The 107,945-nt window shown below is 69.3% G+C and carries 115 protein-coding genes, 1 tRNA gene and 2 pseudogenes (1 of these 118 cut by a window edge); 57 read left to right on the top strand and 61 right to left on the bottom strand.

All coding sequences use genetic code 11. The features are described 5' to 3' along the window. The 4 genes from BLU08_RS11190 to rpe all read right to left on the bottom strand — a co-directional run. Window positions 1-126: the 5' portion of a hypothetical protein gene (locus BLU08_RS11190; protein ID WP_090199507.1), read on the bottom strand. 69 nt of this gene lie to the left of the window's left edge; only the first 126 of its 195 coding nucleotides appear in the window; the start codon lies at window positions 124-126; its stop codon lies off the left edge, out of view. A gap of 186 nt (window positions 127-312) precedes the next feature. Beyond that, window positions 313-1,929, bottom strand: coding sequence for a bifunctional phosphoribosylaminoimidazolecarboxamide formyltransferase/IMP cyclohydrolase (gene purH / locus BLU08_RS11185; protein ID WP_090199505.1), 1,617 nt, complete (start codon window positions 1,927-1,929; stop codon window positions 313-315). Window positions 1,930-1,940: 11 nt separating this feature from the next. Further along, window positions 1,941-3,833: a heparinase II/III family protein gene (locus tag BLU08_RS11180; RefSeq protein ID WP_090199502.1), complete on the bottom strand. Its 1,893-nt coding sequence runs from the start codon at window positions 3,831-3,833 to the stop codon at window positions 1,941-1,943. Further along, window positions 3,833-4,495 carry a ribulose-phosphate 3-epimerase gene (gene rpe / locus BLU08_RS11175; RefSeq protein WP_090199501.1) on the bottom strand — a complete coding sequence of 221 codons (663 nt, stop codon included), beginning with the start codon at window positions 4,493-4,495 and terminating at the stop codon, window positions 3,833-3,835. Before rpe ends, BLU08_RS11180 begins: the two co-directional genes overlap by 1 nt. Window positions 4,496-4,749: 254 nt before the next feature. Between rpe and BLU08_RS11170 the strand changes: the two genes are divergently transcribed. Beyond that, window positions 4,750-5,310, top strand: a complete 561-nt coding sequence (locus BLU08_RS11170) for a DUF2141 domain-containing protein (protein ID WP_090199499.1) — start codon at window positions 4,750-4,752, stop codon at window positions 5,308-5,310. A gap of 19 nt (window positions 5,311-5,329) precedes the next feature. Here the strand turns inward: BLU08_RS11170 and BLU08_RS11165 are convergent, their stop codons facing one another. Together BLU08_RS11165 and BLU08_RS11160 are read right to left on the bottom strand one after the other, a co-directional pair. Then, entirely contained in the window at window positions 5,330-6,256 is a 927-nt protein-coding gene (locus BLU08_RS11165; RefSeq protein WP_090199496.1) for a hypothetical protein, read from the bottom strand. A 41-nt stretch (window positions 6,257-6,297) separates the two neighbouring features. Next, complete coding sequence (locus BLU08_RS11160; protein ID WP_090199494.1) at window positions 6,298-7,335, bottom strand: diacylglycerol kinase family protein; 1,038 nt, start codon at window positions 7,333-7,335, stop codon at window positions 6,298-6,300. Window positions 7,336-7,574: 239 nt separating this feature from the next. Between BLU08_RS11160 and BLU08_RS11155 the strand changes: the two genes are divergently transcribed. Further along, entirely contained in the window at window positions 7,575-8,798 is a 1,224-nt protein-coding gene (locus tag BLU08_RS11155; RefSeq protein ID WP_090199493.1) for a M20 family metallopeptidase, read from the top strand. Window positions 8,799-8,944: 146 nt separating this feature from the next. After that, window positions 8,945-9,979 (top strand): LacI family DNA-binding transcriptional regulator, encoded by a 1,035-nt coding sequence (locus BLU08_RS11150; protein WP_090199491.1) that lies wholly within the window; start codon window positions 8,945-8,947, stop codon window positions 9,977-9,979. A gap of 61 nt (window positions 9,980-10,040) precedes the next feature. On the opposite strand, the gene BLU08_RS11145 is transcribed toward BLU08_RS11150, so the two are convergent. Continuing rightward, window positions 10,041-10,117 (bottom strand) — tRNA-Arg (locus BLU08_RS11145). Between the two features lie 152 nt (window positions 10,118-10,269). Here BLU08_RS11145 and BLU08_RS11140 point away from each other — a divergent pair. The 14 genes from BLU08_RS11140 to BLU08_RS11080 all read left to right on the top strand — a co-directional run bounded on the left by BLU08_RS11140 (window position 10,270) and on the right by BLU08_RS11080 (window position 23,673). After that, window positions 10,270-10,650: a hypothetical protein gene (locus tag BLU08_RS11140; RefSeq protein ID WP_090199489.1), complete on the top strand. Its 381-nt coding sequence runs from the start codon at window positions 10,270-10,272 to the stop codon at window positions 10,648-10,650. A 64-nt stretch (window positions 10,651-10,714) separates the two neighbouring features. Beyond that, complete coding sequence (locus BLU08_RS11135; RefSeq protein ID WP_090199487.1) at window positions 10,715-11,275, top strand: MmcB family DNA repair protein; 561 nt, start codon at window positions 10,715-10,717, stop codon at window positions 11,273-11,275. A 79-nt stretch (window positions 11,276-11,354) separates the two neighbouring features. Then, window positions 11,355-12,173, top strand: a complete 819-nt coding sequence (locus BLU08_RS11130; RefSeq protein WP_090199485.1) for a sterol desaturase family protein — start codon at window positions 11,355-11,357, stop codon at window positions 12,171-12,173. Next, the gene (locus tag BLU08_RS11125) at window positions 12,170-12,604 is read left to right on the top strand and encodes a DUF2141 domain-containing protein (protein WP_172800945.1); all 435 of its coding nucleotides are present in this window, start codon (window positions 12,170-12,172) and stop codon (window positions 12,602-12,604) included. Before BLU08_RS11130 ends, BLU08_RS11125 begins: the two co-directional genes overlap by 4 nt. Before the next feature lie 156 nt (window positions 12,605-12,760). Next, a complete protein-coding gene (locus BLU08_RS11120) occupies window positions 12,761-14,473 on the top strand; it encodes a hypothetical protein (RefSeq protein ID WP_233995948.1) in 1,713 nt (570 codons plus the stop codon). Between the two features lie 71 nt (window positions 14,474-14,544). After that, window positions 14,545-15,684, top strand: coding sequence for a phosphatase domain-containing protein (locus tag BLU08_RS11115; protein WP_090199481.1), 1,140 nt, complete (start codon window positions 14,545-14,547; stop codon window positions 15,682-15,684). Window positions 15,685-15,842: 158 nt separating this feature from the next. Next, on the top strand, window positions 15,843-17,231 hold the full coding sequence (locus tag BLU08_RS11110; RefSeq protein ID WP_090199479.1) for a M48 family metalloprotease: 1,389 nt from the start codon (window positions 15,843-15,845) through the stop codon (window positions 17,229-17,231). A gap of 36 nt (window positions 17,232-17,267) precedes the next feature. Further along, window positions 17,268-17,981 carry a DsbA family protein gene (locus BLU08_RS11105; protein WP_090199477.1) on the top strand — a complete coding sequence of 238 codons (714 nt, stop codon included), beginning with the start codon at window positions 17,268-17,270 and terminating at the stop codon, window positions 17,979-17,981. A gap of 5 nt (window positions 17,982-17,986) precedes the next feature. Continuing rightward, a complete protein-coding gene (locus BLU08_RS11100) occupies window positions 17,987-18,988 on the top strand; it encodes a hypothetical protein (RefSeq protein ID WP_233995947.1) in 1,002 nt (333 codons plus the stop codon). A gap of 103 nt (window positions 18,989-19,091) precedes the next feature. After that, the gene (locus BLU08_RS11095; protein WP_090199475.1) at window positions 19,092-20,399 is read left to right on the top strand and encodes a sensor histidine kinase; all 1,308 of its coding nucleotides are present in this window, start codon (window positions 19,092-19,094) and stop codon (window positions 20,397-20,399) included. Next, a complete protein-coding gene (locus BLU08_RS11090; protein WP_090199473.1) occupies window positions 20,396-21,193 on the top strand; it encodes a LytTR family DNA-binding domain-containing protein in 798 nt (265 codons plus the stop codon). Before BLU08_RS11095 ends, BLU08_RS11090 begins: the two co-directional genes overlap by 4 nt. 314 nt (window positions 21,194-21,507) lie before the next feature. Next, window positions 21,508-22,374, top strand: coding sequence for a carboxylating nicotinate-nucleotide diphosphorylase (nadC, locus tag BLU08_RS11085; RefSeq protein ID WP_172801031.1), 867 nt, complete (start codon window positions 21,508-21,510; stop codon window positions 22,372-22,374). Window positions 22,375-22,378: 4 nt separating this feature from the next. Further along, a complete protein-coding gene (locus BLU08_RS15340) occupies window positions 22,379-22,810 on the top strand; it encodes a hypothetical protein (RefSeq protein WP_172801030.1) in 432 nt (143 codons plus the stop codon). Between the two features lie 116 nt (window positions 22,811-22,926). Next, window positions 22,927-23,673, top strand: coding sequence for an STAS/SEC14 domain-containing protein (locus tag BLU08_RS11080; protein ID WP_172801029.1), 747 nt, complete (start codon window positions 22,927-22,929; stop codon window positions 23,671-23,673). Window positions 23,674-23,683: 10 nt separating this feature from the next. Here the strand turns inward: BLU08_RS11080 and BLU08_RS11075 are convergent, their stop codons facing one another. After that, window positions 23,684-24,127, bottom strand: a complete 444-nt coding sequence (locus BLU08_RS11075) for a nucleoside deaminase (RefSeq protein WP_090201309.1) — start codon at window positions 24,125-24,127, stop codon at window positions 23,684-23,686. A gap of 81 nt (window positions 24,128-24,208) precedes the next feature. Further along, the gene (locus BLU08_RS11070; RefSeq protein ID WP_090199467.1) at window positions 24,209-24,448 is read right to left on the bottom strand and encodes a hypothetical protein; all 240 of its coding nucleotides are present in this window, start codon (window positions 24,446-24,448) and stop codon (window positions 24,209-24,211) included. Between the two features lie 215 nt (window positions 24,449-24,663). Here BLU08_RS11070 and rpmB point away from each other — a divergent pair, with 215 nt between their 5' ends. Further along, window positions 24,664-24,951 carry a 50S ribosomal protein L28 gene (gene rpmB, locus BLU08_RS11065; protein WP_090199460.1) on the top strand — a complete coding sequence of 96 codons (288 nt, stop codon included), beginning with the start codon at window positions 24,664-24,666 and terminating at the stop codon, window positions 24,949-24,951. A 69-nt stretch (window positions 24,952-25,020) separates the two neighbouring features. Here the strand turns inward: rpmB and BLU08_RS11060 are convergent, their stop codons facing one another. From BLU08_RS11060 to xseA, 4 genes are read right to left on the bottom strand one after another with little or no spacing between them, the layout of a single operon-like run. Continuing rightward, window positions 25,021-25,998, bottom strand: coding sequence for an esterase-like activity of phytase family protein (locus tag BLU08_RS11060; RefSeq protein ID WP_157674530.1), 978 nt, complete (start codon window positions 25,996-25,998; stop codon window positions 25,021-25,023). A 1-nt stretch (window position 25,999) separates the two neighbouring features. After that, on the bottom strand, window positions 26,000-26,905 hold the full coding sequence (locus BLU08_RS11055) for a M23 family metallopeptidase (protein WP_090199457.1): 906 nt from the start codon (window positions 26,903-26,905) through the stop codon (window positions 26,000-26,002). Then, window positions 26,902-27,105: a DUF2093 domain-containing protein gene (locus tag BLU08_RS11050; protein WP_090199455.1), complete on the bottom strand. Its 204-nt coding sequence runs from the start codon at window positions 27,103-27,105 to the stop codon at window positions 26,902-26,904. Before BLU08_RS11050 ends, BLU08_RS11055 begins: the two co-directional genes overlap by 4 nt. Window positions 27,106-27,129: 24 nt before the next feature. Further along, window positions 27,130-28,791: an exodeoxyribonuclease VII large subunit gene (gene xseA / locus BLU08_RS11045; RefSeq protein ID WP_090199453.1), complete on the bottom strand. Its 1,662-nt coding sequence runs from the start codon at window positions 28,789-28,791 to the stop codon at window positions 27,130-27,132. Between xseA and purD the strand changes: the two genes are divergently transcribed. From purD to BLU08_RS11030, 3 genes are all read left to right on the top strand, one after another. Then, complete coding sequence (purD, locus tag BLU08_RS11040) at window positions 28,790-30,070, top strand: phosphoribosylamine--glycine ligase (protein WP_090199451.1); 1,281 nt, start codon at window positions 28,790-28,792, stop codon at window positions 30,068-30,070. The two genes, xseA and purD, sit on opposite strands and share 2 nt — an antisense overlap. 38 nt (window positions 30,071-30,108) lie before the next feature. Further along, complete coding sequence (locus tag BLU08_RS11035; RefSeq protein ID WP_090201306.1) at window positions 30,109-30,465, top strand: hypothetical protein; 357 nt, start codon at window positions 30,109-30,111, stop codon at window positions 30,463-30,465. 118 nt (window positions 30,466-30,583) lie between these two features. Continuing rightward, on the top strand, window positions 30,584-31,954 hold the full coding sequence (locus tag BLU08_RS11030; RefSeq protein WP_090193798.1) for an IS1380 family transposase: 1,371 nt from the start codon (window positions 30,584-30,586) through the stop codon (window positions 31,952-31,954). Window positions 31,955-32,134: 180 nt separating this feature from the next. Here BLU08_RS11030 and BLU08_RS11025 read toward each other — a convergent pair whose 3' ends face one another. Beyond that, entirely contained in the window at window positions 32,135-33,127 is a 993-nt protein-coding gene (locus BLU08_RS11025; RefSeq protein ID WP_090199449.1) for an adenosine kinase, read from the bottom strand. Between the two features lie 131 nt (window positions 33,128-33,258). Here BLU08_RS11025 and BLU08_RS11020 point away from each other — a divergent pair, with 131 nt between their 5' ends. From BLU08_RS11020 to BLU08_RS11010, 3 genes are all read left to right on the top strand, one after another. Then, window positions 33,259-33,981 carry an EI24 domain-containing protein gene (locus tag BLU08_RS11020; protein ID WP_090199448.1) on the top strand — a complete coding sequence of 241 codons (723 nt, stop codon included), beginning with the start codon at window positions 33,259-33,261 and terminating at the stop codon, window positions 33,979-33,981. Next, on the top strand, window positions 33,974-34,378 hold the full coding sequence (locus BLU08_RS11015; RefSeq protein ID WP_197676861.1) for a hypothetical protein: 405 nt from the start codon (window positions 33,974-33,976) through the stop codon (window positions 34,376-34,378). The genes BLU08_RS11020 and BLU08_RS11015 overlap by 8 nt, the downstream gene beginning before the upstream one ends. Window positions 34,379-34,463: 85 nt before the next feature. Then, complete coding sequence (locus BLU08_RS11010; protein WP_090199446.1) at window positions 34,464-35,405, top strand: hypothetical protein; 942 nt, start codon at window positions 34,464-34,466, stop codon at window positions 35,403-35,405. 3 nt (window positions 35,406-35,408) lie between these two features. Here the strand turns inward: BLU08_RS11010 and BLU08_RS11005 are convergent, their stop codons facing one another. From BLU08_RS11005 to BLU08_RS10955, 11 genes are all read right to left on the bottom strand, one after another. Then, window positions 35,409-35,888 carry a hypothetical protein gene (locus tag BLU08_RS11005; RefSeq protein ID WP_090199444.1) on the bottom strand — a complete coding sequence of 160 codons (480 nt, stop codon included), beginning with the start codon at window positions 35,886-35,888 and terminating at the stop codon, window positions 35,409-35,411. Window positions 35,889-35,896: 8 nt separating this feature from the next. Further along, on the bottom strand, window positions 35,897-36,256 hold the full coding sequence (locus BLU08_RS11000) for an iron-sulfur cluster assembly accessory protein (RefSeq protein ID WP_090199442.1): 360 nt from the start codon (window positions 36,254-36,256) through the stop codon (window positions 35,897-35,899). Next, window positions 36,256-36,759, bottom strand: coding sequence for an SUF system Fe-S cluster assembly protein (locus tag BLU08_RS10995; protein ID WP_090199440.1), 504 nt, complete (start codon window positions 36,757-36,759; stop codon window positions 36,256-36,258). The genes BLU08_RS11000 and BLU08_RS10995 overlap by 1 nt, the downstream gene beginning before the upstream one ends. Window positions 36,760-36,791: 32 nt before the next feature. Continuing rightward, window positions 36,792-38,018, bottom strand: coding sequence for an aminotransferase class V-fold PLP-dependent enzyme (locus BLU08_RS10990; protein WP_090199439.1), 1,227 nt, complete (start codon window positions 38,016-38,018; stop codon window positions 36,792-36,794). Continuing rightward, window positions 38,015-38,812, bottom strand: coding sequence for a SufD family Fe-S cluster assembly protein (locus BLU08_RS10985; RefSeq protein ID WP_090199437.1), 798 nt, complete (start codon window positions 38,810-38,812; stop codon window positions 38,015-38,017). Before BLU08_RS10985 ends, BLU08_RS10990 begins: the two co-directional genes overlap by 4 nt. A gap of 91 nt (window positions 38,813-38,903) precedes the next feature. After that, complete coding sequence (gene sufC / locus BLU08_RS10980; protein ID WP_090199435.1) at window positions 38,904-39,659, bottom strand: Fe-S cluster assembly ATPase SufC; 756 nt, start codon at window positions 39,657-39,659, stop codon at window positions 38,904-38,906. Continuing rightward, complete coding sequence (locus tag BLU08_RS10975) at window positions 39,652-40,140, bottom strand: endonuclease domain-containing protein (RefSeq protein WP_090199433.1); 489 nt, start codon at window positions 40,138-40,140, stop codon at window positions 39,652-39,654. The genes sufC and BLU08_RS10975 overlap by 8 nt, the downstream gene beginning before the upstream one ends. Beyond that, entirely contained in the window at window positions 40,137-40,505 is a 369-nt protein-coding gene (locus BLU08_RS10970) for a hypothetical protein (RefSeq protein ID WP_090199431.1), read from the bottom strand. Before BLU08_RS10970 ends, BLU08_RS10975 begins: the two co-directional genes overlap by 4 nt. Next, window positions 40,505-42,019, bottom strand: a complete 1,515-nt coding sequence (sufB, locus tag BLU08_RS10965) for a Fe-S cluster assembly protein SufB (protein WP_199797295.1) — start codon at window positions 42,017-42,019, stop codon at window positions 40,505-40,507. Before sufB ends, BLU08_RS10970 begins: the two co-directional genes overlap by 1 nt. Further along, window positions 42,016-42,456, bottom strand: a complete 441-nt coding sequence (locus BLU08_RS10960; protein WP_090199430.1) for an SUF system Fe-S cluster assembly regulator — start codon at window positions 42,454-42,456, stop codon at window positions 42,016-42,018. Before BLU08_RS10960 ends, sufB begins: the two co-directional genes overlap by 4 nt. Before the next feature lie 300 nt (window positions 42,457-42,756). Further along, window positions 42,757-44,589 carry a DUF885 family protein gene (locus BLU08_RS10955; RefSeq protein WP_090199428.1) on the bottom strand — a complete coding sequence of 611 codons (1,833 nt, stop codon included), beginning with the start codon at window positions 44,587-44,589 and terminating at the stop codon, window positions 42,757-42,759. Between the two features lie 406 nt (window positions 44,590-44,995). Between BLU08_RS10955 and BLU08_RS10950 the strand changes: the two genes are divergently transcribed. The 3 genes from BLU08_RS10950 to BLU08_RS10940 all read left to right on the top strand — a co-directional run bounded on the left by BLU08_RS10950 (window position 44,996) and on the right by BLU08_RS10940 (window position 49,805). Next, window positions 44,996-46,069, top strand: a complete 1,074-nt coding sequence (locus tag BLU08_RS10950) for a quinone-dependent dihydroorotate dehydrogenase (protein ID WP_090199426.1) — start codon at window positions 44,996-44,998, stop codon at window positions 46,067-46,069. An 11-nt stretch (window positions 46,070-46,080) separates the two neighbouring features. Then, complete coding sequence (gene ggt, locus BLU08_RS10945) at window positions 46,081-47,799, top strand: gamma-glutamyltransferase (protein ID WP_090199424.1); 1,719 nt, start codon at window positions 46,081-46,083, stop codon at window positions 47,797-47,799. Window positions 47,800-47,981: 182 nt separating this feature from the next. Next, a complete protein-coding gene (locus BLU08_RS10940) occupies window positions 47,982-49,805 on the top strand; it encodes a long-chain fatty acid--CoA ligase (RefSeq protein ID WP_233996163.1) in 1,824 nt (607 codons plus the stop codon). 22 nt (window positions 49,806-49,827) lie between these two features. Here BLU08_RS10940 and BLU08_RS10935 read toward each other — a convergent pair whose 3' ends face one another. From BLU08_RS10935 to BLU08_RS10920, 4 genes are all read right to left on the bottom strand, one after another. Next, complete coding sequence (locus tag BLU08_RS10935) at window positions 49,828-50,175, bottom strand: cytochrome c (RefSeq protein WP_157674528.1); 348 nt, start codon at window positions 50,173-50,175, stop codon at window positions 49,828-49,830. Window positions 50,176-50,332: 157 nt separating this feature from the next. Beyond that, a complete protein-coding gene (locus BLU08_RS10930; RefSeq protein ID WP_172801067.1) occupies window positions 50,333-50,824 on the bottom strand; it encodes a hypothetical protein in 492 nt (163 codons plus the stop codon). Between the two features lie 167 nt (window positions 50,825-50,991). Further along, complete coding sequence (gene thiS, locus BLU08_RS10925; protein ID WP_304456028.1) at window positions 50,992-51,996, bottom strand: sulfur carrier protein ThiS; 1,005 nt, start codon at window positions 51,994-51,996, stop codon at window positions 50,992-50,994. A 51-nt stretch (window positions 51,997-52,047) separates the two neighbouring features. Beyond that, window positions 52,048-52,458, bottom strand: coding sequence for a MerC domain-containing protein (locus tag BLU08_RS10920; protein WP_090199418.1), 411 nt, complete (start codon window positions 52,456-52,458; stop codon window positions 52,048-52,050). Window positions 52,459-52,633: 175 nt separating this feature from the next. Here BLU08_RS10920 and BLU08_RS10915 point away from each other — a divergent pair, with 175 nt between their 5' ends. Continuing rightward, window positions 52,634-53,731, top strand: a complete 1,098-nt coding sequence (locus BLU08_RS10915) for a COX15/CtaA family protein (protein WP_090199416.1) — start codon at window positions 52,634-52,636, stop codon at window positions 53,729-53,731. Then, a complete protein-coding gene (gene cutA / locus BLU08_RS10910; protein ID WP_090199414.1) occupies window positions 53,728-54,048 on the top strand; it encodes a divalent-cation tolerance protein CutA in 321 nt (106 codons plus the stop codon). The genes BLU08_RS10915 and cutA overlap by 4 nt, the downstream gene beginning before the upstream one ends. Before the next feature lie 220 nt (window positions 54,049-54,268). Here cutA and BLU08_RS10905 read toward each other — a convergent pair whose 3' ends face one another. Together BLU08_RS10905 and istA are read right to left on the bottom strand one after the other, a co-directional pair. Beyond that, window positions 54,269-54,691: a phage morphogenesis protein gene (locus BLU08_RS10905; RefSeq protein WP_090199412.1), complete on the bottom strand. Its 423-nt coding sequence runs from the start codon at window positions 54,689-54,691 to the stop codon at window positions 54,269-54,271. A 272-nt stretch (window positions 54,692-54,963) separates the two neighbouring features. After that, window positions 54,964-55,812: pseudogene (gene istA, locus BLU08_RS10900) on the bottom strand (IS21 family transposase); the annotation flags it as partial. Between the two features lie 599 nt (window positions 55,813-56,411). Here istA and BLU08_RS15645 point away from each other — a divergent pair. From BLU08_RS15645 to rpsI, 4 genes and pseudogenes are all read left to right on the top strand, one after another. After that, window positions 56,412-56,522: pseudogene (locus tag BLU08_RS15645) on the top strand (helix-turn-helix domain-containing protein); the annotation flags it as partial. Next, entirely contained in the window at window positions 56,523-56,828 is a 306-nt protein-coding gene (locus BLU08_RS10895; RefSeq protein ID WP_233995946.1) for a hypothetical protein, read from the top strand. It begins immediately after the preceding pseudogene. Window positions 56,829-57,245: 417 nt separating this feature from the next. Further along, window positions 57,246-57,725: a 50S ribosomal protein L13 gene (gene rplM, locus BLU08_RS10890; protein ID WP_090199409.1), complete on the top strand. Its 480-nt coding sequence runs from the start codon at window positions 57,246-57,248 to the stop codon at window positions 57,723-57,725. Further along, complete coding sequence (gene rpsI, locus BLU08_RS10885; RefSeq protein WP_090199407.1) at window positions 57,725-58,255, top strand: 30S ribosomal protein S9; 531 nt, start codon at window positions 57,725-57,727, stop codon at window positions 58,253-58,255. Before rplM ends, rpsI begins: the two co-directional genes overlap by 1 nt. A gap of 90 nt (window positions 58,256-58,345) precedes the next feature. On the opposite strand, the gene BLU08_RS10880 is transcribed toward rpsI, so the two are convergent. The 3 genes from BLU08_RS10880 to BLU08_RS10870 all read right to left on the bottom strand — a co-directional run bounded on the left by BLU08_RS10880 (window position 58,346) and on the right by BLU08_RS10870 (window position 59,832). Continuing rightward, on the bottom strand, window positions 58,346-58,525 hold the full coding sequence (locus BLU08_RS10880) for a hypothetical protein (protein ID WP_233995945.1): 180 nt from the start codon (window positions 58,523-58,525) through the stop codon (window positions 58,346-58,348). Between the two features lie 173 nt (window positions 58,526-58,698). After that, entirely contained in the window at window positions 58,699-59,484 is a 786-nt protein-coding gene (locus tag BLU08_RS10875; protein ID WP_090199403.1) for a metallophosphoesterase, read from the bottom strand. A 75-nt stretch (window positions 59,485-59,559) separates the two neighbouring features. Beyond that, window positions 59,560-59,832, bottom strand: a complete 273-nt coding sequence (locus tag BLU08_RS10870) for a hypothetical protein (RefSeq protein WP_090199402.1) — start codon at window positions 59,830-59,832, stop codon at window positions 59,560-59,562. Window positions 59,833-60,079: 247 nt separating this feature from the next. Here BLU08_RS10870 and BLU08_RS10865 point away from each other — a divergent pair, with 247 nt between their 5' ends. After that, on the top strand, window positions 60,080-60,403 hold the full coding sequence (locus BLU08_RS10865) for a UrcA family protein (RefSeq protein WP_090199400.1): 324 nt from the start codon (window positions 60,080-60,082) through the stop codon (window positions 60,401-60,403). A gap of 121 nt (window positions 60,404-60,524) precedes the next feature. On the opposite strand, the gene BLU08_RS10860 is transcribed toward BLU08_RS10865, so the two are convergent. The 3 genes from BLU08_RS10860 to fumC form a co-directional block, all read right to left on the bottom strand. Then, window positions 60,525-61,316: a LytTR family DNA-binding domain-containing protein gene (locus BLU08_RS10860; protein ID WP_090199398.1), complete on the bottom strand. Its 792-nt coding sequence runs from the start codon at window positions 61,314-61,316 to the stop codon at window positions 60,525-60,527. Window positions 61,317-61,334: 18 nt separating this feature from the next. After that, the gene (locus tag BLU08_RS10855) at window positions 61,335-62,636 is read right to left on the bottom strand and encodes a sensor histidine kinase (protein ID WP_090199396.1); all 1,302 of its coding nucleotides are present in this window, start codon (window positions 62,634-62,636) and stop codon (window positions 61,335-61,337) included. Between the two features lie 147 nt (window positions 62,637-62,783). Then, window positions 62,784-64,190, bottom strand: coding sequence for a class II fumarate hydratase (gene fumC, locus BLU08_RS10850; protein WP_090199394.1), 1,407 nt, complete (start codon window positions 64,188-64,190; stop codon window positions 62,784-62,786). Between the two features lie 314 nt (window positions 64,191-64,504). Between fumC and BLU08_RS10845 the strand changes: the two genes are divergently transcribed. From BLU08_RS10845 to BLU08_RS10825, 5 genes are all read left to right on the top strand, one after another. Continuing rightward, window positions 64,505-65,098 carry a protein-L-isoaspartate O-methyltransferase gene (locus BLU08_RS10845; RefSeq protein WP_233995943.1) on the top strand — a complete coding sequence of 198 codons (594 nt, stop codon included), beginning with the start codon at window positions 64,505-64,507 and terminating at the stop codon, window positions 65,096-65,098. Beyond that, window positions 65,095-66,588 (top strand): TolC family outer membrane protein, encoded by a 1,494-nt coding sequence (locus BLU08_RS10840; RefSeq protein WP_369816784.1) that lies wholly within the window; start codon window positions 65,095-65,097, stop codon window positions 66,586-66,588. Before BLU08_RS10845 ends, BLU08_RS10840 begins: the two co-directional genes overlap by 4 nt. A 60-nt stretch (window positions 66,589-66,648) precedes the next feature. Then, the gene (locus BLU08_RS10835; protein WP_090199392.1) at window positions 66,649-67,134 is read left to right on the top strand and encodes a DUF2497 domain-containing protein; all 486 of its coding nucleotides are present in this window, start codon (window positions 66,649-66,651) and stop codon (window positions 67,132-67,134) included. A gap of 109 nt (window positions 67,135-67,243) precedes the next feature. Beyond that, a complete protein-coding gene (locus tag BLU08_RS10830; RefSeq protein ID WP_172801028.1) occupies window positions 67,244-69,418 on the top strand; it encodes a S9 family peptidase in 2,175 nt (724 codons plus the stop codon). Next, window positions 69,415-69,843 carry a ferredoxin gene (locus tag BLU08_RS10825; RefSeq protein WP_172801027.1) on the top strand — a complete coding sequence of 143 codons (429 nt, stop codon included), beginning with the start codon at window positions 69,415-69,417 and terminating at the stop codon, window positions 69,841-69,843. Before BLU08_RS10830 ends, BLU08_RS10825 begins: the two co-directional genes overlap by 4 nt. Before the next feature lie 3 nt (window positions 69,844-69,846). Here the strand turns inward: BLU08_RS10825 and BLU08_RS10820 are convergent, their stop codons facing one another. Further along, entirely contained in the window at window positions 69,847-70,161 is a 315-nt protein-coding gene (locus tag BLU08_RS10820) for a hypothetical protein (RefSeq protein ID WP_090199387.1), read from the bottom strand. Window positions 70,162-70,296: 135 nt separating this feature from the next. Here BLU08_RS10820 and BLU08_RS10815 point away from each other — a divergent pair, with 135 nt between their 5' ends. The 3 genes from BLU08_RS10815 to xth are packed head-to-tail and all read left to right on the top strand — an operon-like array spanning window position 70,297 to window position 72,001. Then, window positions 70,297-70,725: a CBS domain-containing protein gene (locus BLU08_RS10815; RefSeq protein ID WP_090199385.1), complete on the top strand. Its 429-nt coding sequence runs from the start codon at window positions 70,297-70,299 to the stop codon at window positions 70,723-70,725. A 48-nt stretch (window positions 70,726-70,773) separates the two neighbouring features. Beyond that, window positions 70,774-71,139, top strand: coding sequence for an iron-sulfur cluster insertion protein ErpA (erpA, locus tag BLU08_RS10810; protein WP_090199383.1), 366 nt, complete (start codon window positions 70,774-70,776; stop codon window positions 71,137-71,139). A 52-nt stretch (window positions 71,140-71,191) separates the two neighbouring features. Beyond that, window positions 71,192-72,001 (top strand): exodeoxyribonuclease III, encoded by an 810-nt coding sequence (gene xth, locus BLU08_RS10805; protein ID WP_090199381.1) that lies wholly within the window; start codon window positions 71,192-71,194, stop codon window positions 71,999-72,001. A gap of 138 nt (window positions 72,002-72,139) precedes the next feature. Here xth and BLU08_RS10800 read toward each other — a convergent pair whose 3' ends face one another. From BLU08_RS10800 to BLU08_RS10755, 10 genes are all read right to left on the bottom strand, one after another. Then, entirely contained in the window at window positions 72,140-72,814 is a 675-nt protein-coding gene (locus BLU08_RS10800) for a cell wall hydrolase (RefSeq protein ID WP_090199379.1), read from the bottom strand. Window positions 72,815-73,020: 206 nt separating this feature from the next. After that, a complete protein-coding gene (locus BLU08_RS10795; RefSeq protein WP_090199377.1) occupies window positions 73,021-73,356 on the bottom strand; it encodes a DUF1491 family protein in 336 nt (111 codons plus the stop codon). Beyond that, entirely contained in the window at window positions 73,353-73,832 is a 480-nt protein-coding gene (locus BLU08_RS10790; protein ID WP_090199375.1) for a PaaI family thioesterase, read from the bottom strand. Before BLU08_RS10790 ends, BLU08_RS10795 begins: the two co-directional genes overlap by 4 nt. Before the next feature lie 41 nt (window positions 73,833-73,873). Then, on the bottom strand, window positions 73,874-74,335 hold the full coding sequence (locus BLU08_RS10785; protein ID WP_090199373.1) for a PTS sugar transporter subunit IIA: 462 nt from the start codon (window positions 74,333-74,335) through the stop codon (window positions 73,874-73,876). Window positions 74,336-74,503: 168 nt separating this feature from the next. Then, window positions 74,504-75,079: a ribosome hibernation-promoting factor, HPF/YfiA family gene (gene hpf / locus BLU08_RS10780; protein ID WP_090199371.1), complete on the bottom strand. Its 576-nt coding sequence runs from the start codon at window positions 75,077-75,079 to the stop codon at window positions 74,504-74,506. 39 nt (window positions 75,080-75,118) lie between these two features. After that, window positions 75,119-75,817: a DNA polymerase III subunit epsilon gene (gene dnaQ, locus BLU08_RS10775; RefSeq protein WP_090199369.1), complete on the bottom strand. Its 699-nt coding sequence runs from the start codon at window positions 75,815-75,817 to the stop codon at window positions 75,119-75,121. 60 nt (window positions 75,818-75,877) lie between these two features. After that, window positions 75,878-76,495, bottom strand: coding sequence for a dephospho-CoA kinase (gene coaE, locus BLU08_RS10770; RefSeq protein WP_090199368.1), 618 nt, complete (start codon window positions 76,493-76,495; stop codon window positions 75,878-75,880). Further along, entirely contained in the window at window positions 76,492-77,361 is an 870-nt protein-coding gene (locus tag BLU08_RS10765; protein ID WP_090199366.1) for a shikimate dehydrogenase, read from the bottom strand. Before BLU08_RS10765 ends, coaE begins: the two co-directional genes overlap by 4 nt. Then, window positions 77,358-77,951, bottom strand: a complete 594-nt coding sequence (locus tag BLU08_RS10760; protein WP_090199364.1) for a nucleoside triphosphate pyrophosphatase — start codon at window positions 77,949-77,951, stop codon at window positions 77,358-77,360. Before BLU08_RS10760 ends, BLU08_RS10765 begins: the two co-directional genes overlap by 4 nt. Next, window positions 77,948-78,793: a pyruvate, water dikinase regulatory protein gene (locus tag BLU08_RS10755; RefSeq protein ID WP_090201291.1), complete on the bottom strand. Its 846-nt coding sequence runs from the start codon at window positions 78,791-78,793 to the stop codon at window positions 77,948-77,950. The genes BLU08_RS10760 and BLU08_RS10755 overlap by 4 nt, the downstream gene beginning before the upstream one ends. Before the next feature lie 325 nt (window positions 78,794-79,118). On the opposite strand from BLU08_RS10755, the gene hemE reads away from it, so the two are divergent. The 4 genes from hemE to BLU08_RS10735 all read left to right on the top strand — a co-directional run bounded on the left by hemE (window position 79,119) and on the right by BLU08_RS10735 (window position 82,601). After that, window positions 79,119-80,135, top strand: a complete 1,017-nt coding sequence (gene hemE / locus BLU08_RS10750; protein WP_090199362.1) for a uroporphyrinogen decarboxylase — start codon at window positions 79,119-79,121, stop codon at window positions 80,133-80,135. Between the two features lie 3 nt (window positions 80,136-80,138). Further along, window positions 80,139-80,591, top strand: coding sequence for a CopD family protein (locus BLU08_RS10745; RefSeq protein ID WP_090199360.1), 453 nt, complete (start codon window positions 80,139-80,141; stop codon window positions 80,589-80,591). A 306-nt stretch (window positions 80,592-80,897) separates the two neighbouring features. Further along, window positions 80,898-82,163 (top strand): transcription termination factor Rho, encoded by a 1,266-nt coding sequence (gene rho, locus BLU08_RS10740; RefSeq protein WP_090199358.1) that lies wholly within the window; start codon window positions 80,898-80,900, stop codon window positions 82,161-82,163. A gap of 45 nt (window positions 82,164-82,208) precedes the next feature. Then, window positions 82,209-82,601 carry a BLUF domain-containing protein gene (locus tag BLU08_RS10735; protein WP_157674526.1) on the top strand — a complete coding sequence of 131 codons (393 nt, stop codon included), beginning with the start codon at window positions 82,209-82,211 and terminating at the stop codon, window positions 82,599-82,601. Between the two features lie 29 nt (window positions 82,602-82,630). Here the strand turns inward: BLU08_RS10735 and BLU08_RS10730 are convergent, their stop codons facing one another. Together BLU08_RS10730 and BLU08_RS10725 are read right to left on the bottom strand one after the other, a co-directional pair. After that, window positions 82,631-82,996 (bottom strand): nuclear transport factor 2 family protein, encoded by a 366-nt coding sequence (locus BLU08_RS10730; protein WP_090201288.1) that lies wholly within the window; start codon window positions 82,994-82,996, stop codon window positions 82,631-82,633. Between the two features lie 44 nt (window positions 82,997-83,040). Beyond that, window positions 83,041-83,739: a dienelactone hydrolase family protein gene (locus BLU08_RS10725; RefSeq protein ID WP_090199353.1), complete on the bottom strand. Its 699-nt coding sequence runs from the start codon at window positions 83,737-83,739 to the stop codon at window positions 83,041-83,043. 159 nt (window positions 83,740-83,898) lie between these two features. Here BLU08_RS10725 and BLU08_RS10720 point away from each other — a divergent pair, with 159 nt between their 5' ends. The 9 genes from BLU08_RS10720 to BLU08_RS10680 all read left to right on the top strand — a co-directional run bounded on the left by BLU08_RS10720 (window position 83,899) and on the right by BLU08_RS10680 (window position 94,521). Next, a complete protein-coding gene (locus tag BLU08_RS10720; RefSeq protein WP_090199351.1) occupies window positions 83,899-84,186 on the top strand; it encodes a DUF6489 family protein in 288 nt (95 codons plus the stop codon). Window positions 84,187-84,201: 15 nt separating this feature from the next. Then, window positions 84,202-85,485, top strand: coding sequence for a tRNA uridine-5-carboxymethylaminomethyl(34) synthesis GTPase MnmE (mnmE, locus tag BLU08_RS10715; RefSeq protein ID WP_090199349.1), 1,284 nt, complete (start codon window positions 84,202-84,204; stop codon window positions 85,483-85,485). 70 nt (window positions 85,486-85,555) lie between these two features. Beyond that, on the top strand, window positions 85,556-87,430 hold the full coding sequence (gene mnmG / locus BLU08_RS10710) for a tRNA uridine-5-carboxymethylaminomethyl(34) synthesis enzyme MnmG (protein WP_090199347.1): 1,875 nt from the start codon (window positions 85,556-85,558) through the stop codon (window positions 87,428-87,430). Beyond that, window positions 87,427-88,059 carry a 16S rRNA (guanine(527)-N(7))-methyltransferase RsmG gene (gene rsmG, locus BLU08_RS10705; protein ID WP_369816783.1) on the top strand — a complete coding sequence of 211 codons (633 nt, stop codon included), beginning with the start codon at window positions 87,427-87,429 and terminating at the stop codon, window positions 88,057-88,059. Before mnmG ends, rsmG begins: the two co-directional genes overlap by 4 nt. A gap of 49 nt (window positions 88,060-88,108) precedes the next feature. Beyond that, window positions 88,109-88,885 (top strand): ParA family protein, encoded by a 777-nt coding sequence (locus tag BLU08_RS10700; RefSeq protein WP_090201283.1) that lies wholly within the window; start codon window positions 88,109-88,111, stop codon window positions 88,883-88,885. Further along, entirely contained in the window at window positions 88,882-89,868 is a 987-nt protein-coding gene (locus BLU08_RS10695; protein WP_090199345.1) for a ParB/RepB/Spo0J family partition protein, read from the top strand. The genes BLU08_RS10700 and BLU08_RS10695 overlap by 4 nt, the downstream gene beginning before the upstream one ends. A gap of 233 nt (window positions 89,869-90,101) precedes the next feature. Continuing rightward, window positions 90,102-90,638 (top strand): DUF4402 domain-containing protein, encoded by a 537-nt coding sequence (locus BLU08_RS10690; protein ID WP_090199343.1) that lies wholly within the window; start codon window positions 90,102-90,104, stop codon window positions 90,636-90,638. A gap of 231 nt (window positions 90,639-90,869) precedes the next feature. Continuing rightward, a complete protein-coding gene (locus BLU08_RS10685; RefSeq protein ID WP_090199341.1) occupies window positions 90,870-91,730 on the top strand; it encodes a molecular chaperone in 861 nt (286 codons plus the stop codon). A gap of 34 nt (window positions 91,731-91,764) precedes the next feature. Then, window positions 91,765-94,521 (top strand): carboxypeptidase-like regulatory domain-containing protein, encoded by a 2,757-nt coding sequence (locus BLU08_RS10680; protein ID WP_090199339.1) that lies wholly within the window; start codon window positions 91,765-91,767, stop codon window positions 94,519-94,521. A 7-nt stretch (window positions 94,522-94,528) separates the two neighbouring features. Here the strand turns inward: BLU08_RS10680 and BLU08_RS10675 are convergent, their stop codons facing one another. Then, entirely contained in the window at window positions 94,529-95,461 is a 933-nt protein-coding gene (locus BLU08_RS10675; RefSeq protein WP_090199337.1) for a glycine zipper 2TM domain-containing protein, read from the bottom strand. A gap of 168 nt (window positions 95,462-95,629) precedes the next feature. Beyond that, window positions 95,630-96,133 carry a GAF domain-containing protein gene (locus tag BLU08_RS10670; RefSeq protein ID WP_090199335.1) on the bottom strand — a complete coding sequence of 168 codons (504 nt, stop codon included), beginning with the start codon at window positions 96,131-96,133 and terminating at the stop codon, window positions 95,630-95,632. A gap of 65 nt (window positions 96,134-96,198) precedes the next feature. Between BLU08_RS10670 and BLU08_RS10665 the strand changes: the two genes are divergently transcribed. Then, window positions 96,199-97,677: a sorbosone dehydrogenase family protein gene (locus BLU08_RS10665; protein ID WP_090199333.1), complete on the top strand. Its 1,479-nt coding sequence runs from the start codon at window positions 96,199-96,201 to the stop codon at window positions 97,675-97,677. Between the two features lie 3 nt (window positions 97,678-97,680). Here BLU08_RS10665 and BLU08_RS10660 read toward each other — a convergent pair whose 3' ends face one another. Together BLU08_RS10660 and BLU08_RS10655 are read right to left on the bottom strand one after the other, a co-directional pair. Then, the gene (locus tag BLU08_RS10660) at window positions 97,681-98,505 is read right to left on the bottom strand and encodes a DUF815 domain-containing protein (protein WP_090199331.1); all 825 of its coding nucleotides are present in this window, start codon (window positions 98,503-98,505) and stop codon (window positions 97,681-97,683) included. Between the two features lie 4 nt (window positions 98,506-98,509). Next, on the bottom strand, window positions 98,510-100,252 hold the full coding sequence (locus tag BLU08_RS10655; protein WP_090199329.1) for an acyl-CoA dehydrogenase: 1,743 nt from the start codon (window positions 100,250-100,252) through the stop codon (window positions 98,510-98,512). An 86-nt stretch (window positions 100,253-100,338) separates the two neighbouring features. Here BLU08_RS10655 and BLU08_RS10650 point away from each other — a divergent pair, with 86 nt between their 5' ends. Beyond that, window positions 100,339-101,304, top strand: coding sequence for an L-threonylcarbamoyladenylate synthase (locus tag BLU08_RS10650; RefSeq protein WP_090201281.1), 966 nt, complete (start codon window positions 100,339-100,341; stop codon window positions 101,302-101,304). On the opposite strand, the gene BLU08_RS15640 is transcribed toward BLU08_RS10650, so the two are convergent. The 7 genes from BLU08_RS15640 to BLU08_RS10615 form a co-directional block, all read right to left on the bottom strand. Beyond that, window positions 101,190-101,660 (bottom strand): hypothetical protein, encoded by a 471-nt coding sequence (locus BLU08_RS15640; RefSeq protein ID WP_369816782.1) that lies wholly within the window; start codon window positions 101,658-101,660, stop codon window positions 101,190-101,192. The two genes, BLU08_RS10650 and BLU08_RS15640, sit on opposite strands and share 115 nt — an antisense overlap. A gap of 43 nt (window positions 101,661-101,703) precedes the next feature. Next, window positions 101,704-102,489, bottom strand: coding sequence for a head GIN domain-containing protein (locus BLU08_RS10640; protein WP_233995942.1), 786 nt, complete (start codon window positions 102,487-102,489; stop codon window positions 101,704-101,706). Between the two features lie 173 nt (window positions 102,490-102,662). Continuing rightward, a complete protein-coding gene (locus BLU08_RS10635; RefSeq protein WP_090199327.1) occupies window positions 102,663-103,196 on the bottom strand; it encodes a CarD family transcriptional regulator in 534 nt (177 codons plus the stop codon). Between the two features lie 221 nt (window positions 103,197-103,417). Continuing rightward, entirely contained in the window at window positions 103,418-104,236 is an 819-nt protein-coding gene (locus BLU08_RS10630; protein ID WP_090199325.1) for a YihY/virulence factor BrkB family protein, read from the bottom strand. Between the two features lie 191 nt (window positions 104,237-104,427). Next, window positions 104,428-104,766: a ferredoxin FdxA gene (gene fdxA, locus BLU08_RS10625; RefSeq protein WP_090199324.1), complete on the bottom strand. Its 339-nt coding sequence runs from the start codon at window positions 104,764-104,766 to the stop codon at window positions 104,428-104,430. Further along, entirely contained in the window at window positions 104,763-105,098 is a 336-nt protein-coding gene (locus tag BLU08_RS10620) for a S4 domain-containing protein (RefSeq protein ID WP_233995941.1), read from the bottom strand. Before BLU08_RS10620 ends, fdxA begins: the two co-directional genes overlap by 4 nt. Before the next feature lie 29 nt (window positions 105,099-105,127). Next, complete coding sequence (locus tag BLU08_RS10615; protein ID WP_090201275.1) at window positions 105,128-107,752, bottom strand: helicase-related protein; 2,625 nt, start codon at window positions 107,750-107,752, stop codon at window positions 105,128-105,130. Window positions 107,753-107,945: the final 193 nt, after the last annotated feature.

Here is a 107,945-nt window from a genome sequence, read left to right as displayed (position 1 = left end):
GGCGGCGTGCGCGGGCGGGGCGAATTCGTCGCCGACCTGCCCGGCATGGGCGACGCCCACCCCGATCGCGGCGATCGCGAAGCCGATGGCGAAATTGCGATAGAGGTCGGGGGCGAAGAGGCGCATGGGGGAATCTTTCGTCTCGGTCGGTTCCGCGGGCCTTCATGCCGAAGGAGGGCTTGCAATCCGGTGAACGCGTCGTTGGACGGTGCATTCCTGCGACGATTCGTTGCGACGTCGCCCGAAGTTACGCCCCCACCGGCGCGGCGGATGCGGCAGAGGCGCGCAGCCGGGGCGGCGACGGCTGCGGGTTCAGTGGCGAAAGTGGCGCATCCCGGTGAAGACCATCGCCAGCCCGGCTTCGTCGGCGGCGGCGATCACCTCCTCGTCGCGGATCGAGCCGCCGGGCTGGATCACCGCGGTCGCCCCCGCCTCCGCCGCGGCGAGCAGCCCGTCGGCGAAGGGGAAGAAGGCATCGGATGCGACCGCGCTGCCTTTCGTGCGGGGCGCGTCCCAGCCGTAGGTCTCGGCGGCCTCGCGCGCCTTGATCGCGGCGATGCGGGCCGAATCGCGGCGGTTCATCTGGCCCGCGCCGATTCCCGCGGTCGCGCCGTCCTTGGCATAGACGATGGCGTTCGATTTCACGTGGCGCGCGACGGTCCAGGCGAACAGGCAGTCCGCCAGTTCCTGCGCGGTGGGCGCGCGCCGGGTGACGACGCTGAGGTCGGCGGCGCTCACCGAACCATTGTCGCGCGACTGGACCAGCATCCCGCCCGCGATCGTCTTCATCGCGAAGCCGCCGCGGCGCGGATCGGGCAGCGCGCCGCATTCGAGCAGGCGCAGGTTCTTCTTCCTGGCGAAGACCTCGCGCGCCGCCTCGCTGACCGTGGGAGCGATCACGACCTCGGTGAAGATCTCGGCGATCGCCTCGGCCGTTTCGCCGTCGAGTTCGGTGTTGACCGCGACGATCCCGCCGAAGGCCGAAACGCTGTCGCATTGCAGCGCGGCTTCCCACGCCTCGCGCAGCGACGTGCCTTGCGCGACGCCGCAGGGATTGGCGTGCTTGACGATCACCACGGCGGGATCCTGCCCGGCGAATTCCGCCGCGAGTTCGAGCGCGGCGTCGGCATCGTTGAGGTTGTTGTAGGAAAGCGCCTTGCCCTGCAATTGCGTCGCCTGCGGCACGCCGGGCGCCCCCGCGACCTGGGGCACGTAGATCGCCGCCTGCTGGTGCGGGTTCTCGCCATAGCGCAGCGTGTCGGCGCGCTTGAACGCCAGCGGCATGGTCTCGACGAAGGGGGTCGCCTGCAGGGCCTCCGTCCCGAGCGGGTGGGTAAAGGCGTCCCCGAAGGCGAACCAGTTGGCGATCGCCGCGTCATAGGCGGCGGTGCGGGCATAGGCCTTGCCCGCCATGCGGATGCGGAAGGCTTCGCTGGTTCCGCCCCCGTTCGCCTCCAGCTCCTCGATCAGCGCGGCGTAATCGGCGGGATCGGTGAGGATGGTGACGTGCCCGTGGTTCTTCGCGGCCGAACGGACCATCGCAGGGCCGCCGATGTCGATGTTCTCGATGATCTCCGCGCGCTCCGCACCTTTCGCCACGGTCGCCTCGAACGGGTAGAGGTTGACCACCACGAGGTCGATCGCGCCGATCGCGTGTTCCTCCATCGCGGCGCGGTGTGCGTCGTTGTCGCGCAGGGCGAGCAGGCCGCCATGGACCTTGGGGTGCAGCGTCTTGACCCGCCCGTCCATCATCTCGGGAAAGCCGGTAAGGTCGGCCACGTCGCGCACCTCGAGCCCCGCTTCGCGCAGGGTGCGCGCGGTGCCGCCGGTGCTCACCAGCTCGATGCCGCGCGCCGCCAAGGCCTGGCCCAGTTCGGCCAAGCCGGTCTTGTCGGACACCGAAAGCAGCGCCCGCCGGATTGTCGCCATGTTCACGAATGCTACCCCGTCTTTCTCAGCAGCCAGGAGAATTGCCCTCCGCCGCGCGATGTCAGCCCCTCGATCACGAGTTGCTCGGTCGGATGCGGGCGTCCCTCGCCATCGACCCACAGGCTGTCCTCGATGACCAGCGAGACGTCGCCGGCGGCGGCACTATCGCCGCGCAGACGGAATTGCCAGAGCTTCCCGCCTTCGGTCAGCAGGCTCGCACCGCGCCCGTCCTCGGACAGGCGCGCCTCGATCCCCCGGCCGAGATGGAACCGGATCGCGAAGGCGATCCGGCCACGCTTGCCCTTGCGCCCGGCCGGCACGAGGATGTCCTCGCCCGCCAGCTCCGTCCCGTCGGCGCGCAGCGAGAGCACGCGGCGGTGGGTGAGGCCGAACCGCGCGGCGTAACCGTCATGGCTCGCCTCGATCCGCGTGCCCTCGCGGCCGTTCTCGCCCAGCAGGCGGCGCTCGACCTCGACCGCCTCGACCCCGCGGCCGAGCTTGCCGTGGAGTTCCACCGCGGTCGAATTGGCGTTGTCCAGCACCAGGGTCGAATGGGCGGCGCTGGCGCGAAGGCCCTGCCCGATGCGCGCCGGGACCAGCGCCCCGGCGAGCGCCGCGCCGCCGCAATTGACGATCAGCCGGGTCGGCCCGTCCGACATTTCGAAGGCCAGCGTGGAGGCGCAGCCGCAGCGCGCGTGGCGCGCGCGCGGCGGGGGCGCGGCGTCGAACTGCACCTGCGTCTGGCCGCCGCGCAGCCGGTGGAACCCCCAGTGCTCGGTATCGGCCAGCGGGCGGGCGCGCACCCCGCTCGCCTCTATCAGCGCGGCGAGCCGGTGCGCGTCCAGCGCGGGCTGGCCCTGCCAGCTGCCGAGCCCGCCATCGCCGTGGCGCAGCGCAAGCAGCGGGGGCACGAGCAGCTCGCGCATCACGAACAGCGCCTGCGGCGGCTCGATCCCGGTCGCCTCGTAACAGGCGATGAGGTCGGTGAGCAGGCGGATCGCGTCCATCTGCGCGGCCGGGCAGCGGGCCAGCACGCCGCCGTCCTCGCCGACCAGGTCGCCGAGCGCGCGGATCAGCCCCGCCTCGCCGTAAAGCCGGCGCGGGCGGCCTTCGGGAAGCAGCAGGCCCGCAGCGGTGACCCCGGCCCAGCCCGCGACCTGGCCGAGTCCCGCCCCGCTCGACGCGGCCTTGCGGTCGAGCCAGTCGGCGGTGTCGTCGATCGCCGCCAGCAGGCGCGGCTTGAGCTTGGGGTCGTGCCCGGAAAGCACCAGCGGGGCATGGACCAGCCATGCCATCAGCCTCAGCCCGGCGAGTTCGACGTCCCAGGCGGGCCCGCGCGCCGGGGCGGGATGGGCATCGAGCCAGAGCGCCGCGATCCGCTCGGCCACCGGCGCACAATCGGCGCGCGGCGCGGATGCGGCGAGATCGGCGAGCCAGGAGAAGGAATGCACCGCCCGTTCCAGCCCCGGGGCGAGCCGGGTCGAACCGGTCACGTCCAGCGTGGCGATCGGCTGCTTCACCCCCTGGACGAAGAAATGCCCCGCCCGCAGCGCCGTGCCGGCCGCGCGGTCGCCCGGCGCCGCCTGTTCGACCGTGGCGAGGACGCGCAGCGGCGTCGGCCGCCGGAACGGCGCGGCGAGCGCCTGGCGCGGCACGCCGAGACGGTAGGCCATGCGGATCAGCGTCTCCCCCGCACGCGCCTTGGGAGCGATCACATCGGACAGGGCGAGGGCGCGCGCGGTGTCCGGCGCGGGCGGAGCGGCGGCATCCGGTGCGGTCCCTTGCCCGGCAGCCGGTTCGGCGCGCTGCGACAGGGGCAGGGCCGCGCCCGCCGGCTCGCGGGCCGACCGGTCCTCGTCCTCGCCCGGGGCGGCTGCGGTGCGGGCTGCGAACAGGCCCTCCATCACGCCTCTCCCTTGAGCGCGGCGATGTTGGCGGCATAGCGTTCCGGCCCGCCCTTGAACGTCGCCGAGCCCGCGACCAGCACGTCGGCGCCCGCATCGACGCATTGCCGCGCGGTATCCGGATTGACGCCGCCATCGACCTCGAGGTGGATCGGGCGCCCGGCGGCGTCGATCATCGCGCGCACCTTCTCGATCTTGGCGAGCTGCGAATCGATGAAGCCCTGCCCCCCGAAGCCGGGATTGACGCTCATCACCAGGATGAGGTCGACGAGGTCCATGACATTCTCGAGCACTTCGACCGGCGTGCCGGGATTGATCACCGCGCCCGCCTTCTTGCCGAGCGCCCTGATCGCCTGCAGCGTGCGGTGGATATGCGGCCCGGCCTCGGGGTGGACGGTGATGATGTCGGCCCCCGCTTCGGCGAAGGCTTCGAGATAGGGATCGACCGGCGCGATCATCAGATGGACGTCGAACGGCTTGTCCGAATGCGGGCGCAGCGCCTTCACCACCGCCGGGCCGATCGTGATGTTGGGGACGAAATGGCCGTCCATCACGTCGACATGGATCCAGTCGGCCCCGGCCGCGTCGATCGCGCGCACTTCCTCGCCGAGCCGGGCGAAATCGGCGGACAGGATCGACGGGGAGATGAGTGGTGCTGGCATATTTGTCGCGGCGCGCCCTTCCTCGCGCGATCATCGCATTACCGGAGCGGCGAATCGGGCCACAAGCATGGGCAACGCGCTTTTCCACCGTCATCGCCCGCGGCGCGGCGAGCCGGGCGCCTTGACGGTTAAGGCGCAATTCACGCCGGGCTTGTCATCTGCCCGCGATGTTCGCATGACCCGCGCAAGGCCGCGGGCGGCGCAGGCGAGGGCGCGCGGCCCCGCCCGAAGACACTCAGGACAGCAGGACAAGCATGAATTCACGGGGCATTTCCACGCAGGTCGCAGCGCGTCGCAAGCGCGCCGGGCGGCTGGTCGCCGGCATTGCGGCGCTCGGCGGGGCGGGCGCGCTCGCCTTCGGCTTCGCGCCGCAGGCCGCCGCGCAGCAGACCTACGGGGTCAAGATCGACAACGACATGAGCCAGTGCGCGCCGGGCAGGGGCCCGGCCGTGCGGCTGCGGATCGCCGGGCTCAAATCGGGCGCGGGCAACCTTTTCGTGCGGACCTATTTCGCCAAGGGTTCGGACTGGCTGCGCTCGAAACGCTACATCCACCGCATCGACATGCAGCCCAGGAAGGGCGTGACCTATGCCTGCGTGCCGCTGCCGCGCGCGGGCGAATACGCGATCGCGGTGCAGCACGATGCGAACGGCAACCGGGAAAAGGATTTCTCGACCGACGGGGCGGCGATGTCGCGCGATCCGGCGATCCGCACCCTGCTCGGCCTGCCGCTGCCGCCCTCGCTCGACGACACGCGCTTTACCGCGGGCGACGGCGTGACGCGGCTCAACGTCACGATGCGCTACATGAACTGACCGGCGCAGGCAGGCGCGGTCAGTGCGCCGCACGCCGGGCGCGCCGGTGCCGCCAGAGCGCCAGCAGCACCCCCGGCGCGGCGAGCAAGGGGTGCCTTTCGCGAAAGGGCGTGACGGCGACCGGCATCCCGGTGTGGCGCTCGATCTTCCACGCGGCATAGCGCGCGGCGCCTTCGAACGTGGTGCTCGCCTTGACGAGGCGCACCAGGTTGAGCGGCTTGCCGAGCCGCGCGCGCCGCTTCCACCAGCCGAGCACCGCCCGCCGGCGGCGCGAATCCATGCGCGGGACGATCCGCTCGCCCGCTCTTGCGAAGGCGATCCCGGCCGCGTCCAGCGCGAGCGGGAGCAGGCCGTCGAAATGGTTTTCGTTGACCGAGAGGATGTCGTCCTCGCGCCCCGGCTTCTCGACCCGGAACTCGGCCCGGTAGGTCGCCCGGAACAGCGCGCGCCAGTAATCGCCGGGCGTGCCCGCTTCCGGGCCGAGCGCCACCGCCAGCCGCGCCGCCGTCACCGCCGCCAGCGCGAGCGCATCCACGACCTCGTCGCGCGCCGCCGGGTCCGCCTGCCAGACAAGCGCGCTCGGCTGGACGAAACGGGCCCAGATCGTCGTGTCGGCACGTTCGCCGGCGGCGGCCGCGGAGAAGGTCGCAAGGCGCATCGCCGCGACCTTGGCGCGCAGGGTCGCATCGCCGTGGGGCCGTTCGTGATAGCTCACCCGCGGCCAGATCGCCGCTTCGCCGGCAGCGTCGCCGGGCAGGAGGAGGTAGAAGTCGAGCACCCCATCGAGCGAGCCGGTCCTGAGGTTCGAGCCGTAGAACAGCACCGCGCGCGCCCCGGCCGTCTCGCCCAGCGCGGCGGCGAAGGCGCGCACCGCGGGATCGACCGGCGGTTCGAACCGCGCGGCGATGCGGGCGGCAAGCGGGGCGGGATCGGGCGTTTCGGGCATGGTCCGGTGCGTGAGGCTCGCCGGCCGTTCCCGGTTCGGCGTCAGGGGGTGACGAATTCGAGTTCCGGCCCCTGGCCTATGCGATAGCGCCCGGCGGGAAAAGCCTCCCCGTCGAGGATGAACTGGTCTTCGATGTCGAGCGTGAACTGCGCCGCGGCGATCTGGTGGATGCCGCGTTCGCGCAGGCCCGCGACACCGTAGCCCCGCATGATCGCGGGCACGCTGAGCGTGGTGCGGCGCGAGATCTGGTCGACCGCGACGAGCTTCAGCCCGTGCCGCAGCTTGCCGAAAGGCACGAGCCCGGCCGGCAGCCGTTCGAGCGTGGAGGCGAACAGCGCCTGGCGGAATGCCGGATCGCCCTTGCCGCTGTGCGCCATCGGCGCCCCGTTCGCGCCGAGGCGGATCGCCATGCGCGCGCCCTTGCGCCAGGGGTTGTTGCGCGTCGCGAAGACCGACTGGGCGAGCGCCCACAGCGCCGTCGCCCCGACCGCGAGCGAATTGAACGCGCCCAACCGGTGCGAGACCTGGCCCGCACGGGTCGCGGTCGTGAAGGCCCCGGCGCCGAAGATGAAGCCGTGGACGGGGCTCGTTCCGGGATCGTCGAGCGATTCGATCGCCATCGGCCGGCGGCGCACGATCCCGCCGCTGTCGAGCGCCTCGATCGCGGCCTGCAGGCTCCAGTCCTTGGGCACGCCGAGATCGATCGTCAGGGCGTTGGTCTTGCCCTTGGGCAGGACCGCGATCGGGGGCCAGCTCTCGCCGAACAGGGCCGCACCGCAGGTCAGCACGTCGCGCACCGTTCCGTCGCCGCCGTTGATGACGAGCAGATCGATGTCGCGCGCGGCAAGGTCGGCCAGCGCCTCGAGCAGCTGGCTGCGATCACCCGGCTGGGCGATGTGGACGTGCGGGCTGATCGAGCAGTCGAGATCGGCCCCGCGGTTGCGGTGGCTGCGCGGGTTGTAGATCACGCCCACGACCGGCGTTTCGCCCGCCGCGCGCACCCGGCGCGCGCGGCGGGTGCGACCGGGACCGGCTTCGAGGCGCGGCAGCTGCGCGAATTCGTAGATGGAGGTTGCCATATCAGCGTCCCATAATGATCAGACAGCTTGCATTCCACTGCCATCTTTACGCGGGGATGTCACAATCGGTGAAGCGTTGCGCGGCTACATCGGTTCCGCCGGCCGGTTTGCAAGCCCCCCGTGAAACTCGCTCTTGCAAGCGCGTGGCGGACCTCCCGGTCCGGTTCCCGGGTCGGACGACGGCATGGCCGCTTGCGGGAGGGACTGGCACCTCGCGCCCGGAGCGTTAGGATCGCGCCATGCCTGCACCCGACCTCCTCGACGCTGCCCGCTCGCTCGCCCCCGGGATCGTTTCCCTGCGCCGGGCGATCCACGCCGAACCCGAACTCGGCCTCGATTGCCCCATGACCATGGCCAAGGTGCGCGAGGCGCTCGCCGACCTGCCGCTCGAATGGCGCAGCGGCCCTTCGACCACCGGGGCGGTCGCGACGCTGACGGGCGGGAAGGCGGGCGCGAAGGCGGGCGCCAAGGCGGACGGGCGCCGCGTGCTCCTGCGCGGCGACATGGACGCGCTGCCGATGGAGGAGAAGACCTGGCTCGCCTTCGCCTCGACCATTCCCGGGCGGATGCACGCCTGCGGGCACGACACCCACACCGCGATGCTGGCGGGCGCCGCGCGCCTGCTGTGCGAGCGGCGGGCCGAAATCGCGGGCACGGTCGATTTCATGTTCCAGCCGGGCGAGGAGGGGCACCACGGCGCGCGCTTCATGCTGGAGGACGGGTTGATCGACCCGCTGCCGGACGCCGCCTTCGCGCTCCACGTCATGCCGAACGCCAGGCACGGCGTGCTGGCGGGTCGCCCCGGCGCGCTGATGGCGGCGGCCGACCAGTTCACGATCACGGTCAGGGGCAGGGGCGGCCACGCCTCGATGCCGCACGACTGCGCCGACCCGGTCCCGGGGGCGGCCGCGATCGTCGGCGCCCTGCAGGCGATGGTGACCCGGCGATTCGATGCGGCGAGCGCGGTGGTCGTCACCGTCACCCGGCTCCAGGCCGGCACCGCCCACAACGTGATCCCCGACGAGGCGATGCTGGCCGGCACGATCCGCACCCTTTCGCCCGGCCACCGCGAAAAGGCGCACGAACTCCTCGCCGCGACCGCCCGCGCCGCCGCGAGCGCGCACGGGGTGGAGGCGGAATGCACGATCACGCCGGGCTTCCCGGTCACGCTGTGCGACCCCCGCGCCGTGGCGCTGGGGGCGAAGGTCGCACGCGCGCTCGGCGGGGCGGAGGGCTGGCGCGACCTGCCCGCCCCGATCATGGGGGCGGAGGATTTCTCCTACGTGCTGGAACAGGTCCCGGGGGCGATGTTCTTCCTCGGCGTCGCGCCCGAAGGCGAGGACTGGGCGCAATGCTGCGCGATCCATTCCCCGCGGATGCACGTCGATGAAAGTGCCCTGCCGACCGGCACGGCCATGCTGGCGGGCTGCGCGCTCGAATTCCTCGAGCGCGGGTTCGATTGATGCGGCGCTGCACCAAAATCATTTAATGGGCGGCCAGATCATGGCTTAGAATTTCTATGTGAACATTCACTCGGACTTAAATCCGTAACCTTTGTGGGATATGATAGGGCACTCAGGTCGCGCTGAGAACATAAAGAGGCCTTGCCATGGGCCGGGGCAACATCACCATCGAGGACGTGGCACGCGAAGCGGGTGTTTCGCGCCAGACCGTGTCGCGCGTCATCAACCGCAGTCCCAATGTCAGCTGCTCCGCGCGCGTGCGGGTCGAGCAGGCGATCGAGGCGCTCGGTTACGTCCCCAACGCGGCGGCGCGGCGGATGGGCGGGGCGCGCAGCTATCTCCTGCTCGCTGCGATCGAGCGCGCCGCAGGCGATGCGCCGGCAAGGCGCCTGCAGCTCGGGCAGATGCTGCTCGCAGGGCTCGAGACCTGCAGCGCGCAAGGCTACCACCTGATGTTCGAACAGGTCGCGGACGAGCGCGAGCTCGGCGCCGCGCTGACCTCGCTCACGCCCGACGGGGTGGTGCTGCTGCCGCCGCTCGACGAGAGCTTGGCGCTGCACGAAGCGCTCGGGCGGCGCGGGATCGCGGTGAGCTGCCTCGGGGAGCGGGTCGAATACGGGCGCGTGCTGCCGGGCCTCGACGAAGCCGGCTTCGGCGAGGCGGCGGCGCGCCGGATGCTCGAACAGGGCCACCGCCAGATCGGCTTCATCTGCGGCGACGGCGCGTGTTCGCAGCGTCGGATCGAAGGCTATCGCCGGGCGCTCGCGGAGGCGGGCAGCCGGGCGCACCGCCGGTTCGTCTCGGACGACCCGCGCGATTTCGCGGGCGCGATGGAGCTCGCGCGGAGCTGGCTCACGCCGACGATCCGGCCGACCGCGATCATCGCGGGGAGCGAGGCGGTGGCGCTCGGCGTGCTGCAGGTCGCGCGCGAACTCGGCCATGCCGTGCCGCGCGACCTGTCGCTGCTGGCGCTCGAGGACACGCCCGGACTTGCGCGGAGCCAGCCGCCGGTTTCGGTCCTGCACCAGCCGCTGGGCGCGCTGTTCGCGGCCGCCTGCGAGCGGTTGATCGAGGCGGGAGGCGGGCCGCGCGGCGAAGGGGCAGCGCCGTCGGTCGGCCCGGTCGAGGCCCATGTCTTCACCGACCGCGGCAGCATCGCGCGCGCCCCGCGGGCGGTCTGAACCGGCACCCGGCACGGACGAGGCCCTTGCCGAGGACCGGATGCCTAACGCGTGAAAAATATGGCGCACCCGACAGGATTCGAACCTGTGACCTCTGCCTTCGGAGGGCAGCGCTCTATCCAGCTGAGCTACGGGTGCGCGCGCCGGTTCCGGCGGGGCTGGGCCGCGGGGAACGCGCTTAGCAAGGCCGGCGGGGCTTCGCCAGCATAATCGTGGCCGCACCTTTCGCCGCAAGCGGCGCACGGTCCGTCTTAACCAATCGGCAACTTCCGGGCGCCTACACGGACGCCATGTCAGCCCTTCCGCCCGATCAGGTCCGCGCCATGCGCGAAAGCGCCCTTGCCGCACGGGAGCCGGTCGGCTCGCTCGCCCGGCGCTGGGAGGACCTGCACGAGAAGGCCCGGCATCTCGCCGCGCTCGCGGGGCTCGGCCGGGAAACCGGCGGCCTCGACCATGCTGGCTTTTCCAAGCGGCTGGACGCGGCCAGCGAATGGCAGCGCGAGCTTGCCTGGCAGGGGATCGAGGACATCGACGCCATGATGCGGCCGGGCCTCGCCGCGCTCGAGACGCTCGCCGAGCGCGGGCAGGAACCGGCGGGACCCGCGCTCGCGCTGTGGCGGGAATTCCATGCCGCGCGCGCCGCCGTTCTGGCGGTGGTGGGGCGCGACTGAGCCGATTTTCGCCGGCCCGCCGGGGCGGCTTGACTGCGTTCCCATTCTGTTCCAGCCAGCGGCCATGACCGACCCGCTTGCCGCCCCCGGCGATTCGCCCGCCCTGCCCGCCGCCCAGGACGCTGGCGGCCCTGCCGACATCGTCCCCGCCTCCCTCGTCAGCGATCCCCTCGCCGCCGACGTGGCGCGCGGCATCGCCCGGCTTTTCGCGCGCAACGGGATCTGGTGCCTGCCGGAAATGCCCCTGAGAAACGGCCGCCGCGCCGATCTCATGGGGGTGGATGCCAAGGGGCTGGTGGTAATCGTCGAGATCAAGGTGGCGCGCGGCGACCTGCTCGGCGATGCCAAGTGGCCCGATTACCTCGATCATTGCGACCGCTTCTTCTGGGGCGTGCCGCCCGGGCTCGACCGGACCCCGCTCGAAAGCGAAGCCTACCGGCCCGATTGCTGCGGGATCATCGTCGCCGACGGCTATGACGCGGAGATCCTGCGCCACGCCCCGCTCCATTCGCTCGCCGCCGCGCGGCGCAAGGTCGAGGTCGAACGGCTCGCGCGGGCGGCGATGCGGCGGCAGACCGTGCTGCTCGATCCGCATTGCGACGAATTCGGCGCGGAGATCGCCTGAACGCGGCAGTTCCGGCGATTTTACCGGCGGACCCACAAAGGTGCTGTCCCGGCGCGGAGAAATCCGCCATATCCTCCGGATGCCCGGGCCAGATACGTCGCTTCTCGTCGCTCTCCTGTTTGCCAGCTTCGCGACGAGCGTGATGGTGGCGCTGCGTTATTTCCTCGCCGCCGGGCTGTTTTCCTGGCTGACCGAGCGGGTCCGGCCCGGCCTCTATGCCGCGCAGGGGGCGCAGATCCGGCGCGAGATCGGCTGGTCGCTGACCGCCGCGGCGATCTACGGGGCGCCTGCCGGGCTGATGCTGGGGAGCTGGCGCCATCTCGGCTGGACCCGGATCTACACCGATTTCACCGCCCTGCCGCTGTGGTACCTGCCGCTTTCGGCGTTCGTCTATCTGTTCGCGCAGGACACGTGGTTCTACTGGACCCACCGCGCGATGCACGAACCGCGCCTGTTCCGCATCGCCCACGCGGTCCACCACAAGAGCCGCCCGCCGACCGCCTGGACCGCGATGAGCTTCCACTGGGCCGAATCCCTTACCGGCGCGATCCTGATCCCGCTGCTCGTCTTCGTCGTGCCGATCCATGTCGCGATGCTCGCCCTCGTGCTCGGCATCGCCACGGTCATGGGCGTGACCAATCACATGGGCTGGGAGATCTTTCCCCGGCGTCTCGTTCACTCGGCGTTGGGACACTGGGTGATAACGGCGAGCCATCACGAGAATCATCACGAGGACTACAGATGCAATTTCGGGCTCTACTTCCGCTTCTGGGATCACCTGTGCGGGACCGATCGCGGCTTTTCGCGGCGGATCGCGGGCGCGCGCGCGCCGGTCGAGGTCGCCCGTGCCCGGTCGCCGCGCCGGCCCGCGCCGCCGCCCCCGCCCGACCCCTCGTGAAGCCGCTCGCCTTCCTCGCGGTCGCCTCCTGCGCGCTCGCCGGCGCGCCCGCGGCGGCGGAGGAGGTCGTCATCACGGTAAACGGCCTGCGCTCCGCCGAAGGGAGCGTGCGCGCCTGCATGACCAAGCGCGAGAACGTCTTTCCCAAGTGCATCAGGGATCCCGCCTCGCACCGCAAGGTGGTGAAGGCGGGCGAGACGGTGACGATCCGCTTCACCGGGGTCGAACCGGGCGAATACGCGATCGCGCTGCTGCATGACGAGAACGACAACGGCAAGGCCGACCGCGCGCTGGGCATGATGCCGAAAGAGGGATACGGTTTCTCGCTCGATGCGCCGGTGAAGATGGCCCCGCCCAAGTTCCGCGACGCCATGTTCGAGCACAAGGACGGGCGACAGGACCTCGTCATCACGATGCGCTATTTCCTCTGAACCGCACGGGGCCTGCGGGCGCCTGCCTGCGATCCCGGGACCGGCCGATCCGGGCATTGGCGGCTCAAGGATTTGGCCGCCCCGCTTAACGCAATGTTTACCACGTGACGCCAGAACGGCGCGAAACAGCCGTTTATGAAAGGGCGGAAGCGGGCCATGGACAATCTGCGGGGCATGTTCGAATCCGGCGAACCGGGCGAAGCCGATGCGGCGGATCCCGCGTCGCTCGGCCCGGCACCGGCGGGGGCCTCGGACGGATGGGATGGCGACGAAAGCGGCCCCGGTTCCCGCGACATCCCGCCCCACGCGATCGGCCAGGACGAGCGCCGGATGCAGGTGCGCGCCTACAACCACTGGGCGAGCCTGCTCGACGAGAAGAGCTTTCCCTCGATCGAGGATCTCGTCCCCGAGGCGCTGACCGATTTCGGCCCCCATTCGGTGCTGCTCGATTTCACCGCCGGGATCGACGATCCGGTGGTGCAGTATCTCGGCGACCGGCTGGCCGAGGAATGCGGCGCGACCGGCCCGATCCGCACGCTCGCCGACGTCCCGCCGCGCTCGCTGCTGAGCCGGATCACCGACCATTACATGCAGATCCTCGCCAACGAGGCCCCGATCGGCTTCGAGGCGGAATTCGTGAACCAGCGCGGCCTCGCGATCCTCTATCGCGGCATCCTGCTGCCCTTTTCGAGCGACGGCGAGACGATCGATTTCATCTACGGCGTCATCAACTGGAAGGAGATGGCGGACGCTCTCACCTCGGACGAGCTGCTGCTCGAAATCGACCAGGCGCTCGAAACGGCCGAGGAGCCCGAGGTCGAGGCGCGGGTGAATCACGCCGACCCGCTCACCGAATGGGCGGATTCGCCCCTCCACGAAAGCGAGGCGGAGGACGAACCTCCCGCGGGCGACGTGTTCGATCTCGACGGGCGCGGCTTCGCCGTGGAGGACCCGTTGGCACCGCGCGGACGCAGCCTGCCGCTGCCCGATTTCGGCCAGTATGCGCTCGACGATCCCGAGGACGAGGAGGAATACTGGGACGAGGACGAGGGCGGGGACGGGGACGGGGACGCGCCCTACCATTTCGCCTCGCTCGCCGACTACATCGAGGCTCCGGCCAAGAAGGCGATCGACCTCGAGGCCGAGAATTTCGATCCGGAGGATTACCGGGTCGAGAATTTCGAGGGCGCAGGCGCCCAGGCCGCGCGCGGCTGGAACGAGCCCGAGGGCGAGCCGGAATTCGAGGCCTCCGAACTGCCCGCCGATGCCGGCCTCGCCGATTGCCTTGCCTCGGCCCGCGAACTCGCCCGCGCCGCCCGCAGCAGCGAGGATCGCAGCCGGAACGCGCTCTACGCCGCGGTCGGCCGGGCCTATGATTTCTCGCTCGCCGCCGCCGACGCGCCCGAGGAATTCGCCGAACTCGTGGCCGAAGCCGGCCTCGCCGTGCAGGACCGCGCGCCGATGACACCGGTGGTCAAGCTGGTCTTCGGCGCCGATTACGACAAGACCCGCCTCACCGAATACGCCGCCGTGCTCTCCCACGCCCACCGACTCGGCCTCGAACGCGGCGCGCTGGCGGGCTTTCTCGGCGAAGTCGAGGGCGGGCTCAAGGCGGTCGTCCAAGCCGAACGCCGCCTCCGCCGCGAGGAAGCGGGCAAGCCGGTCGAAACCGCGGATGGCGTGCGCGAGGCGCTCGCCGAAAAGCTGCGCGAACTCGAGGCGATGATGTTCGAGGCGCTGTCGCCCGACGGCCCCGAATTCGGGCTCGTAATGATCCGCCGCGACGAGACCGGGACGGTGCACGTCCTCGGCGAGATCGAGGAGGACATCCCCCTGATCGAGCGCGCGGCGCGCAAGCTCGTCGGCTGACGGAGGGCCGCGGGCCGTCCCGCTTGCCGAGCCTTGGCCTCGCGCGCCGATCCGGCTAGGTGCGGGGAAAGATGCTCCTCGGACTCCTCTCCCGGCGCGGTCCGGTCCGCGTGCAGCCCTTCTTCGGCTATCGCAACGCGGATCATCTCTATCTCGGCGCCCGCGCGATCAGGGCGCGCGAGCCGGTTTTCGAGGCGCGCAGTTTCTGGCGCGATTTCGCGACCATGCTGGGCGAATACGCCTCGCGCGAGGTGCCGGGGCTCGAGGTCGAGCTCGAATATGACTGCGCCAACGGCCAGGTCATCACGGGCCGGGGGCAGACCGGGCGGGAAGGCTTCGTGCGCTTCGACCTCCCGATCGCGCCCGCCTGCCCGCCCGCGCCGCGAACCCGCTGGGAAAGCGCGACCTTGCGCTGGCGCTGCCCCGATCGCGGCGAGCCGGTCGCCGTGCCCGCCTACATCCTCGCGCCCGGGGGCGAGACGCGCATGGGGATCATCTCGGACGTCGACGACACCATCCTCGAAACCGGGATCACCGGCAATTTCCGCGCCATCGCGCGCAACTGGAAACGCGTCTTCGCCCAGATGCCGAGCGAGCGCGTGCTCGTCCCCGGCGCGACCGGGTTCTTCGCCGCGCTGGGCGGCAATCCGCAAGGGCCGGAAAAGGCGGGCGAGGCGATCGGCGCGATTGCCCCGCAGGCGCGGGTGCGGCCGGTTTTCTACGTCTCGTCGAGCCCGTGGAACCTGTTTTCCTACCTCGTCACCTTCAAGCGCGAGCGCGGCCTGCCGCTCGGCCCGGTGATGCTGCGCGACTGGGGCTTCAACCGGCGCACGCTGGGCAGGGAAGGGCACGGCTCGCACAAGCTCGAGGCGATCCGGCGCATCCTTGCGACCTTCCCGCAGCTGCGTTTCGCCCTGATCGGCGACGACACGCAGCACGACCTCCTCGCCTTCGGCGCCATCGCCGAGGCCCATCCCGACCGCATCGCGGCGGTCTTCATCCGCGAGGTCGCGGGCACCCCGATGGGCGACGCGGAACGCCGCGCCAAGGCCGCGATCGAGAACGCGGGCGTGCCCTTCTGGACCGGCAGCGACTACCGCGCGGCGGCGAGCTTCCTCGAAACCGCCGGGCTCGATTTCGAAGGCGGGCTCGAAGGGCTCGTGCGCACGGCGAGCGAGGGACAGGTGCCGGGCGAATCGCAGGCGGGCTGACAGGGGACGGGCACGGCGTGGCGCAGCCTCGCCCCGCGCCCCTCGCCCCCTCACCCCTCGCCCCTCATCCCTCGCACCGGGCCGCGCGCAGCGGGCGGCCGCCACCTCAGGTCCGCTTTCAGTTTCCGTTCAGGGCGAAACGCGTTAGAACCGCCCCGATGTCGCGCCTTCCCGCCCTGCCGATCGCGCCCCTGCGGCTCGCCGCATACGCCTTCGCCCTCCTCGCCAGCCTCGCGCTCGCCGCCACGCAAGCGGCGGCGCAGTCGATCCTGCGCGATGCCGAAACCGAGGAACTGCTCGCCGACATGGCGCGCCCGCTGGTCGAGGCGTCCGAGCTGGAGCCCGAAAACGTCGAGATCGTGCTCATCAACGACAGTTCGATCAACGCCTTCGTCGCGGGCGGACAGGTCGTCTACATCCACACCGGCCTCCTCGCCGCCGCCGACACGGCCAACGAGGTGCAGGGCGTCATCGCGCACGAACTCGGCCACATCACCGCCGGGCACGTCGTCCGCTTCGAGGAGCGGGTACGCGCGGCCAACGGGATCACGATCCTCTCGCTGCTGCTCGGCGTGGGCGCGGTGCTGGCGGGCGCGGGCGAGGCGGGGCTCGGCGCGATGATGGCAGGCCAGCAGGCGGCGATGGGCAGCTTCCTCGCCTTCAACCGCAACCAGGAAGCCGCGACCGACCTTGCCGGGGCGCGCTACCTGTCGGGCGCGGGGATTACCGGCAAGGGGATGATCTCCTTCTTCGAGAAACTCCGCAATTTCGAAATCCGCCGCGGTTACAGCCAGGCGGACGAAGCCGCCTATGGCCGCACCCACCCGCTTTCGGGCGACCGCATCCAGACCCTGCGCGGGCTGCTCGATCAGGACGCGGCCTGGGACACGCCCGAGGACCCGGACCTGCAGGAGCGTTTCGAACGGGTGCAGGCCAAGCTCTACGGCTACCTCGCCGAACCCAAGCGGACCCTGAACGCCTACCCGCCGAGCGACACGCGCATCGCCGCGCGCTACGCCCGGGCCTATGCCTGGCACAAGGAGGCGCGGGTCGAAAAGGCGCTGGCCGAAACCGAGAGCCTGCTCTCGCTGGAGCCGGACAATCCCTATTTCCTCGAACTCCAGGGCCAGGTCCTGCTCGAATCCGGGCGGCCCGGCGAAGCGCTCGCCCCGCTGCGCCGCGCGACCGACCTGACGCTCAACCAGCCGCTGATCGCCTCGATGTTCGGCCACGCGCTGATCGCGACCGAGGAGGAGGCGAATTACGCCGAGGCCGAGCGCGTGCTGCGCGCCGCGGTGAGCCGCGACCGGATGAATCCCTTCGCCTGGTACCAGCTCGGCATGGTCTTCGCCGCCCGCGGCGACATCGCCCGCGCGCGGCTCGCCAGCGCCGAACAGCAGGTCATGGCGCGCCGCTATCCCGAGGCGCTGAGAAGCGCGCAGGCCGCCGAGGCGGCGCTGCCCCGCGGCACGCCCGACTGGATCCGGGCGCAGGACATCGCGCTCCAGGCGCGCAGCGAACTGGAACGCCTGCGCGACTCGCGCTAGGCGGCCTCCACATCCACCCGAGCACCCCGGAAAGTCATGCCAGCCAGCATCCGCAACCCGCTTCTCACCGCGCTCCTCGCGCTCGTCTTCGGCTTTCTCGGCGCCGCGATCTGGTCCTACGCCGGGCTCGCCGACAACCGCACGCGCGAATACCTGCTGGCCAATCCGCGGATGCTGCAGGACATGGCCGAGGCGCTGCAGGCAGAACAGGCGCGCGAACGGCTCGCCGAACTGGGCGAGGAGGTCTACGAGCCCTTCCCCGGCGCGGTGCTGGGGAACCCTGACGGCACGAAGGTCCTCGTCGAGTTTTCCGACTACAACTGCGGCTACTGCGAAGCGAGCCTCGCGGACGTCTCGCGGCTGATCGAAAGCGATCCCGAAGTGAAGGTGGTCCTGCGCGAAATGCCGCAGTTCGAAGGCTCCGAAGCGGCCGCGCGCATGGCGCTCGCCGCCGCGCTCCAGGGAAAGTACGCCGACTTCCACAACGCCATGTTCGCGCGCGGTCCGGCCGGTCCGGACACCGCCGAGGCGGTCGCGCGCGACATCGGCCTCGACATGGAGCGGGCGCGCGCCGACATCGCCTCCGACGCCGTCTCGGTCGAACTCGCCCGCAATTTCAGCCTCGCCCGGGCGCTGGGCTTCTCCGGCACGCCCGCCTTCGTCACCGGCGACCGCACGATCAGCGGGGCGGTCGGTTACGAGGCGCTGAGCGAGGCGGTCGCCGAAGCCGGGGCGCTCACGGAAGGCTGAGCGCGGTGCGCGGGTTCGCCATCGCCGCCGTCCTCGCCGGCGCGTGCGCCGCCCCGGTCCTCGCCGCGCCCGATCTCGCGGACATCGACCTCGCCGCCGAGCGCGCCGCGATCGCGCGCTTCCAGGACGCCGACCAGCGCCTGCAGGACGTGGGCTGGAAGATCGTGCGCGGCAATGCCGAATTCTGCCCCCGCACCATCCCCTCGATCGGGCTGCAATTGCAGGATCTCGCCAGCTACAGTGCCCCCGAGATCGCCCGCGCCGCGCTCGGCTTCGGAGGCGATTTCGCGGTCGAAACCGCTGCGCGCGGTTCGCCCGCCGCGCTTTCGGGCCAGTTCGGGCGCAATCGCGAGATCATCGCGCTCGAACGCTTCGACCCCAATGAATGGCCCTCTTCCGGGCGCAAGGACTGGCAGCGGCTCAAGCGCGCGCACGATCATGTCGATGCCATGCTCGCCGAACACGGCGGCATCGCGATCCGTTTCGCCGACGGGGACGAGGCGCGGGTGGCCCCGGTCGATGTCTGCGCCACCCGTTTCGAGCTGATGGGCGACGGCCGCCGCGCGGTCGCGACGGGCGACCGGGTGGTGATCGGGATCGAGTTTCCCGCCTTTTCCTACGAGGAGGAGGTCTTCGCCGGCGTGGTCGCGCACGAACTCGCGCACAATTTCCTCGGCCATGCCGAATGGCTCGACCGCAACCGGCGCAAGCGCACCAACGTGCGAAAGACCGAACGCGAGGCCGACCGGCTGATGCCCTGGCTGCTCGCCAATGCGGGTTACGAGCCGGAGGCCGCGGTGCGTTTCATGACGAGCTGGGGGCGAAAGCACGACGGCGGCCTGTTCCGTGCCCGCACCCATGACGGCTGGGACGAGAGGGCCGAGTTCATCGCCGCCGAGATCCCGCGCATCCGCGCGCTGCTGGCGGTGGAGGGCAAGGCCGACTGGGCGGTCCATTTCCGCCGCGAAATCGACCCCGACAGGGGGCTGGAACAGGCCGGCCGCTAGCCTGAACTCGGCCCGACCGCTGCGCCGAACGGTTCGCCGCGCGCGCCCGCATTGCGGGAAAGGCGCTGCCATCGGCGCCGAAATCGGCTACACGAGGCGCATAATGTCCGTTCTCGCGATCCAGCCAGCGCCGTTCTTCGCCAGCAAGAACCGCGCCTTCTGGAACCTCCAGCTGGCCGGTTGGGGCGGCGCCTTCCTGCTGCGCAGCGTGAACGCCTTCGCCAACGACCAGCCCTTCGACCTGCTCGCGCTGATCCTCGTGACCACGATCACCGGCTTCTCGATCAGCTGCATCCTGTCGGTGATCTACCGCCAGCTCATCAACCGCCAGGCGATCGTCACCTGGGGCGTGACGGCGGTGGTGCTGATGATCGCGGTCATCTTCCACACCTCGATCGACGCCTGGCTGCAGGGCATCTATTACGGCGGCCTGCGCGAGACGAGCTTCGCCCAGCGTTTCATCGGCCTTTCCTACATCCCGCTGACCGTCCTCGGCGGGTGGAGCGCGCTCTATTACGCGATCAACTACTTCCTCACCGTCGAACAGCAGGCCGACCGGCTCGAACGGCTCGAGGCGCAGACCACCGCCGCGCAGCTCGCCATGCTGCGCTACCAGCTCAATCCGCACTTCCTGTTCAACACGCTGAATTCGATCAGCACGCTGGTGCTCCTGAAACAGACCGAGCCCGCCAACGCCATGCTCACGCGGCTGTCGAGCTTCCTGCGCCACACGCTGATCATGGAACCGGGCAGCCAGGTCACGCTCGGCCAGGAGGTCGAGACGCTGAACCTCTATCTCGACATCGAACGGATGCGCTTCGAGGAGCGGCTGCGGACCCATTTCGACATCGAGGAAGCCGCGCTCACCGCGATCCTGCCTGCGATGCTGCTCCAGCCGCTGGTCGAGAACGCGGTCAAGTACGCGGTCAGCCCGCAGGAGGAAGGCGCGCGCATCTCGCTCAGCGCGAAGGTGATCGGCGAGCGGCTGCGCGTGATCGTCGAGGACACGGGGCCGGGCATCGACGTGCCGGTGCAGCACGATCTGCTCGATTACGCCGCCCGGGCCGAAAGCGTCCGCGCCGCGCAGAACGCGGCCGGCGACAACGGCAAGCCGATCTCGACCGGGGTCGGGCTCGCCAATATCCGCAACCGCCTGATCCAGGCCTATGGGCCGAACCACATCTTCGGCACGCGATCCGAACCCGGCGGCGGTTTCACGGTCACGATCGAGATCCCCTTCACCCCGCTGGCCGAAGCCGCGCCCGCCCCGGCAGGCGCAACCGCTTCGCGCCGCATCCCCCCAGCCGAGCCGAAGGCGCAGACGTTCCCCGCAGCCGACACCCCCCGCGCCCCCGCGGCGGACAATGCCTTCGCACTCAACCCCCAACGCACGATCGGAACTTCCGCATGACCATCAGAACCATCCTCGTCGACGACGAGAAACTCGCGATCCAGGGCCTCCAGCTGCGCCTCGAGGCGTTCGACGATGTCGAGATCATCGACACCTGCTCGAACGGGCGCGAGGCGATCCGCAAGATCAAGACCGAGAAGCCCGATCTCGTCTTTCTCGACATCCAGATGCCCGGCTTCGACGGCTTCTCGGTGGTCAAGGGCGTGATGGAGATCGAGCCGCCGCTGTTCGTCTTCGTCACCGCCTACGAGGAGCACGCGATCCGCGCGTTCGAGGCCAATGCGGTCAACTACCTGATGAAGCCGGTCGACGAGGTCCGTCTCGCCGACACGATCGAGCGCGCGCGCGAACGGATCGCGCAGAAGAAGTCGACCGAGGATGCCGAACACCTGCTCGACGTGCTGGCCAAGGTGGCGCCCGACCGCGCGGCGGAATTCACCGGTACGGACGGCGGCGCGGCGGACCGTTTCGAGAAGCTCATCAACGTCAAGGACCGCGGCCAGATCTTCCGCGTCGAGGTCGATTCGATCGAGCACATCGAAGCCGCGGGCGATTACATGTGCATCTACACGGGCGACAATTCGCTGATCCTGCGCGAAACGATGAAGGACCTCGAACGCCGGCTCGACCCGCGCAAGTTCCAGCGCGTGCACCGCTCGACCATCGTCAACCTCGACCAGGTCCGGCAGGTCAAGCCGCACACCAATGGCGAATGCTTCCTCGTGCTCGATTCGGGCGCGGAGGTGAAGGTGTCGCGCAGCTATCGCGACGTGGTGGCGCGCTTCGTGCACTGATTTTCTTGGCGCAGCCCCATCCGGGGCTGCGTCCTCGCTAGACGCGCAGCAGAGCTGCGCCCGCTGCGGGCGCGCGGTCGCGCTTGCGGACCCTGCGAGTCCGTTTTGTGGGGCGCGCCCATCCGGGCGCGCCTCCTCGGCGCTGTTCCGGCCCCTTGCGGGGCCGGGCGCCTGCGGGCGGCCGGTCGGCCTTGCGGTCGCTGCGCGAGCGTTCGGGTCGATCCTCGGCGCTGTTCCGGCCCCTTGCGGGGCCGGGCGCCTGCGGGCGGCCGGTCGGCCTTGCGGTCGCTGCGCGACCGGGTATGCACGGTTACATGACCTTCGCGCTGCCCGGCTTCGACCTTGACCGCTTCGTCCGCGATACGCTTGCCGAGGACCTCGGCGAAGGGATCGAAGGCGGCGGGCGCGATGTCACGTCGGACAGCGTCATCCCGGCCGAGGCGCGCTTTTCCGGCGTCATGGACAGCCGCGATGCGATCGTCGTCGCCGGCCTGCCGCTGGCCGAGGCGTTCTTCCGCGCGCTCGATCCCGATTGCGCGATCGAGCGGCTGGCGGCCGACGGCGACGCGGTCGAGGCCGGGAGCGAGCTCCTGCGCCTCTCCGGCAAGGCCCGCGCGCTGCTCACCGCCGAGCGCAGCGCGCTCAACACCGTCCAGCACCTCTCCGGCATCGCCACCATGACCCGCGCCTATGTCGAGGCGATGCGGCAGGGCAGCGCGACCTGCATCCTGCTCGACACCCGCAAGACCCTGCCGGGCCTGCGCGCGCTCGAGAAATACGCGGTCCGGATGGGCGGCGCGCAAAACCACCGCATGGGCCTGTGGGACGCGGGCATGATCAAGGACAACCACGTCGCGGTCGCGGGCAGCGTCTCCGAGGCGGTGCGCCGCGCGGCGCAGGCGCGCGTCAGCCCGATCATCTGCGAGGTCGACCGGCCGGACCAGATCGAACCGGCGATCGCGGCGGGGGCGCATCACATCCTCCTCGACAACATGGACCCCGGCACGCTGCGCGAAGCGGTCGCCCTGATCGCCGGGCGCGCCGCGACCGAGGCGAGCGGGGGAATCGACCTTTCCACCATCGCGGACATCGCGGCGAGCGGTGTCGACTACGTCTCGGTCGGGCGGCTCACCCAGAGCGCCCCGGCGGCCGACATCGGCCTCGACTTCCAGCCGGAATAGCCCGGTGCGACGCGTCAGGGGACCGCGCCCGCCGGCCGTCAACGCCTTCGCCGCGATGCTGCTAGCGCTGGCCGCCTGGAACCTCGCCACCGCGCTGTGGGACCTGCCCGCCCAGGCGGAGATCCTGCGCTCGCTGGGGCTCGGCTTCGAATGGAACCGCGACTGGACGATCGTGGCGAGCTCGGCCTGGTTCACGGTGGAGCTCATCCCCATCGCCGCGGTCTGGCTCCTCGCCAGCCGCTTCGCGCGCGGGTTCATCACCGCGATGGCGCTGGTCAAGGTGGCGCTGATCCTGTCCAACCTGCCGATGCTCTATGCCCTGCCGGGCGTGCTTCTCGGCCAGTCGCTCTCGCTCCTTGCGGTCGCGCTGCTCTATACCCGCGCGGCGAACGCGTGGTTCGCCCGGCGGCCGGAGGACCCGGCAGTGTTCGAATAGCGCACCCGGTCGTCCGCCGACCGGCAGGGCAGGCCCGGCGAAGGGCGCTGGCGTGGCGGGATCGCGTCCTGTTATTGTCGGCGGCGGATGCAGGGGTTCCGACCGGAGGTGAACACATGATCGACATCGAGAAAATCGCAGACAACGTCCACCGGATCGCGATCTACGGCGAATTCGGCGAGGACGACGCGCGCGCCTTCGTGACCTTTGTCAGGGACCGCCAGGCGGCCGGCGAAGGCGGCAGCGTGCTGATCGACCTCGTCAGCCTCGCCGGATGGTCCCTTTCGGCGATGAGCGAGGAAATCGCCCACCTTCCCGCGCTGGTGCGCTGGCTCTATTCGCTCGATCGTATCGCGGTCGTCTCGGACGAGGAATGGCTGCGCGGCGCCGCCCGGCTGGAAAGCGCGCTGCTGCCGGGGATCGCCTACGCGGTCTATGACGAGGACGAGATGGACGCCGCGCGCGCCTGGGTGCTGGGCGAAAGCGACCATCCCCATGGCGGCGCGGTGAACGAACTCGACCTAGGGGCGGACATCGCGGCGTTCGAAGTGGTCGGCCGGATCGACCGCGAGGAGGCGGAACGCGTGCTCGATTCGGTCCGCGCGCGGCTTGCGGGGACGGACTGCTCGAAGCTGATGGTGGTGATCCGCAAGTGGCACGGGTTCGAAGCCGATGCCGCGCTCAGCCGCCACGCGATGAACTCCAAGATCGACCTGCTCAGGCATTGCGAGCGCTATGCCGTGGTCGGCGGGCCGGACTGGCTGCGGGCGATGGCCGGGACCTTCGGCGCGCTGGTCAAGCCCGAAGTGCGGACCTTCGATCTCGACGAGGAGGACGAGGCGCTGGCCTGGCTGCGGAGCTAGCCGCGCGTTTCTAGGGCCGGGGGGCCTGGCGCCGCTCCCTGAAGAATTCGCGCAGCAATTCCGCCGCCTCGGCCTCGCCCATGCCTGCATAGACTTCGGGCCGGTGGAGGCATTGCGCCTGTTCGAACACCCGGGCGCCGTGTTCGACCGCGCCGCCCTTGGGATCGCTCGCGGCGTAATAGAGCCGCGCGATGCGGGCATGGGCGATGGCCCCGGCGCACATCGCGCAGGGCTCGAGCGTGACGTAGAGATCGCACCCGGTCAGCCGTTCCTCCCCCAGCGCCTCGGCCGCCATCCGCAGCGCGCGGATCTCGGCATGGCCGGTCGGATCGGGCGGCGAGCGGGTGGCGTTCGCGGCGAGCGCGATGATCGCGCCCTGCCGCACGACGGCGGCGCCGACCGGGACTTCCCCGGCCAGCGCCGCGTCCTGTGCTGCCTGCAAGGCGGCGCGCATCGGTTCGGGAACCGGCCAGCGGGGCGTTGCCCCGGCGCTTTCCGGCCCCGTCACCCGGTCACGGGCCGCCGTGCGGCCTGATCATTCGACCTCGTCATCCTCGGGCGTGGTTACATCAACATCGGGAACTTCGACAGTGCGTTCCTCGGTTTCGACATCGACTTCGGGGCCATCGACGTCGTATTCGGGCATGTTGCCGCCTTCGACGGTCGGCATCCCCTCGACTTCGGGCATCTCGCCTTCCTCGGTCTGTTCGACGTCGCAGGCGGCGAGGCCGAACGCGGCGGTGGCGGCGAAAGCGGTTGCGATGATCCGGTTCATGGCATTTCCTCCAATGTGACGGCGCTGGTCGAAAAGGTCGCGCCTTTGGTGATCGTGGCATCAACGTGGCAGGCTGGGCGGATGTTCCGCCTTGACGATCGGACCCCCCGTGGCTATGCACGCCGCTTTCCGGGTCAAACCGAGTTTCCGCGAGGCCGAATCGTTTTCGAGGCCCCGGCAGGCTCGCCCGCCAACACGATGAAACGAGAGATATCATGTCGCGGATTTGCGAACTGACCGGCAAGGGCCGCCAGGTCGGCCACAATGTGAGCCACGCCAACAACAAGACGAAGCGCGTCTTCCTGCCCAACCTGCAGAACGTCACGCTGCTGTCGGAAAAGCTCGACCGCAGCTTCAAGTTCCGCGTCTCGACCCAGGGCCTGCGCTCGGTCGAACACAATGGCGGGCTCGACAACTGGTTGCTCAAGACCAGCGACGAAAAGCTTTCCCCGCGCGCGCTCAAGGTGAAGCGCGAGCTCAAGAAGGCTGCCCCTTCCGCCTGACGGGCGGTCCGTTCCTGCATCGAATGGGCGTGCGGGGCGACCCGTCACGCCCTTTTTCGCGTTACCGCGTCACTCGGCTTCGGCGGCGGGGTCGAACACCAGCTTGGCCAGAAGCGTGCGCTGCATCACCGACAGGTTGTCGTCCGCGACGATCCAAACCGCCGCCTTCCCGTCCGCCAGCGGCCGGATCGCCAGCCCCTCGTAATTGTCGCTCGGGATGACGGGATCGAGCCGCAGCGCGACCTGCGGGGCCCAGGTCCCGCCCGCGCGCGGCGGCGGCCCGATCGCCAGCAGCGTCTCGAAGGGCGGCAGGGCGAAAACCGTGCGCCGCATCAGCAGCAAGAGCCGCCCGTCGGGCAGGCGGGCGAGATCGGTCGGGGCGTAGCCTTCGACCGGAGGGCGGAAGGCGAAGGCTTCGGGCACGCCGCCGGCGACCGGGTCGGACGGGAACAACAGCCCCTCCTCTTCCCCCTCGGGCAGCACCATGAAGCGCCCGTCGGGCAGGCGCAGCATCGCTTCGGCCCCGCTGTTGGCCGGCCAGTCGACCTCGTCCTCGAGCACGCGCAGGCCGTCGGGCTCATCCGCCGCGGTGTAGCGGTGGACCGCGTGCAGCCCTTCGAAGCCGAGCCAGTAGGTCCCCGTCGCCGGATCGCGGGCGGCGGATTCGATGTCCTTGAGATCCTCCTCGAAACCCTTCTCGACCGGCTGGAGCACCACCGGCGACCGGCCGGCGGGGCGCCCCCCTGCGCCGCGGACCCGTGAGTCGGGTTCGACGAAGGTGAAGCGCGCGCCGCGGTCGGAAAAGGCCTGCAGGCGCTCCCCGTCCAGCGGCAGCAGCGCGGAAAAGCCGCCGAAATAGCGATGATCCGCCGCATAGCGCCACACCCCCGCGACCTGCCACGCCGGATCCCCGGTCGGCGCCGGCCCCGCGATCCGTTCCGGCCCGGTCGGATGCGGCATTTCTTCGGCCATCGGCGTCCGCACGAAGGTGCCCGGCGCGCACAGCAACGCGACGCCGAGCGCCCCGATCAGCCGCCCCGCCCGCATTTCAGTCCATCGGCCCCGCGAGCAGCAGCGGGTCGAGCCGCCAGTCCTTCCACATGAGGCTCCAGTGCAGGTGCGGCCCCGTCGCCCGCCCGCTCGCCCCGACATTGCCGATATGCTGGCCCTGCGTGACCGCCTCGCCTTCCTCGACCACGATCCTGGAGGCGTGGAGGAAGGCGCTGTTGAGCCCCATGCCATGGTCGATGATGATGAGCGAGCCCTCGAGGCTGAAGCCGGTGCGGGCGAGCACCACGACTCCGTCCGCCGGGGCGACGAAGGGCGTGCCGGCACCCGGCGCGATGTCGATGCCGGAATGATAGCTGCCCGGTTCGCCCTGGTAGATCCTCTGACGCCCGAAACGGCCGGAGATCCGCCCCTTGACCGGCCAGACGAAATCCTGCCGCCAGCCGGTCGCGCCGGTCTCCTGCGCGCGGGCGGCGACGATCGCTTCCCATTCGGGCTTGCGCTTGCGCCACCACGCCTCGCTGGTGCCGCCACTGCGCTTGGGCACGTTGACCCGTTCGATATCCCATTGCCGCCGGGCGACGGCGAGTTCGCGGCGCAGCGTCCGCCCGTCGGGCATGACGGCTTCGAGCACGAGCGTTTCGGGCGCGTCGCGGTCGAAGGCGGCGAAGAAGCGGCCGTCCGGGGCGAGCGCGACCTCCCGGTCGGCGAGGGTCACGCGGGTGGCCCCGGCGGGCGCGGTGCCGCGCAGGTAGCCGCCCTGGATGAGCCGGCCCTCGATCGCGAAGTGCGCCCGCGCGGGTTCGGCCGGTCGGGTCGGGGCGGGGTCGTCCGGTGCCGCTCCATCGGGCGCAGCGGCGGCCCCGCCTCCCGGACCGGCGGCGACGAGCGCGAGCGCGCCCGCCGCGGCCGCCGCCAGCGCGCGGCGCGGGTGCACCCGGGTCATTCCCGGTCGAGCAGGCGCCGGGTCGCGATCTCGGCGGAGGCATAGGCCTCCTGCCGCTCGGCGCTCCAGTAACGCAATTCGTCGAGCGGGATGATCGCGCCCGTCACCGCGCACACGACGTGCTGGCCGGGACGCAGGACACGGAAATTGGCAGGCCCGTAATAGAGCTTGGCGGCCTTGTCGGAGGTGGACATCAACATGGGACTTTCCATAGCACCGCCGCCCTATCCGAACAAATCGTCCTGCGCCGGGGCGACGGGGGAGGTCTTCGGACCGGGGGAACGCGGCCTGGCGCCCGGCGAATCGGCCGGAACGACGCCGAGCGTGCCGTCGGCGAATTGCAGCGAGAGCGCCGGTTCGCGCGCGGCGCTCGCCCTGTTGGTCAGCGCCTCGCCCGCAGCCGAGCGCACGATCGCATAGCCGCGCGCCAGCGGCCGTTCCGGGTGGAGCTGTTCCGCCAGCCGCGCCAGCGCCGCGAGCCTTTCGCCCGCCTCGCGCAGCGGCCGCTCCACCAGCGCCGGGACCAGCCGCGCCGCGGCCAGCCGGCGCCCGGCCTCGGCGTGCGAGCGCGCGAGCATCCGCGGGTGGAGCCGCGCCGACACCCCGACCAGCCGCCCGCGGCCTTCGGTGGTCCGGTCGAGCAGCGCACGGCCCAGGCGGGCGGAACTCTCGCCGAGCCGGTCGCCCGCCTCGCGCAGCGGCCGCCGGACCAGGGCGGGGACCAGCCGCGCCGCGTCGAGCCGGCGCTGCGCCTCTGCGTGCGAGCGCGTCAGGACACCCGGCTGGAGCCGTGCGGCAACCCCCACGAGCCGCTCGCGCCCCCGCCCGGCACGGTCGAACAGCCCGCGGCGCAGCCGCTCGGCCGCCTCGTCGAGGCGCTGCGCCCGGGCTTGCAGCAAGTCTGCGGGGGCAGGCATCCGGCGGACCCGCGCCTCGAGCCGTTCGCGCCCGAGTTCGACCGGGCGATGGACCGCGCGGCGCTTGCGATTGGCGTAATCGGCCAGCGTCAGGGCGAGGTCGCGCAGCACGGGGACGGCCATTTCCGCCGCCGCGGTCGGCGTGGGGGCGCGGCGGTCGGCGGCGAAATCGGCGAGGGTCGTGTCGGTCTCGTGACCGACGGCGGAGATCACCGGGATCGAGCATCCGGCGATCGCGCGCACCACGATTTCCTCGTTGAAGCTCCACAGGTCCTCGATCGACCCGCCGCCGCGCGCGACGATGAGGAGGTCGGGCCGCGCCACCGGCCCGCCGGGCGCCAGCGCGTCGAACCCGCGGATCGCCGCGCTGACCTGCTCCGCCGCGCCCTGGCCCTGCACCAGCACCGGCCACACGACGACATGGCTCGGGAAACGGTCGGCGAGGCGGTGGAGGATGTCGCGGATGACCGAACCCGTGGGCGAGGTCACGACCCCGATCGTGCGCGGCAGGAAGGGCAGCGCGCGCTTGCGCTCGGGCGCGAAGAGGCCTTCGGCGGCGAGCCGCGCGCGGGTCTTTTCCAGCAGCGCCAGCAGCGCCCCCTCGCCCGCGAGTTCGAGGCTCTCGATCACGACCTGGTATTTCGAACGCCCGGCATAGGTGGTGAGCTTGCCGGTCGCGATCACCTCCAGCCCGTCCTCCGGCGCGAAGGAGAGCCGACCGGTGTTCCCGCGCCACATCACCCCGTCGATCACGGCCCTGTCGTCCTTGAGGCAGCAATAGAGGTGGCCCGAAGCCGCCCGTTTCACCCCCGACAATTCCCCGCGCAGGCGGACATGGCCGAAACGGTCCTCGACCGTGCGCTTGAGCAGGTTGGAAATCTCGGTGATCGAAAGCGGCGCGGCGTTGTCGCCCTGCCGCGCGCGCGCTAACAGCCCGGCGTCATTGCTGTCTGAAGGGGTGCGAGCCATGAATGTCCTGTTGCTGGGATCGGGCGGGCGCGAACATGCGCTAGCATGGAAGCTGGCGCAATCCCCGAGCCTTTCAAGCCTTTATGCCGCGCCCGGCAATCCCGGCATCGCCGAACACGCCGAATGCGTTGCGCTCGAGGTGGAGGACCACGCGGCGATCGTGCGGTTCTGCCGCGAGCGGGACATCGCTCTGGTCGTCGTCGGACCCGAGGCCCCGCTGGTGGCCGGGCTCGCCGATGCCTTGCGGCAGGAGGCCATCGCCGTGTTCGGCCCGTCGGCCGCGGCCGCGCGGCTCGAAGGGTCGAAGGGCTTCACCAAGGACCTGTGCGCGCGCGCCGGGATCCCGACCGCAGGCTATGTCCGCGCCGCCTCGCTCGACGAGGCGCGCGCCGCGCTTGCCCGGTTCGAGCCGCCCTACGTGCTCAAGGCCGACGGGCTCGCCGCGGGCAAGGGCGTGGTGATCGCGGACGATATCGAGGCGGCCGAGATCGCGCTCGCCGACATGTTCGGCGGCCAGTTCGGGGAAGCGGGGGCCGAGGTCGTGATCGAGGAATACATGGCGGGCGAGGAGGCGAGCTTCTTCGCCCTGGCCGACGGCAGCTTCATCCTCCCTTTCGGCAGCGCGCAGGATCACAAGCGCGTGGGCGCGGGCGATACGGGACCGAACACCGGCGGCATGGGCGCCTATTCGCCCGCGCCGGTCCTCACCCCCGAACTCGAGGAGCGGGTGATGGAGGAAATCATCCGCCCCACGGTCGAGACGATGGCGGCCGACGGCCATCCCTATACCGGCGTGCTCTACGCCGGGCTGATGCTGACCGGGGCGGGGCCGAAGCTGATCGAATACAACTGCCGTTTCGGCGATCCCGAATGCCAGGTGCTGATGATGCGCCTGAGGGGCGATCTCGCCGCGATCATGCTCGCCTGCGCGCGGGCGGAACTGGCGGGCGTGCGGCCCGACTTCTCGCCCGACACCGCGCTCACCGTCGTGATGGCGGCCAAAGGCTATCCCGGAACGCCGGAGAAGGGCGGGGCGATCGATCTCGGCGAAAGCGAGGCCGACGGGGCGAAGGTCTTCCACGCGGGCACGGCGGTGAAGGACGGCGCGCTCGTCGCCAATGGCGGGCGGGTGCTGAACGTCACCGCCACGGCGCCGAGCGTGACCGAGGCGCAGGCGCGCGCCTATGCGGCGGTGGACCGGATATCCTTCCCGACCGGCTTCTGCCGCCGCGACATCGGCTGGCGGGAGGTCGAACGCGAAAGGCGGGCGGGCGAATGACGCTAGGCGAAGACCGCGCGCGGGATTATCCTCGTGCCATGAAACGACTTGTCCTCCTCGCCGCGGCCGCCTTCCTCGCCGCCTGCCAGACCCCGTCCGCCTCCGCGCCGGAACCAGAGCCGGCGACCGAGCCCGATCCGCCCGCCTTCGTCGAGGCGGCCTGCGGCGGGTGCCATGCGGTCGAGCCGCCCTTCCTCTCCCCGAACCCGCAGGCGGCGACGTTCGAGGCGATCGCCAATCGCGAGGGGCTGTCGCAGGCGAGCCTCGGCGACTGGCTGGCGGACGCGCACAATTATCCCGAGGTGATGGATTTCGATCTCACCCGGCCGCAGGTCGACCAGATCGCCGCCTACATGGTGACGCTCCGGCGGGACGATTACCGCCCCGAGATGTAGCGCGGGCTAGCCCGGATTATTCACCGGCGGTGGTCTGACGGGTTGGCGGGAGTGGCGTAAGCATTTGCATTGTTGTAGGAATGTGGTTGCTTAAGCCAGACCTGCAACGGGGCAAAATATGCCACAGACCACACCCGCCGGATGCGATGATAGCGCGTCCGTATTTTCGTTTCCAGCAGTGCGCGGCAAGAAGGTCACAGCTGCGTTTGACGGCGGCAGGCTGACCTCGGATGGCGGGGTCCTGGTGCTGGCTCAGGCCGAGCGCATGATGGGGCTCTGCCAGCGGCTTGCGGCGTGTATTGCCGATCCGCGCGATCCTGCTCGGGTGGTTCATCGGCTTGAAGATATCCTGCGCGCGCGGATGTTCGCGATCGCCTGCGGCTATGAGGATGCCGATGATCTCGACGCTCTGCGCGATGATCCGGGCTTCCGCCTTGCGCTGGGCAAGCTGCCGGGATCGGGTGCGGGGTTGGCCAGCCAACCGACGATGAGCCGCTGGGAGAATGCGCCGAGCACGCGCGAGCTGGCAAAGATGCTGGGGATCATGATCGACATCTACTGCGCCAGCTACCCCACTCCGCCGGCGGCGGTGACGCTGGATATCGATGACACCTGCGACGTCGTGCACGGCTATCAGCAACTCTCCTTCTGGAACGGACATCATGGGGAGCGCTGCTTCCTGCCGATCCATGTCTACGACACGGCAACGGGCCGGCCGGTGGCGATGCTGCTGCGCACGGGCAAGACGCCTTCTGGCAAGGAGGCGGCAGGGCATATCCGGCGTCTGGTGCGCCATCTTCGCCGCCACTGGCCTGATACCCACATCACCATCCGCGGTGACGGGCATTATGGACGGCCCGAGGTCATGGCCTTCTGCGAGGCGGCCCATGTCGATTACGTGTTCGGTCTGCCGACCAACGCCGCGCTGCGCGCTGATCCGGTTATCGTCACTGCCGCCGATGCCTGCGCGGTCCGCCGCGCCGAGTGCCAACTCCCGGTCCTGCACAGCTATGCCGAGACCCGCTACGGCGCGAAGAGCTGGAACCGCCAGCGCCGCGTCGTCGCCAGGATCGAGGCCAGCACGCTGGGCATGGATATCCGCTATGTCGTCACATCGCTAACCCAAGGCTCGGCTGAATACATCTATGACACGCTCTACTGTGCGCGCGGGCAGGCCGAGAACTTGATCAAGCTGCACAAGACCCAGCTGGCCAGTGACCGCACCTCGTGCCGGTCGGCGAACGCCAACCAGATGCGCCTGATCCTGCACACCGCTGCCTACTGGCTGCTGTGGCGCGTTCAGCAGGCGATCCCAAAGACCACCGCTCTGGCAAAAGCCGAGTTTACGACCCTGCGCCTGCGGCTGCTCAAGGTTGCTGCCCGCGTCATGGAAAGCGCCACCCGAATCCGCGTAGCGTTCGCCTCTGCGTGCCCCGATGCCGATCTGATGCGTGCCATCGTTCTCGCGCTCAAGCCTGCGCCGACGTAGCGGGCGCGGCAGTGCCGCAGAAACCCCGAGCCAAGTCCTTCAACCAGAAAAGCCCATCGATCACAGCGCGGTGAAACAGACGCCAGCGGTGCCGCACGCCCGCTCTACGCCGCCGCACGCAGCAGTGGCGTCAAGCTCGCGCCGAGAGGCGCCCAACCGCATCGCCGTGAATAAGAGAGGCTAGAGTTTCTCGGCCATCAGCTTCTGCAGGTCGGTTTCGGGCCGCGGGCCGTAATGCGAGATCACCTCGGCCGCCGCGATCGCGCCGCGCCTCAGGCACTTCTCCAGCTCCTCGCCATGGGCGAAGCCGCACAGGAACCCGGCCGCGAACTGATCGCCCGCCCCGGTCGTGTCGACCACCTTCGCCACCGGCTCTGCCGGGACGCTCGCACGGACGCCGCCCGCATCGGCGACCGCGCCCTTTTCCGAACGGGTCGCGACGAGGCAGGGGACCTTCGGGGCAATCATTTCGAAGCCCTTTTCGAAGGAGGGTTCGCCGGTCAGCGTCGCCAGCTCGCTTTCGTTCACGAACAGGATGTCGATCATGCCATTATCGATGAGATCGCGGAAATCGTCGCCGTGGCGTTCGATCACGAAGCTTTCGGACGCGGTGAAGGCGACCTTGCGCCCCGCGCCGCGCGCGACCTCGATCGCACGGCGCATCGCCTTGCGCGGTTCCTCGGGGTCCCACAGGTAGCCTTCGAGATAGAGGATCGCGCCGCTGGCGATCAGGCTTTCGTCAAGCGCGCTCGCCGGGAGGTACTGGCCTGCGCCGAGGAAGGTGTTCATGGTCCGCTCGCCATCGGGCGTGACGAAGATGAGCACCCGGCCCGTCGCCGGTTCGCCCTGCCTTGCGGGCGTGTCGAAATCGATGCCGGTCGCGCGCATGTCGTGGCGGAAGACCTTGCCCAGCTGGTCGTCGGCGACCTGGCCGATGAAGGCGCATTGCAGGCCGAGGGTCGAAATCCCCGCCAGCGTGTTCGCCGCCGAACCGCCCGACACCTCGCGCGCGGGCGGCATGGCGCGGTAGAGATCGTCGGCCCGCGCCTCGTCGACCAGGGTCATGCCGCCGCGGTTGAGTTCGAGTTCCTCGATCAGTTCGTCCTCGCACGAAGCGATCACGTCGACCACGGCATTGCCGATGGCGACTACGTCATAACGCGGTTCGGTCACAGATGATGTCCCGTTGGTTGGCTTGGAAAGGGCTTGCCCGAGCGCCTAGCCAACCCGGCGCCGCAATCCAAGGGAAAGCGGCCGACAAGCCGTTTGACAGGGCCGCAGCGCGCCCTATCCCTGCGCCCGTGATGCAGGCGGTGCTCGCTTCCCTCGTGAAAGGCTTCGGCCAGCTCGGCGATCCGGCGGTGATCCGGGTCGCGGCGAAGAGCGTCGGGATCACGTTGCTGGTGTTCGCTGCCGGGGCGGCGATGGTGTGGTGGGGGCTCGGCCTGCTGGTCCGCAGCGGTCCGCTCGAGGCGCTCCTGCCGGACGGATACGAAGGACCGGCGCAGGCATTCGCGGCCCTGGTCCTGTCGCTCCTCGCCTTCTGGCTGCTGTTCCGGGTGGTCGCGCTCGCGGTCCTGCAATTCTTCGCCGACGAGATCGTCGCGGCGGTCGAAGCGCGGCACTATCCGCAGGCGGCCGCGCGGGCGAAACCGCTGCCCTTCGCGCGCGACCTTGCCAATTCGCTGCGCGGCGCGGGCCGGGCGCTGGCGCTCAATGCGCTCGTTCTTCCGCTCGTGCTGGTCCTGTGGATCACCGGCATCGGACCTGCGCTGGTGCTGCTGCTGGTCAACGCCGTGCTGCTCGGGCGGGAGCTCACGGACATGGCCTGGCTGCGGCACGAACGCGATTGCCCCGCCAACCCGGTGCCGAAATTCCAGCGGTTCGCGCTCGGCGGGGCGATCGCGGCGCTGATGCTGGTGCCGTTCGCCAATCTCCTCGCGCCCGTTCTCGGCGCGGCGGCGGGCACCCATCTCGCGCATGGCGCCATCGCCCGGCGCGGGGCGGGGGAGCCGCGCCATGCGTGACAGCCTTCGCCCCGCCGCGGCGCTCCTGCTTGCCGCCGCGCTCGCCGGATGCGCGGGCGGGGGCGCCGCGGTACCGCTGCCTTCCGCCCCGGCGCGCCCCGATCCAGAGGCCCTTTCCCGCGTCCCGCGCGGGCCGGTCGAAAGCGACGCGGCGGGCGTGCTCGGTTCCGATGCCGCGACGCTGCGTGCGCGCTTCGGCGAGCCGCGGATCGACCTCGACGAGGGCGAGGCGCGCAAGCTGCAATTCGCGGGCTCCGACTGCGTGCTCGACATCTACCTCTATCCCCCGCGCCCCGGCGACGCCCCGGTCGCGACTTATGTCGAGGCGCGGCTGCGGCAGGGCGGCGGCGCGATCCCGCGCGATGCCTGCCTCGCCGCGATCGAAGGCGGGCGGTAAGGCCCGTTCGGGCCGCTGGTAACCCCGCCTTAAGCCTGCCTGTGGCATCCGCGAGCCGCAGACCAGGCAGGGAACCGACCGGGACATGACGACGCATTTCACCGAGCTGGCGCGCCGCGCCGCCGCCGACGGCAAGGTTTCGGCGCCCGAACTGCTCGCGCTGCGCCAGCACGGCTGGGGCGACGGGATCATCACCCGCGAAGAGGCCGAGGCGCTGTTCGCGGTCAACAACGTCCTCTCGACGCGGGACGAGCCGTGGTGCGACTTCTTCGTCGAGGCCATCGGCGAATACGTCCTCAACGGCTCCGAACCGCGCCTGCAATGCTCCGAGGAAGAGGCGCAGTGGCTGATCGACAGGATCGACCATGACGGCGTCGTCGAAAGCCTCGTCGAACTCGAAACCATCGTGCGCATCGTCGAACGGGCGCAGAACACGCCCGTGCGGCTCAAGGACTATGTCCTCGCCCAGGTCGAGCGCGAGGTGCTGACCGGGATCGGCCCGACCCGCTGCGGCGGGGCGCTCGCCGCGACGCACATCACCGCGGCCGAATGCCGCATCATCCGCCGCGTGATCTTCGCCAGCGGCGGCCACGGCCCGGCGGCGGTGAGCCGGTTCGACGCGGAAATGCTGTTCCGGCTGAAGGACGAGACGCTGGCCGAGGAAAACGCGCCCGAATGGGACGACCTCTTCCTCGACGGCGTGTCCAACTATCTCAAGGGCTTCGCCCTGCAGAACGCCCAGCTCGAACATGGTCGCGCGCGCGAGCTGCAGGCCTTCATCGCCGACAACAGGCCGAACGTGGCGCGTTTCATGGGGAAGGTCGCCAGGGAAATGCCGAACGCCGCCAACCATTTCGGCAAGGTCTTCGGCAGGAAGGACGCCGGCCCGTCCTTCGCCGAACAGGCCGCCGCCGGGGCCGAAGTGACCGATTGCGAACGGGAATGGCTCGAACAGATGATCGATGCCGACGGCGAGGTCGACGAACTCGAACGCCGCCTGCTCGCCCGGATCATCGAGGAAGGCTGAGCCTCATCCCTCCAGCGCGGCGAAACCGCTCTCGACCAGCGCGCGCCAGCGGCGCTGGCGGTGGGTGTAGAAGCTCCGCGCAAAACCCGCGACGATCGGGGTGAGAACACCGGCGTCGATCGTCACCTGATCGATGTAGCGCGTGCCCCTGCCCCCGGGGTCCGGACCGATCGCGATCCAGTGATCCCATTGCCGGATCAGCGGGCCGTAGCCATTGTCGCGCACGTAGAGCACCTTGCCCGAAGGTTCGGGCAGGCTGATGACGACCGCCTGCCAGCCGATCGGGATCACGCCGAACAGGAACATCCGGGCGCGATATTCGCCGGGGTGCCAGAATTCGGGAAAGGGCCGCCCGAGCGGCTTGAAACGGATCAGCGGCGCCGCGATGTGTTCGAGCAGCGCGGATCGCCGGACCTGGGCGAACGCCTGTTCGGGCGAACAGTCGAGATGCGTCGCGAGTTCGACCGTGACCGGCGCGGCCATCGCGGCCGTCAGACCATGAAGCTTTCGCCGCAGCCGCACGCGCCCTTGGCATTGGGGTTCTCGAACACGAAACCGGCGGTGAAATCGTCCTCCCGCCAGTCCATGACCGAACCGACGAGATAGAGCACGCTCCCCCCGTCGATGTAGAAGGTGCCGCCCGGCGTCTCGATCTTCTCGTCGAACTTCTGCTCTTCGGTGACGTAGTCGACCGAATAGGCGAGGCCAGAACAGCCCCGGCGCGGGGTCGACAGCTTGACCCCGATCGCATCCTCGGGCGCGTTCTCCATGAGATGGGCGATGCGCGCCTCCGCGCCCCTGGTCAGGGTGACGGCGGCGGGCAGCTGGCGGGTCTTGGTCTCTGTCGTCATCACAGCATTCCCAGTTCGAGGCGCGCTTCGTCGGACATCTTCTCCGGGCTCCACGGCGGATCCCACACGAGCACCACTTCGGCGTCGCGGATGCCGGGGACGGAGCAGACGCGCATTTCGACTTCGCCCGGCATCGTCTCGGCGACGGGACAGTGCGGCGTGGTCAGCGTCATGGTGACGGTCGCGTCGCATTCCTCGTCGACCTCGACACCATAGATAAGGCCGAGATCGTAGATGTTAACCGGGATCTCCGGATCGTAGATCTCGCGCAGGGCCTCGATCACGGCGCCCTGCAATTCGCCGCCCGCGCCGGTGGCCGGGGTTTCGGGCGGGGCGGCCGCGAGGAAGCCTTCGAGATAGTCGCGCTCGCGCCTGTCGGGCGCGGCATCGGGATCGACCGCATCCTCGACCCTGGCGCGGGGCGGCTTGGCGGGCGTGTCGATCACGTCTTCGTTCGGGGCCGGTGCGGCGACATATTCGCGTTCACTGGTTTCGTCGGTCATGAGCCTGTCCTTCGGCGGCTTTCGTCCATTGCTCAGGATTGTCCAAAGATCTTGCGGGTGCGCCGGATGCCTTCGAGCAGCGCATCGACATCGGCCTCGGTCGAATAGAGGCCGAAACTGGCGCGGGCGGTGGCGGGCACATCGAGATAGTCCATCAACGGCTGCGCGCAATGATGCCCGGCGCGGATCGCAACATTCGCTTCGTCGAGGATCGTGCCGAGATCGTGCGGGTGGATGTCTCGAAGCGCGAAGCTGACGATGCCGGCGCTGTCGTCCGGCCCGAACACGCGCACGTCGTTCATCGCGGTGAGTTCGCGGCGCAGCTTCGCGACCAGCCTTGCCTCGCGCTGGCGGATCGCGTCGAGGCCGATTCCGCAGACGTAATCGGCAGCGACGGCGAAGGCGATCGCCTCGGTGATGGCGGGCGTCCCGGCCTCGAAGCGCTGGGGCGCGGGCGCGTAGGTGGTCCTTTCGAAGGTGACGCGGTCGATCATCGCCCCGCCGCCTTCCCACGGCGGCATGTCGGCCAGGATGTCGCCCCGCGCCCACAGCGCCCCGATCCCGGTCGGGCCGTAGAGCTTGTGCGCGGAAAAGACGTAGAAATCGCAATCGAGCGCGCTCACGTCGACGGCCATGTGCGGGGCCGACTGGCATCCGTCGAGCAGCAGCTTCGCCCCGACCGCATGGGCCATCCGCGCCGCGCGGGGCGCGTCGAGCACGCTGCCGAGCACGTTCGAGACATGGCACAGCGCGACGAGCTTGTGCTTCGGCGTCAGCATGGCCTCCGCCGCGTCGAGGTCGATCCGGTGATCCTCGGTCAGCGGGCAGACGTCGATTTCCGCGCCTGTCGCCTCGGCCACCATCTGCCACGGCACGATGTTGGAATGGTGTTCGAGCCGCGAGAGCAGGATGCGGTCGCCCTCCTTGAGGTTCGCCCGGCCCCAGGCGTTCGCGACGAGATTGATCGCCTCGGTCGCGCCGCGGGTGAAGACGATCTCCTCCTCCGCCCCTCCGAGGAAATCGGCGATCCGCCGGCGCGCCGCCTCGTAGCCCAGCGTCATCTGCGCCGAGCGCGAATAGACCCCGCGGTGAACCGTGGCGTAATCCTCGCCCAGCGCGCGGGCCATGGCGTCGATCACCGCGCGCGGCTTCTGCGCGGTCGCGGCGGTGTCGAGGTAATGCCACGGCTCGCCTTCGGCCGTGAACATGCCGGGGAAATCGGCCCTGAGGTCGCGGTCGATGGTCACGGGCGCATTCATCGCGGCGCCTCCTCCAGCGCGGCAAGCGCGGCGTCGAGCAGGCGGGTGTGCTCGACCTCGTCCTGCAGCGCGACAAAGGCGTCGGCGATGAAGGCCTGGACCAGCAGGCGCTGCGCCAGTTCGGGCGAGATGCCGCGCGCGGCCATGTAGAAGCGCGCCGCCTCGTCGAGTTCGCCGACCGTCGCGCCGTGCGCGCACTTGACGTCGTCGGCGAAGATTTCGAGCTGCGGGACGGCGTTGGCGCTTGCCCCCGCTTCGAGCAGCAGACCCTTGAAATCCTGCGCCGCGTCGGTCTTCTGCGCGTCCCTGGCGACCTTGATCTCGCCGAGGAAATTGCCGGTCGCCCCGCCCCAGTGGACGCTGCGGACGGTCTGGTTGCTGGTCGCGCCCGGGTGGTCGTGGCGCACGGTGGTGACGAATTCGCGGGTGACGTCTCCGCCGCCGATCGTGACGCCGCCGAATTCGAAATGCGCCCCGCTTGCGAGCGTCACCTCGATCTCGACCCGGGTGTAGTCGCTCCCCGCATTGGCCGCGAAGAGTTCGAGCCGGGCGCCCTCGCCGAGCGTCACGCGGATGCGGTGCAGTTCGGGGGCCTGCGAACCGACGATCATGCACTGGCGCCGCGCTTCGCCCGCTTCGACGGCGATCTCCCGCCAGTTCTCGAGCGCTTCCGGCCCGATCCGGCCGAGCGCGTCGATATCGGCATAGCGCCACGCCTCGTCGCGCCGTGTCGGCGTCGGCGTCGGTGTCGGCGTCGGCGGGGCGGGGGTGGGGAGGGTTGTCGTGTCGGTCATGCTGACCCCTTCTTCGATTGGCGTTCGGCCGCCCGGGCGAGCCGCCCGCACCTGGCGCGCAGGCCGGGCAGAAGGGCGGCGACGGGCCGCATCAGGCGGCGGCCTCTTCCATCACCGCGTCATAGCCCTCTTCCTCGAGCCGCAGCGCGAGTTCGGGGCCGCCGGTCCGCACGATCCTGCCTCCGGCCAGCACGCTCACCCGGTCGGGCTTCACCACGTCGAGCAGGCGCTGGTAGTGGGTGATGAGCAGCACGCCCTTGTCGGGGTGCCGCATGATCGCGTTGATCCCCTCACCCACCACGCGCAGCGCGTCGATGTCGAGGCCCGAATCGGTTTCGTCCAGCACGGCAAAATCGGGATCGAGGATGCCCATCTGGACCATCTCGGCGCGCTTCTTCTCGCCGCCGGAAAAGCCGACGTTCACCTGCCGCTTGAGCATTTCCATGTCCATCTTGAGCAGGCCGGCCTTTTCCCTCGCGAGCTTGAGGAATTCGCCGCCGCTGACGGCTTCCTCGCCCCGGTACTTGCGCTGGGCGTTGAGGGCTTCGCGCAGGAACTGGACGTTGGAGACGCCCGGAATCTCGACCGGGTACTGGAAGCCGAGGAACAGGCCCGAAGCGGCGCGTTCGTGCGGTTCGAGTTCGAACAGGTCGTGCCCCTTGAAGGTCACGCTGCCGCCGGTCACCTCGTAGCCCGGCTTGCCGCCGAGCACGTTGGCAAGCGTCGACTTGCCCGCGCCGTTGGGGCCCATGATCGCGTGGATTTCCCCGGCCTCGACCGCGAGGGTCAGGCCCTTGAGGATCGGCTTGCCGTCGACTTCGGCGTGAAGGTCTGTGATCTCAAGCATTGCGTTGTCCTGTCTGATGAGCGCGGCGCGCTTCCTGCTTGTCGGCGATGCGCTGGCGCATCCCGGCGGTGATGCGGGCGAGGACGCCGTCCATGTTCTCGAGCACTTCGGATGCCCTGACCCGCATGACCTTGATCCCGACCGCCTCGAGGCTCCTGTCGCGGCGGGTGGCGAGCGCTTCGGTGTCGCCCTCCTCGAAGATGTCGACCGCCATGCCGAGCGTGTGGCAGTTGAAATCGACGATGGCCGAGCCGACGACGGCGTGGCGGGTGAACTTGTGCCGGCCGAGGTCCGCCTTGGCGAAGCGCGCCGCGAGCGCCTTGTGCGCCTCGGACGAATGGCGCCGCAGCTCGCGCGCCTGTTCGTGCAGCGCATCGAGGCGCTTGTCCGAAATCTCCCACCCGCGGCCCTTCTTCTTGAGCGCGGGGGCTTCGTCGGTGGCAGCGTCGGGGTTGAGGGCGAGGGTTTTACGGGTGGTCATTGTTTGCTTCCAAACCGGTCGCGGGCCATTTTTCTGCCCATTTCGGCAGCCCTATCCGCTGCCGAAATATCAGCAGCGACCTCTTTGATTTGCTGATGGGTCATCCGAAGGACTCGATTGATCTGCCGATAGTCCTCTTCCCCGCTCAAAACTGCGGCCTTAGCCTCAGGCAGCTTTGTGACGAGTTGGGTCTGAACACGGCGCCACAGACGAATATGGTCGTCTTCGCCGTCCCTCGCCAAGCCAAGCCGCTTAGCCATTTGGAACTGCTCTTCGTGGCCTGCAATTCGATCGCCGATGATCCTCAACTCTTCGACCAAACTGTCAATTTTCTTAGCCACCTTCGCTGGGCTAGTGCCAAACATCACCCCACGCTCCCTTCCAGCGAAATCGCCAGCAGCTTCTGCGCTTCGACCGCGAATTCCATCGGCAGTTCCTTCAGCACCTCGCGGGCGAAGCCGTTGACGATCAGCGCCACGGCCTCCTCCTCGTCGAGCCCGCGCTGCATCGCGTAGAACAGCTGCTCGTCGCTGATCTTGGAGGTGGTCGCCTCGTGCTCGATCTGAGCCGAGGGGTTCTTCACCTCGATATAGGGCACGGTGTGCGCGCCGCAGGTGTCGCCGAGCAGGAGCGAATCGCACTGGGTGAAATTGCGCACCCCGTCCGCCTTCGGACCCACCCGGACGAGGCCGCGATAGGTGTTCGACGACTTGCCCGCCGAAATGCCCTTGGAAATGATCGTCGAACGGGTGTTCTTCCCGTTGTGGATCATCTTGGTGCCGGTGTCGGCCTGCTGGAAATTATTGGTCACCGCGACCGAGTAGAACTCGCCCACGCTGTCATCGCCGTTGAGCACGCAGGAGGGATATTTCCACGTCACCGCAGAGCCGGTTTCGACCTGCGTCCAAGAAATCTTGGAGCGGTCGCCCTGGCACAGCCCGCGCTTGGTCACGAAATTGTAGATCCCGCCCTTGCCCTCGGCATTGCCGGGATACCAGTTCTGCACGGTCGAATACTTGATCTCGGCATCTTCCAGCGCGACCAGTTCGACCACGGCGGCGTGGAGCTGGTTTTCGTCGCGCATCGGCGCGGTGCAGCCTTCGAGATAGCTGACATAGCTGCCCTTTTCGGCGACGATCAGGGTGCGTTCGAACTGGCCGGTGTTCTCGGCATTGATGCGGAAATAGGTCGAAAGCTCCATCGGGCAGCGCACGCCTTCGGGGATGTAGACGAAGGTGCCGTCGGAAAAGACCGCGGAATTGAGACAGGCGAAGTAGTTGTCGTTGCGCGGGACCACGCGGCCGAGCCACTTCTTCACCAGTTCGGGGTGTTCGCGGATCGCCTCGGAGATCGAGAGGAAGATCACGCCCGCGCGCAGCAATTCTTCGCGGAAACTGGTGGCGACGCTGACCGAATCGAACACGGCATCGACCGCGACCTTCTTCGCGCCCTTCACCCCGGCGAGAACTTCCTGTTCGCCCAGGGGAATGCCGAGCTTGTCGTAGACCCGCTTGATCTCGGGATCGAGCTCGTCGAGCGATTCGAGCTCCTTCTTCTTCTTGGGCGCGGCGTAGTAATAGGCGTCCTGGTAATCGATCGGCGGGTAGCCGACCTTGGCCCAGTCGGGTTCGGGCATGTCCTGCCACATCCGGAACGCCTTCAGGCGCCAGTCGAGCATCCATTCCGGCTCGCCCTTCTTGGCGCTGATGAAGCGCACCGTGTCCTCGCTCAAACCCTTCGGCGCGAACTCGGTTTCGATTTCCGAATGCCAGCCATGCTCGTATTCGGCTGCGCGCGCGGCGGCGTCGCGGGCGTCGCGGTCGGTCAGCTCTTCGGTGTCGAGCCGATTTTCGGTGTCGATGCGGAGATCGTCGCTCATGCTGCCTTCTCTCGGATGGTGGGTTTCGGAACGGGGGGCGGCGGGTCGCGCAGCTGGGCCAGCGAGATGTTCGCCAGCGCGCCGCGCAGCGCGTCGTTGATGATCGGCCAGTGCGGTTTCATCGTGCAGCCGACCTCGAAATCGCAGTCGCCATGGTCGATGCAGGCGGTGAGCGCGATCGGGCCTTCGACCGCCTCGACGATGTCGGCGACGGTGATCGCCGCGGCCGGGCGGCCCAGTTGCAGCCCGCCGCGCGCACCCCTGACCGAACGCAGGAGGCCCGCCGCGGTCAGCTTGGAAACGAGCCGCTGCACGGTCGGCACGGGAAGCCCCGTTTCCGCCGCCAGTTCCGCCGCGCTCACCCGCCCGTCGCCGCAATGGCGCGCGGCCTGCGACATGGTGATGACGGCGTAGTCGGCGAGATTGGAAAGGCGCATCGGCTCCTGCTTGCGAACAATTCTTAAATCGGACGGTTTCGGTCCGATTAGGAAATACGACTGATTCGCTCGGATTTCAACGCCGGATTGCCTTTTGCGAGTCGTTAGCGGGAAAGCCGGGAGTTTCGGGTGCGGCAGGCGGGCGGCGCGCGGTCGCCGGGCCTGTCTCCGGTGTCGCGGGCGGTGGGCGTGGCGGCTGGCGCGCGAGGGATCGAACCCGCTCGCGCGCTGCTGGCCGGGCGCCGCGATCGTCGGGTGGTGCGCGGGAAGCGGGCGCTGGTGCGCCGCGCCGCGCCGCCGTCAGCCCCCTCGCCGCTTTTCCGCGATCCACTTGTCGACATTCTCCTCGAGCACCGAGAGCGGCACCGGCCCGCTCAGGAGAACCGTGTCATGGAACCCGCGATAATCGAAATCCTCGCCCAGTTCGGCCATGGCGCGATCGCGCAGGTCCATGATCTCGAGCTTGCCGATCATGTAGGCGGTCGCCTGGCCGGGAAAGACGATGTAGCGCTCGATCGCCTTGACGATGTCGCCTTCGGGATTGGGCGTGTTGTCCTTGAGATACCGGATCGCCTCCTCGCGGCTCCAGCGCTTGGAATGGATGCCGGTGTCGACGACCAGCCGGCAGGCGCGCCACAGCTCCATGCCCAGCCGGCCGAAATCGGAATAGGGATCCTCGTAGAAGCCCATGTCCTTGGCGAGTTCCTCCGAATAGAGGCCCCAGCCCTCGGTATAGGCGGTCCACCCGCCGAAGCGGCGGAAGGGCGGCACGTCGCCGAGTTCGGTCTGGAGCGCGCGCTGGAGGTGATGGCCGGGCATCCCCTCGTGATAGGCGAGCGCCTCCAGCTCGTTCTTCGACATGTCGCGCAGCTTGTAGAGGTTGACGTAATAGGTCCCCGGCCGCGAACCGTCGACCGCCGGGCTCTGGTAGAAGGCCTTGCCCGCGCTCTTCTCGCGGAACGCCTCGACCGGCTTGATGATCATGTCGGCCTTGGGCAGGCGGCCGAAATATTCGGGCAGCCTGGCCTCGATCGCGTCGAGCCTGGCCTGCGCGTCGGCGAGGTATTCCTCGCGCGTGTCGTAGTAGAAGCGGTCGTCGGTGCGGGTGTATTCGAAGAAGTCCTGCAGGCTCCCCTCGAAACCGACCTTGTCCATGATCGCGCGCATCTCGCCGTGGATCCGCTCGACCTGCTCGAGGCCGATGCGGTGGATCTCGTCGGCGGAAAGCTCGGTCGTCGTGTAGTTCCTCAGCAGCGCGGCGTAATAGGCTTCGCCGTTGGGGAAGCGCCACACACCGTCATCGGCGGGTGCCATCGGCTGCTGGCGCTTCAGTTCGGCGAGCAGGCGGCGATAGGCCGGCAGGGCGCTGTCGTTCCACGCCTGCGCCGCCTCGGCCTTCATCGCCGCGGCGGTGTCCGCATCGAGTTCGAGCGCGTCGACCTTCTGGCCGAAGTCCTGCAGCACGGCGTTGTCGTCCCCTGCCGCGATCAGCCCTTCGACATCGCCGATCATGTAGGGATAGGTCCAGTCGGGCGGCATCACCCCCGCCTCGGCCCGTTCGCGCGCCTCGGCGACGTGGGCATCGAGCTGCGGCCCGATCCCGCCGATTCGCGAGATGTAGGCCCGCGCATCCTCCGCGCTGCCGACCCGGTGGATGTTGATGAGGAAGGCCGGGATCCCGTTGTGCGGGCCGGACCGCTGGTCGAACACGTAGCCCAGCTTGCGATAGGGCCACAGCATGGCGCCGCGCTGCGCGGTGAGATCGAACAGGCGGTAGGACAGCGCATCCTGTTCATCCAGCGCGGCCGGATCGAACTTCGCGCGCATCTGCGCCGCGGCATAGAGCAGCATCAGCGCCTCGCGCCGCTCGGCCTCGTCGGAAACCTCGCCCCAGCGGGCGTAATCCTCGTCGCGGATGCCGCGATAGGCCTTGGTCGCGGGGTTCATCGCGAGGCTCGCCTCGTCATAGGCCTCGAACAGGTCGCCGATCGTCTCCGCCTCGCCGATCGCGGTCCAGGCATCGTCGCCGGTCGCGGCGTTCACCGGCGGCGGCGCGTCCTGGGCAAGCGCGGGGACGGCGTTCGCAGCGGCGAGCGCGAGAACGGAAGCGGCAAGAAACGTGGTGTGGCGCATGGAAACCCTCTCGTCATGCCGGAGGGCCTTGCGAAAGGGCGGCCCGCCGGGTCCTGGGCGCAGGCCATAGCCAAACCGCGGATCATTTGAAAACCGGGAAAAAAAGGGCGGCCCCGGTGAGGAGGCCGCCCCTGAAGTCGAGGAACTCTTCGCATTGCTGCTCCGAGCCCTTCGGGTCGCGGGGAAGCGTATAGGGGCAAGATCGCGGCGATAATTGTATGCAAGCGACAGCGGGCGAAACGAAGCGGGGCAAACGCCTCACAAATGTTGGTTTTTCGCGCGTTTCGGGGCCATGGTCCGGGCCGCCGCAGGGCTCGCGCGGGCGGGCGGGTGCGGCGGCGATGCGCCCGCTCGCGGGGCGCGCCCTCGACAGGCCGGGGGAAAGTGGCATAGCGCTGCGCCCGCCATGCTGTTCGACCTTTTCAGACCCGCGCTGTTCGCGCTCGACCCGGAACAGGCCCACCGGCTGGCGATCCGCGCGCTCTCGCTGCTGCCGGCCAGGCCGCCGGCGCGGCCGGGGCCGCTCGCGGTGGAGGTCGCAGGGCTCGCCTTTCCCAACCCGGTCGGCGTCGCGGCGGGTTTCGACAAGGATGCCGAGGTGCCCGACGCCCTGCTCGGCCTCGGCTTCGGCTTCACCGAGGTCGGTTCGATCACCCCGCTGCCGCAGGCGGGCAATCCGCGCCCGCGCCTGTTCCGGCTGGTCGAGGACGAGGCGGTGATCAATCGCATGGGGTTCAACAATGCCGGCGCCGGGGTCGCGCTCGCCCGGCTTGCTGCGCGGCATGGTGGGCAGGGCGTGGGCAGACAGGGCGCGGGCAGGCCGGGCGTGGTCGGCGTGAACATCGGGGCGAACAAGGATTCGTCCGATCGCACCGCCGATTACGCCACCATGGCGCGACTCGCGGCGCGCCACGCCTCCTATCTCGCGGTCAACGTGTCGAGCCCCAACACCCCCGGCCTGCGCGCGCTGCAGGACGAGGGCGCGCTGGCGGGGCTGCTCGACGCGGTGATCGCGGCGCGCGACGAGGCGGCCGGGCAGGGCACACCGCCCCCCGTCTTCCTCAAGGTCGCGCCCGATCTCACCCCGGCGGATGTCGACGCGATCGCGCGAATCGCGCTCGACAGGCGGCTGGGCGCGCTGATCGTCTCGAACACGACGGTTTCGCGGTCCGGCCTCGCCTCGCGCCACCGCGGCGAGACCGGCGGGCTTTCGGGCGCGCCGCTGAAGGCGATGGCGCTGAGACGGCTGCGCGAGTTCCGCAAGGCGACCGGCGGGGCGATCCCGCTGATCGGCGTCGGCGGCATCGCCAGCGCCGAGGACGCCTTCGAACGGATTCGCGCCGGGGCGAGCCTGGTGCAGCTCTACACGGCGATGGTCTATGCCGGGCCGGGCCTCGGCGGGGCGATCGTCAAGGGGCTCGAACGGCTGCTGCGGGAGAGCGGCTTCGCGAGCATTGCAGAGGCGGTGGGAAGCGAATAGCGGAGCCTTCCATGACCGATCTCCTCAAGCGCCTTGCGCCCATCCTTCTCGCTCTCGCGCTCGGCGCCTGCGCCACGCCCGAGGCTCCCGCCGCCGTCCCGGCCGCCGCGACCGAAGCTCCGCAAGGCGCCGTCAGCGCCGCCGATCCGCGCGCCGAGGCGGCGGGCCGCGCGATCCTAGCGCAGGGCGGTTCGGCGACCGATGCGGCGATCGCGGTGATGCTCGCGCTGACCGTGGTGGAGCCGCAGAGCTCCGGCATCGGCGGGGGCGGCTTCATGGTGCGGGCGGGCGAAGCGGGCGTCACCACCTTCGACGGGCGCGAGACCGCCCCGGCCGCTGCCACCCCGACCCGCTTCCTCGGGCCGGACGGCGAACCCCTCCCGCGCGACCGGCGCGTGATCTCGGGCCTCAGCGTCGGGGTGCCGGGCAACATCGCGCTCGCCGCCAAGGCCCATGCCGAGCACGGGCGGCTGGCGTGGCGCGACCTTTTCGCCCCCGCGATCGCGCTCGCCCGCGACGGCTTCGTGATGAACCGCCGCCTCCACGGCTCGCTCGCCGGGGCGCAGGGCCGGGCCGACAGGAGCGACGCGGCAAGGGCGGTCTTCTTCGGCGCGGACGGCGCGCCGCTCCCGGTGGGCACGCGCATCACCGTCCCGGCCCTCGCCCGCACGCTCGAACGGATCGCCGAGGCCGGACCCGAAGCCTTCTACGAGGACGGGGCGGAGGCGCTCGCCGCCTATGTCGCGGGGGAGACGCCGCAGGACGGGGCGATGAGCGCGGCCGACATCGCGTCCTATGCGGCGAAGCGGCGCGAGCCGGTGTGCACCGCCTATCGCGCCCACCGCGTCTGCGGCATGGGCCCGCCGTCCTCGGGCGGGATCGCGGTCGCCCAGATCCTCGGCCAGCTCGAACGCTTCGACCTCGCCGAACTGGGGCCGGAAAGCGTGACCTTCTGGCATCTCTTCCTCGAATCCCAGCGGCTCGCCTATGCCGACCGCGCGCGCTATCTCGGCGACAGCGACTTCGTGGAGGTGCCGCTCGCGGGGCTGACCGATCCCGCCTATCTCGCGCGCCGTTCGGCGCTGATCGACCCTGAAAAGGCCCTCCCCGTTGCCGAACCCGGCACGCCGCCCGGCGCTCCGCAGGCGCGCGCCGACGGGGACGAGCCGGCCGAGCGCGGGACATCCCATTTCGCCGTCGTCGATGCCGCGGGCAATGCGGTGAGCTACACCTCGACGATCGAGGGCGCGTTCGGATCGGGGCTGTTCTTCGGCGGTTTCTACCTCAACAACGAACTCACCGATTTCAGCCTCACGCCGGAGCAGGACGGTTCGCCGGTCGCCAACCGGGTCGAGGGCGGCAAGCGGCCGCGTTCCTCGATGGCGCCGACGGTGGTCTATGATCCCGCCGGCGAGATCGTCCTCGTCATCGGCGCGGCCGGCGGGACGACGATCCCCGTGCAGGTCGCGCGTTCGGTCATCGGCGTGATCGATTTCGGCCTCAGCGCGTCCGAGGCGCTTGCCCTCCCGCTCGTCATGGCGTTCGGCCCGACCGTCATCGTCGAGGAAGGCAGCGCGCTCGCCGGGATGACCGCGCGGCTGGAGGCGCTCGGCCATGACCGGATCCGCCCGGTCTCGCCCCCGCTCAAGGCGAACGCCCTGCGCCGCACGCCCGAAGGCTGGGAAAGCGCGCGCGATCCGCGGATCGAACCCAACCTCGCCTACGAATGAGGCGGCGCCCGGGGGCAGGCACGCTTGCCGCCCGGGCCTTCTGTCCCTAATTCCCTCGGCAACAGGGCCGCGAAGGCCCGATCTTGCAATCCCCGCATGGGGACGAGGAGCCCGAGCCAGTGCATTCCGCCCAACCCTCAGCTTCCGCCGCGAAGCCCGTCGCCAAGCCGACCGACCACCCGCTGCTGCGCGACATCGACGGGGCAAGGAACCTCGTCGAACTCTTCCTCAAGCGGGCCGATGCGAAGGGCGAGGCGCCGATGCTCGGGGCGAAGATCGGGGGCGAATGGCGCACCCTGTCCTGGCGCGAGGTCGCCGAACGCGTGTGCCTGCTCGCCGAAAGCCTGCGCCGGATCGGGCTTTCGGACGGGGACAAGGTCGCGCTCGTCTCGGAAAACCGGCCCGAATGGTGCATCGCCGACCTCGGCATCATGGCGGCGGGCTGCATCACCGTGCCGACCTACACCACCAACACCCGCCGCGACCACGCGCATATCCTCGACAATTCCTGTGCCCGCGCGGTGATCGTCTCCGACGCGAAGCTGCTCGGGCCGCTGGTGGGCGCGATCGGCCAGACCGGCATGATCGAACACGTCATCGGGATCGAGGACCTTCGCCGCCAGCAGGCCGGCAGTTTCGACTATCACGACTGGGCCAGCCTGACGCAGGGCGATGCCGCCGCCGCGCGGCTCGCGGTCGATGCGCGGATCGCCGGGATCGCGCGCGAGGACACCGCCTGCTTCATCTATACCAGCGGCACCGGCGGCGCGCCGCGCGGGGTGATGCAGCATCACGGCGCGATCCTGTGCAATGTCGCGGGGGCGGCCGAGGTGCTGATCGAGGATTTCGGCATCGAAGACGAACGCTTCCTGTCCTTCCTCCCGCTCTCCCACGCCTATGAACACACCGCGGGGCAATATCTCCCGATCGCGATCGGGGCGGAGATCTTCTATGCCGAAGGGCTCGAGAAGCTCGCCTCCAACATCGAGGAGACGCGGCCCACCCTGATGGTCGTCGTCCCGCGCCTGTTCGAGGTCCTGCGGACCAGGATCATGAAACAGGTCGCAAAGGAGGGGAAGGCCGCGAACTTCCTGATGGATGCGGCTCTCAGGATCGCCGGGAACGCGAAGGACGGAAAGACTCGCCTGCGCGACCGACCGCTCGATTTCCTGGTCGAGAAGACGCTGCGCCCCAAGATCCGCGCGAAGTTCGGCGGGCGGATGAAGGCAATGGTTTCGGGCGGCGCGCCGCTCAATCCCGAGGTCGGCAATTTCTTCGAGGCGATGGGCCTCACCATGCTGCAGGGCTATGGCCAGACCGAGGCCGGGCCGGTGATCGCCTGCAACCGGCCGAGGGTGGGGCTCAAGATGGACACGGTCGGCCCGCCCCTGCGCGGGGTCGAGGTGAGGATCGCGGAGGACGGCGAAATCCTGTGCCGCGGCGAGCTCGTCATGCACGGCTACTGGCAGAACGCTGCCGAAACCGCGCGCACAATCAAGCCCGACCCGGCCGATCCCGAGGGCGGTCCGTGGCTCCACACCGGCGACATCGGTGAAATCGACGCCAAGGGCCGGATCAGGATCACCGACCGCAAGAAGGACCTCATCGTCAACGACAAGGGCGACAATGTCGCGCCGCAGAAGATCGAGGGGATGCTCACGCTCCAGCCCGAGATCGCCCAGGCCATGGTGAGCGGGGACAAGCGGCCCTACGTGGTCGGCCTGATCGTGCCCGACGCCGAATGGGCGCTGGACTGGGCGCGCGCCAATGACGAGAAGTTCGACCTGAAGGCGCTGCAGGACCTGCCCGCCTTCCGCAAGGCCGTGCGCGCCGCGATCGACCGCACGAACGAGGATCTTTCGGTGATCGAGAAGGTCCGCAGGTTCGAATTCGCGGACGAGGCCTTCACCATCGAGAACGAGGAGATGACCCCCTCGATGAAGATCCGCCGCCACAAGATCCGCGAACGCTATCAGCCCCGGATCGACGGCATGTACAAGGGGTGACGCGGCGGCGGCGTCCTGCCGGTCAGTCCCGCGCCCTCAGCGCCTCGAGATAGGCGAGCAGGTTCTCGACGTCGCCTTCCTCGAACACGAAGACCGGCATTTCGGAGGTGTGGCCGAGCTTCACCCCGCGTTCGAGCGAGCCTTCGACGACCCATTCCGGCAGGCGCTTGGCCACCCGGCGCAGGGTCGGCGCGTTGGGGCTGGGCGAAACGCCGTCATCGAGTGCATGGCAGCCGGCGCAGTTCGCCTGCGCGAAATCCCGCCCTTCGGCGGCGCTTTCGGAAAGCGCGCCGGAATCGCGATCGGTCGCCCCGGCCGCGCCGGCCGCAAGGGCGAGCGCGCCTGCAAGGATGAACAGCTGCTTGGTCACGATAGGTCCTCCCGTGCCGGGCGATTAGCCCAAGCCCGCGGTCGGGCACAAGCCTGTCGCCGTTCGCGCCGCCCCCGCCAGGCCCCGGTCCGTCACGCTCCGACCCGTCACGCGCCGGTCCGTTACGGGGGGTCTTCGGCGGCGCGCTGGCGCAGGGTCAGGCTGCTTCGGCCTCCCCGACATGCTCCGGGAAGAATCGTGGCTCGGCCTTCGACCAGCCGGGCGCGGTGGCGGCGGCTTCGGAAAGGGATTGGAGCAGGACCTTGCGCCGCTCGGGGCGGATCTGGGGGAGGGCCGCCGCGGCGCAGAAGGCGGAAGGGAGGAAGGGCCGGATGTCCGCGCCGACGAGGCGTTCGTAAAGGAAACGGAAGGCCGAGAAGCTCTCGATCCGGTCCTGGCCGAGATCGAACGCGGCGATCCGCACCAGCTTGCCGATGAACCGTTCGACCGCGCCGGGGCTGCCCGCCTCGGGCAGCATCGCGCGCAGGGCCTTCAGGTCCTGATAGGCGACATATTGCCGCCGGATCGCGCGGCAGTCGGCCTCGGTCAGCCCCCACAGGCGGAAGGCGTCGCACCGGGCAAGGCCGACATCGAGGCTGCGCTTGATATAGGCCTGCTCGCGCGGGGCGAATCCGGCGAATTCGCGCATCTCGCCGATGGCGAGCGTGTTGGTGCTGGCAAGTGTCACGATCGGGGTCTCCCGTCTGGTGGGGAGAATATCGCGCAACGTGGTAAATTATGCGTTAGCCCTGCGCCTCCGGGATTCGACGCGCCGCCGCCTCCGCCCGAGGGGGACAGCGCAGCCGCGCGCGAAGGTCAGATCAGTCCGGCGAGCGGGCTGGAGGGATCGGCATAGCGGCGGCGGCCCATGCGTCCGGCGAGATAGGCCTCGCGCCCGGCCTCGACCGCGAGCTTCATCGCGCGGGCCATGCGGACCGGGTCCTTGGCCTCGGCGATGGCGGTGTTCATCAGGATGCCGTCGCAGCCCAGCTCCATGCCGACCGCCGCGTCCGAGGCCGTGCCGACGCCCGCATCGACCAGCACGGGAACCTTCGCGCCCTCGACGATGAGACGGATCGTGACCTGGTTCTGGATGCCGAGCCCCGACCCGATCGGCGCGCCCAGCGGCATGATCGCGACCGCGCCCGCGTCCTCCAGCTGCCTTGCCGCGATCGGGTCGTCGACGCAGTAGACCATCGGGGCGAAGCCTTCCTTCGCCAGCACCTCGGTCGCGCGCAACGTCTCGCGCATGTCGGGATAGAGCGTCTTGGCCTCGCCCAGCACCTCGAGCTTGACGAGATCCCAGCCCCCCGCCTCCCGCGCCAGGCGCAGGGTGCGGATCGCTTCCTCGGCGGTGAAGCAGCCTGCGGTGTTGGGGAGATAGGTGATCTTTCCGGGGTCGATGAAATCGGTCAGCATCGGCGCCGCGGGATCGGTGACGTTGACCCGGCGCACCGCGACCGTGACGATTTCGGCCCCGCTCGCCGCGACGGCGGCGGCGTTCTGTTCGAAATCCCTGTACTTGCCGGTCCCGACGATGAGCCGCGAGGTGAAGGTGCGCCCCGCGACGGTCCAGGTGTCCGCCCGGTCCGCCCCATGGTGATCCCCGCCGCCGACGAAATGGACGATCTCGAGGCTGTCCCCCTCGACCAGCACCGCCTCGCCCAGCGTCGAGCGCGGGACGATCTCGCCGTTGCGCTCGACCGCGACCTTTTCGGGCACGAGGCCCAGTTCGCGCACGAGATCGGCGATGGTCGCGGCGGGCGTGCGGCGCGGGTCGCCGTTGAGGGTGATGCTCTTGAGGGTGGTCGTCCGGGTCATGGCTGCCGACATAGGGCGCGCGGGGCGAGGCGCAACTCCCGCGTTGGCCCGTCAGCAGCAGGAGTGGCGGGAGGCCTGCAGGTTCATGAGGTGCCCGGCCGAAACCAGCACGACCCCGATGAGGGTGAGGATCGCCTCCCTCTCGCCATGCGGCACCGCCAGCGCGCCGCCCATGAAGGAAAGCCCCGTCATCGCGGTGACGAAGGGCGCGGCATGGCGGTGGCGAATCGCGCCCCAGGCGATCGTGACCGCGGCCACGACCAGCGCCAGCGCGAGCCCGACGCGGTGCACCGCCGGTTCGAACAGGAAATGCCCGCCCAGACCCATCGCCGAGACGATCGCGAGCGTGGCGATGCAGTGCACCATGCACAGCCCGGCAAGCCCGATCCCGAACTGGTCGAGCCGGCGGCGAAAGGGCGAACGGGGCGAAGCCCGGGTCGCGGAAGGGGCGTGGCGTGTCATCGGTCCTGCGTCCTGTCGGTGGCGGTCCGCATATGTGACAGGGTAACATTGTGCAAGGCTTTCCGTTCCCCGGCGCGCGGCCGCGCGCGGCACCGTGCTTTGCGGGGGGCGCATCCTGGCTTGCGGCAAACGGGCTTGCACAATCGGCGGGCGCGGCACATCTACGCGCGCGATCATGGCAACGCTTGCGCCCACCCCCGACAGCGCCCGCCCGGCCGGCGCCCCCCCGGCCGACGGGGCGCGCGCCCGCCCGCTCGCGATCGCGCGCTGGCTGTTCGTCACGGCGGGTTTCGTCGTGTGCATCGTGCTCGTCGGGGGCATCACCCGGCTGACCGAAAGCGGGCTCTCGATCACCGAATGGAACGTCGCCTCGGGCGTGCTTCCCCCGCTGACCGAAGCGCAGTGGGAGGCCGAGTTCGCGAAATACCGCGCGACTCCCGAATACCGGCTCGAAGCGAGCGTCGGCGGGATGAGCCTCGCCGACTTCAAGTTCATCTTCTTCTGGGAATGGTTCCACCGCCTGCTCGCGCGGGCCGTGGGGGCCGTCTATGCGCTCGGCCTCGCGTGGTTCTGGGTGAAGGGCGCGATTCCCGGAGGGTTCAAGCCGCGGCTCGTCGGACTGCTCGCGCTGGGCGGGCTGCAGGGGTTGTTCGGCTGGCTGATGGTGCAGTCGGGCCTTGTCGGCAACATGACCGACGTGAGCCATTTCCGCCTCTCGCTCCACCTTCTGACCGCGCTCGCGCTGCTCGCCGGGCTGGTGTGGACCGCGCTCGACATGCGGCGGCTGGCGCGCGACCCCGCGGCGCGGCCCGCCCCGCTGACCGGCGGGAGCGCGCTGGTCGCGTTCGTGCTGTTCGTGCAATTGCTGCTCGGCGCGTGGGTCGCCGGGCTCAACGCGGGCCATGCCGCCTATGACTGGCCGCTGATGAACGGACGGCTGGTGCCCGCGATCGACTGGTCCTCGGGCGTGGTCTGGACGCTGACGCACGATCCCTTCCTGCTGCAATGGCTGCACCGCTGGTGGGCGTGGGTCGCGGTCGCCGCGCTCGTCTGGCTCGCCCGGCGGGTGCGCAAGGCCGACCGGCGCGCCTCGCTCGCGGTCCACACGGCCTTCGGGACCATGGTGCTGCTCGGCATCGCGACCGTCATGACCGAGGTTTCGCTCTGGGTCGCCGCGGCGCACCAGCTGGTCGGCGCGCTGACGGTCGCCGCGACGGTCTGGGCGATGCACGTCGACGGGATCGCGCGGCGCCGGTCCGCCGCTGCCGCATGACCGCGGCGCTCGCCTACGCGCCCTTCCCCGACCGCGACAGCGCGCGCGCGATCGCGGGCACGCTGCTCGCCGAAAGACGGATCGCCTGCGCCAACATCCTCGGCGCGGTCGAATCGGTCTTCGAATGGCAGGGCGCGCGCGCGAGCGAGGAAGAGGTCGGCGTGCTGTTCAAGACGACCGCGGCCGCGCTCCCCGCGCTGATCGAGCGTCTGGCCGAACTCCATCCCTATGATACGCCGGCGATCCTCGGGTGGCACTGCGATGCGGGCCATCCGGCGACGCTGGACTGGCTGGGTGCGACCGTCGCGTCGGGCTAGACGCCGCGTCGAGGAACGGCGCCCGGCCGCAGGGAAGTGGCCGATCATGCCGGGCAAGGACGGCAAGGGACACCCGCCGCGCGCCCGAAACCTGGCGGATGGAACGCGGTAGAGAGGACCATAGAGATTGGCGTTGAAGGAGGCTGAATACCGGGATTGTCCGGGTTTGCCCGGAATTTCGCGGTCGGATTGGCGTTCGAACTTGACCCTGATCAAAGCCTCATGAACGCTGTTCGAAGGCCTTTCGAATGTTCTTCACGAGGTTCGGATATTGAGCATCGGCGGCGGGTCTGAGGTAGGGCCTCGCAGGGATCGTCACGGATTGCACCATCCGCACACTGCCGTCCGGCTGGGGGATTGCCAGGGCCTTCGCCCGGACCGGCACGATGACGCCGCCCAGCTCGTGAATGAGCGCATATTCGACATCCTGCGAGCCCCACACTCCCTTCGCGCCGCCCGGCACATCATGAGCATACTCGGCGACCGCTATCGAGGGTTCGAGGGTGTGCTGATCGTTCTTCCACGTGTGGTTATTCTTCGCATGGACGACGCAATCCGCCATCGTCGCGTTCATGCCCTCTTTGACTGCCGCGCGCATCTTCTTCGTGATCGCGTCGCCGTTCCATTTGAGGCTGCTGGACATCGCTGGGTGTGATCCTTCGTGACGATCGCGAGCTATTCGAGCGGCCCGCGATCGAGTTTCTGCCAAATGCGGTGGAGGGCGCTACGGCTGGGGGTTCGATCGGGACCGAATTGAGCCCGCAGCTCGGCTACGGCCTGGTCAATCGTTCGCTTGCGGTGAAGGCGGATAATCGCCTCCCTTACGGGATCGTCGTGCCAGCAATCCGGGAACCTGAGGTGTCAATCGGCGTTCAATCGGGACCCCCTATCGGCGCGCAAAAGGGACCCCTCTGCGGTTGCGGCCCATCTCAGGCACTCAGCTTCCAGCCACCCGTTGAGCTCCTCGATGCTGGCAAAGCGCAGGCGAGGCTGGAAGAAGCGGCCTCGGATGGTCTGAACTTGGTGTTCAACCTGACCCTTCTCCCACCCCGCCGCCGGGGAGCAGGCCGTGGGCTCGACCATGTAATGATCGGCCATGACCAGAAAGCGGCGGTTGAACACCCGCTCCTTGCCGACGAACACGGTGGTAACCGCGGTCTTCATGTTATCGTAGATGCCGCGCAGGGGCACGCCGCCGAAGAAGGCAAAGCCCCGCGCATGGGCGTCGAACACCATCTCCTGCGTCTCGCGCGGATAGGCCCTGACGTAGACCGCGCGCGACGCGCACAGCCGCATCTGCGCCACCTTCACCCGCATCGGCTTGCCCGCGATCTCCACATCCTCGTGGCTCCAGTCGAACTGGTAGGCCTCGCCAGGCTTGAACATGAGCGGGATGAAGGCAGGCGCCCCATCACCCGCATCCTTGCGCCGCGCTTCCGTCCAGCGCCGGGCGTAACGTCGGACCGCGTCGTAAGAACCTTCGAACCCCTCACGGCAAAGCAGATCATGGATCCGGGTCATGCGCAGCCGATCGCGCCGGGGCCGGGCCTCGTTCTCCGTCAGCAGCACGTCGAGCCGCTCCTGAAACGGTCCAAGCCGGGGCAGCGGCTGAACCGTGCGGCGATAATCAAATGCGCCTTCCGGCGCTCGGATCGCCTTGCGCACCACCTTGCGCGACAACCGCAGATCCCGCGCAATCGCCTTGATCGCCTTCCCGCCCGCGTGCTCCCGCCGAATCCGAACAACCGTCTCCACAACCAACATCCCGATCTCACCACCTGGAAAACCAGGCAGCCTGCTACACCATCAGAATGAGGGGTCCCTTTTAGACGCCGATCACCCCGCTAACGGGGTCCCTTTTGCACGCCGTTCCACAGCCTTCGCCTCCTGAGAGACCATTGAGGCGGCTTTGAAAGGCCTCTGGAAGGCTCGAAAGAAGGACCTCATAGCGAGTGCCTGAGCGGCCTCCCCTTCCCTTCACCTTCCGGACCTTGCCCCTTGCCCCCTGCCATGGCCTGCGCTCTGCGAAACCCTTCAACACCCGGCGCGCTTGCCGATCGGTGATGCCAGCCGCATCAGCGAATTCGAGCGAGGAGAGCCAGCGACTCATGAGCGGTGTGAGCCCGACGCGCGCGCGATTTCCATGCGCTTTTTGCGGGCGAGGGGGCCGTTGCGCTGGCCCCTGAGGATGCGATGGGCGTTGGCCGGATCGAGGTTATTGGAGCGGCACCATTCGGCCAGCGTCGTGCCCTGGCGAATGAAATCTCCCCTCACCTTGCGAAGTAGGCTATCGCTGCCCTCAAGTTCGGATTTGCAAGGGTCCATATGGAAGCTCTTCTGTAACCGTCGATGATCTCGTTTCCTTGCTCCGGTGCCGGACGGATCAGCAGCTCGCGAACAAGCTGGGCCTGAGCCGATCGACGATTTCGCAGTGGCGGAGAAGAGGGGCAGTCCCCAGGCACTGGGACTTCCTCATGCAGCTTCATTCGATCGAGGCGGATTCTCTCGCTGCTCGGCGGCGCATTTTCGGTGAAGGGGACGGTTATTACATTCACATGGCCGCAATCGCCGTCCTAGAGCGATCGCAGCTCGATTGGCCTATGCTGGAGCCCCACGCGCGGGCCGCTCAAATCGAGGATCGGTTATTGCGCGCTGCAAGCTACATCGTCGAAGTGCTCGGCGATCGTCCCCTGAAGCTATATTATGACTATGAGGGGTTGGTGCGGGAACTCATGGCACAGGAGCACCAGGAGGCGTTGCGGGAACGCCTCACGCCATAATGTCCGCAAAATGTCCGCAATGCTCCGAGACTCGGGGATTTCTGCGGTTTTTGATTGCGGACACGTGGATCATAGAGATTGGCGCTGCATTCGCTTCTATGCCTTGTGTTTCCGCCGTCCGCGCTCATTTTTCCCCGCTGATTGCGGACATTCTCCAGCGCCAATCTGTTTGGGCCGCTCCATCACTCCCGTCCGGGAATCGCGGCGGTATCATTTTACCTCTCTCGCAAGGCCCTGTTTCGCTTGACTTGGCAAGGGCGAGGCGACAAATGGCCGCACGTTCGCCGCCCGGCAGGGCACGGCCCGGTCCGATTCGACCGGCCGTCCTCCGGTTCCGCCCCGTTCGGGGCCGGGATCGCAGGCCTCGCCCGGCGGCCCGCATACCCCTACCCCCTAAAGCCAAGGGACACGAAAGCCATGAAGGCGCTCAGCAAGCAGACCCGGTCGATCAAACCGGCCGAGGTCGAGAAGAAATGGCACCTGATCGATGCCGAGGACCTCGTCGTGGGCCGCCTCGCCTCGATCATCGCCAACATCCTGCGCGGCAAGACCAAGCCGAGCTACACCCCGCACGTCGACTGCGGCGATCACGTGATCGTCATCAATGTCGACAAGGTGAAGTTCACCGGCAAGAAGACGCAGGACAAGCGTTACTACAAGCACACCGGCTATATCGGCGGGATCAAGGAAACGAGCCCGGCCAAGGTGCTCGAAGGCCGCTTTCCCGAACGCGTGCTGGAAAAGGCGGTCGAGCGGATGATCCCGCGCGGCCCCCTCGGGCGGCAGCAGATGAAGGCGCTGCACCTCTATGCCGGGACCGAGCATCCCCATGCCGGGCAGAATCCGCAAGTGCTCGACGTCGCTTCGATGAACCGCAAGAACAAGGTCACCGCGTAATGGCTGACGACAAGAACACCGTGTCCGACCTGTCGGAACTCAAGGACATCACCGGTGACGCGCCCGAAGCGGACGCCGCCGAGATCGCCGAGAACCGGGCGGTGCAGCCCTCCGCCCCGCTGCGCGAGCAGGAGCTCGACGCGCAGGGCCGCGCCTACGCCACCGGCCGCCGCAAGGACGCGGTCGCGCGCGTCTGGATCAAGCCCGGCACCGGCAAGGTCACCGTCAACGGCAAGGACCAGGAAGTCTACTTCGCCCGTCCGACCCTGCGGCTCATCATCAACCAGCCCTTCGCGATCACCGAGCGCGACGGCCAGTACGACGTGATCGCCACGGTCCGCGGCGGCGGGCTTTCGGGTCAGGCCGGCGCGGTCAAGCACGGCGTGAGCCAGGCGCTCGCCAAGTACGAGCCGGCGCTGCGCGGCATCGTCAAGTCGGCCGGCTTCCTCACCCGCGACAGCCGCGTGGTCGAGCGCAAGAAGTACGGCAAGGCCAAGGCCCGCCGCAGCTTCCAGTTCTCGAAGCGCTGATCCGCTCCGCCAGAACCGTCTTGCGAAAGGGGGCGGCTTCCCGGTCGGGGAGCCGCCCCTTTTTCCGTCCGGGGCGACGCGTGCCCGCGCTCAGCGCTGGAGCAGGGTCAGCCCCCAGAACAGCCCGCTGCCCGAAACGAACATCGGCCAGGACCAGAACATGCGGTAATCGCCCACCTCGAGCGCCTCGACCCCGAGCCGCCCGCCGGTCGCCCCCTGCGAGCCGAGCACGAGCGCCACGCAGCCCGTGACGATTGCGCCAAAGACCATTGCCTTCAACATGACCATCGCCTCCCCCGTCCGCGCGGACGGGTATCGGTTGCACATCCCATTCCCGGATAGGGCGGACCCTGCCGGTCCGCCGCGGTCCGGCACGTCGCCGAACATGGCCAAGAAACCCTTAACGCGGCCGTGACGGGCAGGGTTAAGGTGAATTCAGGGTTTCAAGAGGCGAGCGCCGCGGGCGGCGCGTCCGATCCGGGGATCGCCCCTGCCGCCACGCGCAATTCGCATTCGATCCGCCCGCCCCGCTCGCAGCGCAGCACGCGGTAGGACGGCGGCACGCCCCCGCGCAGCCGGGTCGAGAGCGTGCCCGCGCCGATCATCCGCAGGCGCTGCCCCGCCCGTTCGCGCCATTCGTCGAAGGGCACGTGGACATGGCCCGACAGGACCGCGACCGCCCCCGCGGCGGCGAGGGCGGCGAAGGCGGCATCGCCGCCGATCGTCGGGTTGCGCGCCCCGTTTTCGGGGCCGAGCAGCGGGTGATGCGCGGTCACGATCACGCAGCGCGGATCGCCTTCGAGGCGCTTCAGCGCGGCCAGCGTCTCCTCCAGCGCGCGGCGCGTGACCACCCCGTCCGACCAGGGAAAGCGCCGCTGCGCACGCACCGTGGTGTTGAGCGGGACGAGCACGACATCGCGCGATTCGAAGCTCCGCCCGAGCGCCGCGCGCAGGCGGCGGTAGCGCCGGTGGGGATCGGTGAATCGTTCCCACAGGTTGTAATAGGGCAGATCGTGATTGCCCGGATCGACCAGCACCGGCAGGCCGAGCGAATCGAACCAGCGCGCCGCGGCTTCGTATTCGCGGTGCTTCGCGCGCTGGGTGAGATCGCCGGTGCACACCAGCGCGTCCGGCCGCTCGCGCGCGATCGCTTGCTCCACCGCGGCGAGCGCGGCGCGGTTCTCGCTCCCGAAATGAATGTCGCTGACATGGAACAGCGTCGTCGTCATGGCCCCTCACCCCGTGCGCCCATGGCCGCGGGGCATCATGGCCCCGGCAGGGGGAGCGATGCAACCGCTTCGGGCTCAGACGCGTCCGGTCAGGATCAGCCAGGCGGCAAGCCCGTTGAGCGCGCTGTAGGCGCCATAGGCCCAGGCGAGCGCGGGCCAGCCATTGGCGGTCAGCAGCATCGCCACCACCAGCACGATGAATTCCGCGACCAGCGTCAGCCGCCGCCCGAGCCAGCCGATCGTCTGCGGGATCTGCCCGATCAACGGGTGGCCGCTTTCGAGCACGGCGCGGTGAAGCGCGAAATTGCCGATGCCGAGACAGAAGATCATGAGGACGCCGAACCACATCGCCCCGTTATGGCGCAGACGCCGGTCGGCTGGAAAGTGCCATTTGTCGCGGATGCAGCAGCATTGGTCGGGGGCGCAGGCCTTTCATCGACGATTGCGGGCGTTTTCGTCGAGCCGCGATGGAGCAGGGCGGCGTGGTGCTTTACCGCTCTAATACAGCAGGGCACGGCAACCCCCGATCGCTCCCGCCCCCGAACCGGGAGCTTGCCCCCAACCCCCGGCCGGCCCTGCCAGGAGGAGAAATGCCATGAAGACCCTTGTCCCCAACGCCCTCGCTCTCGCCGCCGCTTTCGGCCTCGCCATCGCGGCCGGCCCCGCGCTTGCCGGCGGTTCGGCCGAACGCAACACGATGGAAATCAGCTTCGCCGACCTCGATCTCGACACGCCCGAGGGCCAGATGACGCTCGAGCGCCGGATCGAACGCGCCGCGCGCGATGTCTGTCGCTATGACCGGATGCAGACCGGGACCCGGATCCAGTCGAGGGCCGCAAAGGAATGCTACGAAAAGGCCAGGGCCAGCGCCCGGCAGCAGGTCGCGGCCCATGCCGCGAAGCAGCGCCGCGGCGTCTGAGCCGAGCGCCCCTGTTGATCCGAGCGCTCCTGTCCCCCAGCCCCGACCGGGGACAGCCCGCGAAGGCCCGAACCCCTCCCATCCGGGGGTTCGGGCCTTTTTCGCAAGGACCCTCGCGCGATCAGCGGCCGGCCATCGCCTTGACCCTCGCAAGATAGGTCCGCCCGATCCTCAGCGCCTCGCCGTTCTCCAGTTCCGCCGACCACACGCCGAGCCCGTCGTGGCGCAGGCCGCGGATGTTGTCGCGCTTGAGGATGGTCGAGCGGTGGATGCGGATGAACTTGTCCGGGTCGAGCCGGGCCTCGAGGCCCGCGATCGTCTGCAGCAGCAGGTAGGAGCGCGATGCCTCCCCGGCCTCGCCCGGATCGCCGACGTGGAGCCGGACATAGTCGCGTTCGGCGTCGATCCGGTGGACTTCGTCGATATCGATCCGCAGCAGTTCGGAGCGGTGCGGCACCCACAATTCCTCGAGCCACTCGCTTTTCGCCTTGTGCCCGGGGCCGCCGCCCCCGTCCCCCCGTTCGCCCCGGCGCGCGACCGCGCGTTCGATCGCGCGTTCGAGCCGGTCGGCGGCGACGGGTTTGAGGACATAGTCGATCGCCTCGAGGTCGAAGGCCTCGACCGCGAAATGGTCGTGCGCGGTGACGAAGATCACCGCGGGCGCGTTCGCGGTCCCGGCGAGGGCGCGGGCGACGCCCAGCCCGTCGAGTTCGGGCATGGTCATGTCGAGCAGCACGAGGTCGGGGGCGAGCTTCTCGGCGAGGCGCAGCGCGGCGGCCCCGTCGCTTGCCGTGCCGACCACGCGGATCGCGGAGATCTCGGCGCAGAGCACCTGGATGCGCTCGACCGCGAGCGGTTCGTCGTCGACGATCAGGGTGCGAAGGGCTGGATTGGCGGTATTGCTGTCGGACATGCTCGGCCTTCGGACTGCCTATGCCTTGCGCCGCGCCCGCGCGAAAGCGGGGCGGGACAGGGGAATGCGGATCTCGGTGCGGTAGCCGCCCGGAACCGGCGCGGAGGTGAAACCGATATCCGGGCCGAAGCGCGCCTCCAGCCGGTCGCGCACATTGGCGAGCCCGATGCCGAAGCCGTGCAGCCTTTCGTCCGGCACGCCCGGCCCGTCGTCGCTCACCGTGATCACCAGCCGGCCGGCTTCCTCGCGCGCGGCGACCGTGATCGTCACCCGGCACGACACGGCGGAAACCGCGTACTTGACCGAATTCTCGACCAGCGGCTGGAGGATCATGCCCGGCACGCGCGCCTCGGCGAGGTCATCGGGCAGGTCGAAGACGCAGACCAGCCGTTCGGGAAAGCGCACCGCCTCGATATCGAGGTACAGCTTCTGCAGGTCGAACTCGTCGGCGAGCGGCACGTCGCTGGTCGGTTCGTCGGCGAGGGAGTGGCGGTAGAAGCGGCTGATCGTCTGGATCATCCGCTCGGCCCGGTCGCCCTTGCCGGTCATGACGAGGGCGGAGAGCGAATTGAGCGTGTTGAACAGGAAATGAGGGTTCACCTGGTACCGCAGGCTGCGCAGCTCCGCCGCCCTCGCCGCGTTCCTGAACTGCTGTTCGCGCCGCTCGGCCGCGCGGGCCTGGTACCCGGCGAGCAGCGCGAAATAGGTCGATGCCCAGGCGAGCAGCAGGAAATAGCGCCCGAGCGCGATGTCGAGCAGCTTGCGCCAGAAATCGACGCTCGTTTCGGCGGGCGCGATGATGATGCTTTCGGATTCGACGATGTCCTCGCCCGCGCCCGCAGCGCGGCCGGGCTCGGCCGGGCTGATCCGCCGCACCGGCACGTCGATCAGCAGGTTCCCGGCCTCGTCGCGCCGCAGGTTGATGTTGTTCTTGCGCGCGTATTCGGCCTCCTGCGCGGCCTGGATGTCCTCGAACACCAGCTGGTTCACGTGCCCGATCGCCATCGCCACGGGAAAGGCGAAGACGATCGCGGCGGAGATTTTCACCCACAGCGGGCGCTGGTCGAACAGGCGCAGGATGAACCACAGGACCACCGTGAAGCCGACGCCGAGCGCGGTGACCAACAGCCGGCGCCAGGCCATTTCGAACTGGAGCCCGAAATCCATCACCACGCTGCGCACCGTGATCAGGACGAAATAGGTCGCCCACAGCACGACCATCGAAACGAGGACGGTGCGGAAAGGCACGCTGACCTCTTCCCTGCGGGCGGGCGGGCGCGCGGAGGTTTCGCTGCCGACGGGGTTCAGGAAGGAGGCCATGGCGAGCACGAGACATAGCGCCGCCGGCACGCACGCGCCATCGGCGCCCGTCCCGATCGTCGGACCGGATGGCGCATTGGTCGAATGCGGTTCATCGCGGGGCAGGGAAGGAGGGCGCGCGCATCCGCCCTCCCGCCCCGATCCCCGTCAGGCGCGCGGCCTGATCATGTCGGCGGGCACGACCCACTGCGCAAACTGCTCTTCGGTGATGAGGCCGAGATCGAGCGCCGCCTCCTTCAGCGTCGTCCCTTCGGCATGGGCCTTCTTGGCGATCTTGGCCGCGTTGTCGTAGCCGATATGCGGGTTCAGCGCGGTGACCAGCATCAGGCTCTCGTTGAGGAGCCTGGCGATCCGCTCCTCGTTCGCCTCGATCCCGGTCACGCAATTGTCGGTGAAGGCGTGGGCGGCATCGCCGATCAGCTTCATCGACTGGAGCACGTTGTAGATCATCACCGGCTTGAACACGTTGAGTTCGAGATGCCCGTGCGAACCCGCCACGGTCACCGCCGTGTGGTTGCCCATCACCTGCGCGCAGACCATCGTCATCGCCTCGCACTGGGTCGGGTTGACCTTGCCCGGCATGATCGAGGAGCCCGGCTCGTTCGCGGGCAGGCTGATCTCGCCCAGGCCGCAGCGCGGGCCGGAGGCGAGCAGGCGGATGTCGTTCGCGATCTTCATCAGGCTGACCGCGACGACGTTGAGCGCGCCGGAGACCTCGACCATGGCGTCATGCGCGGCGAGCGCTTCGAACTTGTTGGGCGCGGTGACGAAGGCGTGGCCGGTTTCCCCGGCCACCTGCGCGGCGAATTCCTCGGCGAAGCCCGCCTTGGAATTGATCCCGGTGCCGACCGCCGTGCCGCCCTGCGCCAGTTCGAGCAGGCGCGGCAGCGCCGCCTCGATCCGGGCGATGCCGTATTCGACCTGCCTCGCATAGCCCGAGAATTCCTGGCCGAGCGTGAGCGGGGTCGCGTCCTGCAGGTGGGTGCGACCGATCTTGACGATCTCGGCAAAGGCCTTCGCCTTGGCGTCCAGCGCCCCGTGCAGCTTCTCCAGCGCCGGGATCAGGTGCCCGATCGCCTCGCTCGCCGCGGCGATGTGCATGGCGGTGGGGAAGGTGTCGTTCGAGGACTGCCCCATGTTGCAATGGTCGTTGGGATGGACCGGGTCCTTGCCGCCCTTCCGGCCGGTCAGGATCTCGTTCGCGCGGCTCGCGATCACCTCGTTCGCGTTCATGTTGGACTGGGTGCCCGATCCGGTCTGCCACACCACCAGCGGGAACTGGTCGGCGAGCGTCCCGTCGATCACCTCGCGCGCCGCCTGGACGATCGCCTCGCCCAGCTTCGCATCGAGCACGCCCAGCTTCATGTTGGCCTTCGCCGCCGAGAGTTTCTGGATGCCGAGCGCGCGCACCAGCGCCGACGGCATCCGTTCGCCGCCGATCGGGAAGTTGACGATGCTGCGCTGCGTCTGGGCGCCCCAGTGGACATCCGCCGGAACCGCCACCTCGCCGAGCGAATCGGTCTCGATCCGCACGTCCTGCCCATTGCCCGTCATGTCACTCATCGAAGCCATCCCTGTGTAAGTCGAAAACAATCCCCCGGGTCCCGCCCGCGCGCCTAAAGCACCCGGCAGCGGGCGCTGGCAAGAGCGCAGTTCACCCCTGCGGGCCGGATCCCCGTCACATTCGTCCGCGAAGTCCCTTTAATCCGCGCCCGCCGGGGGCTACGGGCGGGGCCGAAGAGCTTGACGTGCTGTATTGTGTTCCTAATACAGCTTTCGGAGTTGACATGAGCAAGACTGAAACCCTGCAGGCTGAACGGAAACAGCCGCAAGAAACGCAACAGACGCAACAGACGAGGGCGAACGGAATGAACGGCCCCGATACCACCGAGGCGCGGCGCTTCATGATCAAGAGCCAGCTTCGCACCAGCGGGGTCAACGACGAGGTGACGCTCGCGCGGATGCGCGATGTCCCGCGCGAGGATTTCCTGCCGCCCGAAAAGGCCGCGCTGGCCTATATCGACCGGTCGGTGCCGCTCGCCGGCGGAGGCGCGCTGGCCGCGCCGCTGTTCTACGGCAAGGCGCTGGTCGAGGCCGCCGCGCGGCGCGACGACCGGGCGCTGGTGGTCGAGAACGGCACCGGCTACCTCGCCGAACTGGTACGCCCGCTGGTCGGCGCGCTCGAGGTGACAGGCGCCGCCGAGGCCGCCGGGGGCAAGGTCCCGGGCGATGGCGATTTCACCCTCGTCCTGATCGACGGGGCGATCGAGCAGCTGCCCGACAGCCTCGCCGCGCGCGTCGCCGAAGGGGGCCGGGTGGTCGGCGGGCTGGTCCTGCGCGGGGTCACGCGGCTCGCCTCGGGCCGCAGGATCGCCGGGCGAGTCGCCTTCATGCCGGTCGAGGATCTCGGCATCCCCGTCCTCTCCGCCTTCGCCAAGCCCAAGGGCTGGTCCTTTCCGTGAGTCCCCCCACCGTCCCCGCGCCGCGACGCGCGCTGCGGCGCGTCGCAGGCCTCGCCGCGCTCGGCGTCGCGCTCGCGTCGGCCCCGGCGCAGGCGGACACCCTGCGCGATGCGCTCGCGGCCGCCTACAACACCAACCCGACGCTTGCCGGGGCGCGGGCGAACCAGCGCGCCACGGACGAGGAGGTGCCGATCCAGCGCGGGCAGGGCCTGCCCAGCCTCAACGCGACCGCCACCCATATCGAGTTCATCCGCCAGTCGGCCAACGCCTTCGCCCCGCCCGAACGCAACCTCGGCGTCAACGCGCAGCTCAACGTGCCGATCTACCAGGGCGGGCGCATCCGCAATTCGATCCGCGCGGCCGAGGAACGGGTCGAGGCCGGGCAGGCTGACCTGCGCGGCGCGGAAAGCGCGCTGTTCAGCCAGACCGTCGCGGCCTACATGGACGTGCTGCGGACCGAGGCGCTCGCCGGGCTCGCGACGAACCAGGTCGAAGTGCTCGAGGTGACGCTCTCGGCGACGCGCGACCGGTTCGAGATCGGCGACACCACGCTGACCGACGTGGCGCAGGCCGAAAGCCGCCTCGCGCTGGCCGAGGGCGACCTTCGCAACGCGCTCGCCAACCTCGCGTCCGCGCGCGAGACCTATATCGAACTGGTCGGACTCCCGCCCGAGGACCTCGAGGCGCCCCCGCCGCTGCCCAACCTGCCCGACAGCGTGGGCAAGGCGGTGGTCACCGCGCTCGAGAACAATCCCGACCTCATCGCCGCGCGCGAGCGGGCCGAGGCGGCGGGCTTCGACACCGAGGTCGCCGGCTCGGGCCGCCTGCCCACGATCGCGTTCTTCGCCAATGGCGACTATTCCGACTTCTTCGGAACGCTGCGGAGCAATTTCCCCGGCCTCGTCCAGCGCGAGGTCACCGCCAATGCCGGGGTGCGCCTTACCATCCCGATCTTCCAGGGCGGCGTCCCCGCCGCGCGCCAGCGCCAGGCAGGCGCGCGCGAAAGCGCGGCGCTCGAACAGATGATCCAGACCGAGCGCAACGTCATCTCCCAGGTCCGCGCCGCCTATGCCAGCTGGCAGGCCTCGCTCGCGGTGATCGAAAGCTCGAGGTCCGCGGTCGAGGCGGCCGAGCTGAGCCTCGAAGGCGTGCGCGCGGAAAACTCGATCGGCAACCGCACGATCCTCGACGTGCTCAACGCCGAACAGGAGCTCGTCTCGGCCCGCGCCCAGCTCGTCACCGCGCGGCGCAACGCCTATGTCGCGGGCTTCAGCCTGCTCGCCGCGATGGGCCGGGCCGAGGCGCGCGACCTCAACCTCGACACCGGCGGGCCGCTCTACGATCCGACCGTCAATTACGAACGGGTCCGCGGCCGCATCTGGGACTGGGACCGCGATCCCGAACCGCAGGCGGAATCGACCCGGACCGTTGACATTCCCGCCGCCGACGCGACATTCGGCCCCGTGCTGGAGCCCGGCGAACGCCAGTAGGTCCCGATTCGGGACAGGTTCGCAAGCGGCTCGCAGTTCGGGTCACGAATCGAGGCGAAGATGGCGAACAGCGGCGAAGCGTCGGTCGAGGAAATCCTGGAATCGATCAAGAAGGTGATCGCGCGCGACAATCGCGAAGACGCGCTGCAGGCACGCCGCCGGCTCGAAGCGGGCGCGGAGCGGGCGGAATTCGCCGCGCGGACGCGCCCGGCCGAAGACGGCCGCGAGGACGTGCTCGACCTTTCCGACATGGACCTCGCCGAATCGGACAGCGGCGGGGAGGATCCCTCGCGCCAGGAAGACGACGCCCCGCTGATCGCCGAGAAGGTGCGCGGCGCGATGCAGGAAAACCTCGCCGCGCTCGCCATGCTCGCCGAACCGGGCGCGCGCCCGCAGATCGTCCGTTCGGGCGAAACCTCGCTCGAAGGCATGGTGCGCGAAATGCTCCGCCCGATGCTGGCCAGGTGGCTCGACGAGAACCTGCCCGGCATGGTAGAGAAGATGGTGCAGGCCGAAATCGCGCGGATCGCGGGCAAGCGCCGCTGACCCGGCTTTCTCTGGCCCCGGCTTTCTCTGGCCCCGGCTTTCTCTGGCCCCGGCTTTCTCTGGCAAGGCCGGAGGCGAGACGCTAACACGCGCGGTCATGAACCGATCCATGACCGGCGCTCTCGCCGCCTGCCTCGCCCTTCTCGCAGCACCGCCGCTCGCCGCGGACGATCGCGCACCCGCGGCGGGAGCCGTGCCCGGCCTCGCGGCCCCGGCAATGGGCGCGCGCGATCTCGTCACCATGCCGCGCCTCGGCGCGCCGAGCGTGAGCGGGGACGGACACCGCGCGGTCTACAGCGTGACCGTGACCGATCCCGAAACGCTCGAACGCACGCGGCGTCACTACCTGCTCGACCTTGCGAGGGAAGGGGCCGACCCGGTCGAACTCGATTTCGGCATGGAGGCGCACGGCCTCGCCTTCGGACCCGGGGATTTCGTCTATTTCCTCAGCAGCGAGCATCCCGGCGAAGACCGCGAGGCCCGCTCCCGCCTGTGGCGCGCCGCGCCCGGGCCGGGCGGCGGGGACGGCCGGATCGCCGCCGAACCCGCGCTGGTCGCGGACATCCCTGGCACGGACATCGACGGCTTCAAGCTCTCGCCCGCGGGCGACCGGGTCGCGCTGTGGAGCGAAGTGGCGCGCGATTGCCCGGCCCCGGGCTGCGAAGACGGCGAAGAGGGCGGGGACAGCCCGGGCACCGGGCGGCTTTATGAAGGCGATGCGGGGTTCTACCGCCACTGGGACCGCTGGGTAAGGCCGGGCGTGTTCAACCGCGTCTTCGTCTACGGCATGGAGGACGGCGCGGTGGTCGGCGAGCCCCTGCCGCTCGACGGCGCTCCGGGGGAAGGCGTCACCGGCAACACGCCGACCATGCCTTTCGGCGGGGCGGAGGACATTGCCTGGGCCCCGGACGGATCGGGCGTCTATTTCGTCGTGCGCGAGGCGGATGCGGACGAGCCCGGCTCGACCGATCGCGACATCTGGTGGAACGACCTTTCGGGCGCCGGCCCGGTCGAACTCACCGCAGACAACGACGCGGCCGACACCGCGCCCGCGCCTTCGCCCGACGGAAAGTATCTCGCCTACCTCGCCATGGCGCGGCCCGGCTACGAATCCGACCGGCTGGTGGTGCAGTTGCGCGACCTTTCGACCGGGGAAACGCGCGCCCTGACCGAAGGCACGGACCTCTCCTTCGGCGCGCTCGCCTGGAGCGCGGACGGGTCCTACCTGCTGGCGACGGCCGCCGACACGCTCGACGTGCCGGCCTTCAGGATCGATCCGGCAAGCGGCGCGGTGACGCGGCTCGACCTCATCGCCGGCAACGAGGCGCATATCGGCGGGCTCGCCCCGCTGGCCGGCGGCGGCCTCCTGTTCACGCGCGATTCGATCGGGGTGCCGCCGGAACTCCACCTTTCGCGCGATCTCGGGAGGGCGCGCCCGCTGACCGACGTGGTGACGAGCCGGATGGGCCGGTTCGCCTCGATCCTGACGCGGCGGTTCCGCTTCGAAGGCGCCGGGGGCGACACGGTCTGGGGCCAGATCACCCGGCTGGAGAACCAGCAAGGGCCGATCCCCGCGATCCTCTATGTCCATGGCGGTCCGCAGGGGAGCTTCAACGATGCGTGGTCCTCGCGCTGGAACCCGCGCGTGCTGGCGAGCCAGGGCTATGCCGTGATCTCGGTCGATTTCCACGGCAGCGCGGGATACGGACAGGACTTCATGGACGCGATCAACCGCGACTGGGGCGGAAAGCCGTTGGAGGACCTGCAGAAGGGCCTTGCCGCCGCGCTCGCGCTCGACAGCCAGATCGACGGGACGCGCGCCTGCGCCATGGGGGCGAGCTATGGCGGGTACATGATGAACTGGATCGCCGGGAACTGGCCCGACCGGTTCGACTGCCTCGTCCAGCATGACGGGCTGTTCGACCTCAGGAGCTTCTATTATTCGACCGAGGAATTGTGGTTCCCGCGCTGGGATTTCGGCGGTTCCTATGCCGAGGCGCGCGAGACCTACGAACGCTGGAACCCGGTGAATTACGTCGACAACTGGCAGACGCCGATGCTGGTCGTCACCGGCGAGAAGGATTTCCGGGTGCCCTACACCCAGGGCCTGCAGAGCTTCACCGCGCTGCAGGAACGCTCCATCCCCTCGCAGCTGCTGGTCTTCCCGGACGAAAACCACTGGGTGCTGGGCGCGGCGAATTCGCTGCAATGGCACGAGACGGTGTTCGCGTGGCTCGATCGCTGGCTCGGCCCGCGGTCGGACGGGGAGCGGGCGGCGCCATGAGCGATACCGAACTCCTCTCCGCCCGGTCCGCACTGACCCGGCATTACGCCAGCTCCGCGGGCCGGGACGACACCGCGCCGGTCGAACGCCACATCTTCCTGTGCGCGCTTTCCGAAAAGGCGAAGTGCTGCTCGCGCGAGGCGGGGGAAGAGGCCTGGACCTTTCTCAAGACCCGCCTGAAGGAGCGCGGCCTCGTCGGGCCGAAGCGGAGCGCGGACCATCCGAAAGGTCCGGGGGGAGGGGTGCAGCGGAGCAAGGCCGACTGCCTCCAGATCTGCGACAAGGGGCCGATCGCGGTCGTCTGGCCCGATGGCGTCTGGTACCATTCGTGCACGCCCGAAGCGCTCGAACGGATCATCGAGGAACATCTCGTCGGCGGGGTTCCGGTCGAGGACTATCGCCTCGCCCCGCTGGGCGGGGAATGAGGCCTAGTCGCGGTCCCGGCGGCCGAACAGTTCGTCGGCCTGCGGAAGGCGGTTGTCCACCGCCTCGTCGTGGCCCGTCCCGTTGGACAGGAACGCCAGCCCCATCAGGCCGCCCGACAGCAGCATAGTGAAGGCGATGCCGAGCGCGACCGCGATGAAGTAATGCACCGAGACCATGCCGTTGAAGGCATAGAGCAGGGCGAGCGCCACCGTCACGGTCGCAATCGTCACCACCAGCAGCAGCTTCATGATCTGGCGATAGCGCGCCCAGGCGTGGGCGGCGTTTTCCGGGTTATCGAGCGGGGACTTGTCGGCCATTGCCCCCCAATGGGGCGAATCGCACCGCATTGCAAACGCCGCGCGCGCAACTGCCCTTGCGCTGCGGCGGTTCAAGCGGGATTCGCCTTTCGCGGGCAAGAATGTCATCCTCCCTCGCGGAGAGAGGAGTCGATAATGACCATTGCCAGGATCATCGCCGGGCGGGCCGCCGAGGACATAATTTCCTGCGATGCCGCAACCCCGGTTTCGCAGGCCGTGCGGATGCTTGCCGAACAGCGCATCGGGGCGCTTCCCGTGCTGCGCCACGGGCGCGTCGCGGGGATCGTGTCGGAACGCGACGTGATCTACCGGATCGCCGAAAAGGGCCGCGATTGCATGGACTTGCCCGTCAGCGAGATCATGACGTCGCCGGCTGTCACGGTCGAACCATCGACCTGTGTGGACGAGGCGCTGAGCATGATGACCCGCCGCCGCTTCCGCCATTTCCCGGTGGTCGAAAACGGGCGGATGATCGCCTTCATATCGATCGGCGATCTGGTCAAGTTCAAGATCGATTCGGTCGAGCACGAGGCCGAGGCGCTGCGTTCCTACATCCAGACGTGACCTTCGCATCTTGAGCGCGGCGGCATCCCGCCCTATTTTGGAGACATCATGACCCAGACCCAGACCCAGACCCAGACCCAGACCCAGACCCAGACCCTGACCCTCACCCCCGCCGCCGCGAAGCGAGTCGCGCTGATCGCCGAAAAGCAGACCAAGCCGGCCATCCTGCGCCTTTCGGTCGAGGGCGGGGGCTGTTCGGGCTTCCAGTACAAGTTCGACCTCGCCGAAGGGGCCGATGGCGACGACAGCGTGAGCGAGACCGACGGGGTCAAGCTGGTGGTCGATCCGGTCAGCCTCGATCTCGTCGAAGGCAGCGTGGTCGATTTCGTCGAATCGCTCGGCGGGGCGGCCTTCCGGGTCGAAAATCCCAATGCGGCGGCGGGCTGCGGCTGCGGGTCGAGCTTCGGGATCTAGGCCCGGGGATTTGGGTTAGACAGCGCGGCTGCTTCGGGGCATCACGCCCCCCATGAAAATCGCCACCTTCAACATCAACGGCATCAAGGCGCGCCTGCCGCGGCTGCTCGAATGGCTCGTCGAGACGCGGCCCGCGGTCGCCTGCCTGCAGGAGATCAAGAGCCTCGATGCGACCTTCCCGGCGGAGGAGATCGCGGCGCTCGGCTATCACGTCCTCACCCACGGGCAGAAGGCGTTCAACGGGGTCGCGGTGCTGACCGACGGCGGGGCGGGCTTCGAACCGCCGAAGGAGGTCCGCCGCGGGCTCGGGATCGACGGGCCGAAGGACGGGGAGGGCGAACAGGCGCGCTATCTCGAGGTCGATGCGGTCGGCCCGTCCGGCACGGTGCGCGTCGCCTGCCTCTACCTGCCCAACGGCAACCCGCACCCGGGGCCGAAGTTCGACTACAAGCTCGCGTGGATGGAGCGCCTGCGCGCGCGCATGGCGGCGATCTGGGCCGAAGAGGTCCCGGCGGTGGTGCTCGGCGATTTCAACGTGATCCCCGAGGACGACGACGTCTGGTCGGTCAGGGCAATGGCGAACGATGCGCTGATGCAGCCCGAATCGCGCGCGGCCTATAGCCGGCTGCTCGGCGACGGCTGGACCGATGCGGTGCGGACCCTCAATCCGCGCGGCGGCGTGTGGACCTACTGGGACTACCAGGGCGCCGCGTGGCCGCGCGACCACGGCTTTCGCATCGACCACATCCTGCTGTCCCCCGAACTGGCCGACAGGATCACCGTCGTCGGCGTCGACAAGGCCCATCGCGGCCGCGAGAAGGCGAGCGACCATGCGCCCGTATGGGTGGAGCTTTCCCTGTAAGCCTCGCCGCCGTTTCGCGCGTCGCGCGAACGGCTGCGGGCGGCCGCCCGGCCTTGCGCTCCCCGCGGGAGCGAAACGCGCCAACGAAAAGCCCCCGCCGCTTGGGGCGAGGGCTGTTCGTTCAGACGCTCGGCCCGATCACCTGTAGAAGATGTGCGTGTCGATCTGGGCAAGCCGCTGCTTGCGGTAGCTCCATTTCGGGCGGACGTAGTTCGCGTGGAAGAACACGGCGTCGCCCGCGACGGATTCCCACATCCCGTCATGCGCGATCCGCGCGATCGCCTTGGCGCGCTGCCAGGCGGCGGTGTGGGTGCGGATTTGCGGCATCCGCCCGTTCTTCACGAAGGAGAACTGCGCGCGCTGGTAGACGACCCCGCAATAGCTCGCGGGAAAGCGGGCGTCCTCGGCGCGGTTGATGACGACCTGCGCCACGGCAAGCTGCCCGGCGAGCGGTTCGCCGCGCGATTCGAAATAGACCGCGCCGGCAAGGCAGGCCATTTCCTCGCCCAGCCGATCATCGGCGGGAATCCGCGCGACGAGCTCGTGGAGCGAGGTGGCGGGGGGAAAGTCGGGGGTTTCGGCGGTGCCCGCTTCGGGCCCGAGCGGCTGGACCACCTCTTCTGAGATGAAGACGGTGTCCTGCGGCACGATTTCCGCGATGTCGTCGGCCGGTGCGGCCGGTTGCGCGTCCGCCGGGGGCGTCTCGCCCTCGGTCGCCTGCGCGAGGGCCTCGGCGCCATCGGCGCTCGAGAAACTCAGGCTGGCCGTCGCCGCGATGGCGAGGGCGCTGAGGGAATAAGTCCTGCGACTCATCGTTTCTTCGTACTGTGCGGTGAGCGCGCTCCGACGCAGGCGGGAACCTGTTTGCGAGTATCTCGCGGGGGGTAATATGGGGGTGGTTCGTCGTGCCTGCCGGCGGCTCCCCGTCTGCGTGCCGATCAGCGGACCGAATTGTCCGCGTCCTGGCCTGCGCACCGAGAAGGTCGCGGGGAAATAGTCTCATCTGAAACCCAGTCAACCTATTGCGGCAGGAGCGCGGCGAATTTCTCCGGGTCGTCGACGTCGATCTCGACGATCCAGGTGTCGGGATCCTGCCGCCTGCGCCGCTCGAGATAGTCGGCGAACGCCTGTTTATCTTGCGCGTCCTGCGTGCGCGTCAGGGTCCAGCGGCGCTCGAAATCGAGCCCCGGCATACGCTCGTGGAGTCTGGCATTTTCGCCGCGCCGCATGATGACGACGAGGACGGTCCCCGCATCGCGTTCGCCCTTCGCCAGCACCGTCGCCATGCCGCCCCCGGCCTCGGCCATGCGCAGGATCGCGCCGACTTCGACATGGGCGGGCAGGCGCCCGCTCATGCGGCGGTGTCCGCGGCGTATCCCGGCAGGCTCGAAAGCGCGATGCGCGAACGCATGAAGGTGCCGGTGCCGCGGCCGATCTCCTCGCCCTCGGCATCGACCAGCCGGGCCTCGGCGACGAAGACCCGGCGCCGCCCGCTCACCCAGCGACCCTCGGCGACGACCTCGCCCGCGCGCACCGGCTTGGTGAAATGGAGGTTGAAGCTGGTGGTGAGCAGGAAACGGTCGGTCGCGAGCGTGTTCGCGGCGTAGAAGGCCGCATCGTCGAGCATCTTGAAATAGATCGTCCCGTGCGCCGCACCGGCCGCGTGGTAGACGTCCTCGCGCACGGTGAAGACGAGGCGCGAGCGCCCCTCTCCCGGGATTTCGAGCGTGGAGGGGAATTTGGCGTTGACCGGGGCCGAGGCGTAAAGCCGTTCGAGCGCGCGGTGATGCGCCTCGGCGCTGCTGCGGTCGTGCGACCCGGCATCCGTCATCGTGTCACCTGGCCGGCGGTCCGCCCTCAGGCAGCCCGTCCTTAAGCAGCATTGCGCAGGAACTGGTTGGTCAGCACGGCGTAGAGCGCCTCGCCATCCGGCGCGTCGGCGAGCGCCTGGAGCCTCGCCTCGTCGCGCATCAGGCGCGAGATCGCGGCGAGCGCGTGGAGATGGATCGCCCCGGCATTCTCCGGCGAAACGAGGCCGAAGACGAGGCCGACCGGCTGCGCGTCGGCGGCGGCGAAATCCACCGGGTGGTCGAGCTTGAGGACCGCGAGCGTCGGCTTGTTCACCTTGGCGTGGCGGCAATGCGGGATCGCCATGCCGCGCCCGAACCCGGTGCTGCCGAGAGCCTCGCGCGTTTCGAGCCCTTCGAGCACGTCGGCGGCGTCAAGCCCGTAGACCTCGGCCAGGCAATCCGCCAGCGCGCCGAGCACCTGCGCCTTCGATTCGAGCCGGGCGAGGCGGACCGCTTGGGGCACGATGGCGATGTTGATATCCATGAATAAACCGGTTTCCGATCAAGAAGGCCCGGGGAGGGCGGACTGTCCTGTCGCGATGGGCTCGCCCCTTTTTCCGGGTCGAGGGTCATGTCCCTGTGCGAACGGGACCTTTCGGAGTGCCCCCGACGGGTGCCGGGCGATACTGGCGGGCCGGGGGTTCACAAGGTCCTAACGCGGTTCGACCCAGCCGATCGACCCGTCGGAGCGGCGGTAAACCATATTATGGCGCCCCGTGCCAGCGTTTTTGAAGAACAGCGCCGGGGTGTCGCGCAGGTCGAGCATCATCACCGCATCGGCGACGGTCCCGGTCGGGATGTCGACCCGCGTTTCGGCGATGACCGGCGGGGCTTCGGCGGCGATTTCCTCCTCGCCTTCGTCGCCAGGCGGTTCGGCGGCGAAGATGGTGTAGGCGGCCTCTTCCTCGGCGCGGACCTGCTGCGCGCGTTCGTGACGGTCGGTGAGGCGGCGCTTGTAGCGGCGCAGCTGCTTCTCGATCCGGCCCGCCGCTTCGTCGAGCGCGACATGGGCGTCGGCGGCGGACCCCTGCGCCTTGAGGATGAGGCCCTGGGTCACGTGGGTCACGATGTCGCAGGTGAAGCTGCCGCCGGGTGCCTTGCCGAAGGTGACGTGGCTGGAGAGGGCACGCTCGAAATACTTGTCGACGATCGCGCCCATTCGCTCGGCCGCGTGTTCCTGCAGGGCCGCGCCGGTATCGACCTGGTGGCCGGAAATGCGGATTTCCATGGTTTCGGCTCCTCCTTGCTCGGCGGATCGGGGCGCCGGTCAGCGCGCCCAGATGGCGTTTTCTATCCCGGCGACGAATTCGCGGTGCCGCGCAAGTTCGGCCGGGGTCGGCGCGTGCGGGCGCGGTTCGCGGCGCGGGCGCCCGGCGGCGGGCGCGATGCCGCGCGCCACGGTGATCGTCGAAACCTCCGCCGCCAGTTCGAGCCCGATCTGCCGCCCGCCGGTCAGTTCGATATAGACCTGCGCCAGCAGTTCGGCGTCGAGCAGCGCGCCGTGCTTCACCCGGTGGCTGCGATCGATCCCGTAGCGGGTGCACAGCGCGTCGAGCGAATTCTTCGCCCCCGGATGCCGTTTGCGCGCGATGGCGACCGTGTCGATCATCCGCTCCATCCCGATGGGCGGGAGGCCGATCAGCGCGAGCTCGGCATTGAGGAAGCCGAAATCGAAGCCCGCATTATGCGCGACCAGCGGGGAATCGCCAAGGAATTCGAGCAGTTCCTGAACGCTCTCGCGGAACAGCGGCTTGGTCGAAAGGAACGCGGAGGAAAGCCCGTGAACCCGCTCCGCCTCGGCCGGCATGTCGCGTTCGGGGTTGTAATAGGCGTGGAAGGTCGCGCCGGTGGGGACTCGCCCGATCATCTCGACGCAGCCGATTTCCACCATCCGGTCGCCGGTCGTGGGGTCGAGCCCGGTGGTTTCGGTGTCGAAGACGATTTCGCGGCGGGGATCGGACTGCATCGCCCGATTCTATCCACCCATGCGCCGCGATGTGCAAGGGGGGGCCGCGGGCGACCGGCGCTATCCCCGCGCCGCCCGCAATTCCCCGATCAGTCGGCCGACCTGCGCGCGGGTCTCCTCGAGGCTGGTGCCGGTGTCGATGACGTGAGTCGCGCGCGCGCGCTTTTCGGCATCGGGGACCTGCAGTTTCAGGATGTCCTCGAACTTCGCGGGCGTCATGCCGGGCCGGGCGAGCACCCGTTCGCGCTGGACCTCGGGCGGAGCGGAGACGACGATCACCGCGTCGAAGGCGTCCGCCCCGCCGCGCTCGAACAGGAGCGGGATGTCGAACAGGACCATGTCCGCCTGCGCGTTGTCCGCGTGGAAGCGCGCGCGCTTCCTGCCGACTGCGGGGTGGACGATCGCCTCGAGCCTGGCGAGCCGGTCCCGGTCGCCGAACACCTGCGCGCCCAATGCCTCGCGGATCACGCCTTCGGGGCCGGTCGAACCGGGGAAGGCCTCCTCGATCCGGCCGACCAGTTCGCCGCCCGGACCCTGCATCGCGCGGACCTCGGCATCGGCGTCGAACACCGGCACGCCCGCGCGTTCGAACATGGCGGCGACCGTCGACTTGCCCATGCCGATCGAGCCGGTCAGGCCGACCATCAGCGGCGGGCGGGAAGGCGTTTCGGCGGTCATCGGCGCAGGCTCTCCATCAATTCGCCATCGGCATCGCGCGGCGGGGATCGGCCGAAGAAGCATTCAAACGCCGCGGCGGCCTGTCCGACCAGCATCGCGAGGCCCGTGACCGTCGCCAGCCCGCGTTCGCGCGCGCCCTGAAGAAAGGGCGTTTCGACCGGGTCGGTGACGATGTCGTAGGCGATGCTGCGCGGCGGCGCGTGGCTCCAGTCGAAGGCGAGCGGCGGCTGGCCCGTCATCCCGAGCGGCGAGGCGTTGACGACGAGATCGAGGCATCCCGCGCGATCGTCGAAGGCGAAATCGGTGGGGTCCGCGAAATGGGAAAGCGGGGCGGCGTGATGTTCGCCGGCGGGGGCGAGCTCGTCGAGGATCGCGCGCGCCTTGGCCTCGTCGCGCCCGGCAAGGACGATGGTGAAGCCGCTTTCGGCCAGCGCGTGGACGATCGCCCGCGCGGCGCCGCCCGTGCCGATGACGCGCGCCATGCGATAGAGGTGCCGCGCGCCGAGCGCGGGGCGCAGCGGTTCGAGGAAGCCGAGCGTGTCGGTGTTGGTCCCCGCGAGCAGGTTTGCGTCGCGGTAAACGGTGTTGACCGCCCCGATCGCCGCAGCATGGGGATCGGCCCGGTCGAGCGCGCCGAACACCTCCTGCTTAAGCGGCATCGTCACGTTGCACCCGCGCCACAGCGGATCGGCCCGGCGCGATGCGAAATATTCCTCCAGGCCTTGCGCGGTCACGCGAACCGCGCGGTATTCGGCGTCGATCCCGAGCCTTTCGAGCCAGAAATTGTGGATCGCGGGCGATTTCGATCGGGCAACGGGATCGCCGATCACCTCGGCATAGGGCCTGGCATTGGGCGCGCGGCTCATGCCGGGAGCACTCCCAACTCGCGCAGCGCGCCGAGCACGGGGAGAAGCGGCATCCCCAGCACGGTGAAGGTGTCGCCCTCGATCCCCTCGAACAATTGCACGCCCGGCCCCTCGATCCGGAAGACTCCGACGCACTGGCCGACCGCGGGCCATTCGGCGTCGAGATAGGTCTCGATGAAGCGATCCGACAATTCGCGCACGTGGAGCCGGGCGCGCGCGGCGTGGCTCCATTCGCAGCCCTTGCCGCGCAGGATCGCGGCGGCGGCGTGGAGTTCCATGACCCTGCCCGAGAAGAAGCGCAGGTGTTCGGCGGCCTCGCCGCGGCTGGCGGGCTTGTCGAAGCGGCGCCCGCCCGCGACGACCAGCGAATCGCTGCCGAGCACCAGCGCCTCGGGATTGGCGGCGGCGACCGCGGCCGCCTTGGCGACCGCGAGCGCTTCGGCAATCTCGGCGGGCTCGGCCCCGGCGAGCGAATATTCGACCGCGCGCTCGTCGAGATCGGCCGGGATCGCCTCGTAGGCAACGCCCGCGGCATCGAGCATCGCCCGGCGTGAGGCGGAACGCGAAGCGAGGATCAGCGGTGCGTTCATATCGGCTTCGACACCCCGTCGACCTGCGGCGCGCGGCGCGAGCGTTCGTGCACCAGGCGGATGATCGCCGCCGCCGTTTCCTCGATCGAGCGGCGGGTCACGTCGATCACCGGCCAGCCGTTGTCGGCGAACATCCGCCGGGCGAACTGCAGTTCGGCCTTGACCCGGTCGTTGTCGACATAGGAGGTTTCGGTCGTCTCGTTCAGGGTGAGCAGGCGGTTGCGCCGGATCTGGACCAGCCGTTCGGGCGCGGTGGTAAGCCCGACGACGAGCGGGTGGCGCAGGCCGAACAGGGTTTCGGGCGGCGGGCTTTCGACCACCAGCGGGATGTTGGCGACCTTGTAGCCGCGATTGGCGAGATAGATGCTGGTCGGCGTCTTGGACGTGCGCGACACCCCGGCGAGGACGATGTCGGCCTGTTCCCATTCCTCCTGCCCGACCCCGTCGTCATGCGCGATCGTGTACTGGATCGCATCGACCCGGCGGAAGTAATGCTCGTCCATCGAATGCTGGCGCCCGGGCCGCCCGTGCGCCTCCTGCCCGAGCTGGCTTTCGAGCGCGGCGGTCACCTGATCGAGCACCGCGACGGCGGGAAGGCCGAGGTGGCGGCAATGCTCCTCCAGCCGCGAACGGCTTTCCGGATTGACCAGCGTGTAGAGCACGAGGCCCGGATTGGCGGCGAGTTCGGGCACGATCCGGTCGAGATGCTGGCGCGAACGGACCATCGGCCAGAAATGGCGGCTGACATGGGGATCGTCGAACTGCGCGAGCGCGGCCTTCGCGATCATCTCGAGCGTTTCGCCGGTCGAATCCGATACGAGATGGAGGTTGAGTCGGTTCATGCCGTCCTTCGCGCTGTCCCGCCTGTGGAAAGCAGGGGGCATAAACCACGGGAGCCTTTCGTGGACAAGCCGGGGAGGGATTTTCCTGCCCGCTGCCGGTGTTTTCGCCAGAAGGCTTGTCGACACGGGACAGCCGCTATCGACAGGCTGGGAAGAGCGGGGATAACCTTGCCTTGACCGCGCCGCGAACGGGAGTCGCACGGCCACAAGGAGGCTGGCCTCCTCAGGGATAATCGGGCAAGGCCCGGTAATTCCCGCTTTCCACAGGGCCAACTGTGACCATCAATCCTTTTAAGAATCTATTATTTTCGTTTAAGGAATCCCCATGCCCGGTCCATTGCTCGACACGCTCAAAGGTTCCCGCCAGCCCGTCCCGCCGGTCTGGCTCATGCGCCAGGCGGGGCGCTATCTCCCGGAATACCGCGAATTGCGCGCCGAGAAGGGCGGTTTCCTCGCGCTCGTCTACGACAGCGAGGCGGCGGCCGAGATCACGGTGCAACCGATCCGGCGGTTCGGTTTCGACGGGGCGATCCTGTTCTCCGACATCCTGATCGTGCCGCACGCCATGGGGCAGGGGCTCGAATTCATGGCGGGCGAAGGGCCGAAGCTCTCCCCGACCCTGCTCGAGGTCGATCTCGACAGCTTCACCCCCGCGCACGAGCGGTTCGAGCCGATCTACGAGACCGTGCGGCTGACGCGGGCGCTGATCGCCGACACGGTGACGATGCTGGGCTTTGCCGGATCGCCCTGGACCGTCGCGACCTACATGATCGCGGGCGAGGGCTCGAAGGACCAGGGCCCGGCGCGCCTGCTCGCCTACAGGGACCCGGGCCGCCTGCAGGCGATCATCGACCGGATCGTCGCAACCAGCGTCGAATACCTGCGCGGGCAGATCGACGCGGGCGCCGAGGCGGTGCAATTGTTCGACAGCTGGGCGGGCAGCCTCGCCCCCGACGAATTCGAACGCTGGGTGATCGCCCCCAACGCCGCCATCACCGCCGAGCTCAAGGCCTCGCACCCCGACACGCCGGTGATCGGCTTTCCCAAGGGCGCGGGCGCGAAGCTTCCGGCCTATGCGCGCGAAACCGGGGTCGACGCGATCGGCATGGACGAAACGCTCGACCCGGCCTGGGTCCATGCGAGCCTTCCCGCCGGGATGCCGGTGCAGGGCAATCTCGACCCGCTGCTGGTCGAGGCGGGAGGCGCGATGCTGCCTAAGCGGGTCCGCGCCATCGTCGAGGCCTTCGCCGAGCGGCCGCACGTCTTCAATCTCGGCCACGGGATCGGCCAGCACACGCCGATTTCCCATGTCGAGGAACTGCTCGCCGCGCTCAGGGGATAGGTGATGAAAGACGCGATCCTGACGATCTATCCCTGGCTCGTGTCGGGCCATGTCATCTTCATGACCTTCTGGCTCGCCGGCCTGTTCATGCTGCCGCGCCAGTGCATCTACATGCTCGATGCGGCGCCCGGTTCGCCCGAGGAAGCGCAATGGGCGCGGCGCATGGGCCTGCTGCGCAAGATCATCCTCACGCCCAGCCTGATCATCGTCTGGGTGCTGGGGCTGACGCAGGCCTGGGCGATGGGATATTTCACCGAAGGGTGGCTGCACATCAAGATCACGCTCGTCCTGCTGCTGACAGGCTATCACGGCTGGCTGGTGTCGAAGACGAAGAAGATGGCGCGGGGCGAGCGGCCGCTGAGCGAAAGCCGGCTGCGGATGGTGGGCGAGATTCCGGGCGTGCTGCTGGTCCTGATCGTGGTGACGGTCTACGTGGTGCGCTTCTACCTGTCCTGAGCCGGCGGGGCGGAGCGGGCGGTTCGCCGTGGTCCGGGCAGCGCCCGGCGCATTTTCGCCGGGGCGGGCGAAAACCCCGATTGATTTTGCGCCCGCACGAACCTATCCGACCTCGCGTTCCATCCGGTGACCGGGGTTCTCCCGGTCCGAGTCTGCTTTCTCCAAGCCCAGCCTCGCGCCATGCCGGATCCGGTCGCCTGTCCGGCATCGGGTCCGGTCCGCCAAGGCGCCTTCCCGAACGGGGAGGTACTGACCAGCCGGCCTTCCCAACGGCTCCTCCCGGAGCCCTTCTTTCGGATTTTTCCCATGCATCTCAAGGACCTTAAAAAGAAAACGCCGGCCGACCTCGTCGCCATGGCGGAAGAACTCGGGGTCGAGGGCGCCTCGACCATGCGGCGGCAGGACCTGCTCTTCTCGATCCTGCGCGAGCTCGCCGAGGACGAGGAATATGACGAGAAGATCATGGGCATCGGCACGATCGAGGTGCTGCAGGACGGGTTCGGCTTCCTGCGCTCGCCCGAGGCGAACTACCTTGCCGGGCCGGACGACATCTATGTTTCGCCCAACCAGATCCGCAAGTGGGGCCTGAGGACGGGCGACACGGTCGAAGGCGAGATCCGCGCGCCCAGGGACGGGGAACGCTACTTCGCGCTCACGCAGCTCTACAAGGTCAATTTCGACGATCCCGAGGCCGTGCGGCTGAGGACCAATTTCGACAACCTGACGCCGCTCTACCCCGACAGGAAGCTCAATCTCGACCAGCTCGACCCGACGGTGAAGGACAAGTCGGCCCGCGTGATCGACATCATCGCGCCGCAGGGCAAGGGCCAGCGCGCGCTGATCGTCGCCCCGCCGCGCACCGGCAAGACGGTGCTGCTGCAGAACATCGCCAAGGCGATCACCGACAACCACCCGGAAGTGTTCCTGATCGTCCTGCTGGTCGATGAACGGCCCGAGGAAGTCACCGACATGCAGCGTTCGGTGAAGGGCGAGGTGATCTCCTCGACCTTCGACGAGCCCGCCAATCGCCACGTGCAGGTCGCCGAAATGGTGATCGAGAAGGCCAAGCGCCTGGTCGAGCACAAGCATGACGTGGTGATCCTGCTCGATTCGATCACCCGCCTCGGCCGGGCCTACAACACCGTCGTTCCCTCCTCGGGCAAGGTGCTGACCGGCGGCGTGGATGCCAACGCGCTGCAGCGGCCCAAGCGTTTCTTCGGCGCCGCCCGCAACATCGAGGAAGGCGGTTCGCTCTCGATCATCGCCACCGCGCTGATCGACACCGGCAGCCGCATGGACGAGGTCATCTTCGAGGAGTTCAAGGGCACCGGCAACAGCGAGATCGTGCTCGACCGCAAGGTGTCGGACAAGCGCATCTTCCCCGCCCTCGACGTCGGCAAGTCGGGCACCCGCAAGGAAGAGCTGCTGGTGGAGAAGGACCGCCTGTCCAAGATGTGGGTGCTGCGCCGCATCCTGATGCAGATGGGGACCGTAGATGCGATGGAATTCCTGCTCGACAAGATGAAGGATTCCAAGACCAACGAGGATTTCTTCGACACGATGAACCAGTAAGGGTTCGCGGGTCGGGGTCGGGGACGCCGGGGGCCGGACGGGATGATGCTAAACCAGTACCTCTATATCAGCACGGCGCCGAACCTGTCGCGCGAGGAGGTCGAGGCGATCCTTGGCGCAAGCGCGCGCAACAATCCGGAACGCGGGATCACCGGCCTCCTGCTCTACAACGGGCGCAATTTCCTGCAGCTGCTCGAAGGCGAGGAATCGGCGCTGGTGGCGCTGATGGTGCGGATCGGCAACGACCCGCGGCACACCGGGGTTTCGGTGCTGGGCCGCAAGGCGATTTCGCAGCGCTCCTGTCCCGGCTGGGCGATGAAGCGGGTGCTGATCGCCGAAAGCGTCGCGGGCCGGCGCGAGGTGCTGGAACGCGAACTGCCCGCCGGGCTGGACGAGGAAACCCGCGGGATCATCCTCAACTTCGCCTGCCTCAACTAGCCCGGTCCCGCGCGGCCTGGCCCGCTCGTTCAGGCGGCGGGCGGCGCGTTGTCGAGCTGGCGCGCCATCATCTCCCAGACCTTGTTGATCGCCTTGAGCGGCCGCACCATGACCTTGAAATCGGTGATCCTTCCGTCATCGCCAAAGCGGATGATGTCGACCCCGTTGACGGTGATGCCGTCCATCTCGGCGACGAATTCGAGCATCATCTCGTTCCCGTCGACGAGCTCGCGGACATAGCGGAAGCTGCCATTGCCGAACACGCCCGATGCGGCGGTGAGATAGGCCATGACCTTGGCCTTGCCCGCCTGCGGGGTGTGGACGACCGGCGAATGGAACACCGCGTCCTCCGCCAGCATATCCGACAGCACCGCCGGATCGCTACCGCCTGCCATGTAGGCGTGCCAGCGCGCAAGGTGCGCGCGCCCCTCCGCCTCGCTCACGCAAGGTGCTCCGCGAAGAAGGCCGAGGTGCGCCCGTCGGCGATGTTCGCGGCGTCCTCGTCGCGGCGCTGGCCGATTTCCGTGGCGAAGCCGTGGTCGAGCCCTTCGTAATCGTGCAGCGTCACCTTGGGATGGTCGTCCAGCCCTTCGTGCATGGCTTTCTGCGTCGCCTTGTCGACGAAACCGTCCTCGGTCGGGATGTGGAGCATCAGCGGGTTGGCGATCGCGTCCTTTTCGCGCAGCAGCCCGTCGATGCCGACGCCGTAATAGCCGACGCTCGCATCGATATCGGTGCGCGCAGCGGTCATGAAGGCGAGCCGCCCGCCGAGGCAGTATCCGACGCAGCCGACCTTGGCGATGCCTTCCTTGGCGCGCAGGTGCTTGATCGTCGCTTCGATGTCGCGGATCCCGGTATCCTGGTCGAACTTCCCCATCAGATCGAGCGCCCGGTTGAATTCGGCCTCGACATCGGGATCGAGCTCGACGCCGGGTTCGATCCGCCAGAACAGGTCGGGCGCGACCGCGAGATAGCCTTCGGCGGCGAGCTTGTCGCATTTGCGGCGGATCCCGGCGTTCACGCCGAAGATTTCCTGGATCACGATGATCGCGGCCCGGGGCTGCTGCGTCGGGCGGGCGACATGGGCATCGAAGCTGGCATCGCCTTCAAGCGTCGCAATCGAAACGGTCTCGGTCATCGCAGGCTCTCTCCTTGGTTCGGGGGGTGCAAGCCTTCAAACGGGGCCGCGCCCATCGGTTCCACGTGAAACGCGCCATATCCATTGCGCTCGGGGCTTGGCAAACCCAAATGAGCGAGGTCCGCAAGAAGAGGCGGCGCGACGAAGAGGACCGGCCCTGTGAAGATCAACATCGAAATCGATTGCACCCCCGAAGAGGCGCGGAGTTTCATGGGCCTGCCCGATGTCTCGCCGGCCAACACGATTTATGTCGATCAGCTCGCACGGGCGATGAAGGGGGTGAGCAATCCCGACCAGCTCCAGGAATATGCCGAGCGGCTCGCCCCGATGGGTCAGATGGGGCTGAAGCTGTTCCAGAGCTTCGTCGAAAGCGGGATGGGGCAGGGCGGATCGCGCCGCGGACCCACGGGCTCCGGCGATCGGGACAAGGGCACCGACCGAAGCTGAGCGGCTCTCGGCGCGATGAGCGAGGCAAGCACGATCTTCGCCGTGTCGAGCGGCGCGCCCCCGGCTGCGATCGGGGTGATCCGGGTCAGCGGGCCGCAGGCGGCGCCGGCGATCGAGGCGCTGTGCGGCCGCCTGCCCGAACCGCGCCGGGCTAGCCTCGCGCGGCTGCGCGATGGCGAGGGCGCGCTGCTCGACGTGGCGCTGGTGCTGTGGTTTCCCGGCCCCGCCAGCGCGACGGGAGAGGACCTCGCCGAATTCCACTGCCACGGCGGGCGCGCCCTGCTCGCCGCGGTGGAGCGGGCGCTCGCCCGCCTGCCGGGACTGCGCGCGGCGGAGGCGGGCGAATTCACCCGCCGGGCTTTCGCCAATGGCCGGATCGACCTTGCCGAGGCGGAAGGGCTGGCCGACCTGCTTGCCGCGGAAACCGAACTGCAGCGCGCCGCCGCGATCGCGAACGCGAGCGGGGCGCTCTCGCGTCAGGTCGATCACTGGCGCAGCCGCCTGCTGGGCCTTTCCGCGCAGCTTGAAGCGGCGCTCGATTTCTCGGACGAGGAGGACGCCGCGGGCCTGCCCGAATGTTTCACGTGGAACATCGAAAGGCTCGCAGGCGAGATCGGCGAATGGCTCGCCCGGCCGCGCTCGGAACGCTTGGGCGAGGGCTTCCGCGTCGTCCTCGCCGGGCCGCCGAATTCGGGAAAGTCCACGCTTTTCAACGCTCTGGTCGAGAGCGAGGCGGCGATCACCTCGCCGGTGGCGGGGACGACCCGCGACGTGATCGAGCGTTCGGTCGCGATCGGGGGCGTTGCCTTCACCTTCGTCGACACCGCGGGATTGCGCGAGATCGGGGCTGATGCGGTCGAATCGATCGGCATCGAACGCGCGCGCGGCCAGCTTGGCCGGGCCGACCTCGTGCTGTGGCTGGGGGAGGAGGGTGCCGGACCGAGCGGCGCGTGGGAGATCGCCGCGCGCGCCGATGCGGCGGATTTCCGCCCGAAACGCAGCGCCTCTCACCGCGTCTCCGCCGAGACGGGGGAGGGGCTCGCCGCGCTCAAGCGGGACATTGCCGATTTCGCGCGCGAACGCCTGCCGAGGCCCGGCGAGGCCGCGCTCAACCGGCGCCAGCACGCGCGGCTTGCCGAAGCGGCGGAGGCGCTCACCGCGGCGAAGGGGATGTCCGACCTCCTGCTGATCGGCGAGGAACTGCGCCGCGCCCGCGTCGCGTTCGATCGCCTGACCGGCCGCGCGACGACCGAGGACATGCTCGATGCGCTGTTCGGGCGGTTCTGCATCGGCAAGTGATGTTCCACGTGGAACATTCGGCCAAACGCCCCCTTTGACGCTCGTCCGGCGAGGGCCTATCTGGCGCGTCATGCGTGAGTTCGATGTTCTCGTGATCGGCGGCGGGCACGCCGGGGTCGAAGCCGCCTGCGCGGCGGCGCGCATGGGCGCGCGCACGGGGCTCGTCAGCTTCGATCTGGACGCGATCGGCGCGATGAGCTGCAACCCGGCGATCGGCGGGCTCGGCAAGGGGCATCTCGTGTGCGAGGTCGATGCGCTCGACGGCGTGCTGGGCCGCGCGGCCGATGCCGGGGCGGTGCATTACCGGATGCTCAACCGCTCCAAGGGCAGCGCCGTGTGGGGCCCGCGCGTCCAGGCCGATCGCGAGCGGTTCAGGGCGGCGGTGCAGGAGACCGTCGGCGCGCAGGCGAACCTCGCGCTGATAGAGGGCGAGGCCGCGGCCCTCGTCCTGGAGGGCGGGGCTGTCGGCGGGCTGGAGCTGGCCGACGGGACCCGGCTCGAAGCGCGGCGGGTGATCCTGTGCACCGGGACCTTCCTCGGCGGCGTGCTGTTCCGGGGCGAGGAACGGTTCGAGGGCGGCCGCATCGGGGAGAACGCCGCGACCCGGCTCGCCGCGCAGCTGCGCGGGGCGGACCTGCCCATGGCCCGCCTCAAGACCGGGACGCCGCCGCGACTGGACGGGCGCACGATCGATTGGGCCGCGCTGCCCGAGCAGGCTTCCGATGCGGACGGCTGGACCATGTCGCCGCTCACCGCGCGGCGCATGAACCCGCAGGTGTTCTGCGCGATCACCCGCACGACGCAGGCCGCGCACGACACGATCCGCGCGAATCTCCACCTTTCGCCGCTGTTCTCGGGCGCGATCGGGGCGGCGGGGCCGCGCTATTGCCCCTCGATCGAGGACAAGATCCACCGTTTCGGCGACCGCGATGGGCACCAGGTCTTTCTCGAACCCGAAGGGCTCGACACGCATCTCGTCTATCCCAACGGCATCAGCACCTCGCTGCCCGTCGACGTGCAGGAGGCGATGCTGCGCGCCATGCCGGGCCTGTCGCGGGTGGAAATGATCGTGCCGGGCTATGCGGTGGAATATGACCACATCGACCCGCGCGCCCTGACGCCGGACCTGCAACTGCGCGCCATCCCCGGACTTTACTGCGCCGGGCAGATCAACGGCACGACCGGGTACGAGGAAGCGGCGGCGCAGGGCCTAGTCGCGGGGCTCGAAGCTGGTGCGGCGGCGGTGGGACGCGAGGCGCCGCGGCTCGACCGGGCGAACAGCTACATCGCGGTGATGATCGACGATCTCACCCTGCAGGGCGTGTCCGAGCCGTACCGGATGCTGACCTCGCGCGCCGAATACCGCCTGCGCCTGCGTGCCAACAACGCCTCGACCCGGCTGACGGGCATCGGCATCGCGGCGGGCTGCGTGGGCGAGGAACGGCGCGCCTGGTTCGAACGGCGCGAGGAATTGCGCGCCCGCATCGGCGCGGTGTTCGACACGCCGGTTCATGCCCGCGACCTGGCGGATGCGGGCCTCGCCGTGCGCCGCGACGGCGGGGAAAAGCCGCTGAGCGAATGGCTGCGGCACGACGGGCTCGATCTCGCCACGCTCGACCCGTGGTTGGGGGAGGCGCGCGCGCTCGATCCGCTGCTCGCCGCCGAAATGGCGGAGGATGCCGCCTACGCGCCCTATCTCGCCCGGCAGGACGCGGAACTGCGCGATCTTCGGGCGAGCGAGGCCCTGCCGCTCGCGCCGGATTTCCCCTATGGCGCGGTGCCGGGGCTTTCGAACGAGATGGTGGAGCGGCTTTCCGCCGCCGCTCCGTCGACGCTCGCCGCGGCCGGCCGGGTCCCGGGGATCACCCCCGCGGCGCTTTCGGCGCTGCTGGTCCATGCGCGCCGCCGGCAGGCCGCGGGCGGGCCGGGGCAGCGCGCGGCGTGATCGAACCGGAACCGATCGGGGACGAGGCGCAGGCGAGGGACTATGTCGCCGGGTGGGGCGATGCGGCGGCGATGGAGCGGCTCGAACGCTTCGACGATCTCCTGCTCGCCGAAAACGCGCGCCAGAACCTCATCGCCAAACCGTCCGAGGCGGAGCTGTGGCAGCGCCACATCGCCGACAGCGCGCAGTTGCTCGAACATGTTCCACGTGAAACATCCGGGGCAGGCCCCTGGCTCGATCTCGGCACCGGAGCGGGCTTTCCGGGGCTGGTGATCGCCGCCCTGCGTCCGCAATGGGAGGTCGTCCTCGTCGAATCGCGCGCGCGCCGGGCCGAATTCCTCGCAACCTGCGTGCGGGAGCTCGGTCTTTCGCGCTGCCGCGTCGTCGGCGAACGGCTCGAACGGATCGAACCCTTCCCGGCGCGGGTCATTTCGGCACGCGCCTTCGCACCGCTCGACAAGCTCCTGCGCTTATCCGCACCCTTCTCCACAAAGCAGACCCGCTACGTCTTGCCCAAGGGACGCTCGGCGGCGCACGAACTGGGGCAGGCGAAAAAGCCGATTCGAGCGATGTTCCACGTGGAACATTCATTGACCGATCGCGAAGCGGGCATCATTGTGAGTGCCTGAAGCGTCTTGCGCCGCCCCTGTGGGCCGGGCGCCGAGCGAGGACAGGATCATGCTAACCATAGCCATAGCCAACCAGAAGGGCGGGGTGGGCAAGACCACGACCGCGATCAACATCGCCACCGCGATGGCCGCGACCGGATGGCGCACCCTGCTGGTCGATCTCGACCCGCAGGGCAACGCCTCGACGGGGCTGGGGGTCGCAGCGGGCGCGCGCGAAATCTCGAGCTATGACCTGCTGGTCGACGGCTACCCGCTCGCCGAGGCGGTCGTGCCGACCAGCATTCCCGGGCTCGACGTGGTTCCCGCGACGCAGGATCTCAGCGGCGCCGAGGTCGAGCTCGTCTCGGTCGAGGACCGCACGGCCAGGCTGCGGCAGGCGCTTGCCAGCCACGGCGGGCACGACATCTGCTTCATCGATTGCCCGCCCTCGCTCGGCCTGCTGACGCTGAACGCGCTGTGCGCCGCCGATACGCTGCTGGTGCCGCTGCAGTGCGAATTCTTCGCGCTCGAAGGGCTCAGCCAGCTGCTCCAGACGGTCGAGCGGGTGCAGCAGCGCTTCAATCCCGGGCTCGACATCATCGGGGTGGCGCTGACCATGTATGATCGCCGCAACCGCCTGACCGACCAGGTTTCGGACGACGTGCGCGAATGCCTCGGCAAGCTGGTGTTCGAAACGGTGATCCCGCGCAACGTGCGGCTTTCCGAAGCGCCGAGCCACGGGCTTCCTGCACTGGTCTACGACCATTCCTGCACCGGCAGCCGCGCCTACATCGCACTTGCGCGCGAACTCATCGGCCGGTTTCCGCCGGAAAGGAAAGCGGCATGAGCGAATCCTCGACCGATCCGATCCGCTTCTCCGTCCCGCAGCGCCCCGCCGCCGATCGCAAGAAGAAGCTCGGCAAGGGTCTTGGCGCGCTGATGGGTGAGATGAAGCGCGAAGAGCCGCTGGTCCAGTCCGACCGCGACGCGCCCGCGTCCTCCGGCGCGCCGGCGGGCGATTCGCCGCTCAGGATGGTCGCGACCGGCGCGATCACCCCGCTGCCCGGCAACCCGCGCAAGCATTTCGACGAGGCCGCGCTCGAGGAACTCGCCGCCTCGATCGCCGCGCGCGGCGTGATCCAGCCGATCATCGTCCGCCCGCACGGACCGCGCGGCTATCAGCTCGTCGCGGGCGAGCGGCGCTGGCGCGCGGCGCAGAAGGCCCGCCTGCACGAGATCCCGGCGCTGGTGCGGGAGCTCGACGACCGCGAGGTCATGGCGCTCGCCCTGATCGAGAACCTCCAGCGGGAGGACCTCAACCCGGTCGAAGAAGCGCGGGCTTATCAAAGGCTTGCCGATGAAGAGGGGATGACCCAGGCGGAAATCGCGCGGATGGTCGAAAAGTCGCGCAGCCATGTCGCGAATCTCCAGCGGTTGCTGGGCCTGCCCGGCAAGGTGCTCGACCTGGTCGAAAGCGGGCGCCTGTCGATGGGTCACGCCCGCGCGCTGATCGGGCAGGAAGACGCCGCGCGCTATGCCGAACAGGCGGTGAACGACAACCTTTCGGTGCGCGACATAGAGAAGCTGGTGCGCGATGCGGCCCGGGCGGTGCAGGACACCCGTTCGCCCGGAGGGGCCGTGGCCCATCGCACCCCGCACGAAGGCGACGCCGATATCGAGGCGGTGCAGCGCCATCTCGAGGAATTCCTCGGCCTGCCGGTGCGAATCAAGGCGGATGCCGACCCGCGCAAGGGCGCGGTGACGATCCGCTATTCCTCGCTCGACCAGCTCGACCTCGTTTGCCAGCGACTTACCGGGGGCGATATTTAGCACCGCGTTAGCCACGGCTTCCCCTTCAAAACCCACGCAAATCCGCCGACCGAGCGGCCCGGGGCGTTAGGTCTTGCCGCGCCGTTAACCATAAGCGCGAACGAAGCCTGAACCGGGTATTCCTACCGAGAGACCACGAACGGGCCGCACGTCCGTTCGGCAGACATGCACCTGGCCCGCTTGGGCGGGCGGATGGCTGCGACGGGTTAAGACCACACTCGGAAGGACCAGACATGACCAAGATGATTCGTTTCGGCGCGGCGGGCGTTGCCCTCTTCGCCGCCATGGGCATGAGCACCGCCGCTTTCGCCCAGGATGATACCGCCACCGCCACCGCCACCGCCGAAGTGCTCGACGCGCTGACGCTCGACAACACCAACGGCCTCGATTTCGGCACCATGGTCGTCGACGGCGGCGGCACCGTCACGCTCGGCGCGGACGGCGTGCTCGATTGCTCGGCGGGCGACATCGTGTGCTCGGGCACCTCGGCCGTGGCCGCGTTCGATGTCACCGGCACGGCCAACAAGGCCGTCACGATCAACCTGCCGACCGATTCGATCGACCTCAATCACCCCGACTTCAGCGGCTCGAGCGTGGGCGAGCACACGATCGAGCTCGATGCCTTCACCTCGAGCGCTTCGGGCAACGAGATCACCCTCGACGGTTCGGGCGAAGGCGACTTCACCGTCGGCGGCACGATCACTTTCGACGGTTCGGAAGTCGCGGGCATCTACAGCGGCAGCTTCGACGTTTCGGTCGAATATTCGTAAGCCCACCCGCGGGGCGCGTTTTCGCGCCCTGCAAGGCGACCAGGTCAGGGCCGCGCATCCCCCGGCGGGGTGCGCGGCCCTTTCGCGTGGACTCTCCGGAAGCTCCGCAAGGCGCTTCGGGGCGAGACATGGTTAGACGGATGTTAACCACATCCCGTTACCCAACTGCGTGAACCTACGCAGAGCAGCCGGGAGGACCAGCCCGCGCTGCACCATCTCGGGAGCTGACCAATGTCCATCAGGGCCTTGCGTGCATTCGCGCGCGGCGCGGCCGTTCTTGCCGCCTTTTCCTCGCTTAGCCTCACCACCCCCGTCAGCGCGCAGGGCGACCTGCTGGTTGCGCCGACCCGCGTCATCCTCGACGGGCGGCGCGGGACCGAGGTGATCCTCAGCAACATCGGCGACGAGGAAGCGACCTATCGCATCGGGCTCGAACTGCGGCGGATGACGGAGAACGGCAAGCTCGTCCCGGTCGAGCAAAGCGAGGCGAACGAGAAGGAAACCGCCGCCCTCGGCATGATCCGCTACGCCCCGCGGCGCATCGTGCTGCCGCCCGGCCAACCCCAGGCGGTGCGGCTCGCCGCGCGGCCCGCGGCGGACCTGCCCGACGGCGAATACCGGGTGCACATGTCCTTCCGCGCGATCCCCAAGCCGCGCCCGGCGACGGCCCAGCAGGCACCGACCGACCAGGTCTCGATCCAGCTGATCCCGATCTACGGCGTGACCATCCCGATCATCGTCCGCCACGGCCGGGTCGAAGCCGAAGCCGGCATCGCCCAGCCGCGCATCGTCGCGGGCGAGGACGGGCCGGAACTCGCCGTCACCGTCACGCGCTCGGGCGAAAGCTCGACCTATGGCGAATTGCGCGTGACCAAGCCCGGGGTGGAGGATCCCCTCGTCCTGCTGCGCGGGGTGGCGATCTATCCCGAGATCGGCCAGCGCGACCTCAGGATCGCGCTCACGCCCGAACAGGCGGCGGGGATGACTGGCGAACTGCGTTTCGAATACCGCGAAATGCCCGAAGCGGGCGGCGGCCTCCTCGCCGCGCTCGACACCTGGGTCGATCCGGATCCGGCCGCCGGGCTCGACTGAGCCGGGAAACCGGCGGCGCACCTTCGCAGCCCCGATGTCCGACACCCGCCTTTCCCTTGCCGGCACCGTCGCAGGTCTTGCGGCGGCGCTCGGCCTGTGGGCCGCGCCCGCGCCCGCCGCCGCGCAGGCGGAGAGCGCGTGGCAGGCGAACGAGGACGACTACCTTTTCCTCCAGCCGGTGATCGGCAAGTACAAGCTCACGCTCGACGTGCGCGGATACCGCACGGATCGCGGCGTGTGCCTCGACCTTGCCGACGTGATCCAGTCGCTCGACCTGCCGATCCGCATCGACAAGAAGTCGCGCCGCGCAACTGGCTGGCTTTTCGCGGAGGACCAGACCTTCACTCTCGATCGCGATTCGGACACGGTACAAAACATGAACGTGGAGGGCGGCCGCGCCCCGATCGCGGGCGACATTCACGACACGCCCGAAGGCTGGTGCGTCGATACCGGGGCCTTGTCGCGCTGGTTCGGGATCACCTTCAAGCCGGACCTCTACAACGCGATCATCCGGCTGGAGAGCGAGCGCGACCTGCCGTTCATGCAGGCGATCGAGCGCCGAAGTCGCGCGGCGCGACTCGACCGCCGGCCGAAGCAGACCTTCGATCTCAGCCGGTTTCCCACCGCCGAGATGGAATATCGCCCCTGGCGCACGCCCTCACTCGACGTTGTCGCGCAGGGCGAGGTGACGAGCGGCGAGGCCGGGCGCCGGCCCAGCGCGGGCCGGGTCGAACTCTACGCCGCGGGCGAGGCGCTCGGCGCGAGCTATTCCGCGCGTTTCGCGACCGACAACCAGCTCGCCCCCCAGACCGTCCGCCTGCGCGCCTATCGCAACGATCCCGACGGCGGCCTGCTCGGCCCGCTCGAGGCGACTCAGGCAGCGGTGGGCGATGTCGAGACGATCGCGGGCCGGCTGACCGGGCAGACGCAGGTCGGGCGAGGGGCCTTCGTCTCCAACCGCCCGATGGGCCAGACCAACCGTTTTTCCGCGACAACGCTGCGCGGGACCCTGCCGGCCGGGTGGGATGCCGAACTCTACCGCAACGGCCAGCTGATCGCCTTCCAGGACGATCGGGGCGACGGGCGCTACGAATTCGTCGAGATCGAACTGTTCTACGGCCGCAACGATCTCGAGGTCGTGCTTTACGGCCCGCAGGGGCAGATCCGGCGCGAGCGGACGAGCGTTCCGGTCGGTTTCAGCCAGATCGAACCGGGGCAGACCTATTACTGGGCCGGGGTGCTCCAGACGCAGCGCGACCTCGTGCAGATCAACCTCGACAATGTCTTCCTGCCGCAGAAATGGCGCTGGGGGGTCGGGGTCGAGCGCGGGATCGACCAGAGGACCAGCGTCGCGCTGGGAATGCAGAGCCTCGTCTTCGAGGGCGCCCGCCGCACCTATGCGGAGGGCGCGATCGTGCGTTCGTTCGGCGCGATGGCGGTCGAGCTGACGGCGGCGCACGAATTCGGCGCGGGCGCGGTGGCCGAGGCGAACGCGCTCGGCCGGGTGGGGAACATCAATCTCGGGGTCAACGGGCTCGTTTCCTTCGGCGATTTCACCAGCGAATTCGTGACCAACCAGATCGACTGGCGCGCCGGGTTCACCTTCGACACCTCGCTTGCGCTCGGGAAGGGGTCGCTGCCGATCCAGGGCGACATCCAGCATTCGCGATTGCGCGACGGGTCGCAGATCAACGAGGCGCTGCTGACGACCTCGGTCACGGCGGGCCGGGTGGCGATCTCCGCCCAGATCAGCCACCAGGAGCGCACCGCGGGGGAAATCCTGCCCGGCCGGACCGACACGCGCCTGCGCCTGCTCGCCAACACGCGCATGGGCCGCTGGCGCCTGCGCGGCAATGCGGTGTGGGCCTTCCAGGGGCCGCGCACCGGGTTCGAACGGGCGAATATCCGGGTCGACGGCAATATCGACGAACGTTCGGACGTGCAGGGGCAGGTCGAGTATGTCGGGCAGGCCGACGAATTCCGCTTCACCGGCGCCTACACGCGGCGCTTCGACCAGCTGCTGCTGCGCGGCGATGCCTTCGTCACGACCCGCGGCGGGGTGGGGGCGGGGGTGCAGGTCGCCTTCAGCCTCGGCCCGGATCCGGTGCGCGGCGGTATTCGGGTCTCGCAGGCGAAGCTCGCCCGCAACGGGCAGGCCGATGTAACCGTGTTCCGCGACGACGACGGCAACGGGCGCCGCGATCCGGGCGAGGCGGTGCTGAAGGACGTGCTGGTCGAAGCGGGCCAGCGCAGCACCGATGCCTATACCGGCGAAAACGGCCGCGTGATCGTCGACAACCTGCGCCCCTTCCGCCCGGTGCTGGTCGGCGTGGACGAAAGCACGCTGGACGATCCCTTCCTCGCCCCGGCGGTCAAGGGCATCGTGCTCACCCCGCGCCCGGGCGTGATGGCCAGGATCGACATCCCGATCTCGCCCAGCGGGGAGGTCGAGGGGATGCTGCTCGGCACGAACGGGATCGAACAGCCGGGCGTCGCGCTCGAACTGGTGGACGCGCGCGGCGATGTCGTGGCCGGGACCGTCAGCGAATTCGACGGCTTCTTCCTGTTCCAGCGCGTGCCCTACGGGCAATACCGCCTGCGCGTGGCCGAGGAGGCGGCGGCGACTCTGGGCGTCGCGGCGGCCCTCCCCGGAACGCGCGGGGCGCAAGGCTTCACGATCCGCCAGGGCGAGGACGTGATCCGGCTCGGCCCGGTCAAGCTGCGCGCGGCCGACCAGGCCCCACCCGCGAAGATCGCGGCCCGCGGCGCGGGAACGGGCAAGCCCGAATGAGGCCCCGTCAGTCGCCCTTGATCATCTTGGGCGAGGGGGCCGGGCGCGGGATCGGAACCGGGCGCGGCGCGCTTTCGGGGATCGACCGGGCGGCCGGCACGCTTTCCTCGCGCACGTTCTCGCGCACGATCACCCGCTGCTGCTGTTCGTAGCGCACCGGCACCATCACCATCTGCGGCGGCGGGGCGTAGCCGTAGGCCGGGGCGTAGGAATAGGCCGGGTAGCCGTAGCCATAGGCCGGCTGGTACGAAGGAGCGTAGCCAGCCGGCGGATAGGGTGCGGGGATGGTGCGCGAGGCGATGCGCGCCGGGCCGCTCGCGGGATAGCCGTATTGCGAGATGTAGCTGTCGAGCGCGGCCTCGCAGTCGTAGCGGTCGTTCTTCTTGCCCCCGCCGATCAGGTTGCCGAGCAGCAGGCCCGCAAGCCCGCCCGTGCCCGCGCCGATCAGCGTGCCCGCCAGCCGCTCGCCATCGGCCACGCGGTTGCCGATGATCCCGCCGGTGATCGCGCCGAGCAGGGCGCCGATGATGCCGCCCTTCTCGCGTTCGTCCCGCCCTTCGGTGCGGCGGCGGCATTCCTCGAGCCACTGCTCGCGCTCGAACACGACCGGCGTCGGGGCCTGCGGGGGGTAGCCGGGATAGGCAGGGGCGGGGTTGGCATGGCCCTGATAGGTTTCGCCGGCGGGGGGCGCGGCGCTTTCGATCCGGCGAGTGCGGGTGATCGTTTCGACCCCGTCGGGGCCGACGCTGGTTTCGGTCACGTCGGACATCGGGACCGGGCCGGTGCGGTATTCGCGCGGGAGTTCGCGGACTTCCTCCTCGCTCATCGGCCCGGCGTCCGCCGGCGCGTCCTGCGCGCTCGCCGCCGCGGCGAGGGCGAGCAGCGGGAGGCCGGCGGCCGCGCCGAGCGCGGAGCGAAGAATTGTGCGATTGGCAGGCATGTCGGTTCCCCCGCAAAGGATGGCCGGCCGCAGGAAAGCGCGCGACTCGCGCCCCGGAACGGCCGCCCGAATGGTTAGCCTGAAGTTACCACCACGCCGCGACCCGGCCCAAGGCGGCAGGCGGGCGCTGTCTCGTTTCGGGGCGATCGCGGCCCCTTCGCCTGACGTTCAGATCCGCGCGGCGAGCAGGGCGGCGAGCGCCTCGATCCCCGCCGCATCGTCCCGGGTGAAGCGCGCGGGCGAGGGGCTGTCGAGGTCGATCACCGCGATCACCCGGCCATCGCGCAGCACGGGGACGACCAGTTCGGACCGGCTCGCCGCGTCGCAGGCGATGTGGCCGGGAAAGGCGTGCACGTCCTCGACCCGCTGCGTCTCGCCCGATCGCGCCGCCGCGCCGCACACGCCCTGGCCGAAGGGAATGCGGATGCAGGCCGGCCGGCCGACGAACGGGCCGAGCACGAGTTCCTCGCCTTCACTCTCCCCCTTCGCCCGCGCCACGCGGTAGAAGCCGGCCCAGTTGAGATCGGGCAGGAATTCCCACAGGAGCGCGGCGACATTCGCCATGTTGGCCACCGCATCGGGCTCGCCTGCGGTGAGGGCATCGGCGGCGGCGTGCAGCTGGCGGTGCAGTTCGGCCGGGGGGAGGCTTTCGTCGGGGCGGAAATCGTACATGGCGAAGGCTCCATAGCGGCAAGCCCGGTTGCGGCAAGGCGAAGCGCGCTCTAATCGCTGGAGCCATGGCCATTTTTCGCAAGATCGCGATCGCGCTCCTCGTGATCCTCCTCGTCCTCGCCGCCGCGCTATGGTTCCTGACCCGCGGGGACACCGCCGACCTTCCGCTCGAGGACGTCGCCGGGACCGACCCCGTGCTGGGGGAGCCCGAGGCGGAGAGCTTCCCCACGATCCAGATCGCCGATCCGGTCGGCTGGGAAGAGGGCGAAAAGCCCACCGCCGCACAGGGGCTGGAGGTCAACCGCTTTGCCGAGGGGCTGGAGCATCCGCGCGTGCTCTATGCCCTGCCGAACGGCGACATCCTCGTCACGCTGACCCGCGCGCCGGCCCGCGAAGGCGGCGGCGAAGGCGGGATCATGGCGAGGATCGAGCGCTGGATCGCCTCGGTCCTGTTCGAGAAGGCGGGATCCGCCGGGCCTTCGCCCAACCGGATCGTGCTGCTGCGCGATGCCGATGGCGACGGCGTGGCCGAAATCCGCATGGTGATCCGCGAGGCCGATCTCGATTCCCCCTCCGGGCTCAGCTGGAAGGACGGAACGCTCTATGTCGCCAACCACGACGCGGTGCTCGCCTTCGATTACGAGCTCGGTTCGGACGCGGTGACGGGGAGCCCGCGCAAGCTGATGGACCTGCCCGCCGCGGGCAATTACTGGATGCGGAACATGGAGCTTTCGCCCGATGGCGAAGACCTCTTCGTCGCGGTCGGATCGGCCAGCAATATCGGCGAAAAGGGGATGGAGGCCGAGGTCGGCCGGGCGATGATCTGGCAATACGACCTTGCCGAAAACCGCCAGGCGCAGTTCGCGGCGGGGCTGCGGAACCCGAACGGGCTCGATTTCAGTCCCTGGACGGGCGAGCTCTGGACCACGGTGAACGAACGCGACATGCTCGGCTCGGATCTCGTGCCCGATTACCTCACCAATGTCCCGATCGGCGCGCAATATGGCTGGCCGTGGCTCTATTACAAGAATACCATCGACCGCCGGGTCGAGGCGCCGATGCCGCAATTCCTCATGGAATACACCCGCTATCCCGAATACGCGCTGGGGCCGCACGTCGCCGCGCTCGGCCTGGTCTTCACGCAGGGCGGGCACCGCATGGGCGATGCCTTCGCGCGCGGTGCCTTCGTCGCGCGGCACGGGTCGTGGAACCGCAAGCCGCCTTCGGGCTATGACGTGGTCTTCGTGCCCTTCGACGAACGCGGCAATCCGGTGGGCAAGCCGCAGCCGGTGCTGGGCGGATTCCTCCAGGGCGACGACAAGACCAATGGCCGCCCGACCTGGGTCGAATGGGCCGGGGACGGATCGCTTCTCGTCTCGGACGACACGGCGGGGATCATCTGGCGGGCGGTCGACCCGGCTGCCGAGCCCGCCGCCCCGATCGAGCGCCTGCAGAGCGAGCGGCTGGAGCCGCAGGGCGAACTGCGCGACCCCCGCGCGATCCGGGAGGAGGAATATCTGCGCCAGCAGGCCGATAGCGAGTAGCGCCTAGAGCCTCCTGCCCGCGCGCCCGGCCAGTTCGACCGCGAATTGCAGCGCGGTCCGGCCCGAACGGTTGCCGCGCTGGATCGCGAAGGCCAGCGCCTCTTCCTCGTCGAAATACAGCCCCGCCGGTTCGGTGTAGCCGCGCAGGATCGCCAGCCAGGCTTCGCGGTCGCAGGGGTGGAAGGCGAGCGTCAGTCCGAAACGGTCGGCCAGCGCCAGCGCATCGTCCCGCTCGTCGCGTTCGTGGAGCGCGCCCGCTTCGGCCTCCTCGCGCCGCACGATCGCGCGGCGGTTGGAAGTGACGGCGATGCGGACATGGGGCGGGCGGGGGAGAACGCCGCCGTCGAGCAGGCTCCTGAGGGCGAGCATGTCCGCGCGCCCGTCCGCGCCGAAGCCGAGATCGTCGATGAACAGGAGGAAGGCGCGCTCCTCCTTCGCCAGCGCCTCGATCAGCGCGGGAAAGGTCGCGAGCGAACCCGGGGCGAGCTGGACCAGCGCGATCCGCCCCGGCCTTTCCGCCTCGATCGCGGCGATGCAGGCCCGGACCAGCGCCGACTTGCCCATGCCGCGCGCGCCCCACAACAGCATGTCGTGCGCCGCCGCCCCATCGGCGAGGCGGGTGAGGTTTTCGAGAGCGGCGCGCTTCTGTTCGTCCACGCCGCGCAGGGTCGCGAGCGGCAGCGCATCGGGTTCGGGCACGGGATGGCCCGTCTCCCCGTCCCAGCGATAGGCCGACGCGATGCGCCAGTCGGTCGGGCGCGGCGCGGGCGGGGCGATCCGTTCGAGCGCCGCGGCGATCCGCTCGAGCAGCGCGCGGCTCCCGTCCACCCGATCAGCCCGCCAGCTTCTCGCTCGGCAGCGAATAGAGCAGGTCCGCCCCGCCGATCGCGCTCGCCTTGAGCCCGTGGGCCTCGGGCACGACCCGGTCGAGGAAGAAGCGCACCGTCACCGGCTTGCTCGTCTCGAGGGCGGGGGCGGCACCGTTGGCGACCGCTTCGGCCTGCCTGGTCAACTGCCAGCCGGCGACCGCGACCGCCGCCATGGTGCAGAAGGGGACGCTGCCAGCAAGCCGATCGTCGAGGCTCGCCTCGCCCTGCATCCAGCGCGCGACATGAGCGCAATCGGTCGCGAGCGCGGCCAGCGCCGGTTCCTTCGCCGCGTCGCGCGCGATTTCCTCGAACAGGGCGATCATCGGCTTGCCCCCCTCGAGGCCGAGCTTGCGGGTGACGAGATCGGCCGCCTGGATGCCGTTCGTGCCTTCGTAGATCGGGGCGATCCTGGAATCGCGCCAGTGCTGCGCCGCGCCGGTTTCCTCGACGAAGCCCATGCCGCCGTGGACCTGGATCCCGATCCCCGCGACCTCGACCCCGACATCCGTCCCCCACGCCTTGACCAGCGGCACGAGGATGTCCGCGCGCAGCTTGGCCGCGCCGTCGCCGAGATTCCCGCGATCGACCAGCCCCGCGCAGTAATAGAGCAGGGCGCGCACGCCTTCGGTGAGCGATTTCATCCGCAGGATCATGCGGCGCACGTCGGGATGCTCGATGATCGCGACGGGGCTCTTGTCGGGCGAACCGGCGCGGGCCGACTGGACCCGGTCCTTCGCGTAATGGATCGCCTGCTGGGTCGCCCGCTCCCCGATCTGCACGCCCTGGTTGCCGACATTGATCCGGGCGTTGTTCATCATCGTGAACATCGCGGCGAGCCCGCGGTTTTCCTGTCCGACCAGTTCGCCGATGCATTCGCCGTTGTCGCCATAGCTCATCACGCAGGTGGGCGAGGCGTTGATGCCGAGCTTGTGTTCGAGGCTGACGCAGCGCAGGTCGTTCCTCGTTCCGAGCGAACCGTCGTCATTGACGTGGTATTTCGGCACGAGGAACATCGACACGCCGCGCGATCCTTCCGGCGCGCCGGGCAGGCGGGCGAGCACGAGGTGGATGATGTTCTCGGCCAGGTCGTGTTCGCCCCAGGTGATGTAGATCTTCTGGCCGGTGATCCGGTATTTCCCGGCATGAGGCCCGTCGGTGACCGGTTCGGCCGTGCTCCGCAGCGCGCCCACGTCCGAACCCGCGGCGGGTTCGGTCAGGTTCATCGTCCCCGACCATTTCCCGCTGACGAGATCGGGCAGGTATTTCGCCTGCTGGTCCTTCGACCCATGATGTTCGAGCGCGTCGATCGCCCCGACCGAAAGCATCGGCAGCAGGTTGAACGCCATGTTCGCCGCGCCGAGATTCTCGAGCACGTTGCACGCCAGGGTGAAGGGCAGGCCCTGCCCGCCGAACTCGGCCGGACTGGCGATCGCGTTCCAGCCCTGTTCGACATAGGCTTCGTAGGCTTCCTTGAATCCGTCAGGCAGGCGGACCACGCCGTTTTCGAGCTTCGCCCCTTCGAGATCGCCCACGCGGTTCAGGGGCGCGAATTCCCCGGCCGCGAACTGGCCGACGCCCTCGACGATCGCTTCGACAAGATCGGGTTCGGCATGGGCGAAGCGTTCGGATTTCTGCAGTTCCTCGATCCCCGCATTGACGCGAATGGCAAGCAGCTGGTCCTGGGTCGGCGGGGTAAAGGGTGTCACGGCGAATTCTCGTCCTTGTTGCGGGAGAGGAAGGGGTTGGAAAAGCGCCCTTGGCAGGCGGCCCTGTCGAATATAGCGCCCATGCCATGCGCGACAAGGACACAACACCGGTGGTTCCCGCCGACGAGGAAGGGATCGCACGGGCCGCGGCGATCCTCGAAGCGGGCGGGCTCGTCGCGGTTCCGACCGAGACGGTCTACGGCCTCGCCGCGCGGGCGGATTCTGCCGAGGCGGTGGCGCGGATCTATGCGGCGAAGGGGCGTCCGGACTTCAACCCGCTGATCGTCCATGTGCGCGATGTCGAACAGGCCGCGCTTTATGGCGATTTTTCGGACCCCGTGCTCAGTGACATCGCGCAGGTCATGTGGCCCGGACCGCTGACGCTCGTGGTGGAGCGACGCGCCGACGCCGCGCTGGCCGAGGCCGTGACGGCGGGGCTTCCCACCGTCGCCCTGCGCGCTCCGGCGCATCCGGTGATGCGCGCCCTGCTGGAAGCGGTGGATTTCCCCCTCGCCGCGCCTTCGGCCAACCGCTCCGGCTTCATCAGCCCGACGAGCGCGGAGCACGTTCTCGCCTCGCTCGATGGGCGCATCGATCTGGTCCTCGACGCGGGGCCGACCGAGGCGGGGGTGGAATCGACCATCCTGCGGATAGGGCCTGACGATGCATGGCACGAACTGCGCCCCGGCCCGGTCGATGTCGCCGCGCTCTATCGCGATTACCACGACCGCGAGATGCCGGTCGGGCAAGCGCCCGCAGGGATCACCGCCCCCGGCCAGCTCGCCAGCCATTACGCGCCGGGCAAGCCGGTCCGTCTGGACGCGGCGCAAGCGGAGGCGGATGAATTCCTGATCGGTTTCGGCCCGGTCACGGGCGATGTCACGCTGTCGGCGAGCGGCGACGTCACCGAGGCCGCGGCGCGGCTCTATCACTGCCTTCACGAAGCCGCCCGGTCCGACCGGCCGCGGATCGCCGTCGCGCCGGTGCCCGATCGGGGCGTCGGCCGGGCGGTGAACGACCGGCTCCGCCGGGCCGCGACGCCGCCGGACTGATCGCTTTCGGGCCTAATCGCTTTCGGGAGGGGCGGCGGTGCCGAGGGAAGCCGCGCCCGCAGCTCCTCCAGTTCGGCCCAGGTCGCGCGGGCGTCTTCGCAGGCGCTCTCGTCGCCGTCGCGGCAATCGGCGATCTCCTCGGCATAGCGCCGTTCGAGCCGGCCGAGCCGTTCCTCGCGCTCGCGCAGTTCGCGCCCGCGCTTCTCGTCCCGTTCGGATTCGCTGGTGGTGGCGACATCGACGACTTCCCCGGCGGCGCGCACCGGCAGCGTGACGATGTCCACCGCCGTCCTGGCGAGGCAGGCGGACAGCAGGGGCAGGGCGGCGAGCGCCGGCAGGGCGGAGAGGGCGCGCATCGCCGCACCATGCGCGCCGCGCCGATTCGCGCAAGCGTCGTCGTCAGCCCGCGGTGGGTTCTTCCGCTTCCCCCGGATCGGCCGTCGCGGCGGCGGGGGCGGGCGAGCAGGTCAGCCTGCCCGAACCGAAGGCGGTGACCTCGCACTTGGCGCTGCCGGTCACGCGGACGTCGCCCGATCCGGCGATGGTCGCCTCCACGGTCCCGTCCGAGGCGAAGGCGACATCGCCCGCGCCGCCGATGCTGACCTCGGCCCGGTCGGCCTTGAGCGCGGTGAGATCGATATCGCCCGAGCCGCCGATATTGACTTCGAGCCGCTCGGCCGTGCCGGCGCCCCTGATCGATCCGCTCCCGCCGATGTTCAGCTCGAGCGTGCCCGCGGCGATGCGTTCGACCGCGACATCGCCCGAACCGCCGATCGAGATGTCCGCGTCCCGTGCCAGCGTGACGGCCCTGACCGTCCCGCTCCCCGCGATCGCGATGCTTTCGGGCGGGGGCATGGTGACGTTGACGGTGACCGCGCTGCCCGAACCCCAGCTGCCGTTCTTGCGGCCGATGCCAAGGGTCGATTCCTCCAGCGAGAAGCGCAGCCTGGCGCTCTCTTCCTCGTCGCCGTCGACCGTGATGGCGAGCGTGTCGCCCTCGCTGAGGACGACCCTGTCCCCGCTCGCGAGGACGAGCCTGGTCGGCGCCGGCCCGTTCGTGTCGAGCTCGGCGAGCGGCACGCCGCCCATGCCGTTGACGCGGACATCCGCCCCGCATCCGGCGAGCGCCGTGCCGAGCGCGAGCGCCGCCAGGGGCGCCATGCGAGAGATGAAATTGCCGATCATTCCTGCCCTCCTGCAGCCTGTGTATTGGTGATATAATACACTACCATGGCTCGCGCAAGCCTTTCCCCGGTCCGCCATTCGCACGGCGCGCCGCCCGCAAACGCAAAGGGCCGCCCCTTGCGGAGCGGCCCTGCGATCGTGCCCGGCCGGCTGATGATGCCGGCTGGCGGAGGTCAGCTTTCCTCGCTGTTTTCGTAGTATTGCGGCGCGTGTTCGCGCAGCACGCCGAGGATCTTCTCGAGCGCGGTCTGTTCGTCGGTTTCCTCCATCGCCGCGAGTTCGCGGGCGAGGCGGCTCGAGGCGGCTTCGAAGATCTGGCGTTCGGAATAGGACTGTTCCGGCTGGTCTTCCGGGCGGAACAGGTCGCGCGTCACTTCGGCGATCGAAACGAGGTCGCCCGAATTGATCTTGGCTTCGTATTCCTGCGCGCGGCGCGACCACATGGTGCGCTTGACCTTGGGCTTGCCCTTCAGGGTTTCCATCGCCTCCTTCAGGGTCTTGTCCGAGGACAGCTTGCGCATCCCGATCGATTCGACCTTGTTCACCGGAACGCGCAGCGTCATGCGCTCCTTTTCAAAACGCAGCACGTAGAGTTCGAGCTGCATCCCGGCGATTTCCTCGCTCTGCAACTCGATCACGCGGCCGACGCCGTGCTTGGGGTAAACGACATAGTCTCCGACCGTGAAGGCAGGCGCATTGCTAGCCATGCGAGTTCCTTTCTCTCAGCCCCCAGCAGCTCCCGCCGATCGGGCGAATGGTTCCTTGCGGTGCATTGCCCGAAGAAACAGGCAGGCACCGGGCCGCATTCAACCGAGACTGTGCTGCTGGTAAGTGGCCTTTTCCTGTTTTCTGGCGCCACCGCCGGGACCCACCGGCGAGGTTGGACCATTCTATAACATGTTCGCAACAAAATTGCGAGTCCCGATGCTTACGGGTCCGTCGGCGCCCCCGCGTCGCCGCCTGCGCTGGCCCTGGCGACGAAGGCCCCGATCAGCAGCAGGAGCGCGCTGATGAAGAGCCAGGTCAGGAACACGACGACGGCGCCGAGCGAGCCGTAAGTCGCATTGTAATTGCCGAAATTCGAAACGTAGAAGCCGAAGCCCGCGCTCGCCCCCATCCAACCGATCGCGAACAGCACCGCACCGCGCAGGGCCGCCGCGTAGGACACGCGCCCCTCGCTGTTCGGCACGAGGCGATAGGCCAGCACCGCCCCGCCGACCCCGACCAGGCCGACGAGGGCGAAGGTGAGGAAGCGCTCGCCCGATTCCGCGAGGAACACCGAAACCACGGCGGTCGCCCCGGCGACGATCCCGAAGGCGACGATCGCCCCCAGCGTGACCGCGAGCGCGAGCAGGTTCGCGCGGATCAGCCCGCGCTTCTCCCTCGCCCTGAAGGCGACATCGAATGCCGTGATGACCGCCCCCGCCGCGAGCCGCGATCCGAACAGGGCGAGCGCGAGCGCGACGACGAAGCCGAGCCCGGAGGTCCCGCTGCGCCTGTCGGTGACGCTTTCGAGCTGGCTGGTGACGAGATCGGCCGAGGAAGCGGGCAGTTCCTCGGTCAGCGCGGCGGCGTGCCCCGCGATGGTTTCGGGGTCGGCGATGAGCCCGTAGGCGAGCACGATCGCACCCAGCAGCGGCACGAAGGAGAGGAAGGCGTAATAGGCGATCCCCGCGGCGAGCAGCGGGGCGTTCTCGGCATTGGCGCGGGTCCAGCCGGACTTGAGCGAAGCGATGATCGGACGCATAAGGCTCCAACCGCAGCGCGGCCCGACCGTTCCGCCGCGCCCCGGCGGAGGCCCCGCGCCATGCGGGCGCGCCGACCCGTTCGCATTCCCGCCCGGCGACGCGCGGCGAAACCGGCGATGGCCGCGTCCGGCCCGGAACCCTCACCCGGCCGGGACGAAACCGGGTTCACGGCCCGGGATGGCGCGCAGGATCAATCGCCTTCGCCGGGTTCCGCGCTGAAATACTTCTCGAACTTGCCCTTTTCACCCTTGAACTGGTCGGCGTCCTCGGGCGGTTCCTTCTGGCTCGTGATGTTCGGCCATTCGGCGGAATACTTGGTGTTGAGCTCCAGCCATTTTTCCAGCCCGTCCTCGGTGTCGGGCAGGATCGCCTCGGCCGGGCATTCCGGTTCGCACACGCCGCAATCGATGCATTCGCTCGGATTGATGACGAGCATGTTCTCGCCCTCGTAGAAGCAATCCACCGGGCACACTTCGACGCAATCGGTGTACTTGCACTTGATGCAGTCTTCGGTGACGACGTAGGTCATTGAGGAGCTTTCATATCATTCGGCGGCGTTTGGTCCGGTGCTATGGCGATTTCACCGCGAGGGTCAAGCACGCGATAGTGACATCTTGCCAGCGCGGGCGAGGTGCGCCTTTCGGGCAGGGACAGGACCTCGACCACCCGGACCTCGCCCCCGACGGGGAGCGTCAGCACGTCCCCTATAGCGACGTTTTCGGCGACGCGCCGCACATGATTTCTATTCCGGCGCAAAGCCCGGCTCTCGATCAGGGCGCGGGCGGCCGCGCGGGTCCGGGCGAAGCGCAGGTAGACGAGCAGCCGGTCGAGCCGCATCGTCTGCGCCGCGCCCTCGACCATCCGCGCCGCTCCCTAATCCGCCGCCGGCTTCACTTGCCGCCCGCCTTCTGCCCGAGCAGTTCGGCGAGCCCGTCGAAGGCGCCCCCGCTGCGGGCCGGGCCTGCATCGGGTTTGGGCGCGCGCGGCCTGTGTTCCTTGGCCGGAGGGCCCTTGCGCGGCGGCCCCTTGCGCGCGGTGCGCGGCTTTTCCGCGCGGTGCTGCCCCTCGCCCTGTCGCCCGTCACCCGCCTGCCCGTCGCGCGCGCGCCGCGGCTCCCCAGCCCTACGCGGGCGCCAGGTCCAGCTGTCGGGCGCGGGCGGGCCGAACGCGGCTTCGGCAAGGGTGCGCGCGCGGTGGTAGCGGAAACCCGCGCTGCCGAGCAGGCGGCGGGTGTTGTCCTCTTCCAGCCCGATCGAGGTGGGCAGGGCAAGGTCGATCCGGAAACGCGCCCCGCTGCGGGCCTTGCGCGGCGCGGGCGCGGCGCCCTTCGCCGCCCGCTCCCCGGCTTTGGCGCGCGCGTCGAAGGCGGCGCGCAGGATCTTTTCGGCAAGGTCGACCCGGATCGCCTGCGTCCCGGCCGGGCGGTAACCGGCGGGCAGGCGCTTCTGTTCGGCCAGCACCGGCAGCATCGCGTCCTGCAGCGGCCTGCGGTCGAGCCCGAGCGCATGGAGCAGGCGGCGCGGCGCGGGCTTGAGCAGGGGACCGGCGAAGATGTCGAGCGCGCCGAAGGTGACGCCCAGCTTCCGCAGGAAGGGCCGCATCTCCTTGGGCAGGTGTTCGAGCCCGGCCTTTTCCCGGCTGACGACGCCGCCTGCCTCGATCAGGGTGATGAGCAGCGCCCGCGCCTGCGAACCGGCCGCGGGATCGCGCGCCGCCTCGGCCAGCTTGCGCAGGGGCGCGAGCGGTTCGAGCCGGGCCGCGAGCCACGCCGACAGGCCTCCTTCTAGCCGGGCACGCGCCGCGTCGGGCAGCATCGTCACCTCGCGCGCGAAGTCGAGCCGGGGGGCGGCGAAATCGGGCGGCATGGTGATCGTCGCGAGCGGGCGGCCCTGCCACTCGATCGCGCCTTGCGCGATCTCCAGTTCCGCCAGCCGCTCGCCCAGCAGCATGTCCGCCCGCTGCGTCAGGATCGCCGGGAGCGCCCGCTCGCCCGCGGCGAGCAGCATCTTGCGGTCCGCCAGCGTCGCATCGGGATCGACGCTGAAGCGGAAACCCTCCAGCCGCCCGATCGCCTCGCCCTCGACCGTCACGCGGCCGTCCGGTTCCAGCGTGACGGGAAGGGCGCTCGCATCCTGTCCCAGCGATTTCATCAAGATCGTCGTCCTCCGGTTGACGAAGCGTTCGGTCAGGCGCGCGTGGAGCGCATCGGACAGCTTCGCCTCCACGGCCCGTGCGCGGGCCGCCATCTCGTCGCGGGCGAGCACCCAGTCGGGCCGCTGGCAGATATAGGCCCACGAGCGAATCGCCGCGATCCGCCCCTGCAGCGTGTCGATGTCGCCCTGCACCCGGTCAAGCTCGGCGATGCGCGCGGCGACGAAATCCGCGCCGAGACACCCTTCGCGCAGGTCGTCCCACAGGCGGGCGACGAAGCGGGCGTGGGTGTCGACCCCGACCGCGCGGAAATCGGGCAGCGAACAGGCCTCCCAGAAGCGCCGCACCGCGCCCGCGCCCTTGACGGTGTCGGCGATCGGCTCTTCGGCGAGGCGTTTGAGCACGGCGAGGTCGATTGCGGGCGGGGCGGGTTTGAGCGCGTCGTGTTCGGGTTTGGATTCCAGATCGGCGATCAGCGCGGCAAGGCTGTCGAAACGCGGTTCGGCCTCCCGCCAGAACAGGTGGGTGAGGGGGGCGAAGCGATGCTCCTCGATCGCGTAGATCTCTTCCTCGGTGAATTCGAGCGGCGCGCCGGAGCGCGAACCCCCGCCCGTCAGCGTGCCGAAGCTGCCGTCGCGCTGGTGCCGCCCGGCGCGTCCGGCGATCTGCGCCATCTCCGCCGGGGCGAGCCGCCGCTTGCGCCGCCCGTCGAACTTGGTCAGCGCGGCGAAGGCGACGTGGTCGAGATCGAGGTTCAATCCCATCCCGATCGCATCGGTGGCGACGATGTAATCGACCTCGCCGTTCTGGAACAGCTCGACCTGGCGGTTGCGCGTTTCGGGGCTGAGCGCGCCCATGACCACCGCCGCCCCGCCGCGAAAGCGGCGCAGCGCCTCGGCCATGGCGTAGACCTGCTCGACCGAGAAGGCGACGACGGCCGAGCGCGGCGGGAGGCGCGACAGCTTGGCGGACCCTGCGTGGGTGAGGGTGGAGAAGCGCGGCCGTTCGACCAGTTCGGCGCGCGGGATCAGCTGGCGGATCATCGGCTCGAGCGTGGCCGAGCCGAGGATCATCGTCTCGTCCCGCCCGCGCGCGTTCAGCAGTCGGTCGGTGAAGATGTGCCCGCGTTCGGGGTCCGCGCCCAGCTGCGCCTCGTCCACCGCGACGAAGGAATGCCCGCCGCCCAGCCGGTCCATCGCCTCCGCCGTGCAGAGGAAATAGCGCGCGTTGGGCGGCTCGATCCGTTCCTCCCCGGTGATGAGCGCGACCGCGTCGTCGCCCTTGATCGCCCGAACCCGGTCATAGACTTCCCGCGCGAGCAGGCGCAGCGGAAAGCCCATCATGCCCGAGGAGTGCCCGCACATCCGCTCGATCGCGAGATGGGTCTTGCCGGTGTTGGTCGGGCCGAGCACGGCGCGCACCTGCCCGCCGCCCCCACTTCTGGCGCCCGCGCGGCCATGTTCGCCCCGGCCGGTCTCGTTCGCGGGAAAGGTCACGGCCCCCGTTCTGTCAGGCTTGGCCGCGCGGAGCAACCTCCGATGGGGGCGGCCCGTGCCC

The organism is Erythrobacter sp. HL-111, assembly GCF_900105095.1.
Classification (GTDB): domain Bacteria; phylum Pseudomonadota; class Alphaproteobacteria; order Sphingomonadales; family Sphingomonadaceae; genus Erythrobacter.
This window is presented reverse-complemented; position numbering and strand designations above follow the sequence as displayed.

What these genes read in the sequence shown, in the direction of transcription:
- BLU08_RS11005 (WP_090199444.1), bottom strand. Translation starts at nt 35,888, where the DNA reads ATGGCCGCGCCGGTCACGGTCGAACTCGCGACGCATCTCGACTGTTCG.
- BLU08_RS10765 (WP_090199366.1), bottom strand. Translation starts at nt 77,361, where the DNA reads ATGAGCCGCGCGCCCAATGCCAGGCCCTATGCCGAGGTGATCGGCGAT.
- coaE (WP_090199368.1), bottom strand. Translation starts at nt 76,495, where the DNA reads ATGACCGCCGAAACGCCTTCCCGCCCGCCGCTGATGGTCGGCCTGACC.
- BLU08_RS11000 (WP_090199442.1), bottom strand. Translation starts at nt 36,256, where the DNA reads ATGACGACAGAGACCAAGACCCGCCAGCTGCCCGCCGCCGTCACCCTG.
- sufB (WP_199797295.1), bottom strand. Translation starts at nt 42,019, where the DNA reads ATGAGCGACGATCTCCGCATCGACACCGAAAATCGGCTCGACACCGAA.
- BLU08_RS10950 (WP_090199426.1), top strand. Translation starts at nt 44,996, where the DNA reads ATGCTGTTCGACCTTTTCAGACCCGCGCTGTTCGCGCTCGACCCGGAA.
- BLU08_RS11095 (WP_090199475.1), top strand. Translation starts at nt 19,092, where the DNA reads ATGTCCGTTCTCGCGATCCAGCCAGCGCCGTTCTTCGCCAGCAAGAAC.
- BLU08_RS10785 (WP_090199373.1), bottom strand. Translation starts at nt 74,335, where the DNA reads ATGGATATCAACATCGCCATCGTGCCCCAAGCGGTCCGCCTCGCCCGG.
- xth (WP_090199381.1), top strand. Translation starts at nt 71,192, where the DNA reads ATGAAAATCGCCACCTTCAACATCAACGGCATCAAGGCGCGCCTGCCG.
- BLU08_RS10675 (WP_090199337.1), bottom strand. Translation starts at nt 95,461, where the DNA reads ATGCCTGCCAATCGCACAATTCTTCGCTCCGCGCTCGGCGCGGCCGCC.
- nadC (WP_172801031.1), top strand. Translation starts at nt 21,508, where the DNA reads ATGACCTTCGCGCTGCCCGGCTTCGACCTTGACCGCTTCGTCCGCGAT.
- fdxA (WP_090199324.1), bottom strand. Translation starts at nt 104,766, where the DNA reads ATGACCTACGTCGTCACCGAAGACTGCATCAAGTGCAAGTACACCGAT.
- BLU08_RS11075 (WP_090201309.1), bottom strand. Translation starts at nt 24,127, where the DNA reads ATGCGCGCCGCCTTGCAGGCAGCACAGGACGCGGCGCTGGCCGGGGAA.
- BLU08_RS10960 (WP_090199430.1), bottom strand. Translation starts at nt 42,456, where the DNA reads ATGCGCCTTTCCAATCTCGCCGACTACGCCGTCATCACCATGTCGCAG.
- BLU08_RS10680 (WP_090199339.1), top strand. Translation starts at nt 91,765, where the DNA reads ATGTCCGACACCCGCCTTTCCCTTGCCGGCACCGTCGCAGGTCTTGCG.
- BLU08_RS11135 (WP_090199487.1), top strand. Translation starts at nt 10,715, where the DNA reads ATGACCGACCCGCTTGCCGCCCCCGGCGATTCGCCCGCCCTGCCCGCC.
- thiS (WP_304456028.1), bottom strand. Translation starts at nt 51,996, where the DNA reads ATGACCCGGACGACCACCCTCAAGAGCATCACCCTCAACGGCGACCCG.
- BLU08_RS10760 (WP_090199364.1), bottom strand. Translation starts at nt 77,951, where the DNA reads ATGAACGCACCGCTGATCCTCGCTTCGCGTTCCGCCTCACGCCGGGCG.
- BLU08_RS11030 (WP_090193798.1), top strand. Translation starts at nt 30,584, where the DNA reads ATGCCACAGACCACACCCGCCGGATGCGATGATAGCGCGTCCGTATTT.
- BLU08_RS10730 (WP_090201288.1), bottom strand. Translation starts at nt 82,996, where the DNA reads ATGGCAGGCGGTAGCGATCCGGCGGTGCTGTCGGATATGCTGGCGGAG.
- BLU08_RS10875 (WP_090199403.1), bottom strand. Translation starts at nt 59,484, where the DNA reads ATGACGACGACGCTGTTCCATGTCAGCGACATTCATTTCGGGAGCGAG.
- BLU08_RS10855 (WP_090199396.1), bottom strand. Translation starts at nt 62,636, where the DNA reads ATGGCCTCCTTCCTGAACCCCGTCGGCAGCGAAACCTCCGCGCGCCCG.
- BLU08_RS11090 (WP_090199473.1), top strand. Translation starts at nt 20,396, where the DNA reads ATGACCATCAGAACCATCCTCGTCGACGACGAGAAACTCGCGATCCAG.
- BLU08_RS11140 (WP_090199489.1), top strand. Translation starts at nt 10,270, where the DNA reads ATGTCAGCCCTTCCGCCCGATCAGGTCCGCGCCATGCGCGAAAGCGCC.
- mnmG (WP_090199347.1), top strand. Translation starts at nt 85,556, where the DNA reads ATGCGTGAGTTCGATGTTCTCGTGATCGGCGGCGGGCACGCCGGGGTC.
- BLU08_RS11165 (WP_090199496.1), bottom strand. Translation starts at nt 6,256, where the DNA reads ATGCCCGAAACGCCCGATCCCGCCCCGCTTGCCGCCCGCATCGCCGCG.
- BLU08_RS10920 (WP_090199418.1), bottom strand. Translation starts at nt 52,458, where the DNA reads ATGACACGCCACGCCCCTTCCGCGACCCGGGCTTCGCCCCGTTCGCCC.
- BLU08_RS10905 (WP_090199412.1), bottom strand. Translation starts at nt 54,691, where the DNA reads ATGTCCAGCAGCCTCAAATGGAACGGCGACGCGATCACGAAGAAGATG.
- BLU08_RS10955 (WP_090199428.1), bottom strand. Translation starts at nt 44,589, where the DNA reads ATGCGCCACACCACGTTTCTTGCCGCTTCCGTTCTCGCGCTCGCCGCT.
- rpe (WP_090199501.1), bottom strand. Translation starts at nt 4,495, where the DNA reads ATGCCAGCACCACTCATCTCCCCGTCGATCCTGTCCGCCGATTTCGCC.
- BLU08_RS11010 (WP_090199446.1), top strand. Translation starts at nt 34,464, where the DNA reads ATGACGACGCATTTCACCGAGCTGGCGCGCCGCGCCGCCGCCGACGGC.
- rpmB (WP_090199460.1), top strand. Translation starts at nt 24,664, where the DNA reads ATGTCGCGGATTTGCGAACTGACCGGCAAGGGCCGCCAGGTCGGCCAC.
- BLU08_RS10895 (WP_233995946.1), top strand. Translation starts at nt 56,523, where the DNA reads ATGCAGCTTCATTCGATCGAGGCGGATTCTCTCGCTGCTCGGCGGCGC.
- BLU08_RS10695 (WP_090199345.1), top strand. Translation starts at nt 88,882, where the DNA reads ATGAGCGAATCCTCGACCGATCCGATCCGCTTCTCCGTCCCGCAGCGC.
- BLU08_RS10865 (WP_090199400.1), top strand. Translation starts at nt 60,080, where the DNA reads ATGAAGACCCTTGTCCCCAACGCCCTCGCTCTCGCCGCCGCTTTCGGC.
- BLU08_RS15640 (WP_369816782.1), bottom strand. Translation starts at nt 101,660, where the DNA reads ATGCGCGCCCTCTCCGCCCTGCCGGCGCTCGCCGCCCTGCCCCTGCTG.
- BLU08_RS10995 (WP_090199440.1), bottom strand. Translation starts at nt 36,759, where the DNA reads ATGACCGACGAAACCAGTGAACGCGAATATGTCGCCGCACCGGCCCCG.
- BLU08_RS10880 (WP_233995945.1), bottom strand. Translation starts at nt 58,525, where the DNA reads ATGGTCTTTGGCGCAATCGTCACGGGCTGCGTGGCGCTCGTGCTCGGC.
- BLU08_RS11120 (WP_233995948.1), top strand. Translation starts at nt 12,761, where the DNA reads ATGGACAATCTGCGGGGCATGTTCGAATCCGGCGAACCGGGCGAAGCC.
- BLU08_RS11070 (WP_090199467.1), bottom strand. Translation starts at nt 24,448, where the DNA reads ATGAACCGGATCATCGCAACCGCTTTCGCCGCCACCGCCGCGTTCGGC.
- fumC (WP_090199394.1), bottom strand. Translation starts at nt 64,190, where the DNA reads ATGACGGGCAATGGGCAGGACGTGCGGATCGAGACCGATTCGCTCGGC.
- BLU08_RS10930 (WP_172801067.1), bottom strand. Translation starts at nt 50,824, where the DNA reads ATGCGCGAATTCGCCGGATTCGCCCCGCGCGAGCAGGCCTATATCAAG.
- rplM (WP_090199409.1), top strand. Translation starts at nt 57,246, where the DNA reads ATGAAGGCGCTCAGCAAGCAGACCCGGTCGATCAAACCGGCCGAGGTC.
- BLU08_RS11170 (WP_090199499.1), top strand. Translation starts at nt 4,750, where the DNA reads ATGAATTCACGGGGCATTTCCACGCAGGTCGCAGCGCGTCGCAAGCGC.
- BLU08_RS11180 (WP_090199502.1), bottom strand. Translation starts at nt 3,833, where the DNA reads ATGGAGGGCCTGTTCGCAGCCCGCACCGCAGCCGCCCCGGGCGAGGAC.
- BLU08_RS10700 (WP_090201283.1), top strand. Translation starts at nt 88,109, where the DNA reads ATGCTAACCATAGCCATAGCCAACCAGAAGGGCGGGGTGGGCAAGACC.
- mnmE (WP_090199349.1), top strand. Translation starts at nt 84,202, where the DNA reads ATGAGCGAGGCAAGCACGATCTTCGCCGTGTCGAGCGGCGCGCCCCCG.
- BLU08_RS10640 (WP_233995942.1), bottom strand. Translation starts at nt 102,489, where the DNA reads ATGATCGGCAATTTCATCTCTCGCATGGCGCCCCTGGCGGCGCTCGCG.
- BLU08_RS10665 (WP_090199333.1), top strand. Translation starts at nt 96,199, where the DNA reads ATGGCCATTTTTCGCAAGATCGCGATCGCGCTCCTCGTGATCCTCCTC.
- rpsI (WP_090199407.1), top strand. Translation starts at nt 57,725, where the DNA reads ATGGCTGACGACAAGAACACCGTGTCCGACCTGTCGGAACTCAAGGAC.
- BLU08_RS10725 (WP_090199353.1), bottom strand. Translation starts at nt 83,739, where the DNA reads ATGACCGAGACCGTTTCGATTGCGACGCTTGAAGGCGATGCCAGCTTC.
- BLU08_RS10630 (WP_090199325.1), bottom strand. Translation starts at nt 104,236, where the DNA reads ATGCGTCCGATCATCGCTTCGCTCAAGTCCGGCTGGACCCGCGCCAAT.
- BLU08_RS11155 (WP_090199493.1), top strand. Translation starts at nt 7,575, where the DNA reads ATGCCTGCACCCGACCTCCTCGACGCTGCCCGCTCGCTCGCCCCCGGG.
- purD (WP_090199451.1), top strand. Translation starts at nt 28,790, where the DNA reads ATGAATGTCCTGTTGCTGGGATCGGGCGGGCGCGAACATGCGCTAGCA.
- BLU08_RS11110 (WP_090199479.1), top strand. Translation starts at nt 15,843, where the DNA reads ATGTCGCGCCTTCCCGCCCTGCCGATCGCGCCCCTGCGGCTCGCCGCA.
- BLU08_RS10735 (WP_157674526.1), top strand. Translation starts at nt 82,209, where the DNA reads ATGCTAAACCAGTACCTCTATATCAGCACGGCGCCGAACCTGTCGCGC.
- BLU08_RS10990 (WP_090199439.1), bottom strand. Translation starts at nt 38,018, where the DNA reads ATGAATGCGCCCGTGACCATCGACCGCGACCTCAGGGCCGATTTCCCC.
- BLU08_RS11115 (WP_090199481.1), top strand. Translation starts at nt 14,545, where the DNA reads ATGCTCCTCGGACTCCTCTCCCGGCGCGGTCCGGTCCGCGTGCAGCCC.
- xseA (WP_090199453.1), bottom strand. Translation starts at nt 28,791, where the DNA reads ATGGCTCGCACCCCTTCAGACAGCAATGACGCCGGGCTGTTAGCGCGC.
- hpf (WP_090199371.1), bottom strand. Translation starts at nt 75,079, where the DNA reads ATGGAAATCCGCATTTCCGGCCACCAGGTCGATACCGGCGCGGCCCTG.
- BLU08_RS10795 (WP_090199377.1), bottom strand. Translation starts at nt 73,356, where the DNA reads ATGAGCGGGCGCCTGCCCGCCCATGTCGAAGTCGGCGCGATCCTGCGC.
- BLU08_RS10835 (WP_090199392.1), top strand. Translation starts at nt 66,649, where the DNA reads ATGGCGAACAGCGGCGAAGCGTCGGTCGAGGAAATCCTGGAATCGATC.
- cutA (WP_090199414.1), top strand. Translation starts at nt 53,728, where the DNA reads ATGACCGCGGCGCTCGCCTACGCGCCCTTCCCCGACCGCGACAGCGCG.
- BLU08_RS10975 (WP_090199433.1), bottom strand. Translation starts at nt 40,140, where the DNA reads ATGACCACCCGTAAAACCCTCGCCCTCAACCCCGACGCTGCCACCGAC.
- BLU08_RS10615 (WP_090201275.1), bottom strand. Translation starts at nt 107,752, where the DNA reads ATGTGCGGGCACTCCTCGGGCATGATGGGCTTTCCGCTGCGCCTGCTC.
- BLU08_RS10830 (WP_172801028.1), top strand. Translation starts at nt 67,244, where the DNA reads ATGACCGGCGCTCTCGCCGCCTGCCTCGCCCTTCTCGCAGCACCGCCG.
- sufC (WP_090199435.1), bottom strand. Translation starts at nt 39,659, where the DNA reads ATGCTTGAGATCACAGACCTTCACGCCGAAGTCGACGGCAAGCCGATC.
- BLU08_RS11080 (WP_172801029.1), top strand. Translation starts at nt 22,927, where the DNA reads ATGATCGACATCGAGAAAATCGCAGACAACGTCCACCGGATCGCGATC.
- BLU08_RS11050 (WP_090199455.1), bottom strand. Translation starts at nt 27,105, where the DNA reads ATGTTGATGTCCACCTCCGACAAGGCCGCCAAGCTCTATTACGGGCCT.
- BLU08_RS10790 (WP_090199375.1), bottom strand. Translation starts at nt 73,832, where the DNA reads ATGACGGATGCCGGGTCGCACGACCGCAGCAGCGCCGAGGCGCATCAC.
- BLU08_RS11160 (WP_090199494.1), bottom strand. Translation starts at nt 7,335, where the DNA reads ATGGCAACCTCCATCTACGAATTCGCGCAGCTGCCGCGCCTCGAAGCC.
- BLU08_RS10985 (WP_090199437.1), bottom strand. Translation starts at nt 38,812, where the DNA reads ATGACCGACACGACAACCCTCCCCACCCCCGCCCCGCCGACGCCGACA.
- BLU08_RS10870 (WP_090199402.1), bottom strand. Translation starts at nt 59,832, where the DNA reads ATGTGGTTCGGCGTCCTCATGATCTTCTGTCTCGGCATCGGCAATTTC.
- purH (WP_090199505.1), bottom strand. Translation starts at nt 1,929, where the DNA reads ATGGCGACAATCCGGCGGGCGCTGCTTTCGGTGTCCGACAAGACCGGC.
- BLU08_RS10860 (WP_090199398.1), bottom strand. Translation starts at nt 61,316, where the DNA reads ATGTCCGACAGCAATACCGCCAATCCAGCCCTTCGCACCCTGATCGTC.
- BLU08_RS11150 (WP_090199491.1), top strand. Translation starts at nt 8,945, where the DNA reads ATGGGCCGGGGCAACATCACCATCGAGGACGTGGCACGCGAAGCGGGT.
- BLU08_RS10620 (WP_233995941.1), bottom strand. Translation starts at nt 105,098, where the DNA reads ATGGTCGAGGGCGCGGCGCAGACGATGCGGCTCGACCGGCTGCTCGTC.
- BLU08_RS10915 (WP_090199416.1), top strand. Translation starts at nt 52,634, where the DNA reads ATGGCAACGCTTGCGCCCACCCCCGACAGCGCCCGCCCGGCCGGCGCC.
- BLU08_RS10745 (WP_090199360.1), top strand. Translation starts at nt 80,139, where the DNA reads ATGAAAGACGCGATCCTGACGATCTATCCCTGGCTCGTGTCGGGCCAT.
- BLU08_RS10650 (WP_090201281.1), top strand. Translation starts at nt 100,339, where the DNA reads ATGCGCGACAAGGACACAACACCGGTGGTTCCCGCCGACGAGGAAGGG.
- ggt (WP_090199424.1), top strand. Translation starts at nt 46,081, where the DNA reads ATGACCGATCTCCTCAAGCGCCTTGCGCCCATCCTTCTCGCTCTCGCG.
- BLU08_RS10970 (WP_090199431.1), bottom strand. Translation starts at nt 40,505, where the DNA reads ATGTTTGGCACTAGCCCAGCGAAGGTGGCTAAGAAAATTGACAGTTTG.
- erpA (WP_090199383.1), top strand. Translation starts at nt 70,774, where the DNA reads ATGACCCAGACCCAGACCCAGACCCAGACCCAGACCCAGACCCAGACC.
- BLU08_RS11060 (WP_157674530.1), bottom strand. Translation starts at nt 25,998, where the DNA reads ATGCGGGCGGGGCGGCTGATCGGGGCGCTCGGCGTCGCGTTGCTGTGC.
- BLU08_RS10820 (WP_090199387.1), bottom strand. Translation starts at nt 70,161, where the DNA reads ATGGCCGACAAGTCCCCGCTCGATAACCCGGAAAACGCCGCCCACGCC.
- BLU08_RS10690 (WP_090199343.1), top strand. Translation starts at nt 90,102, where the DNA reads ATGACCAAGATGATTCGTTTCGGCGCGGCGGGCGTTGCCCTCTTCGCC.
- BLU08_RS11105 (WP_090199477.1), top strand. Translation starts at nt 17,268, where the DNA reads ATGCCAGCCAGCATCCGCAACCCGCTTCTCACCGCGCTCCTCGCGCTC.
- BLU08_RS10635 (WP_090199327.1), bottom strand. Translation starts at nt 103,196, where the DNA reads ATGGCTAGCAATGCGCCTGCCTTCACGGTCGGAGACTATGTCGTTTAC.
- hemE (WP_090199362.1), top strand. Translation starts at nt 79,119, where the DNA reads ATGCCCGGTCCATTGCTCGACACGCTCAAAGGTTCCCGCCAGCCCGTC.
- rho (WP_090199358.1), top strand. Translation starts at nt 80,898, where the DNA reads ATGCATCTCAAGGACCTTAAAAAGAAAACGCCGGCCGACCTCGTCGCC.
- BLU08_RS11015 (WP_197676861.1), top strand. Translation starts at nt 33,974, where the DNA reads ATGCGTGACAGCCTTCGCCCCGCCGCGGCGCTCCTGCTTGCCGCCGCG.
- BLU08_RS11035 (WP_090201306.1), top strand. Translation starts at nt 30,109, where the DNA reads ATGAAACGACTTGTCCTCCTCGCCGCGGCCGCCTTCCTCGCCGCCTGC.
- BLU08_RS10670 (WP_090199335.1), bottom strand. Translation starts at nt 96,133, where the DNA reads ATGTACGATTTCCGCCCCGACGAAAGCCTCCCCCCGGCCGAACTGCAC.
- BLU08_RS10845 (WP_233995943.1), top strand. Translation starts at nt 64,505, where the DNA reads ATGAACGGCCCCGATACCACCGAGGCGCGGCGCTTCATGATCAAGAGC.
- BLU08_RS11055 (WP_090199457.1), bottom strand. Translation starts at nt 26,905, where the DNA reads ATGACCCGGGTGCACCCGCGCCGCGCGCTGGCGGCGGCCGCGGCGGGC.
- BLU08_RS10825 (WP_172801027.1), top strand. Translation starts at nt 69,415, where the DNA reads ATGAGCGATACCGAACTCCTCTCCGCCCGGTCCGCACTGACCCGGCAT.
- BLU08_RS10800 (WP_090199379.1), bottom strand. Translation starts at nt 72,814, where the DNA reads ATGAGTCGCAGGACTTATTCCCTCAGCGCCCTCGCCATCGCGGCGACG.
- BLU08_RS11130 (WP_090199485.1), top strand. Translation starts at nt 11,355, where the DNA reads ATGCCCGGGCCAGATACGTCGCTTCTCGTCGCTCTCCTGTTTGCCAGC.
- BLU08_RS10685 (WP_090199341.1), top strand. Translation starts at nt 90,870, where the DNA reads ATGTCCATCAGGGCCTTGCGTGCATTCGCGCGCGGCGCGGCCGTTCTT.
- BLU08_RS10755 (WP_090201291.1), bottom strand. Translation starts at nt 78,793, where the DNA reads ATGAACCGACTCAACCTCCATCTCGTATCGGATTCGACCGGCGAAACG.
- BLU08_RS11020 (WP_090199448.1), top strand. Translation starts at nt 33,259, where the DNA reads ATGCAGGCGGTGCTCGCTTCCCTCGTGAAAGGCTTCGGCCAGCTCGGC.
- BLU08_RS10815 (WP_090199385.1), top strand. Translation starts at nt 70,297, where the DNA reads ATGACCATTGCCAGGATCATCGCCGGGCGGGCCGCCGAGGACATAATT.
- dnaQ (WP_090199369.1), bottom strand. Translation starts at nt 75,817, where the DNA reads ATGCAGTCCGATCCCCGCCGCGAAATCGTCTTCGACACCGAAACCACC.